At 72.8% G+C, this 113,343-nt stretch carries 102 protein-coding genes, 3 tRNA genes and 1 riboswitch; of the genes, 68 read left to right on the top strand and 37 right to left on the bottom strand.

Annotated features, from left to right (window positions below; all coding sequences use genetic code 11):
- The first annotated feature begins 167 nt into the window (after positions 1 to 167).
- The 5 genes from AVP42_RS15320 (at position 168) to smc (ending at position 6,244) form a co-directional block, all read left to right on the top strand.
- Positions 168 to 734: a DUF177 domain-containing protein gene (locus tag AVP42_RS15320; protein ID WP_231878658.1), complete on the top strand. Its 567-nt coding sequence runs from the start codon at positions 168 to 170 to the stop codon at positions 732 to 734.
- 9 nt (positions 735 to 743) lie between these two features.
- The gene (gene rpmF / locus AVP42_RS15315; RefSeq protein WP_067950558.1) at positions 744 to 947 is read left to right on the top strand and encodes a 50S ribosomal protein L32; all 204 of its coding nucleotides are present in this window, start codon (positions 744 to 746) and stop codon (positions 945 to 947) included.
- 85 nt (positions 948 to 1,032) lie between these two features.
- Positions 1,033 to 1,686, top strand: a complete 654-nt coding sequence (rnc, locus tag AVP42_RS15310; RefSeq protein WP_067950590.1) for a ribonuclease III — start codon at positions 1,033 to 1,035, stop codon at positions 1,684 to 1,686.
- 1 nt (position 1,687) lies between these two features.
- Complete coding sequence (gene mutM, locus AVP42_RS15305; RefSeq protein WP_067950556.1) at positions 1,688 to 2,629, top strand: bifunctional DNA-formamidopyrimidine glycosylase/DNA-(apurinic or apyrimidinic site) lyase; 942 nt, start codon at positions 1,688 to 1,690, stop codon at positions 2,627 to 2,629.
- Positions 2,630 to 2,722: 93 nt separating this feature from the next.
- Positions 2,723 to 6,244, top strand: a complete 3,522-nt coding sequence (gene smc, locus AVP42_RS15300; protein WP_067950587.1) for a chromosome segregation protein SMC — start codon at positions 2,723 to 2,725, stop codon at positions 6,242 to 6,244.
- A 21-nt stretch (positions 6,245 to 6,265) separates the two neighbouring features.
- On the opposite strand, the gene AVP42_RS15295 is transcribed toward smc, so the two are convergent.
- Complete coding sequence (locus AVP42_RS15295) at positions 6,266 to 7,930, bottom strand: alpha-amylase family protein (RefSeq protein ID WP_067950554.1); 1,665 nt, start codon at positions 7,928 to 7,930, stop codon at positions 6,266 to 6,268.
- 2 nt (positions 7,931 to 7,932) lie between these two features.
- The gene (locus AVP42_RS15290) at positions 7,933 to 8,919 is read right to left on the bottom strand and encodes a TIGR03885 family FMN-dependent LLM class oxidoreductase (protein ID WP_067950553.1); all 987 of its coding nucleotides are present in this window, start codon (positions 8,917 to 8,919) and stop codon (positions 7,933 to 7,935) included.
- A gap of 167 nt (positions 8,920 to 9,086) precedes the next feature.
- Between AVP42_RS15290 and ftsY the strand changes: the two genes are divergently transcribed.
- The 4 genes from ftsY (at position 9,087) to AVP42_RS15270 (ending at position 13,627) form a co-directional block, all read left to right on the top strand.
- Positions 9,087 to 9,962 (top strand): signal recognition particle-docking protein FtsY, encoded by an 876-nt coding sequence (gene ftsY, locus AVP42_RS15285; RefSeq protein ID WP_067950551.1) that lies wholly within the window; start codon positions 9,087 to 9,089, stop codon positions 9,960 to 9,962.
- Between the two features lie 13 nt (positions 9,963 to 9,975).
- Positions 9,976 to 10,458, top strand: coding sequence for a hypothetical protein (locus AVP42_RS15280; RefSeq protein ID WP_067950549.1), 483 nt, complete (start codon positions 9,976 to 9,978; stop codon positions 10,456 to 10,458).
- Positions 10,459 to 10,514: 56 nt separating this feature from the next.
- On the top strand, positions 10,515 to 12,110 hold the full coding sequence (gene ffh, locus AVP42_RS15275; protein WP_067950547.1) for a signal recognition particle protein: 1,596 nt from the start codon (positions 10,515 to 10,517) through the stop codon (positions 12,108 to 12,110).
- Positions 12,111 to 12,193: 83 nt separating this feature from the next.
- Complete coding sequence (locus AVP42_RS15270; RefSeq protein ID WP_067950585.1) at positions 12,194 to 13,627, top strand: GH1 family beta-glucosidase; 1,434 nt, start codon at positions 12,194 to 12,196, stop codon at positions 13,625 to 13,627.
- Between the two features lie 16 nt (positions 13,628 to 13,643).
- On the opposite strand, the gene AVP42_RS15265 is transcribed toward AVP42_RS15270, so the two are convergent.
- Positions 13,644 to 14,795 (bottom strand): glutamate--cysteine ligase, encoded by a 1,152-nt coding sequence (locus AVP42_RS15265; RefSeq protein WP_067950545.1) that lies wholly within the window; start codon positions 14,793 to 14,795, stop codon positions 13,644 to 13,646.
- 222 nt (positions 14,796 to 15,017) lie between these two features.
- Between AVP42_RS15265 and rpsP the strand changes: the two genes are divergently transcribed.
- The 5 genes from rpsP (at position 15,018) to AVP42_RS15240 (ending at position 17,894) form a co-directional block, all read left to right on the top strand.
- Positions 15,018 to 15,431 carry a 30S ribosomal protein S16 gene (gene rpsP, locus AVP42_RS15260; protein ID WP_067950543.1) on the top strand — a complete coding sequence of 138 codons (414 nt, stop codon included), beginning with the start codon at positions 15,018 to 15,020 and terminating at the stop codon, positions 15,429 to 15,431.
- Positions 15,432 to 15,434: 3 nt separating this feature from the next.
- On the top strand, positions 15,435 to 15,671 hold the full coding sequence (locus AVP42_RS15255) for an RNA-binding protein (protein ID WP_067950541.1): 237 nt from the start codon (positions 15,435 to 15,437) through the stop codon (positions 15,669 to 15,671).
- A gap of 1 nt (position 15,672) precedes the next feature.
- Positions 15,673 to 16,266, top strand: a complete 594-nt coding sequence (gene rimM / locus AVP42_RS15250) for a ribosome maturation factor RimM (protein ID WP_067950539.1) — start codon at positions 15,673 to 15,675, stop codon at positions 16,264 to 16,266.
- Positions 16,267 to 16,275: 9 nt separating this feature from the next.
- Positions 16,276 to 16,992 (top strand): tRNA (guanosine(37)-N1)-methyltransferase TrmD, encoded by a 717-nt coding sequence (gene trmD, locus AVP42_RS15245; protein ID WP_067950537.1) that lies wholly within the window; start codon positions 16,276 to 16,278, stop codon positions 16,990 to 16,992.
- Between the two features lie 134 nt (positions 16,993 to 17,126).
- Positions 17,127 to 17,894 carry a sirohydrochlorin chelatase gene (locus AVP42_RS15240; RefSeq protein ID WP_067950535.1) on the top strand — a complete coding sequence of 256 codons (768 nt, stop codon included), beginning with the start codon at positions 17,127 to 17,129 and terminating at the stop codon, positions 17,892 to 17,894.
- A 3-nt stretch (positions 17,895 to 17,897) separates the two neighbouring features.
- Here AVP42_RS15240 and AVP42_RS15235 read toward each other — a convergent pair whose 3' ends face one another.
- The 6 genes from AVP42_RS15235 to nirB form a co-directional block, all read right to left on the bottom strand.
- Positions 17,898 to 19,523: an NAD(P)/FAD-dependent oxidoreductase gene (locus tag AVP42_RS15235; RefSeq protein ID WP_067950533.1), complete on the bottom strand. Its 1,626-nt coding sequence runs from the start codon at positions 19,521 to 19,523 to the stop codon at positions 17,898 to 17,900.
- Positions 19,520 to 21,646: a molybdopterin oxidoreductase family protein gene (locus AVP42_RS15230; RefSeq protein WP_067950531.1), complete on the bottom strand. Its 2,127-nt coding sequence runs from the start codon at positions 21,644 to 21,646 to the stop codon at positions 19,520 to 19,522. Before AVP42_RS15230 ends, AVP42_RS15235 begins: the two co-directional genes overlap by 4 nt.
- A gap of 11 nt (positions 21,647 to 21,657) precedes the next feature.
- Complete coding sequence (locus AVP42_RS15225) at positions 21,658 to 23,073, bottom strand: MFS transporter (protein ID WP_067950529.1); 1,416 nt, start codon at positions 23,071 to 23,073, stop codon at positions 21,658 to 21,660.
- Positions 23,074 to 23,213: 140 nt separating this feature from the next.
- Complete coding sequence (locus AVP42_RS15220; RefSeq protein WP_067950527.1) at positions 23,214 to 24,344, bottom strand: uroporphyrinogen-III synthase; 1,131 nt, start codon at positions 24,342 to 24,344, stop codon at positions 23,214 to 23,216.
- On the bottom strand, positions 24,341 to 25,117 hold the full coding sequence (gene cobA / locus AVP42_RS15215) for a uroporphyrinogen-III C-methyltransferase (RefSeq protein ID WP_082847332.1): 777 nt from the start codon (positions 25,115 to 25,117) through the stop codon (positions 24,341 to 24,343). The genes AVP42_RS15220 and cobA overlap by 4 nt, the downstream gene beginning before the upstream one ends.
- Positions 25,114 to 27,723 carry a nitrite reductase large subunit NirB gene (gene nirB / locus AVP42_RS15210; RefSeq protein ID WP_067950525.1) on the bottom strand — a complete coding sequence of 870 codons (2,610 nt, stop codon included), beginning with the start codon at positions 27,721 to 27,723 and terminating at the stop codon, positions 25,114 to 25,116. The genes cobA and nirB overlap by 4 nt, the downstream gene beginning before the upstream one ends.
- A 205-nt stretch (positions 27,724 to 27,928) precedes the next feature.
- Between nirB and nirD the strand changes: the two genes are divergently transcribed.
- Positions 27,929 to 28,279 (top strand): nitrite reductase small subunit NirD, encoded by a 351-nt coding sequence (gene nirD / locus AVP42_RS15205; RefSeq protein WP_067950523.1) that lies wholly within the window; start codon positions 27,929 to 27,931, stop codon positions 28,277 to 28,279.
- Between the two features lie 21 nt (positions 28,280 to 28,300).
- Here the strand turns inward: nirD and map are convergent, their stop codons facing one another.
- Positions 28,301 to 29,068, bottom strand: a complete 768-nt coding sequence (gene map, locus AVP42_RS15200) for a type I methionyl aminopeptidase (RefSeq protein ID WP_067950521.1) — start codon at positions 29,066 to 29,068, stop codon at positions 28,301 to 28,303.
- 74 nt (positions 29,069 to 29,142) lie between these two features.
- Here map and AVP42_RS15195 point away from each other — a divergent pair, with 74 nt between their 5' ends.
- The 10 genes from AVP42_RS15195 (at position 29,143) to AVP42_RS15150 (ending at position 37,272) form a co-directional block, all read left to right on the top strand.
- The gene (locus tag AVP42_RS15195; RefSeq protein ID WP_067950519.1) at positions 29,143 to 29,667 is read left to right on the top strand and encodes a hypothetical protein; all 525 of its coding nucleotides are present in this window, start codon (positions 29,143 to 29,145) and stop codon (positions 29,665 to 29,667) included.
- Between the two features lie 209 nt (positions 29,668 to 29,876).
- Positions 29,877 to 30,224 carry a 50S ribosomal protein L19 gene (gene rplS / locus AVP42_RS15190; RefSeq protein ID WP_067950517.1) on the top strand — a complete coding sequence of 116 codons (348 nt, stop codon included), beginning with the start codon at positions 29,877 to 29,879 and terminating at the stop codon, positions 30,222 to 30,224.
- A gap of 77 nt (positions 30,225 to 30,301) precedes the next feature.
- Positions 30,302 to 31,048 carry a signal peptidase I gene (lepB, locus tag AVP42_RS15185; RefSeq protein ID WP_067950515.1) on the top strand — a complete coding sequence of 249 codons (747 nt, stop codon included), beginning with the start codon at positions 30,302 to 30,304 and terminating at the stop codon, positions 31,046 to 31,048.
- 1 nt (position 31,049) lies between these two features.
- Positions 31,050 to 31,736, top strand: a complete 687-nt coding sequence (locus AVP42_RS15180; RefSeq protein ID WP_082847331.1) for a ribonuclease HII — start codon at positions 31,050 to 31,052, stop codon at positions 31,734 to 31,736.
- Between the two features lie 6 nt (positions 31,737 to 31,742).
- Entirely contained in the window at positions 31,743 to 32,066 is a 324-nt protein-coding gene (locus tag AVP42_RS15175) for a DUF2469 family protein (protein ID WP_067950513.1), read from the top strand.
- Positions 32,067 to 32,181: 115 nt separating this feature from the next.
- Complete coding sequence (locus AVP42_RS15170) at positions 32,182 to 32,538, top strand: YraN family protein (RefSeq protein ID WP_067950511.1); 357 nt, start codon at positions 32,182 to 32,184, stop codon at positions 32,536 to 32,538.
- On the top strand, positions 32,538 to 34,109 hold the full coding sequence (locus AVP42_RS15165; RefSeq protein ID WP_067950509.1) for a YifB family Mg chelatase-like AAA ATPase: 1,572 nt from the start codon (positions 32,538 to 32,540) through the stop codon (positions 34,107 to 34,109). The genes AVP42_RS15170 and AVP42_RS15165 overlap by 1 nt, the downstream gene beginning before the upstream one ends.
- Positions 34,106 to 35,344 carry a DNA-processing protein DprA gene (dprA, locus tag AVP42_RS15160; protein ID WP_067950507.1) on the top strand — a complete coding sequence of 413 codons (1,239 nt, stop codon included), beginning with the start codon at positions 34,106 to 34,108 and terminating at the stop codon, positions 35,342 to 35,344. Before AVP42_RS15165 ends, dprA begins: the two co-directional genes overlap by 4 nt.
- A gap of 49 nt (positions 35,345 to 35,393) precedes the next feature.
- The gene (locus AVP42_RS15155; RefSeq protein WP_067950505.1) at positions 35,394 to 36,314 is read left to right on the top strand and encodes a phosphodiesterase; all 921 of its coding nucleotides are present in this window, start codon (positions 35,394 to 35,396) and stop codon (positions 36,312 to 36,314) included.
- Positions 36,307 to 37,272, top strand: a complete 966-nt coding sequence (locus AVP42_RS15150) for a tyrosine recombinase XerC (protein WP_067950503.1) — start codon at positions 36,307 to 36,309, stop codon at positions 37,270 to 37,272. The genes AVP42_RS15155 and AVP42_RS15150 overlap by 8 nt, the downstream gene beginning before the upstream one ends.
- Here AVP42_RS15150 and AVP42_RS16790 read toward each other — a convergent pair whose 3' ends face one another.
- A complete protein-coding gene (locus AVP42_RS16790; RefSeq protein ID WP_067950501.1) occupies positions 37,273 to 37,830 on the bottom strand; it encodes a murein hydrolase activator EnvC in 558 nt (185 codons plus the stop codon). It lies immediately after the preceding gene.
- A 271-nt stretch (positions 37,831 to 38,101) separates the two neighbouring features.
- On the opposite strand from AVP42_RS16790, the gene rpsB reads away from it, so the two are divergent.
- The 9 genes from rpsB to AVP42_RS15100 all read left to right on the top strand — a co-directional run bounded on the left by rpsB (position 38,102) and on the right by AVP42_RS15100 (position 44,813).
- Positions 38,102 to 39,025 (top strand): 30S ribosomal protein S2, encoded by a 924-nt coding sequence (rpsB, locus tag AVP42_RS15140; protein WP_067950499.1) that lies wholly within the window; start codon positions 38,102 to 38,104, stop codon positions 39,023 to 39,025.
- 27 nt (positions 39,026 to 39,052) lie between these two features.
- The gene (tsf, locus tag AVP42_RS15135; RefSeq protein WP_067950497.1) at positions 39,053 to 39,883 is read left to right on the top strand and encodes a translation elongation factor Ts; all 831 of its coding nucleotides are present in this window, start codon (positions 39,053 to 39,055) and stop codon (positions 39,881 to 39,883) included.
- 158 nt (positions 39,884 to 40,041) lie between these two features.
- Positions 40,042 to 40,773, top strand: coding sequence for a UMP kinase (gene pyrH / locus AVP42_RS15130; protein ID WP_067950495.1), 732 nt, complete (start codon positions 40,042 to 40,044; stop codon positions 40,771 to 40,773).
- 30 nt (positions 40,774 to 40,803) lie between these two features.
- Positions 40,804 to 41,358: a ribosome recycling factor gene (gene frr, locus AVP42_RS15125; RefSeq protein ID WP_067950493.1), complete on the top strand. Its 555-nt coding sequence runs from the start codon at positions 40,804 to 40,806 to the stop codon at positions 41,356 to 41,358.
- A gap of 7 nt (positions 41,359 to 41,365) precedes the next feature.
- Complete coding sequence (locus tag AVP42_RS15120) at positions 41,366 to 42,349, top strand: phosphatidate cytidylyltransferase (protein ID WP_231878657.1); 984 nt, start codon at positions 41,366 to 41,368, stop codon at positions 42,347 to 42,349.
- 20 nt (positions 42,350 to 42,369) lie between these two features.
- Positions 42,370 to 42,924, top strand: a complete 555-nt coding sequence (locus AVP42_RS15115; RefSeq protein WP_067950491.1) for a DivIVA domain-containing protein — start codon at positions 42,370 to 42,372, stop codon at positions 42,922 to 42,924.
- Between the two features lie 50 nt (positions 42,925 to 42,974).
- Positions 42,975 to 43,718 (top strand): lytic transglycosylase domain-containing protein, encoded by a 744-nt coding sequence (locus AVP42_RS15110; protein WP_231878656.1) that lies wholly within the window; start codon positions 42,975 to 42,977, stop codon positions 43,716 to 43,718.
- Between the two features lie 37 nt (positions 43,719 to 43,755).
- On the top strand, positions 43,756 to 44,064 hold the full coding sequence (locus AVP42_RS15105) for a hypothetical protein (RefSeq protein WP_067950489.1): 309 nt from the start codon (positions 43,756 to 43,758) through the stop codon (positions 44,062 to 44,064).
- A gap of 11 nt (positions 44,065 to 44,075) precedes the next feature.
- A complete protein-coding gene (locus AVP42_RS15100) occupies positions 44,076 to 44,813 on the top strand; it encodes an alpha/beta hydrolase (RefSeq protein ID WP_067950576.1) in 738 nt (245 codons plus the stop codon).
- Between the two features lie 27 nt (positions 44,814 to 44,840).
- On the opposite strand, the gene AVP42_RS15095 is transcribed toward AVP42_RS15100, so the two are convergent.
- Positions 44,841 to 45,905, bottom strand: a complete 1,065-nt coding sequence (locus tag AVP42_RS15095) for an AI-2E family transporter (RefSeq protein WP_067950487.1) — start codon at positions 45,903 to 45,905, stop codon at positions 44,841 to 44,843.
- Positions 45,906 to 45,930: 25 nt separating this feature from the next.
- Positions 45,931 to 47,541 carry a DivIVA domain-containing protein gene (locus tag AVP42_RS15090; RefSeq protein WP_067950485.1) on the bottom strand — a complete coding sequence of 537 codons (1,611 nt, stop codon included), beginning with the start codon at positions 47,539 to 47,541 and terminating at the stop codon, positions 45,931 to 45,933.
- Between the two features lie 201 nt (positions 47,542 to 47,742).
- Between AVP42_RS15090 and AVP42_RS15085 the strand changes: the two genes are divergently transcribed.
- Together AVP42_RS15085 and AVP42_RS15080 are read left to right on the top strand one after the other, a co-directional pair.
- Positions 47,743 to 49,617 carry a hypothetical protein gene (locus AVP42_RS15085; protein ID WP_067950483.1) on the top strand — a complete coding sequence of 625 codons (1,875 nt, stop codon included), beginning with the start codon at positions 47,743 to 47,745 and terminating at the stop codon, positions 49,615 to 49,617.
- Entirely contained in the window at positions 49,614 to 50,576 is a 963-nt protein-coding gene (locus AVP42_RS15080; RefSeq protein ID WP_067950481.1) for a tetratricopeptide repeat protein, read from the top strand. Before AVP42_RS15085 ends, AVP42_RS15080 begins: the two co-directional genes overlap by 4 nt.
- Before the next feature lie 87 nt (positions 50,577 to 50,663).
- Here AVP42_RS15080 and glgB read toward each other — a convergent pair whose 3' ends face one another.
- Both glgB and AVP42_RS15070 read right to left on the bottom strand, forming a co-directional pair.
- Positions 50,664 to 52,868, bottom strand: coding sequence for a 1,4-alpha-glucan branching protein GlgB (gene glgB, locus AVP42_RS15075; protein WP_067950480.1), 2,205 nt, complete (start codon positions 52,866 to 52,868; stop codon positions 50,664 to 50,666).
- Positions 52,861 to 54,876, bottom strand: coding sequence for a maltotransferase domain-containing protein (locus AVP42_RS15070; protein WP_231878655.1), 2,016 nt, complete (start codon positions 54,874 to 54,876; stop codon positions 52,861 to 52,863). Before AVP42_RS15070 ends, glgB begins: the two co-directional genes overlap by 8 nt.
- Positions 54,877 to 54,988: 112 nt before the next feature.
- On the opposite strand from AVP42_RS15070, the gene glgP reads away from it, so the two are divergent.
- A complete protein-coding gene (gene glgP / locus AVP42_RS15065) occupies positions 54,989 to 57,553 on the top strand; it encodes an alpha-glucan family phosphorylase (protein WP_067950478.1) in 2,565 nt (854 codons plus the stop codon).
- Between the two features lie 20 nt (positions 57,554 to 57,573).
- On the opposite strand, the gene ybaK is transcribed toward glgP, so the two are convergent.
- Both ybaK and glgX read right to left on the bottom strand, forming a co-directional pair.
- Positions 57,574 to 58,071 carry a Cys-tRNA(Pro) deacylase gene (gene ybaK / locus AVP42_RS15060; RefSeq protein WP_067950476.1) on the bottom strand — a complete coding sequence of 166 codons (498 nt, stop codon included), beginning with the start codon at positions 58,069 to 58,071 and terminating at the stop codon, positions 57,574 to 57,576.
- The gene (gene glgX, locus AVP42_RS15055; RefSeq protein WP_082847330.1) at positions 58,071 to 60,233 is read right to left on the bottom strand and encodes a glycogen debranching protein GlgX; all 2,163 of its coding nucleotides are present in this window, start codon (positions 60,231 to 60,233) and stop codon (positions 58,071 to 58,073) included. Before glgX ends, ybaK begins: the two co-directional genes overlap by 1 nt.
- 51 nt (positions 60,234 to 60,284) lie before the next feature.
- On the opposite strand from glgX, the gene AVP42_RS15050 reads away from it, so the two are divergent.
- From AVP42_RS15050 to AVP42_RS14975, 16 genes are all read left to right on the top strand, one after another.
- Complete coding sequence (locus AVP42_RS15050; RefSeq protein WP_067950474.1) at positions 60,285 to 61,520, top strand: cysteine desulfurase family protein; 1,236 nt, start codon at positions 60,285 to 60,287, stop codon at positions 61,518 to 61,520.
- 165 nt (positions 61,521 to 61,685) lie between these two features.
- Entirely contained in the window at positions 61,686 to 62,804 is a 1,119-nt protein-coding gene (gene mnmA, locus AVP42_RS15045; protein WP_082847329.1) for a tRNA 2-thiouridine(34) synthase MnmA, read from the top strand.
- Between the two features lie 160 nt (positions 62,805 to 62,964).
- Positions 62,965 to 63,756: a hypothetical protein gene (locus tag AVP42_RS15040; protein ID WP_067950472.1), complete on the top strand. Its 792-nt coding sequence runs from the start codon at positions 62,965 to 62,967 to the stop codon at positions 63,754 to 63,756.
- A 120-nt stretch (positions 63,757 to 63,876) separates the two neighbouring features.
- Positions 63,877 to 66,120, top strand: coding sequence for an NAD-dependent DNA ligase LigA (ligA, locus tag AVP42_RS15035; protein ID WP_067950470.1), 2,244 nt, complete (start codon positions 63,877 to 63,879; stop codon positions 66,118 to 66,120).
- Between the two features lie 10 nt (positions 66,121 to 66,130).
- Positions 66,131 to 67,897 carry an alkaline phosphatase family protein gene (locus tag AVP42_RS15030; RefSeq protein WP_067950468.1) on the top strand — a complete coding sequence of 589 codons (1,767 nt, stop codon included), beginning with the start codon at positions 66,131 to 66,133 and terminating at the stop codon, positions 67,895 to 67,897.
- Positions 67,898 to 67,933: 36 nt separating this feature from the next.
- On the top strand, positions 67,934 to 68,233 hold the full coding sequence (gene gatC, locus AVP42_RS15025; protein ID WP_067950466.1) for an Asp-tRNA(Asn)/Glu-tRNA(Gln) amidotransferase subunit GatC: 300 nt from the start codon (positions 67,934 to 67,936) through the stop codon (positions 68,231 to 68,233).
- Positions 68,230 to 69,762 carry an Asp-tRNA(Asn)/Glu-tRNA(Gln) amidotransferase subunit GatA gene (gene gatA / locus AVP42_RS15020; RefSeq protein ID WP_067950464.1) on the top strand — a complete coding sequence of 511 codons (1,533 nt, stop codon included), beginning with the start codon at positions 68,230 to 68,232 and terminating at the stop codon, positions 69,760 to 69,762. The genes gatC and gatA overlap by 4 nt, the downstream gene beginning before the upstream one ends.
- Positions 69,762 to 71,285, top strand: a complete 1,524-nt coding sequence (gene gatB, locus AVP42_RS15015; RefSeq protein WP_067950461.1) for an Asp-tRNA(Asn)/Glu-tRNA(Gln) amidotransferase subunit GatB — start codon at positions 69,762 to 69,764, stop codon at positions 71,283 to 71,285. Before gatA ends, gatB begins: the two co-directional genes overlap by 1 nt.
- A 142-nt stretch (positions 71,286 to 71,427) precedes the next feature.
- On the top strand, positions 71,428 to 72,081 hold the full coding sequence (locus tag AVP42_RS15010) for a hypothetical protein (RefSeq protein WP_067950459.1): 654 nt from the start codon (positions 71,428 to 71,430) through the stop codon (positions 72,079 to 72,081).
- Between the two features lie 43 nt (positions 72,082 to 72,124).
- On the top strand, positions 72,125 to 73,432 hold the full coding sequence (locus AVP42_RS15005; protein WP_082847328.1) for a DNA polymerase IV: 1,308 nt from the start codon (positions 72,125 to 72,127) through the stop codon (positions 73,430 to 73,432).
- 65 nt (positions 73,433 to 73,497) lie between these two features.
- Entirely contained in the window at positions 73,498 to 73,830 is a 333-nt protein-coding gene (locus tag AVP42_RS15000) for a hypothetical protein (protein WP_067950457.1), read from the top strand.
- Positions 73,831 to 73,881: 51 nt separating this feature from the next.
- Positions 73,882 to 73,992, top strand: a riboswitch (TPP riboswitch).
- 36 nt (positions 73,993 to 74,028) lie between these two features.
- Positions 74,029 to 74,703, top strand: coding sequence for an ECF transporter S component (locus AVP42_RS14995; RefSeq protein WP_255361501.1), 675 nt, complete (start codon positions 74,029 to 74,031; stop codon positions 74,701 to 74,703).
- Positions 74,704 to 74,706: 3 nt separating this feature from the next.
- On the top strand, positions 74,707 to 76,197 hold the full coding sequence (locus AVP42_RS14990) for an ABC transporter ATP-binding protein (RefSeq protein ID WP_157356865.1): 1,491 nt from the start codon (positions 74,707 to 74,709) through the stop codon (positions 76,195 to 76,197).
- The gene (locus AVP42_RS14985; RefSeq protein WP_067950453.1) at positions 76,194 to 76,991 is read left to right on the top strand and encodes an energy-coupling factor transporter transmembrane protein EcfT; all 798 of its coding nucleotides are present in this window, start codon (positions 76,194 to 76,196) and stop codon (positions 76,989 to 76,991) included. Before AVP42_RS14990 ends, AVP42_RS14985 begins: the two co-directional genes overlap by 4 nt.
- 14 nt (positions 76,992 to 77,005) lie before the next feature.
- The gene (locus tag AVP42_RS14980) at positions 77,006 to 77,557 is read left to right on the top strand and encodes a hypothetical protein (protein ID WP_067950451.1); all 552 of its coding nucleotides are present in this window, start codon (positions 77,006 to 77,008) and stop codon (positions 77,555 to 77,557) included.
- 67 nt (positions 77,558 to 77,624) lie between these two features.
- Positions 77,625 to 77,879 (top strand): hypothetical protein, encoded by a 255-nt coding sequence (locus tag AVP42_RS14975; RefSeq protein ID WP_067950449.1) that lies wholly within the window; start codon positions 77,625 to 77,627, stop codon positions 77,877 to 77,879.
- 12 nt (positions 77,880 to 77,891) lie between these two features.
- Here the strand turns inward: AVP42_RS14975 and AVP42_RS14970 are convergent, their stop codons facing one another.
- From AVP42_RS14970 to orn, 4 genes are all read right to left on the bottom strand, one after another.
- Positions 77,892 to 79,127: a hypothetical protein gene (locus AVP42_RS14970; RefSeq protein WP_067950447.1), complete on the bottom strand. Its 1,236-nt coding sequence runs from the start codon at positions 79,125 to 79,127 to the stop codon at positions 77,892 to 77,894.
- A 25-nt stretch (positions 79,128 to 79,152) separates the two neighbouring features.
- Positions 79,153 to 79,500, bottom strand: coding sequence for a metallopeptidase family protein (locus AVP42_RS14965; RefSeq protein WP_067950446.1), 348 nt, complete (start codon positions 79,498 to 79,500; stop codon positions 79,153 to 79,155).
- Positions 79,501 to 79,523: 23 nt separating this feature from the next.
- A tRNA-His gene (locus AVP42_RS14960) sits at positions 79,524 to 79,599 on the bottom strand.
- A 38-nt stretch (positions 79,600 to 79,637) separates the two neighbouring features.
- A complete protein-coding gene (gene orn, locus AVP42_RS14955) occupies positions 79,638 to 80,312 on the bottom strand; it encodes an oligoribonuclease (RefSeq protein ID WP_067950444.1) in 675 nt (224 codons plus the stop codon).
- Positions 80,313 to 80,422: 110 nt separating this feature from the next.
- Between orn and AVP42_RS14950 the strand changes: the two genes are divergently transcribed.
- A tRNA-Arg gene (locus AVP42_RS14950) sits at positions 80,423 to 80,495 on the top strand.
- Here the strand turns inward: AVP42_RS14950 and AVP42_RS14945 are convergent.
- Positions 80,457 to 81,590, bottom strand: a complete 1,134-nt coding sequence (locus tag AVP42_RS14945; protein ID WP_231878660.1) for a cation:proton antiporter — start codon at positions 81,588 to 81,590, stop codon at positions 80,457 to 80,459. The genes AVP42_RS14950 and AVP42_RS14945 overlap by 39 nt on opposite strands.
- 181 nt (positions 81,591 to 81,771) lie before the next feature.
- On the opposite strand from AVP42_RS14945, the gene nadE reads away from it, so the two are divergent.
- Complete coding sequence (nadE, locus tag AVP42_RS14940; RefSeq protein ID WP_067950442.1) at positions 81,772 to 82,599, top strand: ammonia-dependent NAD(+) synthetase; 828 nt, start codon at positions 81,772 to 81,774, stop codon at positions 82,597 to 82,599.
- Positions 82,600 to 82,611: 12 nt separating this feature from the next.
- Here nadE and AVP42_RS14935 read toward each other — a convergent pair whose 3' ends face one another.
- Genes AVP42_RS14935 through AVP42_RS14925 form a run of 3 tightly spaced genes read right to left on the bottom strand, consistent with a single transcriptional unit; the run spans position 82,612 to position 85,399 of the window.
- Positions 82,612 to 83,313, bottom strand: a complete 702-nt coding sequence (locus AVP42_RS14935; RefSeq protein ID WP_067950440.1) for a hypothetical protein — start codon at positions 83,311 to 83,313, stop codon at positions 82,612 to 82,614.
- A gap of 54 nt (positions 83,314 to 83,367) precedes the next feature.
- A complete protein-coding gene (locus AVP42_RS14930) occupies positions 83,368 to 84,390 on the bottom strand; it encodes a DMT family transporter (protein WP_067950438.1) in 1,023 nt (340 codons plus the stop codon).
- A gap of 1 nt (position 84,391) precedes the next feature.
- A complete protein-coding gene (locus AVP42_RS14925; protein ID WP_067950436.1) occupies positions 84,392 to 85,399 on the bottom strand; it encodes an aldo/keto reductase in 1,008 nt (335 codons plus the stop codon).
- Between the two features lie 17 nt (positions 85,400 to 85,416).
- Here AVP42_RS14925 and msrA point away from each other — a divergent pair, with 17 nt between their 5' ends.
- From msrA to AVP42_RS14900, 5 genes are all read left to right on the top strand, one after another.
- On the top strand, positions 85,417 to 85,941 hold the full coding sequence (gene msrA, locus AVP42_RS14920; protein ID WP_067950434.1) for a peptide-methionine (S)-S-oxide reductase MsrA: 525 nt from the start codon (positions 85,417 to 85,419) through the stop codon (positions 85,939 to 85,941).
- Between the two features lie 178 nt (positions 85,942 to 86,119).
- On the top strand, positions 86,120 to 86,713 hold the full coding sequence (locus AVP42_RS14915; protein WP_067950432.1) for a single-stranded DNA-binding protein: 594 nt from the start codon (positions 86,120 to 86,122) through the stop codon (positions 86,711 to 86,713).
- A gap of 110 nt (positions 86,714 to 86,823) precedes the next feature.
- The gene (locus tag AVP42_RS14910) at positions 86,824 to 87,321 is read left to right on the top strand and encodes a hypothetical protein (RefSeq protein WP_067950430.1); all 498 of its coding nucleotides are present in this window, start codon (positions 86,824 to 86,826) and stop codon (positions 87,319 to 87,321) included.
- 5 nt (positions 87,322 to 87,326) lie between these two features.
- Positions 87,327 to 89,009 carry an energy-dependent translational throttle protein EttA gene (gene ettA / locus AVP42_RS14905; RefSeq protein ID WP_067950429.1) on the top strand — a complete coding sequence of 561 codons (1,683 nt, stop codon included), beginning with the start codon at positions 87,327 to 87,329 and terminating at the stop codon, positions 89,007 to 89,009.
- Position 89,010: 1 nt separating this feature from the next.
- Positions 89,011 to 89,490: a thioesterase family protein gene (locus AVP42_RS14900; protein WP_067950427.1), complete on the top strand. Its 480-nt coding sequence runs from the start codon at positions 89,011 to 89,013 to the stop codon at positions 89,488 to 89,490.
- Here AVP42_RS14900 and AVP42_RS14895 read toward each other — a convergent pair whose 3' ends face one another.
- The 3 genes from AVP42_RS14895 to AVP42_RS14885 all read right to left on the bottom strand — a co-directional run bounded on the left by AVP42_RS14895 (position 89,491) and on the right by AVP42_RS14885 (position 91,513).
- The gene (locus AVP42_RS14895) at positions 89,491 to 90,048 is read right to left on the bottom strand and encodes a hypothetical protein (protein WP_067950425.1); all 558 of its coding nucleotides are present in this window, start codon (positions 90,046 to 90,048) and stop codon (positions 89,491 to 89,493) included.
- 5 nt (positions 90,049 to 90,053) lie between these two features.
- A complete protein-coding gene (locus AVP42_RS14890; RefSeq protein WP_067950423.1) occupies positions 90,054 to 90,515 on the bottom strand; it encodes a ubiquinol-cytochrome c reductase iron-sulfur subunit in 462 nt (153 codons plus the stop codon).
- Between the two features lie 116 nt (positions 90,516 to 90,631).
- On the bottom strand, positions 90,632 to 91,513 hold the full coding sequence (locus AVP42_RS14885) for an acyl-CoA thioesterase II (RefSeq protein ID WP_067950421.1): 882 nt from the start codon (positions 91,511 to 91,513) through the stop codon (positions 90,632 to 90,634).
- Between the two features lie 95 nt (positions 91,514 to 91,608).
- Here AVP42_RS14885 and AVP42_RS14880 point away from each other — a divergent pair, with 95 nt between their 5' ends.
- Positions 91,609 to 92,295 carry a hypothetical protein gene (locus AVP42_RS14880; RefSeq protein WP_067950419.1) on the top strand — a complete coding sequence of 229 codons (687 nt, stop codon included), beginning with the start codon at positions 91,609 to 91,611 and terminating at the stop codon, positions 92,293 to 92,295.
- A gap of 38 nt (positions 92,296 to 92,333) precedes the next feature.
- On the opposite strand, the gene AVP42_RS14875 is transcribed toward AVP42_RS14880, so the two are convergent.
- The 5 genes from AVP42_RS14875 to pepN (AVP42_RS14855) form a co-directional block, all read right to left on the bottom strand.
- Positions 92,334 to 93,983: an FAD-binding dehydrogenase gene (locus tag AVP42_RS14875; RefSeq protein ID WP_067950567.1), complete on the bottom strand. Its 1,650-nt coding sequence runs from the start codon at positions 93,981 to 93,983 to the stop codon at positions 92,334 to 92,336.
- Between the two features lie 110 nt (positions 93,984 to 94,093).
- Positions 94,094 to 94,483, bottom strand: a complete 390-nt coding sequence (locus tag AVP42_RS14870) for a globin (protein ID WP_067950416.1) — start codon at positions 94,481 to 94,483, stop codon at positions 94,094 to 94,096.
- The gene (locus AVP42_RS14865; protein ID WP_067950413.1) at positions 94,480 to 95,619 is read right to left on the bottom strand and encodes a mechanosensitive ion channel family protein; all 1,140 of its coding nucleotides are present in this window, start codon (positions 95,617 to 95,619) and stop codon (positions 94,480 to 94,482) included. Before AVP42_RS14865 ends, AVP42_RS14870 begins: the two co-directional genes overlap by 4 nt.
- A gap of 105 nt (positions 95,620 to 95,724) precedes the next feature.
- Positions 95,725 to 98,286 (bottom strand): aminopeptidase N, encoded by a 2,562-nt coding sequence (gene pepN / locus AVP42_RS14860; RefSeq protein ID WP_067950411.1) that lies wholly within the window; start codon positions 98,284 to 98,286, stop codon positions 95,725 to 95,727.
- 3 nt (positions 98,287 to 98,289) lie between these two features.
- The gene (gene pepN / locus AVP42_RS14855) at positions 98,290 to 100,842 is read right to left on the bottom strand and encodes an aminopeptidase N (protein ID WP_067950565.1); all 2,553 of its coding nucleotides are present in this window, start codon (positions 100,840 to 100,842) and stop codon (positions 98,290 to 98,292) included.
- 123 nt (positions 100,843 to 100,965) lie between these two features.
- Between pepN (AVP42_RS14855) and AVP42_RS14850 the strand changes: the two genes are divergently transcribed.
- From AVP42_RS14850 to AVP42_RS14820, 7 genes are all read left to right on the top strand, one after another.
- On the top strand, positions 100,966 to 101,469 hold the full coding sequence (locus AVP42_RS14850; RefSeq protein ID WP_067950409.1) for a ribose-5-phosphate isomerase: 504 nt from the start codon (positions 100,966 to 100,968) through the stop codon (positions 101,467 to 101,469).
- Positions 101,470 to 101,474: 5 nt separating this feature from the next.
- Positions 101,475 to 102,479, top strand: coding sequence for an Fpg/Nei family DNA glycosylase (locus AVP42_RS14845; protein WP_067950407.1), 1,005 nt, complete (start codon positions 101,475 to 101,477; stop codon positions 102,477 to 102,479).
- A 7-nt stretch (positions 102,480 to 102,486) separates the two neighbouring features.
- Complete coding sequence (locus AVP42_RS14840; protein WP_067950405.1) at positions 102,487 to 103,131, top strand: FMN-binding negative transcriptional regulator; 645 nt, start codon at positions 102,487 to 102,489, stop codon at positions 103,129 to 103,131.
- Positions 103,128 to 104,642, top strand: a complete 1,515-nt coding sequence (locus tag AVP42_RS14835; protein ID WP_369798148.1) for an amidohydrolase family protein — start codon at positions 103,128 to 103,130, stop codon at positions 104,640 to 104,642. Before AVP42_RS14840 ends, AVP42_RS14835 begins: the two co-directional genes overlap by 4 nt.
- 63 nt (positions 104,643 to 104,705) lie before the next feature.
- On the top strand, positions 104,706 to 106,229 hold the full coding sequence (locus AVP42_RS14830) for a multicopper oxidase family protein (RefSeq protein WP_067950403.1): 1,524 nt from the start codon (positions 104,706 to 104,708) through the stop codon (positions 106,227 to 106,229).
- Positions 106,216 to 107,667: a sensor histidine kinase gene (locus AVP42_RS14825; protein ID WP_082847325.1), complete on the top strand. Its 1,452-nt coding sequence runs from the start codon at positions 106,216 to 106,218 to the stop codon at positions 107,665 to 107,667. The genes AVP42_RS14830 and AVP42_RS14825 overlap by 14 nt, the downstream gene beginning before the upstream one ends.
- Positions 107,668 to 107,676: 9 nt before the next feature.
- Positions 107,677 to 108,342 (top strand): response regulator transcription factor, encoded by a 666-nt coding sequence (locus AVP42_RS14820; RefSeq protein ID WP_082847324.1) that lies wholly within the window; start codon positions 107,677 to 107,679, stop codon positions 108,340 to 108,342.
- 4 nt (positions 108,343 to 108,346) lie between these two features.
- Here the strand turns inward: AVP42_RS14820 and AVP42_RS14815 are convergent, their stop codons facing one another.
- The 4 genes from AVP42_RS14815 to AVP42_RS16785 form a co-directional block, all read right to left on the bottom strand.
- Positions 108,347 to 109,057 carry a hypothetical protein gene (locus AVP42_RS14815; protein ID WP_082847323.1) on the bottom strand — a complete coding sequence of 237 codons (711 nt, stop codon included), beginning with the start codon at positions 109,055 to 109,057 and terminating at the stop codon, positions 108,347 to 108,349.
- 57 nt (positions 109,058 to 109,114) lie between these two features.
- Complete coding sequence (locus AVP42_RS14810) at positions 109,115 to 109,621, bottom strand: Dps family protein (RefSeq protein ID WP_067950402.1); 507 nt, start codon at positions 109,619 to 109,621, stop codon at positions 109,115 to 109,117.
- Positions 109,622 to 109,721: 100 nt separating this feature from the next.
- Positions 109,722 to 109,795 (bottom strand) — tRNA-Gly (locus AVP42_RS14805).
- A 70-nt stretch (positions 109,796 to 109,865) separates the two neighbouring features.
- Positions 109,866 to 113,343 (bottom strand): SCO7613 C-terminal domain-containing membrane protein (locus AVP42_RS16785; RefSeq protein ID WP_067950399.1); only part of this gene is annotated, 3,478 nt, incomplete at its 5' end.

Below are 113,343 nucleotides of genomic sequence, written 5' to 3'. Positions count from 1 at the left end.
CGCCGGGACGCGCTCGCCGCGGACCTCGCGACCGCGTCGCGCGCGCTCGCAGTGGACGCGCCGGCCGCGCGCCGCGTCGAGGCGATCCTGCTGCCGCGGTCGCTGCGCGCCGCCGGACGTGCCCTCGTCGGGCGGTCGGTGCCGCGCGGCGCGTAGAATCGTCGATCGTGGCCGTCCAGCATTCACCCTTCAGCGTCAACGTGCGCGACCTCGTCAACCGTCCCGGCGAGATGCGCGAGCAGCGCCTCGACGTCCCCGCGCCCGAGCAGTACGGCGAGGGGCTCGTCGCCGTCCGGCAGGGCTCCGAGGTCGCGGTCGACGTGCGCCTGGAGTCCGTGCACGAGGGCATCCTGGCCTCGGCGGAGGTCGATGCGACGGCCGAGGGCGAGTGCGGACGGTGCCTCACCGACATCGCGCTGCCGGTCGAAGTCGAGTTCCAGGAGCTTTTCGCGTATCATTCCGGAGAAGCTTTCGAGTATGAGGTTCAAGACGACCACGTGGATCTTGAACCGCTCATCCGAGATGCGGTGGTGCTGGCACTGCCGTTCCAGCCGGTATGCCGGCCGGACTGCCCGGGTCTCGACCCCGTGACCGGGTTGCGCCTGGCTGATCATCCGGAACTCGTCACCCCTGAGCAGACCGACCCGCGTTGGGCTGCGCTCGCGGGGTTCACGGCTTCCGAAGACGAGGGCACGGTGCCGTCCGCATCCGATGCCGACCAGAAGAGAGATTGAGAGAGAGTCATGGCTGTTCCCAAGCGGAAGAAGTCACGCGCCAACACCCACGCGCGCCGTTCGCAGTGGAAGGCCGAGGTGCCCACGCTCGTCAAGACGGTCGAGAACGGCAAGGTCACCTACAGCCTCCCGCACCGCGCTCGCGTGGTCGAGGACTCGGCGGGCACCCCGCTGTTCCTCGAGTACAAGGGCCGCAAGGTCGCCGACGTCTAGTCGGCACGAGACTCCTGAACGACCGGTCGTGAGGCGCGTCGAGCAGACGGACACCGGGGCCCCCGAGCTGGCCGAGCTGCAGCGGATGCTGCAGGTCGAGCTCGATCCCGAGCTCCTGCTCCTCGCCCTCACGCACCGGTCGTTCGCGTACGAGAACGGCGGCATCCCGACCAACGAGCGCCTCGAGTTCCTCGGCGACTCGATCCTCGGGCAGGCCGTCACGGTCCGGCTCTTCACCGACCACCCCGAGCTCGACGAGGGCGAGCTGGCCAAGCGCCGGGCGAGCCTCGTCTCGAGTGCGGCGCTGGCCGAGGTCGCGCGCACGATCGGCCTCGGGCGGTTCATCCGCCTGGGTCGCGGCGAGACGATGACGGGCGGTGCCGACAAGCCGTCGATCCTCGCCGACACCGTCGAGGCGATCATCGGCGCGGTCTACCTCGACCGCGGCGGCGACGTCGCCACCGAGTTCGTCCTGCGCCTCATCGGCCCCCTCATGGCCGACACCGAGCGGTTCGGCGCGGCCATGGATCCGAAGACGAGCCTGCAGGAGATCGCGGCCCGTCGCGGTGCGACGGCGCCCGTCTACGCGGTCGCCGAGAGCGGCCCCGACCACAGCAAGCACTTCGTCGCCACGGTCACGGTGGGCGACCTGGTGAGCGCGTCGGGCGAGGGGTCGAGCAAGAAGCAGGCCGAGATGGCGGCCGCCCTCGAGGCGTGGACCGCCCTGAACGACCGCTGACGTGCCCGAGCTGCCCGAGGTCGAGGTCGTCCGGGCCGGGCTCGCGCCCGCGGTCACCGGAGCGCGCATCGCCGGCGTGGAGGTGCTCGACGCCCGTTCGCTGAAGCGCCACGAGGCGGCATCCGGCGACTTCGAAGCGCTGCTGACGGGCGATCGGATCGAGGCGGCCGTGCGCCGGGGCAAGTTCCTGTGGATGCCGCTCGCCTCCGGAGCGGCGCTCGTCGGCCATCTCGGCATGAGCGGCCAGCTCCTGCTGCGTACGCCGGACCACCCGGGCGACGACCGGCACGCCCGCATCCGCCTGCACCTCGAGCATCCCGACCACGGCGAACTGCGGGTCGACTTCGTCGACCAGCGCATCTTCGGCTCCATGGCGGTCGATCGGATGGTGCCGACCGATGACGGCGAGGTCGCCGGCCACTCCGCCGACGTGACGGGCCCGTGGGCGCGCTCGATCCCCACCCAGGTGGCGCACATCGCGCGCGATCCGCTCGATCCCGCGTTCGACGACGGCGCGTTCGCCGCCGCGCTCGCCCGTCGCGGTTCGGGCGTGAAGCGCGTGCTGCTCGACCAGGGGCTCGTGTCGGGCATCGGGAACATCTACGCCGACGAGGCCCTCTGGGCCGTCCGGATGCACGGCGAGCAGCCCGCCTCGAGCCTCAGCCGGCGCCGCGTCCGCGAGCTGCTGCAGGCGGTGCGCGAGGTGCTGCAGAAGGCGCTGGCCGAGGGGGGAACGAGCTTCGACGCGCAGTACGTCAACGTCAACGGGGCGTCCGGCTACTTCGCGCACTCCCTCAACGCGTACGGGCGGACCGGTCGGCCCTGCCCGCGGTGCGGCACGCCGATCGTGCGCGAGGCGTTCATGAACCGGTCGTCGCACCGCTGCCCGCGGTGCCAGCGCCTCCGGATGCCGCGGACCGCCCCGCCGGCGGCATCCGCCTGAGACCCGAACGGCCCGCGCACGGCGAGCGCGACGGGGGCGGCGCCGATCGTCGGTTACCGTAGTCCGCAGCGCTCGGCAGTCGGAAGGGTGGTCGTGTACCTCAAGAGCCTCACCCTCAAGGGCTTCAAGTCCTTCGCGCAGCCGACCACCTTCGCGTTCGAGCCCGGCGTCACCTGCATCGTCGGCCCGAACGGCTCGGGCAAGTCCAACGTCGTCGACGCGCTCGCCTGGGTGATGGGCGAGCAGGGCGCGAAGACGCTCCGCGGCGGCAAGATGGAGGACGTCATCTTCGCCGGCACCTCCACGCGCGGCCCGCTCGGCCGCGCCGAGGTAAGCCTCACGATCGACAACTCGGATGGCGCCCTGCCCATCGAGTACAGCGAGGTCACGATCTCGCGCACGCTGTTCCGCAACGGCGGCAGCGAGTACGCCATCAACGGCGAGCAGTGCCGCCTGCTCGACGTGCAGGAGCTGCTCAGCGACTCCGGCCTCGGCCGCGAGATGCACGTCATCGTCGGGCAGGGCCAGCTCGACCAGGTGCTGCACGCGAGTCCCGAGGACCGCCGCGGGTTCATCGAGGAGGCCGCCGGCATCCTGAAGCACCGGCGCCGCAAGGAGAAGACGCTCCGCAAGCTCGACGCCATGCAGGCGAACCTCACGCGTCTCACCGACCTCGCCGCGGAACTGCGCCGTCAGTTGAAGCCGCTCGGACGCCAGGCCGAGGTCGCGCGCGAGGCAGCGGGGATCGCCGCGGTGGTGCGCGACGCGAAGGCGCGGCTCGTGGCCGACGAGGTGGTCGAGTTGCGTCGCGCGCTCGAGTCCGCCGGCCGGACCGAGCACGAGCGGCACGCGGAGCGCCTGGTGCTCCAGCAGGAGCTCGAGCGCCACCAGGCCCACATCGAGCGGCTCGAGCAGGCGTCGGGCGGCGACGAGGTCGACCGGGCGCGGGCGGTGAGCTTCGCGCTCGAGCAGTCCGAGGCGCGCCTGCGCTCCCTCGACTCGCTCGCGCGGCAGCGCATCGCGCTGCTGTCGGCGGCCGACGAGGGCACGGATGCCGCACCCACCCTCACCCGCGCGGACATCGATGCCGCCCGCGCCGAACTCGAGGGCATCCGCGGCGGCGTCGGCGACGCGGCATCCGCTCTCGAGCAGGCCACGTCGGCGATGCGCGACGCGCGTGCGGCGCTCGACGCCGTCGACGAGGAGATCGCCGCGCAGGCGGCCCGCGTGAGCGAGTACGACCTGCGGGCGTCGCAACTGGCCGGCCGCGCCGACGCGGCGGCGTCGAAGCTCGCCGCCGTGCGGGGCGAGGTGCTCCGGCACCGCAACGCCCTCGACGCCGCACAGGCACGCCGCGAGACGGCCGCGGCCGAGCTCGCGCGCGTCGAGGCCGAGTCCGACGCCGACCCGACCGCGGAGACCGACCTCGACGAGGCGTACGAGCTCGCCCAGGCGGCGGTGTTCGAGGCCGAGGGCGAGATCGAGCGGCTCCGCGAGGCCCTGCACGACCGGGAGCGCAAACGCGACGCCCTCGGCGCCCGCGTGAGCGCGCTGTCGCTCGCCCTCGACCAGAAGGACGGCTCGGCCGCCCTCGCCCGATCGGGCACCGCCGGAGTCCGCGGCCTGCTCGCGGAGCACCTCCGCGTCGAGCCCGGGTACGAGGCGGCGGTCGCCGCGGCGCTCGGGTCGCTCGCCGAGTCGGTCCTCGTCGACGACCGCGCGGCCGCGCTTCGGGCTGTGGCGGTCGCCGCCGACGACGACCTCGGCCGCGTCGCCCTCACGATCGCCGAACCGGGCGCCGCGCCCGCGAGCCCGCACGCCGTGGCCGGGCTCGTGGCCGCCGCCGACGTCGTGAGCGCCCCGCCGGGCGTGCTGGGCCTGCTCGGCGAGGTGCTCATCGCCGACGACCTCGACGCCGTGCGCGCCGCCGAGGCGGCGCTCGCCGCGCTCGAGCGTCCGGCGACGGTCATCACCCGCGACGGTACCGTGGTCGGTCGCTACGTCGTCCGCGGCGGATCCGGCCGCACGCAGAGCCGAATCGAGCTGCTCGCCGAGCGCGATCGGGCCGAGGCCCGGCTCGAGGAGGTGCGCGCCGACATCGAGCGCGCCCGCTTCGACCTCGACGAGCAGCGCGGCATCGCCGAGCACGCGAAGTCGCAGTCCAAGCAGGCGCTCGCCGCCCTCCGCGAGTTCGACGCGAAGCTCGCCCAGCGCACCGAGGCGCTGAATCGCGCTCGCGTGCAGGCCGAGGCGGCGGCGGGGGAGACCGAGCGGCTGGCGGAGGCCCTCCGCACGGCGGAGGAGCGCATCGCCGAGGCCGAGCAGGCCGCCGCCGACGCGAAATCGGAGCTGGAGGCCGCGCGAGCCGAGCCGCGCCCCGTGCTCGAGGCCGATCGCCGCGACGGCGCCCTCGTGGCGCTCGAACGCGCCCGCGAGGGCGAGGTCGAGGCGCGCCTACGCCTGGAGACGGCGCGCGAGCGCGTGCGGGCCGAGGAGGCGCGGATCGCCGCGATGGAGCGCCAGCACGAGGCCGAGCGGCACGCCGCGGATGAAGCCGCCCGCCGCGCGGTGGTCCGCCGGGCCCAGCTCGAGGCCGCGAGCCGCGTCGCCGAGGTGCTGCCGCCCGTGCTCGCTTCCGTCGGCGCGTCCGTGGCCGAGGCGCGGGTCGCGCTCGCCGCCGCGGAAGCCGAGCGAGCCAGCCGCAACGAGGAGGTGCACGCGGCCCGCCGGGCCGAGGCATCCGTTCGCGAGCGCCTGCACGCGGTCACCGAGGACGTGCACGGGCTCGAGCTGCGCATCTACGAGAAGAAGCTGCACGTCGCCTCGCTCGTCGAGCGGGCCGAGAGCGAGCTCGGCCTCGGCGAGGCCGTCTTGGTCGCCGAGTACGGGCCCGAGCAGCCCATCCCCGTCGACGGCGACCCGGACGCCGAGCCGCGCCCGTTCGACCGCGCGGAGCAGCAGAAGCGGCTGCAGGCCGCCGAGCGCAAGCTCGCCCAGCTCGGCCGCGTCAACCCGCTCGCGCTCGAGGAGTTCGCGGCGCTCGAGCAGCGGCACCAGTTCCTCACCGAACAGCTCACCGACCTGGCGAACACGCGCAAGGACCTCCTCACGATCATCGAGGAGATCGACGGCCGCATGGAGTCGATCTTCCGGTCGGCGTTCGACGACACGCGCGAGGCGTTCGCCGAGGTGTTCCCGATCCTCTTCCCCGGCGGCGAGGGGCGCATCGCGCTCACGAACCCCGACGACCTGCTCACGACCGGCATCGAGGTGAGCGTGAAGCCCGCCGGCAAGAAGATCGAGCGCCTCTCGCTGCTCTCGGGCGGTGAGCGCTCGCTCGCGGCGGTCGCCCTGCTGCTCGCGATCTTCAAGGCCAGGCCGAGCCCGTTCTACATCATGGACGAGGTCGAGGCGGCGCTCGACGACGCCAACCTCGGCCGCCTCCTCACCACGTTCGAGGACCTCCGCGAGTCGAGCCAGCTCATCGTCATCACCCACCAGAAGCGCACGATGGAGATCGCCGACGCGCTGTACGGCGTCTCCATGCGCCAGGACGGCGTCTCGGCGGTGGTCGGCCAGCGCGTGCGCGACGAGGTCGAGGCGAAGGCGAGCTGAGCCCGCCCCCGCCCGTCGTCCTCAGGTGAGGCGGCGGTCGCCCGGTGCGAGGATCCGGAACCAGCGGTACCCGTACGCGTCGAGCTGCACCTCGGCACGGCCGCGGTCGTCGAGCTCGTCGACGCCGGTCTCGAACAGGTCGGAGAGCACGGCGCCCTCCGGCACGTCGCCGAACTCGAGCGTCACCGTCACCGGTCGCGGCGCGAAGTTGTGCACGGCCGTGAAGCGCAGGTGGTCGGCGGTGATGCGATGCGCGATGACCGCGGGCTCGCCCGTGTCGAGCAGCTCGAAGCGCCCCCACCCGATCTCGGGCGAGCTGCGGTACCGCGCGACGAACCCCTTGATGGTCGACAGCAGCGAGTCGGGGTCGTGCATCTGCGCCTCGACGTTGACGTGCTCCGGTGCGTACCCGTCCGACGGGGGCGTCGCGACGAGGCTCCGCGGCGCGGCGCGCGAGAACCCGCCGTTCTCGCCCGCCGACCACTGCATGGGCGTGCGGACCGCCTGGCGCTTCTCCTGCTCGCCGTTCTCGCCCATGCCGATCTCCTCGCCGTAGAACAGCACGGGCGTGCCCGGCAGCGAGAACATGAGGCTGTAGACCATGCGGATGCGGCGCGGGTCGCCCTCGAGCATCGGGGGCAGCCGCCGCACGATGCCGCGGCCGTACACGCGCATCCACTCCTCCGGGGCGAAGGCCTCGAAGACCTCCTCGCGCTCCGGATCGCTGAGCTTGTCGAGCGTGAGCTCGTCGTGGTTGCGGACGAAGTTCGCCCACTGCTTCTCGGGGGCCAGCTGCGGCCTGCGGGCGAGCGTCTCGACGAGCGGCGTCGCGTCGTGCCGGGCGAGCGCGAGGTAGAGCCGCTGCATGGCCTCGAAGTCGAACTGCAGCGTCAGCTCCTCGGGGTCGCCGTCGCGGCCGAAGTAGTCGAGCTGCTCCTCGTACGTGAGGTTGACCTCGCCGAGCAGGATCGCCTCGCTCGCACGTCGCTGGAGGTAGCGGCGGAGGTCGCGCATGAGCTCGTGCGGATCGCCGACCTCCTCGCCGTCGGGCGGTTCGATGAGGAACGGCACGGCGTCGACGCGGAACCCGGAGATGCCGAGCTGCAGCCAGAACCCGACGGTCTTCGCGATCTCGTCGCGCACCACCGGGTTCGCGATGTTGAGGTCGGGCTGGTGCTTGTAGAACGAGTGCAGGTAGTACTGGCCGGTCGGCTCGTGCCACTCCCAGACACCCTCCTCCTCGCCGGGGAAGACGCTCTCGGGCGGGTCCGGAGGCACCTCGTCGCGCCAGACGTAGTAGTCGCGGTAGGGCGAGTTCCGGCTGCGCTTGGCCGACGCGAACCACGGATGCCGCTCCGAGGTGTGGTTCATGACGAGGTCCATGATGACCCGCATTCCGCGGTCCCGCGCGGCGCGGATGACTGCGACCACGTCGCCGAGGGAGCCGAACCGGGGGTCGACGTTGTAGAAGTCGGCGATGTCGTAGCCGTCGTCGAGGTCGGGCGACGGCTGGAACGGCATGAGCCAGATGCACGTGACGCCGAGCTCGGCGAGGTGGTCGAGCCGTTGCGCGAGCCCGTCGAAGTCACCGCAGCCGTCGTCGTTCCAGTCCATGAAGGTCTCGATGTCGAGGCAGTAGACGACGGCGGTCTTCCACCAGAGGTCCCCGCGATCGGTGGCGCGCACGATCAGCCCACCGCGCCCGCGCCGACGCCGGCCTTCGACAGCTCCGGCAGCACGTGCTCGCCGAACGCGTCGATGAACCCGCGCTGCTCCTGGCCGACGTGGTGCAGGTAGATGCGGTCGACGCCGAGCTCCGCCAGTTCGAGGAGCGCGTCGAGGTGCCGCGACGTGTCGGACGAGGCGAGGAGGGTCTTCGCGACGTCGTCCACGGTCGCATCGGCGGTGCGCTCGTCGAAGTCCTCGGGCTGCTCGAGCTCCCACGCGAGGTGGGCGGGCACGAGCGACTGCCGCCACTGGTCGTAGGCGATCGAGCGCGCCTCGTCGTCGGTGGGCGCCCAGCTCAGGTGCACCTGCACGCAGACCGGGCCCTTCCCGCCGGCACCGCGGTACGCCTGGATGAAGTCGCGCAGCGCGTCCGCGTCCTGGTCGACGGTGATGACCCCGTCTGCCCACGCGGCGGTCTCCTCGGCGGTCTCGGTGCTGACCGCGGCCGCGAGCAGGGCCGGCCTCGTCTCGGGCAGGCTCCAGAGCCTCGCCCGGTGCACCCGGATCAACCCGTCGTGGTCCACCTCCTCGCCCGCGAGGAGTCGCTGCATCACGTCGATGGTCTCGGCCAGCTTCGCGTCGCGGACCTCCTTGTCGGGCCATCCCTCGCCCGTGACGTGCTCGTTCATCCGCTCGCCGCTGCCGATGGCGGCCCAGAAGCGGCCCGGGAACATCTCGCCGAGCGTCGCGATCTTCTGCGCGGCGATCACGGGGTGGTAGCGCTGCCCCGGTGCGGTGACGACGCCGAGCGAGAACGAGGTGGCCTGCAGTGCGGCGCCGAGCCACGACCAGGCGTAGCCCGAATGGCCCTGCCGCAGGCTCCACGGCGCGAGGTGGTCGCTGCACATGGCGGCGCCGAATCCCGCCCGTTCGGCGTGGACGACGGCGTCGAGCAGGGCACTCGGCGGGAGCTGTTCGTGGGAGGCGTGGAATCCGACGAGGGGCATGGGGGTCTCCTTCCGCGTGGGTCCGATGCTTCCGCACCCGGGCCGAGCCGACAAGGCCTTGCAGGGCCGTCGGCTCGCCGATATGACGGGCGCGCGTCCCTGCCGCACACGGCCGGCGGATGCCGCGACGCGAGCCGCGGCATCCGCTCGCCCCTAGGCTGGTGGTCATGGCAGAACGCGCATCGTGGTCGCTCGGGGCGGCCCTCCGCAACGTGTTCGGCGCGAAGACGATCGACGAGGACACGTGGGACGACCTCGAATCGGCGCTCATCCGCGCCGACTTCGGACCGGCCGTGACCGAGGAGATCGTCGACCGCATCAAGGCGCAGGTCGAGCGGTACCGCACCACCGACCCGAGGGACGTGCAGCGGATGCTGCGCGAGCTCGTCGAGGAGCGGCTGTCGAAGTACGACCCGACGCTGAAGCTCACGGAGCGTCCCGCGGTCGTGCTCGTCGTCGGCGTGAACGGCGTCGGCAAGACCACGACCATCGGCAAGTTCGCGAAGTTCCTCCGCAACTACGGCCGGAGCGTCGTCGTCGGCGCCGCGGACACGTTCCGCGCGGCCGCCGTCGACCAGCTCGCGACGTGGGCCGAGCGCGCCGGCGCCGAGGTGGTGCGCCCCGAGCGCGAGGGCCAGGACCCCGCGTCGGTCGCCTTCCAGACCGTCGAGTACGCCAAGCGGACCGGGACCGAGATGGTCATCATCGACACCGCCGGCCGGTTGCACACCAAGGGCGGGCTCATGGACGAGCTCGGCAAGATCAAGCGCGTCGTCGAGAAGCAGGCGCCCATCAGCGAGGTGCTGCTCGTGCTCGACGCGACCACCGGCCAGAACGGGCTCGCGCAGGCCGAGGCGTTCATCCGCCACGGCGGCGTGACCGGGCTCGTGCTCACCAAGCTCGACGGCTCCGCCAAGGGCGGGTTCGTCATCGCCGTGCAGGAGAAGACGGGCCTGCCGATCAAGCTCATCGGCCAGGGCGAGGGCATCGGCGACCTCACGGGCTTCACTCCGCACGTGTTCGCGCAGCAGCTGGTCGGCTGAGGAAGGGATCTCGATGGAGCACGACTACTTCGGACTGATCGGGGACTACTGGTCGGAGGACGTCGAGTACGGCGACCAGCGCGTCGAGGTCGTGCTCGACGCCGACGCCGACTCGGTCTCGAACGCGGCGCTGGATGCCGCGGCGACCCTCGTCGGCGAGCTCGAGCTCGTCGACGACGAACTCCGCAGCGCCTTCGTCACCCAGCTCGACTCGTCGGCGTCGCCCGTCGTGCGGTTCCTCGCCGCCATGCTCGACCCCGAGCTCGAGCAGGCCGACGAGGTCGAGGCCGCGATCGGCCGCGACTCCGGCGACCGCCAGATCGACGCGCTCCGCTCCATGTCGCTGAGCCGCGTCGACCTGCGACCCGACGCCGACGAGCCCGGCGACACGTTCGCCGAGTTCGAGTACGGCCTGGCGCCGGAGGACACCGACGCCCGCCTCGTGGCGTCCATCGACATCGACCGCGAGATCGTCGACGTCCGATTCGAGGGGTGAGCCCGGGCGGCCGGTGAGCCGGGACCCAGCGGCGCCCATCTAGACTGGGGCGCATCATGGCTACGTTCGGCACCCTCTCCGATCGTCTCACCGAGACGTTCAAGAACCTCCGCACCAAGGGCAAGCTCTCCGCTGCCGACGTCGATGGCACCGTCCGCGAGATCCGGCGCGCGCTGCTCGACGCCGACGTCTCGCTCGACGTCGTGAAGTCGTTCACCGCGACCGTGCGCGAGCGCGCGCTCGGCGACGAGGTGAACCGCGCGCTCAACCCGGCGCAGCAGGTGGTGCAGATCGTCAACGAGGAGCTCGTCGGCATCCTCGGCGGGCAGCAGCGCCGGCTGCAGTTCGCCAAGAACCCGCCGACCGTGATCATGCTCGCGGGCCTCCAGGGCGCCGGCAAGACCACGCTCGCGGGCAAGCTCGCGAAGTGGCTGAAGAAGGACGGGCACACGCCGATGCTCGTCGCCGCCGACCTCCAGCGCCCCAACGCGGTCAACCAGCTCCAGGTCGTCGGCGAGCAGGCCGGCGTGCAGGTCTTCGCGCCCGAGCCCGGCAACGGCGTCGGCGACCCCGTGCGCGTCGCGAAGGATGCCGTGGCCCACGCGCAGCGCGCCCAGCACGACGTCGTCATCATCGACACCGCGGGCCGGCTCGGCGTCGACGCCGAGCTCATGAAGCAGGCCGCGAACATCCGCAAGGCGACGAACCCCGACGAGGTGCTCTTCGTCATCGACGCCATGATCGGCCAGGACGCGGTGTCGACCGCCAAGGCCTTCCAGGAGGGCGTCGACTTCACGGGCGTCGTGCTGTCGAAGCTCGACGGCGACGCGCGCGGCGGCGCCGCCCTGTCCGTGGCATCCGTCACCGGACGCCCCATCATCTTCGCCTCCACGGGCGAGACGCTCGACGACTTCGAGCCGTTCCACCCCGACCGCATGGCGAGCCGCATCCTCGACCTCGGCGACATCCTGACCCTCATCGAGCAGGCCCAGCAGGCCTTCGACGAGGAGGAGGCGCTGAAGGTCGCCGAGAAGCTCGCGACCGAGCAGTTCACGCTCGAGGACTTCCTCAAGCAGATGCAGCAGCTTCGCGGCGCCGGCTCCCTCAAGAAGATGCTCGGCATGCTCCCGGGCGCGGGCGGCATGAAGCAGCAGCTCGAGAACTTCGACGAGCGCGAGATCGTGCGCACCGAGGCGATCATCCAGTCGATGACGCCGGCCGAGCGGCGCAACCCGAAGCTGCTCAACGGCTCCCGACGCCTGCGCATCGCCAAGGGCTCCGGCATGACCGTCACCGACGTGAACCAGCTCGTGCAGCGCTTCGAGCAGGCGGCGAAGATGATGAAGACCGTCGCCCGCGGCGGCGTGCCGCAGGTGCCGGGCATGGGCCCGATCCCGGGCGCGGGCGGCTACGGCGGCGGCAAGCGCCAGGCGGCCAAGGCCAAGAAGAAGTCGTCGGGGTCGCGTTCGGGCAACCCCGCCAAGCGCGCCGCCGAGAACGCCGCGCTCGCCTCGGGCGCCACGCCGGCGGGTCCGGGCGGGGCGTCGGGTTCGGGATTCGGCCTCGGCGGCGGCGCCGCAGCCGGGGCCGGGGCCAAGGGAGCGCCGAGCGAGGAGGAGCTGGCCGCCCTCCAGAAGTTGCTCGGTCGCTGAGCCGTCTCGCGCACGCGCCGCACTAGGGTGAATCCGTGGTGCAGCGGATGCCGCATCCCGACGATCGCTTCAGGGGGACGACCATGACCACGGGCAACGCCGACTACCGCGACTCCGGTCTCGAGTTCCCACCCGAGTTCCTGCTCGGGTCGGCGACGGCGTCGTACCAGATCGAGGGCGCCGTGACCGAGGACGGCCGCGGGCCGTCCATCTGGGACACGTTCAGCCACACGCCCGGCAAGGTCTGGAACGACGACACGGGCGACGTCGCCTGCGACCACTACCACCGGTGGGAGGCCGACCTCGACCTCATGGTCGAACTGGGCCTCGAGGCGTACCGCTTCTCGATCGCGTGGCCGCGCATCCAGGCCACCGGACGCGGACCCGCGAACGAGGCCGGCCTGGCGTTCTACGAGAAGCTCGTCGACGGACTCCTCGCCCGCGGCATCCGACCCATCGCCACGCTCTACCACTGGGACCTGCCCCAGGCGCTGCAGGACGAGGGCGGCTGGACCAATCGGGCCACCGCCGAGGCGTTCGCCGACTACGCGCGCCTCGTGGGGGAGCGGCTCGGCGACCGCGTCGCCGTCTGGACCACGCTCAACGAGCCCTGGTGCTCCGCCTACCTCGGCTACGGCTCGGGCGCGCACGCTCCGGGACACACCGACGGCGCCGAGGCGCTCGCCGCCGTGCACCACCTGAACCTCGCGCACGGGCTCGCGGTCCGCGCGCTCCGCGAGGTCGTCACGAACGACCCGGAGTTCTCGATCACGCTGAACCTGCACGTGATCCGCCCCTCGGGCGAGACGGGGCACGAGGCGGCGCGACGAATCGACGGCCTCGCGAACCGCGTCTTCCTCGGCCCGATCTTCGGCGACGGCTATCCCACCGACGTCATCGAGGACACCGCCGCCGTCACCGACTGGTCGTTCGTGAAGCCGGGCGACACCGAGTTGATCGCCCAGCCCATCGACGTGCTCGGCGTGAACTACTACTCGACGGTCACCGTCCGGCTCTGGGACGGAATCTCGCCGCGCGTGAACGCCGACGGGCACAAGGACATGGGCGGGACCCCCTGGCCGGGCTCCGAGCACGTCGAGTTCCTGCAGCAGCCCGGTCCGTACACCGCGATGGGCTGGAACATCGACCCGTCCGGCCTCGAGGACCTCCTCATCGCCCTGCACGGCGCGTACCCCGAGGTGCCGCTCATGATCACCGAGAACGGCGCGGCGTTCGACGACGTCGTGACGGAGGGCCCCGACGGGCCGATGGTCGACGACCAGGACCGCATCGACTACCTCCGTCGCCACTTCACGGCCGCGCACCGCGCCATGGCGCGCGGCGTCGACCTGCGCGGCTACCAGGTGTGGTCGCTCCTCGACAACTTCGAGTGGGGCTACGGGTACTCCAAGCGGTTCGGCATCGTGCGGGTCGACTATGACACGCTCGAGCGGCTGCCGAAGGCCAGCGCGCGCTGGTTCGCCGAGCTCATCCGCACCCGCCGGATCCCGGCGTAGGGGCCGCGGCCCCGGGCTACCGGCTCGCGCGGGGGACCGTGCCCTCGCGGAGCTCGCGCGCGAGGTGCGCCACGACCGCCGTCAGCTCGCCGCCGTGCTCCTGTGCCACCCGGAGCTGGCGCTGGTAGCTCGCGCCGTCGTCGAGCGTGCGACGGATCCGCTGCAGCTCCTCGGCGCAGCCGAGCCGGTCGGCGTACGGCGCGAGCGTCACGAGCAGGTCGCGGAGGTCGTCGGCGACGTGCCGCTCGGTGCCCGCGACATCCGTGATGACCTCGGCGTCCATGCCGTACCGCGCGGCGCGCCACTTGTTCTCGCGGACGTACCAGGGCTGCAGCACCGTGAGCGTCTCGCCGGCGTCGAGGCGGTCCGACATCCACTCGACGAGGCACTGGATCAGCGCGGCGATCGCCCCGATCTCCTCGGCCGACGAGACGCCGTCGCAGACGCGCACCTCGACCGTGCCCCACCGCGGCGACGGGCGGATGTCCCACCGCACCTCGGTGTGGTCCTCGATGACTCCCGTGCGCACGAGGTCGTCGACGTAGCGCTCGTACGACGCCCAGTCGGGCAGCGGGTAGGGCAGGCCCGCCGTGGGCAGCTGCTGGAACATCAGCGCGCGGTTCGACGCGTACCCGGTCTCGACGCCCGCCCAGAACGGGCTCGACGCCGACAGCGCCTGCAGGTGCGGCACGTACGCGAGCATGCCGTCGAGGATGGGCAGCGCCTTGTCGCGCTCCTCGATGCCGACGTGGACGTGGATGCCCCAGATCATCATGTTGCGGCCCCACCAGCGGGTGCGCTCGATGAGCTTGTGGTAGCGCGGCTTGTCGGTGAGGCGCTGGTCGTACCACTGGCTGAACGGGTGCGAGCCGCTGCAGATGAGCTCGTACTCGCCGATCCGGTCGAGCACCGACCTGACCTCCGCGACCTGCGCGGTGAGGTCGTCGACCGCCCCGGCGACGCGGTCGTGCACGCCGCTGACGAGCTCGACCGTGTTGGTCAGCAGCTCCGAGGTGATGAACGGATGCGGCGAGCCGTCGGATCCGGCGAGGTCGGCCAGCACGCGGTCGCCGACCGAGGCCAGCTCGCCGCTGCCGCGCTCGACGATGGCGAGCTCCCATTCGATGCCCACGGAGGAGCGCTCGGAACGCGCGAACTCGATCCGCATGGGAGCCCCCTGTCGTTCCCGGCCGCGGGTGCGGCGTTGGCTCATCTTGCCACGCACCGCGGCGATTATCGTCGCGGGGCGAAATCTGCAAGAATGGTCAGTCGAGTTCTGTGCCGCCCGACCCTCTATCCGGCGGCGCAGGGCACCTTTGAGCTTCCGCCGGGTGTGCACCCCACGCTCACGGCTGTCAGTTCGCCTACCTCACAACATCTCAGGAGAATCGTGGCTGTCAAGATCCGCCTCAAGCGGCTCGGCAAGATCCGTGCCCCGTACTACCGCATCGTCGTCGCCGACTCGCGCACCAAGCGCGACGGTCGCGTGATCGAGGAGATCGGCAAGTACCACCCCACCGAGGAGCCCTCGTTCATCGAGGTCGACTCCGACCGCGCCCAGTACTGGCTCGGCGTCGGCGCGCAGCCGACCGAGCAGGTCATGGCCATCCTCAAGCTCACCGGCGACTGGGGCAAGTTCAAGGGCGACAAGGACGCCAAGAGCACCGTCCGCACCGCCGAGCCCAAGGCCGAGTACCAGGTCGACGACAGCAAGAAGTCGGTCGTCAAGCCCAAGGCCGAGAAGCCGGCGAAGGCCGAAGAGCCCGCCGAGGCCGCTGACGAGACCGCGTCGGACGAGGCGTAGGCCTTGCTCGCTTCCGCGCTCGAACACCTCGTCAAGGGGATCGTCGATCACCCCGGCGACGTGAAGGTCACCTCCGCGTCGAGCGCACGCGGCGAGGTCCTCGAGGTGCACGTGCACCCCGAGGACCTCGGCCGCGTCATCGGTCGCGCCGGCCGCACCGCCAAGGCGCTGCGCACCGTCGTGACCGCACTCGCCGACGGCCGCCGGGTCCGTGTCGACGTCGTCGACACCGACGACTGACGTGACCGCGGCACCCCGCCCCCAGCAGCTGCGCGTCGGTCGTCTCACCAAGGCGCACGGCCTCAAGGGCGCCATCAAGCTCGAGCTCTACACCGACGACCCCGCGCGTCGGTTCGTCCCCGGCGCCGAGTTCTCCCTCCAGGTCCCCGAGTCGTCGCCCTGGCACGGCCGGCACCTGACGCTCCGGGAGCTCCGCTGGTACAACGGCCACCCCGTCGGCTTCTTCGAGGGCGTCGACGACCGCACCGCCGCCGAGGGGCTCATCAAGGCGATCCTCTGGGTCGACCAGCCCGCCGACGAGGAGTCCGAGCCGGACGCGTGGTACGACCACCAGCTCGTCGGACTCGCCGTCGTGCGCGACGGCGAGCGGATCGGCGAGGTCGCGCACGTCGACCACCTGCCCGCACAGGACCTCCTGGTCGTCAGGTCCGGCGGCCGCGAGGTCATGGTGCCGTTCGTCTCCGCGATCGTGCCCGAGGTCGACCTCGAGGCCGGTACCGTCACCGTCACGCCCCCCGCCGGACTCTTCGAGGAACTGCCGGAGACGCCGGACGCGGCATCCGCTGACGGCGAGCGCGACGCCGACGCCGAGTAGGAGCCGACGGTGCGCATCGACATCGTCACGATCTTCCCGTCGTTCTTCGACGTGCTCGACCTGTCGCTGCTCGGCAAGGCCCGCCAGACGGGACTCATCGACGTGCGCACGCACGACCTGCGCGAGTTCACCCACGACCGTCACCGCACGGTCGACGACACCCCGTACGGCGGGGGAGCGGGCATGGTGATGAAGCCCGAGCCGTGGGGCGAGGCACTCGACTCGATCGTCGGCGACGCGGCATCCGACGCCCTGCTCGTCGTGCCGACGCCCGCGGGCGAGCCGTTCACGCAGCGGGTCGCGCGCGAGCTCGCCGCCGAGGAGCACCTCGTGTTCGCCTGCGGGCGCTACGAGGGGATCGACCAGCGGGTCGTCGACCACTACGCCGGTCGCATGCGCGTGCGGCTCATCAGCCTCGGCGACTACGTGCTGAACGGCGGCGAGGTCGCCGTGATGGCGATGATCGAGGCGGCCGGTCGGCTCGTGCCCGGCGTCGTCGGCAACCCGGAGAGCCTCGTCGAGGAATCGCACGAGGACGGCCTGCTCGAGTACCCGAGCTACACCAAGCCTGCCGTCTGGCGAGGCCTCGAGGTGCCGCCCGTCCTCCTGTCGGGCCACCACGGCCGCGTCGCCGAGTGGCGACGCGAGCAGCAGGTCGAACGCACTCGGCGGGTGCGCCCGGAGCTGCTGCCCGATGCCCCGGAGGGCACCGAGCCGACAGCCTGACCCGCCTTCGCGAAGTCCGCCGTGAGGCACTCTTCACGCGCCGGAAACACGTGGGTCCGTTCCGCGAAACACGCCCTGCATACCGTCGGAACCGGCGGCGACGAGCGGATTCCGCCGGGAAGCGGGGTCGCCTGATGGGTCGAACGGATGGCTCGGTCGCACCGGTCGGGGCCGGCTCCCCGCCGCCGCTGCGGCTCGTCGCGGTGACCCATGGCGCACCGTCCGCGGCCAACCGCCGGGCCGTCATCCGGCTGGTCGACGGCGTCGCGACGACGCGGCCCGACCTCGACGTCGCCATCACGTTCGTCGACGCCCGGAACGCCGACCTCGGCGCCGCGCTCGAAGCGGCCGCCGTGCGGAACGCGGTCATCGTGCCGCTCGTCCTCTCCGCCGGGTTCCACGTGCGCACCGGCCTCTCGCTCGCGCTCGACCGGCTGGGCGGCGACGTGGGCCTCGCCGCGGAACTGGGACCGGACGAGCGGATCGTCGACGTGCTCGCGGAGCGCCTGGACGAGCTGGGCCTGCGCGAAGGCGATGCGGTCCTGCTCGCGGCCGCGGGGTCGAACGATCCGCGCGCCGTGCGCGAGTGCTTCGAGACCTCGCGCCGCCTCGGCCAGCGACTCGGGCGCCCGGTGACGGCGGGCTTCATCGCGGCGGCGATCCCGCGCCTGCCGGACGCGATCGAGATGCTCCGGGAGGTGCACCCCGGGGCGCGCATCGTCGTCTGCCCCTACCTGCTCGCGCCGGGCACGTTCTACGACCAGGCGAAGGTCGCGGGCGCGGACGTCGTGGCCGATCCGCTCCTCCTGCCCGAGCGGCCAGCGCCCGAGGCGCTCGTCGACCTCGTCCTCGACCGGTACGCGCGAGTGGGGATCGGGATCGAGCGCCGCGAGCGCGCCTGACGCTCAGGCGGTGAGGGCGCCGTCGGCCTCGGCCGCCCGCGCGAGGATCTCGGCGATGCGGCCGCGGCATCCGCCGCAGCCCGTGCCGGCGCGCGTGTCACGGCCCACGCACTCGACCGTCGCGTTGCCGCACGCGTGCGACGCCTCGATCGCGGCCACGGTGACCCCGTTGCACCAGCACACGGTGGCGTCGGGCGCGAAGGCGTCGGCGTCGGCGGCAGGGTCGTCGTCGGGACCGTCGAAGCGGAGCAGGAGCGAGCGGTCGGCGGGCAGTTCGCCGCCGCGGTCGTAGAGCAGGGTCAGTTCGGCCGCGGTCCGCGGCATGCCGACGCAGGCGAAGCCCGTGAGCACGCCGCCCTCGGTGACCATCTTCACGTACCGGAGGTGCTCGGGATCGGCCCACTGGGCCACCCGTCGGCGCGGGCTGAGCGCGTCGTCGTCCCACGGGTCCGCGGAGACGTCGCCGACCGCGACGACGTCGACGTGCTCGGCCTTCAGCATGACGATCGCGTCGCGCTCGGCGGGCAGCGCCGGCCGGGAGCCGGGGACCGGGTCGCCGTCGGCCCGCGCCGCGGCCTCGTCGGCCAGGGCGGCGGCGAGCCATGAGGCCTGGCGCCAGCCCGGGGCGACGAGTCCCGACGGCGCCCCGGGCAGGTCGCGCCGCCCCGCGGTCTCGGGGGTGCGCTCGACGACCTGGGCGCAGTCGCCGATGGCGTACACGTCGGGGTCGGTCCAGCTGCGCAGGTCGGGACCCACCACCACGCCCGTGGCGGTGCGCAGTCCCGCCAGGGTCGCGAGCTCGTTGCGCGGGCTGACGCCGCACGAGAGCACGAGGAGGTCGCCGCGGAGCTGCTTGCCGTCGGCGGTGACCAGCAGGTCGAAGCGGCGCGTGCCGTCGGGTTCGGTGCGATAGCCGACCGCCTCCGCGCGACTGTGCGCCACGACGGTGACGCCCGCGCGGCGCAGTGCCGAGCGGAGCACGTGCCCGCCGCCGCGGTCGAGGTTGCGGGCCATCGGGATCGGGCCGTGGTGCACGACGCAGACCTGGGCGCCCGCGTGTGCGGCGGCGAGCGCCAACTCGAGCCCGAGGACGCCGGCGCCGAGCACGACGATGCGGCGGCGTCCGCGGACCGCCGCGAGCACCCGCCGTGCGTCGTCGAGGTCGCGCAGCGCGGTGATGCCCCCCGGCAGCGCGTCGTCGCGCGCGACGAGGGTCGCCGTGTGCTTCCGGAGCGAGTCCGGGTCGCGTCGCGGCCGGTCGAGCGCATCGAGCGTGGGCGTGTTGGCGCGGGCCCCCGTCGCGAGGACGACGCGGTCGTAGGGGAGCTCGTCGCCGTTGGAGCACCGGACGACCTGGGCGTCGCGGTCGATCGCGGTGGCGGCGACGCCGAGGAGCACGCGCGCGCCGGCCGACTCGGCGGCCGACCGGTCCCCGACCAGCATCGCGTCGAGGTCGGTGTTGCCGACGGCGTACTCGGCGACGAGCACCCGGTTGTACGCCTCGACGGGTTCGCCGCCGACGACGGTGAGGGTGATGCGGCCGGCGGCCACGTCGGGCAGCAGCTCCTCGACGAAGCGGGCGCCCACGAGCCCGTAGCCGATGAGGACGATCCTGAGCGGTGCGGTCATGCGAGGGCTCCGGCTTCCACGAGGCGCGTGACGCGCACGAGGTTGGTCTTGAACTCGGGCATGGACGAGACGGGGTCGACGGCGTCGGACGTGAGGAGGTTCGCCGCCTGGTCGTCGCCGTAGTGGAACGGGAGGAACACGGCATCCGGTCGGATGTCGGCGGTGAGGCGCGCCCGTCCGTGCACCGAGCCGAGGTTGTTGGCGATCTCGACGGGATCGCCGTCCGCGATGCCGAGGCGTTCGGCGGTCGCCGGGTGCAGGGACGCCCGGAGCTCGGGCTGCGCGTCGAGCAGTTCGGGGACCCGGCGGGTCTGGGCGCCGCTCTGGTAGTGCTCGAGCAGCCGGCCGGTCACGAGCGTAACCTCGCCGGGCCCCGGCGCCGGGTGCGCCGCCGCCTGGGGGGACACGGCGACGAGGCGCGCCCGGCCGTCGTCGTGCGCGAACCGGTCCGCGAAGAGCCGCGGCGTGCCGGTGCCGCCGCGCGGGTACGGCCAGTACGCCTCGGCGCCGGAGTCGAGGAGCGCGTAGTCGATGCCCGAATAGTCGGCGATGCCGCCCTCCGACGCGAGGCGCAGCTCCTCGAAGACGGCCTCGGGGTCGGTGTCGAACCGGGCCGCGGAGCCGAGCCGGCGGGCGAGCTCGTGCAGGACCCGGAGTTCGTCGCGGGCGCCGGGCGGCGGCTCGAGCGCGCGGCGTCGACGGATGACGCGTCCCTCGAGGTTCGTCATGGTGCCCTCCTCCTCGGCCCACTGCAGCACCGGCAGCACGACGTCGGCGAGCGCCGCCGTCTCCGAGAGGACGAAGTCGCAGACGACCAGCAGGTCGAGCGCGTCCACGGCGCGGCGCACCGCGCCCGCGTTGGGGGAGGACACGACGAGGTTCGACCCGTGGACGAGGAGGGCGCGGACGCCGCCGGGCCGACCGAGCGAGGCGAGGAGTTCGATCGCCGGCACGCCCGGTCCCGGGAGGTCGTCGGCGTCGACGCCCCACACCGCGGCGACGTGGGCACGTGCCGCGGGGTCGGTGATCTTCCGGTATCCGGGGAGCTGGTCGCACTTCTGCCCGTGCTCGCGACCGCCCTGCCCGTTGCCCTGGCCGGTGAGCGTGCCGTAGCCGCTGCCGGGACGCCCGGGCAGCCCGAGCAGGAGCGCGAGGTTGATGGCGGCGGTGGCGGTGTCGGTGCCGTCGACGTGCTGCTCGACGCCGCGACCCGTGAGCACGAAGGTCCTCCCGCCGCTGGCGAGGCGACGTGCGAGGCGCCGCAGCGTCGTCGCGGGCACGCCGGTCACGGACTGCACGCGCTCGGGCCACCACGGGGCGACGCTCCGCCGCACCGCGTCGTAGCCGGTGGTGCGTTCGGCGACGTAGGCCGTGTCGACGAGCCGTTCGGCGATGACGACGTGCGCGAGTCCGAGGAGCAGGGGGAGGTCGGTGCCCGGCGCCGGTTGCACGTGCAGGCCGCGCCCGTCGTCGGTGAGCTTCGCGGTCGCCGTCCGCCGCGGGTCGACGACGATGAGCCCACCCGCGGCCTGCGCGCCCGCGAGGTGCCCGATGAACGGCGGCATGGTCTCGGCGACGTTCGTGCCGAGCAGCAGGATGGTCTCGGCGTCGTCGAGGTCGGCCAACGGGAACGGCAGGCCGCGGTCGACGCCGAAGGCACGGTTGCCGGCCGCGGCCGCCGACGACATGCAGTAGCGGCCGTTGTAGTCGATGCGGCTGGTGCCGAGCGCCAGGCGCGCGAACTTGCCGAGCAGGTACGCCTTCTCGTTGGTGAGTCCGCCGCCGCCGAAGACGCCCACCGCGTCGGCACCGTGGCGTTCACGGATGTCGCGGAGCCGGCCGGCCACCAGGTCGAGCGCCTCGTCCCAGCTCGCCTCGTGCAGGGCGCCGTCGGCGCCCCGCACGAGCGGGGCGCCGAGGCGGGACGGGGCGCGGAGCAGTTCCGCCGAGGTCCAGCCCTTCTTGCACAGCCCGCCGCGATTCGTCGGGAAGTCGCGGCCGGCGACCGTCACGGGCGGAGCGTCGGTCGGCGCGGCGGCGCCGGAGGCATCCGTCGGGGTGAGGGTCATCGCGCACTGCAGCGCGCAGTACGGGCAGTGCGTGGGGGCGGGCCGGTCGGTCATGCGCGCTCGAATCAGATCTTCTGCTCGCGGAGGTGGCGGGGCCGCACGTACACGGCCCACGTGACGGCGAGGAGGACGAGGTACCCGGCGACGAAGCCGGTGAACGCCGCCGCATAGCCGCCGGTCGCCTGGAACGAGAGGTTCAGCGCCTGCGGGATGAGGAATCCGCCGTACGCGCCGATCGCCGAGATGAGCCCGAGTGCCGCGGCCGCCTTGCGTTGGGTCGACACGTCGCCGGCGCCGTGGGCGGACCGCATCGCGAACACGATCGGCACCATGCGGTAGGTCGAGCCGTTGCCCACGCCCGCCGTCGCGAAGAGCAGCAGGAACAGCCCGAGGAACACCCAGAAGCTGCCGAGGGGGAGTGTCGCGAGCACCGCGAGCGTGATGACCGCCATGGCCGCGAACGCGATCATCGTGATGCGAGCGCCGCCGAATCGGTCCGAGAGTCGCCCGCCGTAGGGCCGGGCGAGGGAGCCGACGAGGGCGCCGAGGAACGCGAGGGAGACCGTCGCCCCGAGCACGCCGATGGTGGAGAACTCGGGGAACTGGTCGGCGATGAGCTTCGGGAAGACACTCGCGAAGCCGATGAACGAGCCGAACGTGCCGATGTAGAGCAGGGCCAGCAGCCACAGGTGCGGCTCCTTCAGGGCGGCGGCCGAGCCCGAGAGGTCGGCCTTGGCGTTGGCGAGGTTGTCCATGTACCGCCATGCCCCGAACATCGCCAGGAGGATGAACGGCACCCAGATCCAGCCGGCCACCGGCAGGTTCAGCGTCGCGCCCGCGCCGATCGTGATGACGACCGGAACCGTGAACTGGGCGACGGCCGCGCCGAGGTTGCCGCCGGCCGCGTTCAGGCCGAGCGCCCAGCCCTTCTCGCGCTGGGGGTAGAAGAACGTGATGTTCGACATCGAGCTGGCGAAGTTGCCCCCGCCGAACCCGGCGAGCGCCGCCGCGAGGAGGAGCACCCAGAACGGGGTGTCGGGGTTCGAGACGGTCACCGCGAGCATCACGGCCGGCACGAGGAGCAGCCCGGCCGAGACGATGGTCCAGTTCCGCCCGCCGAAGATCGGGACCAGGAACGAGTACGGGATGCGCAGCGTGGCTCCGACGAGGCTCGGGATCGAGATGAGCCAGAAGATCTCGCTCGTGGTGAGCTGGAAGCCGGCCGCGGGAAGGGCCACCGCGACGATGCTCCAGAGCTGCCAGACGACGAACCCGAGGAACTCGGCGAAGATCGACCAGTTGAGGTTGCGCCGGGCGACGCGACGGCCCTCGCGCTCCCATTGCGCGGTGTCCTCGGGGTCCCACCCGTCGATCCAGCGGCCGGGGCGGCGGGTCAGCGCGCCCGGCGCGGGGGCGGGCGGGGCGGTGGTCGGCGCGGCGGATGCGGCGCTCGGGGGAGCGGTCTGCAGGATCTCGGTCATCGGTGCCTCCGGGGATGTCGGTCACGGGGTCGAGCTGGTGCAGGCGACGCTATCCGCGGCGTGTTTCCCGGGTTCGCGCGGGTCGTGAACAGTGCGTCTCCACCTGCTCACCCGGATCGGATGCCGCTGTGAGGTCGTGGTCACGCATCGATCCGGTATCCCCGCTTGACCACGGTGGCGATCAGTCCGGGGACGCCGAGCGACTGCCGGAGGCGGCTCAGCGCGACCTCGAGCGCGTGCTCGTCGCCCGCGCCCGGCATCCCCGCGGCGAGGCGGTCGCGAGCGACCACCGAGCCGCGCGCCACGACGAGCGGGCGCAGGATCGAGAGCGCGACGGGGGCGAGCGGGATGCGGCGTCCGGCCACCTCGGCGACCGATCCGCGCAACGCGAGCGGCCCGTGCCGCGTCTCGACGCGGATGACGCGCGCCGACTCGAGGTGCTCGCACACCTGCCGGATCATGGCGCCCATCCGGTACCGCTCCGGTTGCAGCGGGACGATGCCGGCCGCGAGCAGCGGCGCCGCGGTGACCGGGCCGACGGCGGCCGCGACGACGGGCCCGCACATCGCATCGACGAGGTCGTCGTACCGGCCGCGCGCCTCGGCCGCCATGAACAGCGCGTGGACGGCGGGCGCGCTCGTGAACGTGATGGCGTCGAGGCCGCCCGTGCAGGCGGCCTCGATGAGCCGGTCGACGCGCTCGTCGGCCACGTCCGGGTCGAGCCAGCGGTACGGCTCGACCGTGAGGACGCGGGCGTGCGCCCGACGGAGCCGGTCGAGCGCCGACGGCGGGAGGTAGCCGTGGAGCTGCACCGCGATCGTGAGCCCGGCCGGGTGCTTGGCGAGCACTTCGTCGATGAGCGACTCGGTGGTCTCCTCGGCGCTCATGCCGACGTCGTCGAGGCCCGCGGCGCGGATGCCGCCGCGCGCCTTCGGGCCGCGCACGAGGATCGCGGTGTCGCGCAACGCGTCGACCAGGTCGTCGCCGAGCCCCGCGGCATCCGCCACCTCGAACCAGCGGCGGACCCCGTAGGCGGTGGTCGCGAGCAGCACGTCGGGCCGGGCGTCGATGATGGCGCGCGTGTCGGCGATGACGGGTTCGTCGGAGCTCGCGTTCGCCATCCGGATCGTGGGGGCATGGACGACCTGGGCGCCGCGGCGTACGAACGCGTCGATGAGGTCGCCCGACCGGCGGTCGCTCGTCACGCCGATGCGGAAGCCCTCGAGCTGGTCGGGCCGGAAGCCGATGGCGCACTCCGCCTGGTCGGTCATGCGGCGGCTCCCGCGAACCCTGCCGCTCGCTCCATGAGCTGGACGGCGTCGGCGTGGCCGTCGTGGGCGAGCCGGACGACCTCGCCGACGACGATGACCGCCGGCGATTCCACCCCGGCGAGGCCGGCCGCCGTGACGATGCCGCCCAGGTCGGCGACCGTCGTGCGCTGGTCGCATCGGAAGCCGCGCTCGACGATCGCGACCGGTGTGGAGGCGCGCATGCCGTGCCGGGCCAGTCCGGCCGCGAGCATGGGGAGGGTGTTCACGCCCATGAGCACGACCACGGTGCCGCCGAGCCCCGCGAGGTGGCGGAGCTCGTCGTCGGTGAGCGGTGCGTGCCCCGAGACGACCGTGAAGAGGCGGCTTACGCCGCGATGCGTCAGGGGGATGCCGGCCGCGCCGGGGACCGCGACCGCGCTCGTGACGCCGGGGACGACCTCGACCGGCACGCCGGCGCGATGGCAGGCGAGCACCTCCTCGCCGCCGCGCCCGAACACGTAGGGGTCGCCGCCCTTGAGTCGCACCACGTGGCGTCCGGCGAGGGCGTGGGCGACGAGCAGCGCCTCGATCTCGCCCTGCGGCATCGCGTGGTGCCCGGGCTGCTTGCCGACGTCGACGAGCTCGGCGTCGGGCGCGAGCTCGGCGAGGCGCCCGTGCGGCGCGAGCCGGTCGTAGAGCACGACGTCCGCCGCCCCGAGGGCGCGGACCGCGGCGACGGTGAGCAGCTCCTCCCGACCGGGGCCGCCCCCGACGAGCGTCACCCGGCCGGTCACGCGCCCGCTCCGCGCGTGGGGATCGTCGGGCCGGAGACGAGGACCGCCTCGCCCCGCGCCAGCTCCTCGGGGGTGGCCGGGCGGTACTGGCCGCGTTCCTCGACGCGTGCGAGGGGTTGCGCGGCCGCCTCGGGCGCGTTCACGAACGAGCGGAAGCGGCGCAGCCGGTCGGGGTCGGCGAGCGTGGCCGCCCACTCGTCCTCGTACGTGTCGACGTGCCGGGCCATCGCGGCCTCGAGGTCGGCCGCGAGGCCGAGCGAGTCGTGCACGACGACGTCGCGCACGTGGTCGAGTCCGCCGTCGAGGTCCTCGATCCAGCGTGCGGTGCGCTGCAGCCGGTCGGCGGTGCGGACGTAGTACATGATGTACCGGTCGAGGTAGCGCAGCAGGGTCTCGTCGTCGAGGTCGCTCGCGAGCAGCTGGGCGTGCGCCGGCTGGAACCCGCCGTTGCCCCCGACGTAGAGGTTCCATCCCTGCTCGGTCGCGATCACGCCGACGTCCTTGCCGCGCGCCTCGGCGCACTCGCGCGCGCAGCCGGAGACGCCGAACTTCAGCTTGTGCGGGGAGCGGAGCCCGCGATAGCGCAGCTCGAGCCGGATCGCCATCGCGACGGAGTCCTGCACGCCGTAGCGGCACCACGTCGAGCCGACGCAGCTCTTCACGTTCCGCAGCGCCTTGCCGTAGGCCTGGCCCGACTCGAAGCCGGCATCGACGAGCCGCTTCCAGATCTCCGGCAACTGGTCGAGCCGCGCGCCGAAGAGGTCGATGCGCTGGCCGCCGGTGATCTTCGTGTAGAGCCCGAAGTCCGTCGCGACCTGCGCGATGACCGCGAGCTTCTGCGGGGTGATCTCGCCGGCCGGGATGCGCGGCACGACCGAGTACGTGCCGTCCTTCTGCATGTTCGCCATGGCGCGGTCGTTGGTGTCCTGCAGTCCGCCGCGGCCGCCGTCGAGGATGTACGAGCCGTGCTGGGCGGCGAGGATCGACGCGACGACGGGCTTGCAGACGTCGCATCCGCGGCCAGTGCCGAGCCGGGCGACGATGTCCTCGAACGAGGCGAGCTCGAGCACGCGGACGGACTCGAAGAGCTCCTGCCGCGAGATCGCGAAGTGCTCGCAGAGGGCCCGCGAGATCGCGCGGCCGGACTTGGCCAGCTCGGCCTCGAGCAGCTTCTTCACGAGGGGCACGCAGGAGCCGCACTGGGTGCCCGCGCGCGAGCACCCCTTCAGCGCCCCGAGTTCGGCGCATCCCTCCGCGTGCGCGCCGTGGGCGCCGTTGACGGCGTCCCGGATGGTGCCGGCGGCGACGTTGTTGCACGCGCACACGAGGGCGGATGCCGGGAGCTCGTCGCCCGCGGGCGCCTCCATGCCCGACGCCGAGAGGTACGCGGCGGGCTCGCCCGACAGCTCCGTGCCGAGCAGCGGTCGCAGCGACGCGTACGGCGACGCGTCACCCACGAACACGCCGCCGAGCAGCGTCCTGGCGTCATCCGTCACGACCAGCTTCTGGTAGAGCCCGCGCGCCGGGTCGGCGTAGACGATCTCGAGCGCGTGCTCGGTGCGCGCGAGGGCGTCGCCGAAGCTCGCGACGTCGACGCCGGCGAGCTTCAGCTTGGTCGCGTCGTCGACGGTCGTGAACTCGGCGGCGCCGCCGAGCAGCCGGTCGGCGACGACCTCGGCCATCGCGTTGGCCGGCGCGACGAGGCCCGTGCAGCGGCCCTCGAAGCTCGCGACCTCGCCGATCGCCCAGACGTCCGGCACGGATGCCGCGCACGCCGTGTCGATCGCGACCCCGCCCCGCGGGCCGAGCTCGAGCCCCATCGCCCGAGCCAGCTCGTCGCGCGGGGCGATCCCGATCGCGAACACGACGAGGTCGGCGTCGACGCGGCGGTCGTCGGTGAGCTCCACCCCCACGACGCCGCCGCTGCTCGTGAGCACCTTCGCGGGGCGGACCCCGAGGTGCAGGTCGATCCCCTGGCCGGCGATGATGCGGCCGAGCGCGCGTCCGGCGCCCTCGTCGAGCTGGGCGGACATGAGCCACCGACCGGAGTGCACGATCGCGGCATCCGCCCCCAGCTTCGCGAGGCCGCCGGCGGCCTCGAGCCCGAGCAGGCCGCCGCCGGCGACGACCACGCGCGGCGCCCGGCCGAGGCGCTCGGCGAGCGAACGGGTCTCGGCGACGAGCGCGTCGACGTCGTCGATCGTGCGGTAGACGCGGGCGTGCTCGCTCCCGGGGAGGTCGGGGACGGGCGCGCTCGACCCGGTCGCGAGCACCAGGTCGTCCCACCGCAGCTCGAGTCCGCTCGAGGTGACGGCCACGCGGTTCGCGCGGCTCACCTCGACGACGCGCTCGCCGGTGATCAGGCGGACGTGCCCGTCGTCCCACGGCGTGTCCGGAAGCGTGAGATCCGTGCTCGCGTCGGCCAGGCGGGTGCTGAGCGCCACGCGGTCGTAGGGCGCCCACGGCTCCTCGCCGACCACCGTGACCCGCAGGCGACGGTCGGTGTCGCGGGCGTGGAGGCTGTCGGCGAGGCGATGCGCGGCCGGGCCGCCGCCGACGATGACGACGTGGCGCGCGCCCGCCGCGGCGTTCGCGGTCTCGTTCATGCTGGCCTCCCGGTCTCAGGTTGTCGGCGAGCGTACGGCCGGGCCGTTTCCGTCCTGTTTCGCGGTCGTAACGCAACCGCTCGGGGACCTCGCACCGCGGATCGGGCGACGTGAGGCCGGTTTCACCCGTCGGAAACACGGCGGGCGCGCCGCGGGAAACACGCCGTGCCTAGCGTGAGGGGCACCGAGACCGAGGGAGCCGGAGATGACGTCGACCATCGAGCTGACGACCGCATGGGTCCGCGCCTGCGCGGTGACCGACCTGGAGCCCGGCTGGGGCGAGGTCGCGCTGATCGGCGCGCGCCAGGTCGCCCTCATCCGGGTCGCCGAGCAGGAGGTGTACGCGGTGGACCACCACGACCCGCACACGAGCGCGCCCGTCATGGCGCGCGGCATCGTCGGATCGCGCGGCGACCGGCCCACCATCGCGTCGCCGCTGCACAAGCAGGTCTACGACCTCGGCACGGGCGAGTGCTTCACCGATCCCGCGCTGTCGCTGCGCACGTACCGCACGCGCGTCGTCGGCGGCATGCTGGAGGTCGAGCTCGACGGATGACGCGGGGAGACGGGCGGGCCGTCAGCCGCGCTGCGTGAGGACGATCGGGTCGCCGTCGGTCACCGCGATGGTGTGCTCGGAGTGCGCGCCGCGCGATCCGTCGGCGCTGCGCAGGGTCCACCCGTCGGGGTCGGTGAAGATGCGATCGGTGGTCTGCAGGAACCACGGCTCGATGGCGACCACGAGGCCCGGCTTCAGCGGGAGGCCTCGACCGGGGCGGCCGTTGTTCGGGATGTGCGGGTCGCCGTGCATGGTGCGCCCCACGCCGTGGCCGCCGAAGTCGGTGTTGATCGAGTAGCCCTCGGCCTTCGCGACGTCGGCGATCGCCCGCGAGATGTCGCCGATGCGGTTGCCCGGTCGCGCGGCGGCGATGCCGGCGTCGAGGGCTCGACGCGTGGTGTCGATGAGCCGCAGGTCCTCCTCCCGCGGCGTGCCGACGACGAACGAGATCGCCGAGTCGGCCACCCAGCCGTCGACGGATGCCGCGAAGTCGAGGGTCAGCAGGTCGCCGTCCTGCAGCGCGTAGTCGTGGGGGAGGCCGTGCAGGACGGCGTCGTTCACGGACGTGCAGATCACCTTGCCGAACGGGCTCGCGCCGAACGAGGGGTGGTAGTCGATGTAGCAGCTCGTCGCGCCCGCCGCGCGGATCATCTCGTGTGCGAGCGCGTCGAGCTCGAGCAGGTTCACGCCGGGCGCCGCGGCCTTCGACGTCGCCTCCAGCACGCTCGCGACGAATCGGCCGGCCGGCCGCATCTGCTCGATCTCCGCAGGGGTCCTCAGTTCGATCACGTCACCCATTCTGTCGGGTCCGCCCTGAGTGAACACCCGGCGACCGGTCGGGCGGGCGCGGGTACGCTGGCGGCATGCTGATCCGTCGCGCCTTCTACCGGTGGCAGTTCATCGCTGCGATCGTGCTCCCGGTCTGGCTGCTGATCGGCTACGCGATCTTCGGCTCGAGCGGTTGGGGCGTCATCGGCCTGATGTTCGCCGCACCGATCGCGTTCGTGTCGCTCGGGGTCGTCGCCCTCGTCATCGCCGCGCGGCCCGACGTGCGCCGGGCCAAGGCGGTCGACTGGGCGGATGTCGCGGTCCTCGGCGTCTGGCACCTGCTCATCATCGCCGCGGGCGTCTACGGACCGACGGGCATCACGTTCGCGATCCTCGCCATGGTCGGCGCCATCGCGGCCTTCTGGTACGCCGTCTGGCGGCTGCTCAGCGACGGGGCACGACGCGTGCGCGCCACGATGGAGGAGTACGAGCGCCTCGCGTCCTCGGGCCGCGCGCCCGGCGCGGGCATCCCCGGACAGGCCCGGACGCCGCGTGCCGAGGACGGCGGCGAGGTCATCGTGGTCCGCGAGGAGCGCTCGTGGGAGGAACGCCGCGACTGAGCGGTCGTCCGCCGACGCGCTCGCGCGCGGCATCCGTCGCCGGATTTTGGCCGTGGGCCCGCTGATCTGGCAGAATGGACGATTGTGCCGCCGCAGGACTCTGCCTCCGGGGAGCACGCACGGCGCGACCACGTTCGCGCGAGGCGGCACCAGACACTTCCATCCATGATCCGCGTTCGACCGGTGGCGGGCGCAGAGAGCGAACCATCATGCACATCCTCGACCACGTCGACGCCGCGAGCCTCCGCTCGGACATCCCCGACTTCCGCCCCGGCGACACCGTCAAGGTCCACGTCAACATCGTCGAAGGCAACCGCTCGCGCATCCAGGTCTTCCAGGGCGTCGTCATCGGCCGCCAGGGCGAGGGCGTCCGCGAGACCTTCACCGTCCGCAAGATCAGCTTCCAGGTCGGCGTCGAGCGCAAGTTCCCGGTCCACTCGCCGGTGATCGACCGCATCGAGGTCGTCACCCGCGGTGACGTCCGTCGCGCGAAGCTGTACTACCTGCGCGAGCTGCGCGGCAAGAAGGCCAAGATCAAGGAGAAGCGCGACAACTGATCGGCGTTCCGCCGGCGCACGCGTCATCCGCTCGAGCTCCCCGCCCCTAGACTGGGTCGGGGAGCTCGAGCCATTTCATGACTGAAGACACACGCACCACGCGCGACGAACGCGCCACCTCCGAGACGCCGTCGCGCCGTCGGAGCGTCCTGCTGTTCCTGCGCGACCTGCTCGTGATCTTCGTGGTCGCGGTCCTGGTCTCGTTCCTCATCAAGACGTTCCTCATCCGGTCCTTCTTCATCCCGTCGCAGTCGATGGAGCAGACCCTCGTGCAGGACGACCGGATCATCGTCAACCAGCTCGTGCCCGAGCTCGCGGCGATCGAACGCGGCGACGTCGTCGTGTTCAAGGACCCGGGCGGATGGCTGCCCGCCCGCGTCGAGGAGGAGCAGCCCCCGGTGGTCGCGGCCGTCGACTGGTTCCTCGCGTTCGTGGGGCTGTCGGCCCCCGACTCGAACGACCACCTCGTCAAGCGCGTCATCGGCCTGCCCGGCGACACCGTGGTGTGCTGCAACGCGCTCGGCCAGATGACCGTCAACGGCGTCCCGCTCGACGAGCCGTACGTCGCGCTGCCCCCCGGCGAGACGAAGGTCTCCCGCGACGACTTCGAGGTCGTCGTGCCCGAGGACTCCCTGTGGGTCATGGGCGACAACCGCTACAACTCCAAGGACTCCCGCTACAACACCGATACCCCGCTGAAGGGCTTCGTGCCGACCGACAACGTCGTCGGCCGGGCCGTGGTCGTCAGCTGGCCGATCTCGCACTGGACCTTCCTCGACAACTACCCCGAAGTGTTCGCCGGCGTCGACGAGGGAGCCGAGTGAGGTGAGCCCCGCGGGCGTGCCGTCGTTGCGGATCGAGCGCGAGCTGCTGGCCGGGGGAGCCCCCGTCGTCCTCGCGTGCGATGAGGTGGGGCGGGGCGCCCTGGCCGGGCCCGTCGCGGTCGGCATGGTCGTCATCGACGCCTCGGTGAAGCGGATGCCGGCGGGCCTGCGCGACTCGAAGCTCCTGCCCGAGCCGAAGCGGCAGCTGCTCGCACCCCGGGCCGCCTCGTGGGTGCTCGCCTCGGCGGTCGGCGAGGCCAGCGCCGAGGAGATCGACCGGCTCGGCATCATGGCGTGCCTCGGCCTCGCCGGAGCGCGGGCGTTCGCCGCGCTGGGCCTCGACCGCGGCCTCGTGGCGGGTGCGCCGCTGCTGCTCGACGGCAACTACGACTGGCTCAGCCAGTCCATCGAGCACCGCGCCCAGGTCATCACGCGGATCAAGGCCGACCGCGACTGCGCGTCGGTGTCGGCGGCATCCGTCATCGCCAAGGTGCACCGCGACACGGGGATGCGCCGCGCCCACGACGACACCCCGCTCTACCACTGGCACGAGAACAAGGGCTATTCGAGCCCGGCGCACTTCGCCGCGATCGCCGAGCACGGGCCCAGCGGCCTGCACCGGCGCACCTGGCTGCACGAGCGGCCGGCAGAAGCGGCGCCGTCGCTGTTCGACCTCGAAGTAGGATGATCAGCGATGGATGAGGACGAGTTCGAAGACTACGACCGTGAAGTGGAGCTCGCGCTCTACCGCGAATACCGCGACATCGTCTCGCAGTTCAAGTACGTGGTCGAGACCGAGCGTCGCTTCTACCTCGCGAACGAGGTCGAGCTGGTGCGCCGAGACACCGAGCACGACTTCTACTTCGAGCTGTCGATGAAGGACGTCTGGGTGTGGGACGTCTACCGGGCCGACCGGTTCGTGAAGTCGGTGCGCGTGCTGACCTTCAAGGACGTGAACGTCGAGGAACTGGCCACGCGCGAGTTCGAGCTGCCGAAGGACCTCGCGCTCGAGGAGTAGCCCGGAGCCGGTCCCTCGCCGCGAGCGGTCCTCCACAGGGCCCTGATCCGGCGGATCCTCCGCGCCGGGCGGCGATCGGCGCTCGGGGGTCCTCGCGGACCGCGACGCTGGGCGCATGGCCCACAACACGGAACTCGGTCGGCACGGCGAGCAGGTCGCCGCCGACCATCTCGAGGCGCGCGGCATGCGCGTCATCGACCGCAACTGGCGGTGCAGCCACGGCGAGCTCGACCTGGTGCTGCGCGACGGCGACGAGACGGTGTTCGTCGAGGTGAAGACCCGAGCCGGTGCCGGCTACGGTCACCCCTTCGAGGCGATCACCGCGCGCAAGCTCGCGCGACTCCGACGCCTCGCGCTCGCGTGGTGCGAGGCGAGTTCGACGCCCACCGGGCGGATCCGGATCGATGCCGTCGCGGTGTTCGCCCCGGCCGCCGCGCCCGCCGTCGTCGAGCACCTCGAGCGGATCGCCTGATGCCCGTCGCACGCACGCACGCCATCGCGCTCGTCGGACTCACCGGCTCGGTCGTCGAGGTCGAGGCCGACCTGTCCAGCCACCTGCCCGCGCTCGTCATCATCGGGCTGCCGGATGCCGCGCTCGGAGAGGCGCGCGAACGCGTCCGCTCGGCCGCGAGCAATGCCGGCTGCCAGCTGCCGCCGCGTCGCCTCACGGTGAACCTCTCGCCGGCGTCGCTGCCGAAGCACGGGTCGGGCTTCGACCTGGCCATCGCCCTCGCGTGCCTCGCCGCCGCCGGGACCATCTCGCGCGAATCGGTCGAGCGGTTCGTGCACCTCGGCGAGCTCGGCCTCGACGGTCGCCTGCGGCCGACGCACGGTATCCTCCCGGCGGTCCTCGCCGCGGCCCGCGCCGGGCACGACCGGGTCATGGTGCCGCTGGCGAACGCCGACGAGGCGCGACTCGTGCCCGGCGTCGAGATCGTGGCGGTCTCGTCCCTGCTCGAAGCCGCGGTGCGCCACGGCGGGGAGTTCGACCTGTCGGCCTGCGACGCCGACGAACCCGTGCGGCACGGTGGCGACACCGCCGACGTGTCCGCGCCGGGTCCCGCCGGCGGCGACCTCGCCGACGTCGTCGGCAATCCGGAGGCGGTCGAGGCGCTGCTCATCGCCGCGGCGGGCGGCCACCACCTGCTGATGGCCGGACCGCCGGGCGCCGGCAAGACGATGCTCGCCTCCCGGCTGCCGGGCATCCTGCCGGACCTGACGCCGGATGCCGCCCTCGAGGTGGCGTCGCTGCGCTCGCTCGCCGGCGAGCGCATCGGCGGCACGCTGTCCGTGCGGCCGCCGTTCGAGGCGCCGCACCACACCGCGAGCGCCGCGGCGATGGTCGGTGGCGGCAGCCGCGGCATCCGACCCGGCGCTGCCGCACGCGCGTCCCACGGGGTGCTCTTCCTCGACGAGGCGCCGGAGTTCCCCTCGTCCGTGCTCGATGCCCTGCGGCAACCGCTCGAGTCCGGCGAGATCACGATCCACCGGGCGAACGCCGTCGCGACGTTCCCCGCTCGGTTCCAGCTCGTGCTGGCCGCCAACCCCTGCCCGTGCGGCGGCGGTGAGCGCGTCGCCGACGCCTGCGCGTGTCCGCCGGCCACCAAGCGCCGGTACTTCGCGCGCATCTCGGGTCCGCTGCTCGATCGGGTCGACCTGCGGCTGGTGGTCAACCGGCTGACGCCCGCGATGCTCCGGATGGGTCCGGGCGACGACCTGGGCAGGTCGGTGACGACCACGGCGCAGGCGCGGGAACGGGTGCTGCGCGCGCAGGAGGCCGCCGCGCGTCGCTACGCCGGGACGCCGTGGCGCACCAACGCCCAGGTGCCCGGGCCGTGGCTGCGCGGCGAGGGCCGGATGCATCCCGGTGGCGTCGCCACCCGGGCACTCGACTTCGCGCTCGAACGCGGCGGGGTGACGATGCGCGGGTACGACCGGGTGCTCAAGGTCGCGTGGACCGTCGCGGACCTCGAGGGCGCAGCTCGTCCCGACGCGCAGCACGTCGGCCGGGCCCTCGGCCTCCGATCGGGGCTCGCCGCATGAGCGCGCTCGAGCGGACGGTGGACGCCTCGGCGGCCGAGCTCGCCGCCGTGCGGCCGGCCGGGTCCGACGTCGATCCCCGTGCGTGCGCCGCCGCCGCCACGCTGGGCTTCGTGTCCGAGCCGGGCGACGGCGTGCTCGGGCGCCTGGTCGCCGCGCTCGGAGCGATCCGGACGGCCGAGCTCCTGCTCGACGACCGGCCCGCGGCCGAGGTGACGGGTGAGGCGGGGGAGCACGGCGCCGCGGTGTCCGTCCACGAGGTCACGGCGGGCCTCCAGCGCTGGCGGCCGCGACGCGACCACGCCGCGTTCGCACGCGGGCTCGCGCAGGCCGCACGCGTCGGCGCGCGCCTCGTGCTGCCCGCCGATCCGGAGTGGCCGGACGGCGTGGACGACCTCGGCGTGCACGCCCCCCTGACGCTGTGGCTGCGCGGAGACGTGGCATCGCTCACCCGGCGGCCGTCCATCGCGCTCGTGGGGGCCCGCGCGGCGACGGGGTACGGCGAGCACGTCGCCGTCGAGGCGGCCGCGGGGCTCGTGGACCGCGGGTTCTGCATCGTCTCCGGAGGCGCGTACGGGATCGACGGCACCGCGCACCGCTCGGCGCTCGCGAGCGGCGGCACCACGGTCGCGTTCCTCGCCGGCGGCGTCGACCGCTTCTATCCCGTCGGTCACGAGGCGCTCCTGGCTCGCATCGCCGAGACCGGCGCCGTCGTGTCCGAGATGCCGTGCGGCGCGGCTCCCACGCGCTGGCGGTTCCTCCAGCGCAATCGGCTCATCGCCGCGGCGGCGCAGGCCACGGTCGTGCTCGAGGCGGGCATGCGCTCGGGATCGCTGAACACGGCGGGCCACGCCGCCGCGCTCGGGCGTCCCCTCGGAGCCATGCCGGGACCGGTGACCAGCCCGGCGTCCGCCGGGTGCCACCGGCTGCTGCGCGAGTTCGACGCGGTGTGCGTGACGGATGCCGCGCAGATGGCCGAACTCGTGGGCGCGGTCGGCTCGCCCGACGCCGCGGGACCTGAGGCGGGTTCCACCGCGCCGCGCGCGATCGAGCTGCTCACCTCCGACGAGCGGCGCGTGCTGGACGCCCTCGGCGTGCGTCGGGCGCGCACCGTCACCGAGCTCGCCACGCGCAGCGGCCTCGGCACGGGGGCGGTGCTCGGGGCGCTGGGGGCGCTCGACGCGACCGGGCTGGCCCGACGCGTCGACGACGGCTGGGTTCGCCTCCGCTCGGCGTGACGCGGTGCCGACCGCCGGGGGTGGTCCTAGGCTGGCGTCGGAGGCAGCGATGGACCATCCCCGATTCGGCAGGTACCCGGCGGCGCGACACGTGATCGCCCACCTGAGCGACACGCATTTCCTCGCCGGCGGCGCTCCGCTCGGCGGTCGGGCCGACACCGTGGCGCACCTCGATCGGGCGGCACGGCAGCTCGGTCGGCTCGCCGGCGAGCTCGACGCGATCCTCGTCACGGGCGACGTCACCGACCTCGGCGAGCCCGACGCCTACCACCGGATCCGGGACGTCCTCGAACCGCTCGCCGAGGCCACGGGCGCCCGGCTCGTCTGGGTCATGGGCAACCACGACGAACGCGCGCCGTTCTCCGAGATCCTCCTCCGCGAGCCGCATACCGGCGACGTGCCGGTGAATCGGGTGGTCGACCTCGACGGACTCCGGATCATCGCCCTCGACACGAGCGTGCCGGGCTATCACCACGGCGTACTCGAATCCGAGACGCTCGACTGGCTCGCCGATCGACTCCGCGAGCCCGCACCGTTCGGCACCGTGCTCGCGATGCACCACGCCCCGATCGCCACGCCGCTGGCCCTGATGGACGTGCTCGAGCTCCGCGGCCAGGACGCCCTCGCCGACGTGGTGCGGGGCACCGACGTCCGGCTGATCCTCGGCGGTCACCTGCACTATCCGACGCAGGGCACCTTCGCCGGGATCCCGGTCTCCGTGGCCGGGGCGCTCGCCTACACCATGGACCTCTCGGCCCCGCCGCTCGAACTCGTCGGCATCGACGGCGGGCACTCGTTCTCGCTCGTGCACCTCTTCGACGACGGAGCGGTGACCTCCGTCGTGCCGGTGGGCTCGTACGCGGAGATCACGAGCTTCGGCGAGCAGTTCGTCCGCGAACTCGAGGCGCTCGACGACGAGGGCCGGCTCGAGCGCTTCTCGCGGAAGCGCGGAAGCGCATCCAATGGCTGAACTCCGGTTCGACGCGGCCGTGGACGACTACCTCGCCCACGTCCGGCACGAGCGGGGCTACTCCGACCACACCATCGACGCCTACGCCTCCGACCTCGCCGACCTCGGCCGGTTCGCCGGCGAGCGCGGCATCGACGACGTGGACCGCGTCGACCTCGACCTGCTGCGGGACTGGCTGTGGGCCGCCACCGAGCGCGGTCTGGCTCGATCGACGATCGCCCGGCGGGCGGCATCCGCTCGTGGGCTCGGCGCCTGGCTCGAACGCACGGGCGCCGTGGCGGCCGACCCTGCGGCGAGGCTCCGCGCACCGCGCGCCAAGCGCACCCTCCCGCGGGTGGTCGCCGCGCCCGCGGTCACGACGCTCATCGAGGGACTGCAGTCGGCCGCCGTCGACGGCGACCCGGTGGCGGTGCGCGACCTCGCGATCGTCGAGCTGCTCTACGCCTGCGGGCTCCGAGTCTCGGAACTGGTCGGGCTGGACCTCGACGACGTCGACCGGGGCAACCGCACCGTGCGCGTCGTCGGAAAGGGCTCGAAGGAGCGCGTGGTGCCGTACGGAGCGCCGGCCGCCGCCGCGCTCGACCGGTACCTGGACCGCGCCCGCCCGGCGCTGCTCGTCTCCTTGGAAAATCGCGGCGGCACCGGCTCGACCGGCGGCCGGGCCGGCACCCGGCCGATGGGGCACCCCGTGTTCCTCGGGGTGCGCGGCGGGCGGCTGGGCGTTCGGGCCGTGCACCGACTGGTCGCGGGGCTCCTCGCCGACCTTCCCGGCTCCGGGCCCGCGGGACCCCACGCGTTCCGCCACAGCGCCGCGACGCACCTGCTCGACGGCGGCGCCGACCTCCGTGCGGTGCAGGAGTACCTCGGCCACGCGAGCCTGGGCACCACGCAGATCTACACGCACGTGTCGGCCGAGCGGCTCAAGCAGACCTACGCCACGGCCCACCCGCGGGCCTGATCACCCCGACAGCGGGAGGAGCACCGCGCGGGGGAGCCCGCCGAGGAACCACAGCGGGGACACGTACTCGCCGTGCACGCGGACGCCGAAGTGCACGCAGACCGCGTCGCAGTGCCCGCCCGTCGTCGTGACGCCGACGGCCTGGCCGGCGGCGACCCGATCGCCGACCGTGACCGACGCCTCGACCGGCTCGATCGCACTCACCACGCCGCCGCCGTGGTCGATCGAGAGCACGCCGCGCCCGGCGACGGGACCGGCGAACGCCACGACGCCGTCGGCTGCGGCGCGCACCCCCGTGCCGGGAACGGCGGCCAGGTCGATGCCGCGATGACCGGCCGCGTACGGGGTCGGCGGCGCGAGGAACGGGGCGATCATGCGGACCGGAGGTTCGAGCGGCCATTCCCAGCGCGCCGCTCCGGGGCCGGGCGACGATGACGGGGACGAGGGCGGGTCGCCCGCAGGCGGCCGCGCCGCGGCCGACCCGGTCGCCGCACCGGTCGCGACGACGAGGAGCGACGACACAAGGAAGAGTGCGAGCGCGCGGGGGAGCGGGGGCATGACGACGAGCGTCTCGCACGCGGCATCCGTTCGCCTCGACGACGTCGCGAGGCCCGTCGATCGGGCACCCGCAGGCGCCTGTGGAGGACCGGTCGGATCCCGCCCGCGTGATAGCATGTCCGGAGCGTCCCGCGCGTCGGGGCGACTACGCGTGCCCATTCGGCCACCGACTCCATTCAGTCCCGCTCGCAAGAGCCGGCGGAGCCGTGCCGGGCACCAGGGCTTCCGGCCGCCGGCCGGGGCGACAACTGAGAACAGAAGGAGTACGGCCATGGCCGTCGTCACCATTCGCCAGCTGCTCGACAGCGGCGTGCACTTCGGGCACCAGACCCGCCGTTGGAACCCCAAGATGAAGCGCTTCATCTTCACCGAGCGTTCCGGCATCTACATCATCGACCTGCAGCAGTCGCTCGCCTACATCGACAAGGCGTACGACTTCGTCAAGGAGACGGTCGCGCACGGCGGCACCATCCTCTTCGTCGGCACCAAGAAGCAGGCGCAGGAGTCCATCGCCGAGCAGGCCACCCGTGTCGGCCAGCCCTACGTGAACCAGCGCTGGCTCGGCGGCCTCCTCACGAACTTCACCACGGTCTCCAAGCGCCTCGCGCGCATGAAGGAGCTCGAGGAGCTCGACTTCGAGGGCACCACCTCGGGCTTCACCAAGAAGGAGCTGCTGCTCAAGAAGCGCGAGCTCGACAAGCTCCACAAGTCGCTCGGCGGCATCCGCAACCTCTCGAAGACGCCCTCGGCGCTCTGGGTCGTGGACACCAAGAAGGAGCACCTCGCGATCGACGAGGCCAAGAAGCTCGGCATCCCCGTCATCGGCATCCTCGACACCAACTGCGACCCCGACGAGGTCCAGTACCCGATCCCGGGCAACGACGACGCGATCCGCTCGGTGAGCCTGCTCACGCGCATCATCGCCGACGCCGCCGCCGAGGGCCTGATCCAGCGCCACCAGAAGCCCGAGGAGGGCCAGGAGGCCGAGCCGCTCGCCGAGTGGGAGCAGGAGCTCCTCCAGGCCGGCGCCGCCGAGACCCCCGCGCAGTCGTCGGCCGAGACCGAGCAGGTCGCCGGCACCGAGGCGGCCGCCGAGGCGGAGGCCGCCGAGGTCGTCGCCGAGGCGACCGAGGGCGAGTCGGCCGAGGCCGCGCCCGAGGCCGAGGCCGCACCGGCCGACGCCGAGTCCAAGTAAGACCACGAGTCCAGGAGACTGCCTGATATGGCCAACTTCACCCTCGAAGACGTCAAGAACCTGCGCGAGCGCCTCGGCACCGGCATGGTCGACACGAAGAACGCGCTCGTGGAGGCCGACGGTGACATCGAGAAGGCCGTCGAGATCCTCCGCCTGAAGGGCGCGAAGGGCAACGCGAAGCGTGCCGACCGCTCGACCGCCGAGGGCCTCGTCGCCGCCGTCGACAACGGCGACGGCACCGCCACCCTCATCGAGCTCGCCTGCGAGACCGACTTCGTCGCCAAGGGCGACAAGTTCGTCGCGCTCGCCGACCGCGTCCTCGCGGCCGTCGCCGCGGCACGCGCCGAGACCGTCGAGGCCGCCCTCGCCGCGCCGGCCGACGGCAAGACCGTCGCCGACGTGATCAGCGAGGAGGCCGCGATCCTCGGCGAGAAGGTCGAGCTGCGTCGTCTCCGCCTCGTCAAGGGCGAGAACTTCTCGATCTACCTGCACAAGACGTCGAAGGACCTGCCGCCGCAGGTCGGCGTGGTGCTCGGCTACGCCGGCTCCGACGCCGAGACCGCCCGCTCGGTCGCCCAGCACATCTCGTTCGCCGCTCCCGAGTACCTCACCCGTGAGGACGTCCCGGCCGAGGCCGTCGACAAGGAGCGCACGATCGTCGAGCAGATCACCCGCGAGGAGGGCAAGCCCGAGGCCGCCCTGCCGAAGATCGTCGAGGGTCGCCTCGGCGCCTACTTCAAGCAGGTCGCCCTGCTCGAGCAGGACTACGCCAAGGACAACAAGCTGTCCGTGGGCAAGGTCCTCTCGGACGCCGGCATCACCGTCTCCGACTTCGCCCGCTTCAAGGTCGGCGCGTAGGTCGTGACCTGGGAGCCCGGATCGCCTCGGCGATCCGGGCTCCTTTCCTGTGTCCGGCGTCGCCGCGCGGCGGCATCCGGGACACGGCTCGGACCGGCACTGCGCCGGGACCGGGCGAACCACTAGTTTTGACTCCCAAGGGGAAGGATCGGTCGCGGATGACGCAACGCAAGCGCAGGGTCATGCTCAAGCTGTCGGGTGAGGCGTTCGGCGCCGGCTCGCTCGGGGTGAACCCCGACGTGGTGAGCGCGATGGCACGCGAGATCGCGGATGCCGCACGCACGGTCGAGGTCGCGATCGTCGTCGGCGGCGGCAACTTCTTCCGGGGCGCCGAGCTCTCCGAGCGCGGCATGGACCGGGGCCGGGCCGACTACATGGGCATGCTCGGCACGGTCATGAACTCGCTCGCCCTCCAGGACTTCCTCGAGCAGGCCGGGGCGGAGACGCGCGTGCAGTCCGCGATCTCCATGACCCAGGTCGCCGAGCCGTACATCCCCCGGCGCGCCGAGCGCCACATGGAGAAGGGGCGCGTGGTCATCTTCGGCGCCGGCGCCGGCCTGCCCTACTTCTCGACCGACACCGTCGCCGCCCAGCGTGCGCTCGAGATCGATGCCGACGTGGTGCTCGTCGCGAAGAACGGCGTCGACGGCGTCTACTCCGACGACCCGCGCACGAACCCCGACGCGCACAAGATCGACCGGATCAGCTACCAGGAGGCGCTGCAGCGCGGGCTGAAGGTGGTCGACTCGACGGCGTTCAGCCTCTGCATGGACAACGGCATGCCGATGGTGGTCTTCGGGATGCAGCCCGCCGGCAACGTCACCAAGGCCATCCTCGGCGAGGAGATCGGCACCGTCGTGAGCAACGGCGAGCCGTCCGTCGCTCGATAGACTGACCCGAGCCCGAGAGAAGGAGTTCCCGTGATCGCGGATGTTCTGTCCGAAGCAAGTGCACGCATGCAGAAGGCCGTCGAGGTCGCGAAGGACGATTTCGCGTCCGTCCGGACCGGGCGCGCCAACCCGCAGCTCTTCCAGAAGATCATGGTGAGCTACTACGGCACGCCGACCCCGCTGTCGCAGCTGGCGTCGCTCAACAACCCCGAGGCGCGCACGCTCGTCGTGACGCCCTACGACAAGAGCGCGCTGAAGGACATCGAGCAGGCGATCCGCGACACGCCGAACCTCGGAGCGAATCCGAGCAACGACGGCAACATCATCCGGGTCACGCTGCCCGAGCTCACCGAGGAGCGTCGCAAGGAGTTCGTCAAGATCGTCCGGTCGAAGGCGGAGGATGCGCGCGTGTCGGTTCGCAACATCCGTCGCAAGACCAAGGACGACCTCGACTCGCTCAAGGGCGAGGTCGGCGACGACGAGGTGAACCGCGCCGAGAAGGAACTCGAGCACATCACCAAGTCGCACGTCGACCAGATCGACGAGGCGCTGAAGCGCAAGGAAGCCGAGCTTCTCGAGGTCTGAGGTCACCATGACAGGCGTCCCCGAGGGGGAGCGTTCGGACGCCGGCGACCACGAGCACTCGTCGCGGGCGGAGTTCCGCGCGCAGATGCACCAGCGGCGCGTCGAGCTCGAGCGGCAGCTCGAGGCGTCGCGTGCCCAGTTCGACCAGGCGCAGGAGCGCATCAACGCGCGTACCGGACGCAACCTGTTCCTCGCGGTCGGCATCGGCGTGGTGTTCGGCGGCACGCTGCTGCTCAGCCTGCTGGTGATCAAGGAGCTCTTCATGGTCTTCGCGGTCGTCGTGGCCGCGTTCTCCAGTTCCGAGCTCGCCTCCGCCCTGCGCAACGGCGGCTACCGGGTGCCGCGCGTGCCGACCGTCGCGGTCGCGATCGTCGCCGTCCCGGTGGCCTACTACGGCGGAGGTGCGGGCCAGCTCGCCGCCGTGCTCGGCGGCATGCTGCTCGTCGTCCTCTGGCGCATCGCCGAGCAGGCCTCGCCCGCCGTGCGCACCGCCTCGAACGGCCTCGTCCGCGATCTCGGGGCCGTGCTCCTCGTCCAGGCGTACGTGGTGTTCCTCGCGACGTTCACGGTCGTGCTGACGGCCGCCGAGGGCGGCCAGTGGTGGACCCTGGCGTTCATCATCATCGCCGTGGCGGCCGACACGGGGGCGTACGCGTCCGGGCTCATGTTCGGCCGGCACCCGATGGCGCCCGTGATCAGCCCGAAGAAGACCTGGGAGGGATTCGCCGGCGGCGCCCTCGCGAGCGTCGTGGCCGGCGTCATCCTCTCGATCTTCATGCTCGGGAACACCTGGTGGTTCGGGCTGATCTTCGGCGCGGCGATCTTCCTCACCGCGACCCTCGGCGACCTGGCCGAGTCCCTCATCAAGCGCGACCTCGGCATCAAGGACATGAGCTCGTGGCTGCCCGGGCACGGCGGCTTCCTCGACCGGCTCGACTCGATCCTCCCGTCGGCCGCCGTGGCCTTCGTGGCGTTCCGGGTGTTCGGTTGAGCGTGCGCGATACTGGTGCGGTGGATGCCACGTTCCCGCGCGCACGCAAGAACCAGCTCGGCTACAAGACGTCCGAGGTCGAGGAGTTCCTGCAGCGAGCCCGACGCGCCTACGACGGACGGCCGCTGCCCGACGACGCCCCGCTCGACTCCGAGCGGATCCGGCTCACCGCGTTCGGGATGCAGAAGGGCGGGTACTCGACCGCCCACGTCGACGCCGCCATGGAGCGCCTCGAGGACGCCTTCGCGTTCCAGGAGCGGCAGATCGCCTCGCGCCTGCACGGCGACGAGGCATGGCTCAGTGAAGCGCGCACGACCGCCCAGGTCGTCGCGAACCGCCTCGCCCGCCCCGAGGGGCAGCGATTCGACCGCGTCAGCCGTCTCGCGCTCGGGTACAACGTCCGCGAGGTCGACCGGTTCGCCGACCGCCTCACGCGCTACTTCCGGGACGGCTGGCCCATCGCGATCGACGACGTCCGCGGAGTCGTCTTCAGCGCGCAGCGCGGCGGATATCGGGAGTCGCAGGTCGACCTCGTGCTCGACGCGGTGGTCGACGTGATGCTCGCCGTCCGGTGACGCGCGATCGTTTCGCCGAGCGGCCCCGGCTCCGTTACACTCATCGAATCGTGGGCAGGCATTCGGGTGAGCACGGCGGGACGCCGATCGAAGTCGACGTCGAGCATCGATCCACCAGCACCGCCCCGAGCGTTCCGCGCCGGTCCGTCACGGCGGATGCCGCACCCTCCCGCATCGCGACCCACGGGGCGCGATCACGCGTGACGAGCCCGGCCAAGCAGGCCGCGACGGTGGTGTTCGCGTTCCTCGCCTCGGTCGGGTTCCTCATGGTCAACGTCGTCGACCCGTACTCGGGCGCCACCGCCTCGGCGTCCTACGAGCCCGTCGACCGGTTCGGCGGCCAGCAGGCGCAGGAGATCGACGTCGACGGCGACTACGCGGTCGCCGTCGCCTCGGAGGGCTACCTCGTCGAGAAGTACGTCGAACCGGAGCCCGAGCCGGAACCCGACCCCTCCTCAGCGGGCTGGGCGCCGCCGGCCGTCGTGCCCGATCCCGGATCGGCCCAGGCGTACGCGGCGGGCGCCGTCGCCGCTCGCGGCTGGGGCGGCGGCGAGTTCGACTGCCTCGTCGCGCTCTGGAACAAGGAGTCCGGCTGGCGCGTGAACGCCATGAACCCGTCGAGCGGCGCATACGGCATCCCGCAGGCGTTGCCGGGTTCGAAGATGGCCACCGCCGGTGCCGACTGGGCGACCAACGCCGCGACGCAGATCGAGTGGGGCCTCGGCTACATCAGCGGCCGGTACGGCACGCCCTGCGGCGCATGGGCCCACTCGCAGAGCGTCGGCTGGTACTGACCCGGGCGCACCGCCGGGGCGACCATAGACTTGGACGATGGCCCGATCGAACCGTTCCCGCGGCCGTGCCGCGCGAGCGCGCGAGCCGCACCCGGAACTCGACGTCGAGCGGCTCACGGCCGGCTGGCGGCGCACGGAGGTGCGTTCGGGCCGGGAATGGAACGTGCAGCCCGTGACGGAGGCGCAGGCCGTCAAGGCGTACGTCTGCCCCGGCTGCGGCCTCGACGTCGAACCGGGCACCGCCCACCTGGTCGCCTGGCGCGCCGACGGCGTCCTCGGCGACGCCGCCGACCTCGCCTCGAGGCGGCACTGGCACACCCACTGCTGGAGGATCGGACCGAAGTGAACGACCAGTCCATGACCGAGATCCGCGCCGGAGTCGAACTTCCGGCGCGCCGCGAGGAGATCGAGCTGCGCACGCCCGACGGGCTCCGGCTGGTGGGGGAGCTGGCCACGCCGCTCGACCGGCAGCCGGTCGCGACGCTCGTCACCCTCCACCCGCTCCCGACCGCCGGCGGCTTCATGGACTCGCACGTGCTGCGCAAGGCGGCAGCTCGGCTGCCCGCCCTCGCGGACCTGGCGGTGCTGCGGTTCAACACCCGCGGAACCTCGTCGCCGCGAGGGACGAGCGAGGGCGAGTTCGGCGAAGGCGTCACCGAACGCGACGACGTCGCTGCGGCGATGCGGTTCGTCCAAGAGCGTGGACTGCCCCGACCGTGGCTCGTTGGGTGGTCGTTCGGCACCGAGCTCGCGCTGAAGTACGGCCTCGAGCACGGCATCGCCGGCGCCATCCTGCTGTCGCCGCCGCTGCACCGCACGAGCGACGCCGAGCTCGGGCGATGGAAGGACTCGGGGGTGCCGCTGGTGGCGTTGATCCCGGAGCACGACGACTACCTGAAGCCCGCCGAGGCCGCCGAGCGATTCGCCGAGCTCCCGCACCTCACGCGCATCGACGTCGCCGGCGGCAAGCACCTGTGGGTGGGGGAGTCGCAGACGCGTCGCGTCCTCGAGGAGATCGTCCGCGCGGTGAACCCCGCAGCGCTGCCGTTGCCCACCGAGTGGCCCGCGGCATCCGTCACCGACGCGCGGAGCTGACCGGCGCGCCGTGCCGCGCCCTCGCGGTCAGCGCTCGTTCTGGCGGGGGATCACCACCTGCTTGATGATGAGCAGGATGGCCGCCGCGGTCGGGATCGCGACGAGGGCGCCGAGGATGCCGAGCAGCGCCCCGCCCGCCAGAGCGGCGACCACCACAAGGGCGCCCGGCACGCGGACCGCACGGCTCATGATGCGCGGCGCGAGCACGTACGCCTCGATCTGCATGTAGACGAGGTAGTAGATCGCCGCGACGAGCGCCGTGAGCGGCGATCCGACGCCCGGGATCAGGCAGGCCAGCACGATGATGATCGAGCCCGTGAGCGTGCCGACGAGCGGCACCAGCGAGAACAGGAAGGCGACGAAGGCGAGGACCGCCGGGAAGGGCGCCTGGATGATGGAGAGGAAGGCGAAGCTCAGCACGCCGTTGACCGCGGCGAGCGAGACCTGTCCGATGACGTAGCGGCCGACCGACTGGGTGATCTGCTCGGTGAGGTCGGCGAAGCGCGCGCGTCGGCTGGCCGGGACCAACTGGTAGGTGGCGCGCTTCATCGCATCGAGCGACGCGGTGAAGTACACCGTGAGCACGGCGACGACGATCACCGCGAACACGCCGCTGCCGATCGCGAGCGCCACCTGCCATACGCCACCCAGCAGTTCGCTGAGCTTGTCGGGGTTGGTGAAGAAGTCGGTGAGCGCGGCGGCGGCCTGCTCGCTGATCTCGTCGATCTTGAGGAGCGGGAACTGCTCCTGCAGCCACTCGATCCAGTCGACGCGGTTCAGTTGCGCGATGATCACGGGGATCAGCGCGATGAGCTCGCCGACCTGCTCGACGATGATCGGGATCACCGTCAGCAGCAGCGCCGCCACGAGCGCGGCCACGCCGAGGACCACCAGCAGGATCGCGGCCCAACGGGGAAGCCCTCGGCGCTCGAGCCCGCTGATCGCGGGCTCGAGGCCGAGGGCGAGGAAGAGGGCGACGCCCACGTACGTGAGGATCGTCGACAGGCTCGCGACCGCCGACAGGATCAGCAGGCCCGCGCCGACACCCAGGGTGCCGACGAGGGCCAGCCTGAACGCGTTCTGGATCCTCACCGACGCGCCCCGTCCGTCGTCCGCGCTACTTCTTGTTCGCGACCTGCTCGGCCTGCGTCAGCACGCCGCGGAGGCTCTCGAAGTAGCCGGCGACGGCGTCGCGCTCGATCTTGATCTGGGCCAGTCGGTCCTCCGCGTCGGAGACGAGGGCGCGCGTCCGCTCCTCGGCGTCGGAGATGAGCTTGCGGGCCTGGGCGTGCGCGGCGGCCACGCGCTCGCGCGCCTCCTCGTCGGCCTTCTCGCGGGCTGCGGCGATCTCGGCACGCACCTCGGTCTCGAGCCGGTCGGCCTCCGCCCGGGCCTCGTTCGTCCGGGCGACCGCCTCGGCGAGCTCGGTGTTCGCGTCGTCGAGGAACTTCTTGGTCTGCTCCGACGCCTCCTGCTGCGCGGTGAGCAGCTCCTGCTCGGCCTCGTCGCGCTTGGTCGCGAGCTCCGAGTCGAGGTCCATGCGCGCGCGCTCGATCTCGCGTCGCATCCGGTTGACCTCGTGCGTGGTCTTCTTGCGCAGGGAGGTGAGCTGGTTGTCGAGGTCGATGCGCGCCTGCTCGGCCTCCGCCTCGAAGTCGGCGCGGGCCTGCTCCTGCTCGAGGGCGAGGTCGGCGCGCATCTGCTCGAGCTCGGCGGCGTGCTTGGCGCGGATGCGGTCGAGTTCGTGCTGCAGCTTGAGCTGCGCCGTCTCGGACTCGCGCTCGAGGTCGACCTTGGTCTGCTCGCGCTCCTGCGCGAGCTTGGCGCGCTCCGCCTCGAGCTCGCGCGCCAGGTCGGTGCGGGCCTGCTCGAGCTCGTGCTCGAGCGTCGCGCGGCGCTCCTCGACCTCGGCCTCGACGGCGGCGCGCGCCTCGGCGGACTCCCGCTCGAGGTCGATCCGCGCCTGCTCGGTCTCGCGGGCGAGGTCGATGCGCGCCTGCTCGGTCTCCTTGGCGAGCTCGGCCCGCTTCTGGTCGAGCTCGACGGCGACCTCGGCGCGGGTCTGCTCGGTCTCCTCCTGGAGGCCGGCGGCCGCGGCGCGCGCCTCGTTCGCCTCGGTGTTGGCGGCGACGAGCATCTCGGCGGCCTTGCGCTCCGCCTCGGCGACGAGCGCTGCGGCCTCGCGCTTGGCGATCGCGCGCGCCTCGGCGGCCTCGGTGCTCGCAGCGCCGCGGATCGCGGCCGCGTCGCGGTTGGCGTCGTCGCGGAACTGCTCGCTCGCCTCCTGCGCGCGGGCGACCATGTCGTCGGCCTCGGCGCGGGCGTTCTCGAGCAGGCGGTTGGCCTGGGCGCGCGCCTCCGAGAGGGTGCGCTCGGCGAGTTCGTGCGCGTCGGAGCGCATGAGGTGCGCCTCGTCCTCCGCGGCGCGGCGGAGCTTCTCGGCGTCGATGTCGGCCTGCGCGATGAGGCGCGTCGACTGCTCCTCAGCGACCCGGAGGGTGTTCTCGAGCTTGGTTCCGAGCCCGGAGAAGGTGGGGCTGCCGACCTCCTCGAGCTCGGCGGTCAGCTCCTCGATCCGCGCGTTGAGGCGCTTGTTCTCCTTCTGGACGTCGGCCGACGCGTTGTTCGCCGCGATGATCTCGCGCCGGAGCGCGTTGATGCTGCGGTCGACCTCATCCTTGTCGTATCCGCGGAATACCTGCGTGAACTCGGTCTCTTCGACGGCCAATTCTTCCTCCGGGGTCCGTGTCCCGCGTAGTGGGGGATTGTGGGGGCGCGGGTCGCCTCCGATCATACGGCGCGCGGGTGCGCCGTGGCGCGGGGTTTCGCCTCGCGACGTCCAGACTCCCGTTAGGAGACTCCCAGACTGCGCCGCTAGGCTTGGGTGTCTTTGTCGGATGCCGCTTCAGTGCGGCCTGGAGGTAACTGCGTGCGATTCGTTCTCGCGATCCTGGCGTTCGCCGCCGCCGCCGTCATGGTCGGTTTCGGCATCGCCCAACGGACCGTCTTCCTCGATCCGGACAAGGTGACCCTCGGGACCGTCGTCGACAACCAGGCGGAGTACATCGTGCTGCAGCCCGAGGCGCTCGCCGCCCACGAGGGCAAGCAGACGATCACGGTCTCGGGCGGCGACACCGTCTTCCTCTCGTACGGCCGCACGGCCGACGTCGTCTCCTGGATCGGCGAGGAGCCCTACGTCAGCGTCGGGTACGACGCCGAGGCGGGCGACTTCACCAGCGAGGTCGTCGTCGCCGAGCCCGTCGACGACACGAACGCGACGCCGCCCGCCGAGGAGCCCGTGGAGCCGACGGCCGAGGCCGAGGCTGAGGACGCCGAGCCGGTGATCGTTCCTGCGGGCAGCGACCTCTGGCTGGACGAGTTCACCGGCGACCGCACCGTCACGACGACGGTCGACGTGCCCGAGGGCATCGCCGTGCTGCTCGCCTCGAGCGAGGGCGAGCCGGCACCCGGGCGCATCTCGGTCACCTGGCCGCTCGACAACGCCACGCCGTGGGCCGGTCCGCTCATCGCCGGTGGCGCGTTCCTGTTCCTCGTGGGGGCCGGACTCGTCATCTGGGGCGTCGTCGGCCACCGCCGGTCGCGCGGGCCGCGCCGCAACCTGCCGAAGGGGCCGAAGGGCAAGCTGATGCGGGCGCCGCGTCCCTCTCGCGCGTCCCGGGGCCTGCCGTCCGGTTCGAGCGGCCACCGTTCGCTCGGACAGGCCCGCCGCATCGCGCTGCTGCCCGTACTGCTCGTGCCGGCACTGGCCCTCTCCGCGTGCTCGGCCGACTACTGGCCCGACCTCTCGGCCGCACCCGAGACGACCGCGGCGACGACCCCGCCGGCGACCCCGGGCGAGGGCGACGGCGGCGAGGCGTCGGACGACCGGCCCGCGGTGACGCCCGCCGTGACCGTGCCCCAGATGGAGCGCATCATGCGCCGGGTGGCGGTCTTCACGACGGAGGTCGATGAGTCGCGCGACGCCGAGCGCCTCACCGAGCGGTTCACGGGCCCGGCCCTCGAGGCCCGGCAGGCGAACTACAAGATCCGCGGCGTGAACGCCGACCACCCGAAGCTCCCCGCGATCCCGGCCGCGCCCCTCACGCTGACGCTGCCCCAGCAGGCCTCGGGATGGCCGCGCACGGTCCTCACGATCGCGCAGAACAGCGACGATGAGACGGTCGCGCCCACGGCGCTCGTGCTCCAGCAGGAGACGCCCCGCGACAACTACAAGATCCTCTACGCGACGGCGCTCGTCCCCGACGCCGACGTGCCCGAGGTCGCGCCGGCCTCGATCGGCGCCCCGCCGATCAACCCCGAGTTCAAGGGCCTGGTGATGCCCACGGGCCAGGTCGCGACGGCCTACGCCGACGTGCTGCTGAAGGGCTCGGAGTCCGAGTTCGCCGAGTTCTTCGACACGGCGAACGATCCGATCCTGGCCCAGCTCGGCCCGGAGGGGCAGCAGGCGATCGCCGCGGACCTCCCCGAGACCGCGGACATCGCGTTCAGCAATGCGGTCGGCGACAGCCCGACGGTCGCGCTCGCGACGAACGACTCGGGCGCCCTCGTGACCGTCTCGCTCACGCAGACCGAGAAGGTCACGCCGAACGACGGCGGAACGATCGGCTTCGAGGCCGGTGCGCCGGGAGCGGCGCTCTCCGGCTTCGACGAGAAGAGCGCCAAGGGCGTGCAGCGCGAGATCGGCATCCAGTTGATGTTCTACGTCCCCGCGATCGGATCGGATGAGCAGATCCGCCTGCTCGGCTGGTCCGAGAGCCTGATCGGAGCCTCGGAGGTCCCGTGACGAACGCCGTCCCCCCGCAGCTGCCCGCGAACCTGCGTGGTGCGGTCGACCTGTCGTCGCTCGTGCACCGCGACGAGCGACGGGCGACGGATGCCGCGCGCGGAGCCTCCGCGCCGGCCCCGTCCGGCGATCGCGTGGTCGTCGCGACCGACGACCAGTCGTTCGGCCAGGTGCTCGAGCTCTCCCGCAGCGTGCCGGTCGTCGTCGTGCTGTGGGCGTCGTGGAGCGAGCAGTCGACGCAGCTCGTGCCGTCGCTCGAGCGGCTCGTGACGGCCCGTGGCGGTCGCCTCGTCCTCGCGGCGGCCGACGCCGATCGCAGCCCCCAGCTCGTTCAGGCCCTGCAGGCCCAGGCCGTCCCGACGGTCGTCGCGCTCGTGGGCGGCCAGCCCGTGCCGCTCTTCCAGGGGGTCCAGCCCGACGAGGTCATCGACGACGTGTTCGACCAGCTCCTGGAGCTCGGCGCGCAGCACGGCGTGACCGGGCGGGTGCCGATGGGCGACGGTGAAGACGAGGAGGCCACGAGCGAGGAGCCCGTCGAGCCGCCGCTGCCGCCGCTGCACCAGGAGGCCTTCGAGGCGATCTCGCGCGGCGATTACGACGCCGCGGTCGCCGCCTACACGACCGCCATCGCCCAGGACCCGCGCGACGAGCTCGCGGTCGCGGGACTCGCGCAGGCCAAGCTCCTCCGCCGTCTTCAGGGCAAGACGCTCGACGAGATCCGCAACCGTGCGGCCGCCACCCCCGGCGACCTCGAGGCCCAGCTCGACGTGGCCGACCTCGACCTGTCCGGCGGACACGTCGACGATGCGTTCGCGCGACTGCTGGACCTGTTCCCGACGCTCGACGCGGCGGGCAAGGACGCGGTGCGCGAGCGGCTGCTCGAGCTGTTCCAGGTGGTCGGCGTCGAGGACCCGCGCGTGGGCGCGGCCCGTCGCCGCCTGGCGATGCTGCTGTACTAGCGGTCCCGGTACGCCGCTACCGGTACGCGGCCGGCTCCGCCGGGCGACGCGACCGCCGGCGCCACGCGGCCACCGGCGGTCCCGACGTCACTCCGGCTGGAACCACACCGCCGCGAGCGGCGGCAGCGTGAACGTCGCCGACGCGGGCCGGCCGGCCCACGGGTCGTCGGTCGCATCGACCCCGCCGAGGTTGCCGACGCCCGAGCCGCCGTACTCCGCGGCATCCGTGTTGAGCACCTCGCGCCAGCGACCGGAGGACGGCAGCCCGAGGCGCACGCCCTCGTGGGGGCGTCCGGCGAAGTTCACCACGCAGAGCAGCGGCCGGCGGTCCCGGTCGTACCGCAGGAACGCGATGACGTTGAGCTCGGCCGCGCCGCCCTCGACCCACTCGAACCCGGCCGAGTCGTCGTCGAGCTGCCAGAGCGCCGGCGTCTCGCGATAGCGCCGGTTCAGCTGCCCGACGAGCTCGGCGAGCTGGCGGTGGCTCGGCTGGTCGAGGATCCACCAGTCGAGGCCCCGCTCCTCGCTCCACTCCGAGAGCTGCCCGAACTCCTGGCCCATGAACAGCAGCTGCTTGCCGGGATGCGCCCACATGTAGGCGAGGTAGGCGCGCGTGTTCGCGAGCTGCTGCCAGTGGTCGCCGGGCATCTTCCGCACGAGCGACCCCTTGCCGTGCACGACCTCGTCGTGACTGATCGGCAGGATGAAGTGCTCGCTGAACGCGTACAGGAACGAGAACGTGAGCTCGCCGTGGTGGTGCGCGCGGTACATCGGATCGCGCTGGATGTACTGCAGGGTGTCGTGCATCCACCCCATGTTCCACTTGTAGCCGAAACCGAGGCCGCCCGACGACGTGGTCGCCGTGACGCCCGGCCAGGAGGTCGACTCCTCGGCGATCATGACGATGCCGGGGTTGCGCTTGTACGCCGTCGCCGTGGCCTCCTGCAGGAAGCCGATCGCCTCGAGGTGCTCGCGCCCGCCGTACCAGTTCGGCAGCCACTCGCCCTCCTCGCGCGAGTAGTCGAGGTAGAGCATCGAGGCGACCGCGTCGACGCGCAGGCCGTCGACGTGCATCTCCTCGAGCCAGAACAGCGCGTTCGCGACGAGGAAGTTCCGCACGCGCGGATTGCCGTAGTCGAAGACGAGCGTGCCCCAGTCCTTCTGCTCGCCGCGGCGCGGGTCGGGGTGCTCGTAAAGCGGCTCGCCGTCGAACCGGGCGAGCGCCCACTCGTCCTTCGGGAAGTGCCCGGGAACCCAGTCCATGATGACGCCGATGCCGGCCTGGTGCAGGCGGTCGATCAGGTACTTCAGGTCGTCGGTGCTGCCGAAGCGCGACGTGATCGCGAAGTAGCCCGTGACCTGGTAGCCCCACGAGCCGCCGAACGGATGCTCGGCGAGGGGCATGAACTCGACGTGCGTGTAGCCGAGCCACTGCAGGTACTCGATGAGCTCGTCGGCCACGTCGCGGTAGCCCCTGCCCGGCCGCCAGGAGCCGAGGTGGAGCTCGTAGATGCTCATCGGCAGCTCGTGCGGGTTCGAGTGCGCACGCCGCGACATCCACTCGCCGTCGGCCCACTCGTGGGTCGTCGTCGCGACCACTGACGCCGTTGCGGGCGCGATCTCGGCACGGCGGGCCATCGGGTCGGCCTTCATGATCCAGTGTCCGGCCGGGGTGAGGATCTCGAACTTGTAGGTCGCCCCCGGTTCGACGTCGGGCACGAAGAGCTCCCAGACGCCCGAGGCGCCCATGTTGCGCATCGCGTGGCCGGTGCCGTCCCAGTCGTTGAAGTCGCCGACCACCCGGACCGCCGAGGCGCGCGGCGCCCAGACCGTGAACGACACGCCCCGGAGCGCGCCGACGGGGGACTCGTAGACGCGGTGGTGGGCGCCGAGCACCTTCCACAGCTCCTCGTGGCGCCCCTCGGCGATGAGGTGCAGGTCGAGCTCGCCGATCGTGGGCGCGTAGCGGTACGGGTCGTCGGCGATCCACTCGCCGCCGCCGTCGTATCTGGCGCGCACGCGGTAGCCCATGGCGCCGAACGCCCCTGCGCCGGCCCAGATGCCATGGGCGACGTGCGCGAGCGGCACCACGGCGCCGTCGTCGAGCAGGGCGTCGACGGATGCCGCGAGCGGCCGCCGCACGCGGATGACGGTGTGGGATCCGCCCTCCCCGGCGACGTCGAAGCCGTGTGCGCCGAGGACCGAGTGCGGGTCGTGGTGGCGGCCCTCCGCGACGGCGAGCAGCAGCCCGTCGTCGACGGGCGGGGGTGCGACGCTGGCGGTCTCAGGCATCCGTGCCTCGAATCACTCGGAGGATGTGGGCGGGTTGGGTGAACGCGTCGAGGCGCACGTAGTTGTGCGCGCCCCAGGTCCAGCGGTCGCCGGTGACGAGGTCCTCGACCTCGAAGGACGCGCCCGGCGCGAGGTCGATCGCCTCGAGGTCGAGGTGCACGGTCGTCTCGCGGACCGAGTGCGGGTCGACGTTGGCCACGACGATGATCGTGTCGTGGTCGGCGTCGCCTCGGCCGTCGATGAACCGCCCCTCGAGGTGCTTCGAGTACACCAGCACCGCGTCGTCGTCGCTGGCGTGGAAGCGGATGTTGCGGAGCTGGCCGAGCGCGGGATGCTCGGCCCTGATGCGGTTCAGGATGCCGAGGTAGAGCGCGAGCGACCGGCCCTCGGCCTCCGCCTTGGCGAAGTCGCGCGGCTTGTACTCGTACTTCTCGTTGTCGATGGCCTCCTCGGCGCCCGGCCGCGCGACGGACTCGAACAGCTCGAAGCCCGAGTACACCCCCCAGGTCGGCGCGGCGGTGGCCGCGATCGTCGCCCGCACCGTGAAGGCCGCGGGCCCGCCGAACTGCAGGTACTCGGTGAGGATGTCGGGGGTGTTCACGAACAGGTTCGGCCGCATGAAGTCGGCGGTCTCCTGGGAGACGCTCGTCAGGAACTCCTCGAGCTCCTGCTTGGTGTTCCGCCAGGTGAAGTACGAGTACGACTGCTGGAAGCCCACCATCGCGAGGGCCTGCATCATGGCCGGGCGCGTGAACGCCTCGGCGAGGAAGATCACGTCGGGGTCGGTCGCGTTGATGTCGCCGATGAGTCGCTCCCAGAACGCCAGCGGCTTGGTGTGCGGGTTGTCGACGCGGAAGATGCGCACGCCCTGCTTCATCCAGTGCCGCACGATGCGGGTCACCTCGACGACGAGGCCCTCGAAGTCGTCGTCGAAGTTGATGGGGTAGATGTCCTGGTACTTCTTCGGCGGGTTCTCGGCGTACGCGATCGTGCCGTCCGGCAGCGTCGTGAACCACTCCGGGTGCTCGGTGACCCACGGGTGGTCGGGGGAGGCCTGCAGCGCGAGGTCCAGCGCGATCTCGATGCCGAGCGCCGCGGCACGCCGCACGAACGCCCGGAAGTCGGCGAGGTTGCCGAGGTCGGGGTGCACGGTGTCGTGCCCGCCGGCGGCCCCGCCGATCGCCCACGGCGAGCCGGGGTCGTGCGGCCCGGGGTTCAGCGTGTTGTTCGGGCCCTTGCGGAAGGCCACGCCGATCGGGTGGATCGGCGGCAGGTAGACCACGTCGAAGCCCATCGCGGCGACGCCGTCGAGCCGCTTCTGCGCGGTGCGGAACGTGCCGGACTTCCAGGAGCCGTTCTTGAACTGCCGGGCGCCCTCGGAGCGCGGGAAGAACTCGTACCACGAGCCCACGCCCGCGCGGCGGCGCTCGACGGAGATGCGGTGCTCCTCGGAGTCGGTCGCGAGCCGGGCGAGCGGGCGCTGGTCGAACTCGGCGAGCAGCGGGCTCTCGAGCAGGGCACGGCGATCGGATGCCGCGGCATCCGTGTCACGCAACGCCGCCGCGTACGCCTTCAGGAGCTTGCGCACCGGGGCGGGTCGGTCGGCCTCTGCGGCGGCGCGGTCGATGAGGCGCGCGCCGATCTCGTACATCAGCTCGACGTCGACGCCCGCGTCGATCTTCAGCTCGGCGTCGTGCACCCAGGTGCCGATCTCGTCGCCGAAGCCGGTGACGTGCCACCTCCAGGTGCCGAGGTCGTCGAGGCGGACCTTCGCCTCCCACCGGTCGGTGCCCGGGGCGCCGGCGCGCATCCGATGCCGCTGCTCGACCCCGGACGGGCTGGTCAGCACGAGCATCGCGCCCACCAGGTCGTGCCCCTCGCGGAACACCGTGGCGCCGAACGGGACCACCTCCCCGGCGAACGCCTTCGGGTTCCAACGCGGATCGGGCAGAGCGGGCGTGAGCCGGGTCACGGGGATCCGGCCGGCGAGCACGGTTCGGCTGGTCACGTGTCGACCGTAGCGCGGATGGGCGGGGAACGGCACCGCGGGTTGCGGGGGGTTGCGGCTGCCGCGACATCCGTTCACCTCGCCGACACACGCGCCCGCTTAGGGTGGTCCCGTGAAGCCGATCCGCAAGTTCACCGTCCGGGCCGTGGTGCCGCCGCAGCTGGGCGCGCTCGAGGAGCTCGCCGCCAACCTCCGGTGGTCCTGGCACGAACCCACGAAGCGCCTCTTCGAGCACATCGACCCCGCCGGGTGGCAGCGCGCGGGACGCGACCCCATCGCGTTCCTCGGCGACGTCGACCCGCGCCGCCTCGACGAGCTCGCGAACGACGAGGGCTACGTCGGCTGGGCCGAGCGCGAGCGGACGGCCCTGCGCGAGTACCTCGGCGAACCGCGCTGGTTCCAGTCGCTCGGCGCCGAGACGCCGAGGACCATCGCCTACTTCTCGCCCGAGTTCGGCATCACCGCGGCGCTGCCCCAGTACTCGGGCGGGCTCGGGATCCTCGCCGGCGACCACCTCAAGGCGGCCTCCGACCTGGGCGTCCCGCTCGTGGCGGTCGGCCTGTTCTACAAGGCCGGCTACTTCTCGCAGGCCATCGCCCCGGACGGGTGGCAGCAGGAGCGCTACCCGGCGCTCGACCCCGACGGCCTGCCGCTCGCGGTGCTCCGCCGCGCCGACGGCGCGCCCGTGCAGGTCACGCTCGCGGTGCCCGGCGGACGGAGCCTCCACGCGCGCGTCTGGCAGGCCTCGATCGGCCGGGTGCCGCTGCTCCTGCTCGACACGGACATCCCCGCCAACGACGACGACCTGCGGCTCGTCACCGACCGGCTCTACGGCGGGGGCGGCGAGCACCGCCTCCAGCAGGAGCTGCTGCTCGGCGTCGGCGGCGTCCGGGCGCTGCGCGCCTGGAGCGGGGTGACGGGGCGGCACTTCCCCGACGTGTTCCACATGAACGAGGGCCACGCCGGCTTCCTCGGCCTGGAGCGCATCTCCGCGTGCATCCGCGACGGACTCAGCTTCGGCGAGGCGCTGCAGCTCGTGCGCGCCGGCACCGTGTTCACCACGCACACGCCCGTACCCGCCGGCATCGACCGGTTCGACCGGGCGCTCGTCGCGCGTTACCTCGAGTCCGGCCTGCTGCCCGGCGTCGACCCCGCCGACGCACTGCCGCTCGGTCTCGAGCCGGGCGCCCACCCCGACGAGTCGGCGTTCAACATGGCCTTCATGGGCCTCCGGCTCGCCCAGCACGCCAACGGCGTCTCGAAGCTGCACGGCGAGGTCAGCCGGTCGATGTTCGCCGACCTCTGGCCGGGCTTCGACGCCGACGAGGTGCCGATCACGTCGGTCACCAACGGCGTGCACGCCCCGACCTGGACCGACCCGGCGCTCATCGCGCTCGCCGAGGCGAACCTCGGCACCGACGACACCGAGCACGCCGACTGGCTCAGCCCGGCCGTGAGCGACGGCGAACTCTGGAGCGTCAAGCGCGGCATGCGCCTGCAGCTCGTGGAGGACGCCCGGCGCCGGCTCGCCGCTGCGTGGGCCGACCAGCACGCGGGCGCCGTGGCACCCGACTGGGTGCGGCGCGTCCTCGACCCCGACGTGCTCACGATCGGCTTCGCCCGGCGCGTGCCGACGTACAAGCGGCTGACGCTCATGCTGCAGGACCCCGAGCGGCTCGCGGCGATCCTCACCGACCCCGACCGCCCCGTGCAGTTCGTGATCGCCGGCAAGGCGCACCCCGCCGACGAGGAGGGCAAGCGGCTCATCCAGCGCCTCGTGCAGTTCGCCCAGCGGCCCGAGCTGCGCGAGCGCATCGTGTTCCTGCCGGACTACGACATGGGCATGGCCGAGAAGCTGTACCCGGGCTGCGACGTGTGGATGAACAACCCGCTGCGACCCCTCGAGGCGTGCGGCACCTCCGGCATGAAGGCGGCCATGAACGGTGCGCTCAACCTGTCGATCCTCGACGGCTGGTGGGCCGAGTACGCCGCCGACGACCACGGCTGGGTCATCCCGACCGCGGACGCGGCGCCCGACCCCGCCGAACGGGATCGACTCGAGGCATCCGCCCTCTACGACCTGCTCGAGCACCGCATCACGCGCCTGTTCTACGACCGCGACCACGACGGCGTGCCGACCGAGTGGATGTCGCGCGTGCGCCGCACGCTCGCGAACCTGTCGCCCGAGCTCGGAGCCGACCGGATGGTGCGCGAGTACGTCGAGCGCCTGTACCGTCCGGCCGCCGAGCACGCCGCCGTCGTCGCGGCGAACGGCGCGAAGCCCGCTCGCGAGCTCGCCGAGTGGGTCGCGGGCGTCCGCGCCGCGTGGGAGGGGGTGCAGGTGACGCACGTCGAGTCGGGCGGGCTGGACTCCACGCCGCACGTCGGCGACGAGCTGCACCTGCGCGCGCACGTCGCCCTCGGCTGGCTGAGTCCCGACGACGTCGCCGTCGAGGTGGTCTACGGTCGCTCGGTGGGCGACGACCGGATCCAGGACGCCCGCACCGCCGCGCTCGAACCCGACGGCACGTCGACGACGGATGCCGCGACCCGCGTCTACGTGGGCACCGTCACGCTCGACCGCGCCGGCGCCTTCGGCTACACGGTGCGGGTCGTGCCGCGGCATCCGCTGCTGCTGTCGTCGGCCGAGCTCGGCCTCGTCGCCGCCGCGGGCTGACCACCGCCGGCGCCCGGCGCTCAGCGGGCGCGGGCGATCGGCGCGTACCGGCCGTTCGTGACGGCGAGCAGGTCGTCGGGCGCGAGCTCGAGGTCGAGCCCGCGGCGTCCGCCCGAGACGAGGATCGTCTCGTGCAGGATGGCGGACTCGTCGAGCACGGTCGGCAGTGCGACCTTCTGCCCGATCGGGCTGATGCCGCCGACGACGTACCCCGTCTTGCGCTCGGCCAGCGCGGGAGCGGCCATCTCGGCGCGCTTCCCGCCGACCGCGGCGGCGAGCGCCTTGAGGTCGAGCTGCTCGGCGACCGGCACGATGCCGACGACGAGCGACCCGTCGACGCTCACGAGCAGGGTCTTGAACACCCGCTCCGGTGGGATGCCGAGCTTCTCGGCCGCTTCGAGGCCGTAGGCGGCGGCGCGCGGGTCGTGTTCGTAGGCGAGGGCGGTGAAGCGGATGCCGGCGCGCGCGAGCGCGACCGTCGCCGGCGTCCCGGCGGTGGCATCCGGCTTCTTCGCCATCAGCCCTCCCGATCCCCGTCGTGCGGATCGCCGGGCGGCGCGTCGCCCGGCCCGTCGCCGGCCGCATCGTCGGCGGCCGCGTCGACGAGCACCGGCGCGGGCTCCCCGTGCGCGCGGAACAGCTGCATCGTCTGCGGCGCCATCGTGAGCCGGTCGCCGGGGGCGTACCGCCGGCCCTGGTCGCCGTCGGGCGCGTCGCGGCCCGAGTCCCACAGCAGCTCGTACTCGTCGACGCCGGGATGCACGGGCAGCAGCGCCTCGGCGATCGTCTCCGAGGCGTGCACGACGAGCAGGATGCGGTTGAAGTCCTCGAACTCCGGCGTCGACGCCGCGAGGAACTGCAGGGTGCGCTGGGACGGGTCGTTCCACTCGTCGATCGTCATGGTGTCGCCGAGCGCGTTGTACCAGTCGAGCTGCGAGGCGCTCGGCACGCGCTCGCCGAATCGGCCGTACCGAACGGGCCGGAGCGCGGGGTTCTCGCGCCGAACGCGCAGCAGGTGCCGCACGGTCGCCTCGATCGCGCCGTCGCGACCTGCCGGGTCCCACGCGAGCCACGTGAGCTTGGAGTCGTGGCAGTAGGCGTTGTTGTTGCCGCGCTGGCTGCGCCCGTACTCGTCGCCCGCGGTGAGCATCGGCACGCCCGCCGACAGCAGCAGGGTGCCGAGCAGGTTCCGGATGCTGCGGCGGCGCGCCGCCGCCACGTCCGCGTCATCCGTCGGCCCCTCGACCCCGTGGTTGTACGAGTTGTTGTGGTCGGCGCCGTCGCGGTTGTGCTCGCCGTTGCCGAGGTTGTGCTTGACGTCGTAGGCGGTGAGGTCGGCGAGCGTGAAGCCGTCGTGCGCGGTGATGAAGTTGAGGCTCGCGAGCGGGCCGCGCTCGTGCGCGAACGTGTTCGCCGACCCCGCGAGGCGGGTCGCGAAGCGTCCGATGCCGCTGCCGGGTTCGCCGTGCCGCTCGCGGCGCAGGTCGCCGAGCCAGAAGTCGCGCATGCGGTCGCGGTAGCGGTCGTTCCACTCGCTGAAGCCGGGCGCGAAGTTGCCCGTCTGCCAGCCGAACGGGCCGACGTCCCACGGCTCCGCGATGAGCTTGCCCGCGCCGATCACGGGATCGTCGAGCATCGCGCGGAGCAGCGGGTGGTCGGGGGAGTAGGCGCCGAGCGCGTCGCGACCGAGCGTCGCGGCGAGGTCGAGCCGGAACCCGTCGACCTGCAGCTCGTCGGCCCAGTACCGCATCGAGTCGAGCACGAGGCGCATCGCGGCATCCGTGCCGAAGTCGAGCGTGTTGCCGCACCCGGTCGTGTCGACGTACCGGCCGTGCACGTCGTGGCGGTAGTACGAGGCGTTGTCGATGCCGCGGAAGCTGTAGGTCGGACCCTGCCGGCCCTCCTCCGCCGTGTGGTTGTACACCACGTCGAGCACCACCTCGAGGCCCGCCTCGTGCAGCCGCTTCACCATGCCCGCGAACTCGCGCCGCACCGCCGCCGGCCCGCCCGCCTGCGCGTCGGGGCTGGCGTACGGTGCGTGCGGGGCGAAGAAGCCGAGCGTGTTGTAGCCCCAGTAGTTGACCTGCCCCTGGCGGACGAGGCGTTCCTCGGGCACGAACGCGTGCACCGGCAGCAGCTCGACCGTGGTCACCCCGAGCCCGGACAGGTACTCGAGCGACGCGTCGTGGGCGAGCCCGGCGTACGTGCCGCGCAGCCGGTCGGGGATGCGTGCATTCAGCCGGCTGAACCCCTTCAGGTGGGCCTCGTAGACCACCGTGTGGTCGAGCGGCACGCGCGGCTTGCCGACACCGCCCCAGTCGAAGCCCTCGGCGGCGAGCGAGTCGAGGACCACGCCGCGCCACGAGCCGTCCGCGGCCGGCTGCAGCCCCCGCGCCCACGGGTCGAGCAGCGTGTGCACCGGGTTGAACGCGTGCTCGATGCCGGCCGGACCGTCGACCCGCAGGCCGTATCTCGCGCCCGGCACGAGGGCCGCGGACGACGCCTCCCACACGCCCTGCGCATCCCGCTCGAGCGGCACCCGGACGCTCGCCCAGTCGAGGTCCTCCCGGTCGAACACGACGAGGTCGATCGACGTGGCGTGCGCGGACCAGACGCGGATCACCCCGCCGTCCGGGCCGGTCCGCACGCCCAGGTCGCGCAGCGGATCGGCGGGGGACATGCGATCTAGAGTAGTTCGTAGGGAACCGGTTCCCGTCCCAGGAGGTGACCCATGCTCCGCCGCGAGCCCGTCTACCTCGACCACGCCGCCACGACGCCGTTGCGGCCCGAGGCGATCGAGGCGGTCACGCGCACGCTGCGCGTCGTCGGCAACCCCTCCTCCATCCACTCCGCCGGCCAGGAGGCCAAGCGCCTCCTCGAGGAGTCGCGAGAGCAGGTCGCCGCCACCGTCGGCGCCGACCCCATCGAGGTCGTCCTCACGGGCGGCGGCACCGAAGCCGTGAACCTCGCCGTGAAGGGCCTGTTCTGGCGGCGCCGCGCCGAGGCCGGCGCACGGCGCATCCTCGTCCCGGGCGGCGAGCACCACGCCACCATCGACGCGCTCGACTGGCTCGCCGGCGTCGACGGCGCCGAACCGGTCGAGGTGCCGCTCGACGAGCTCGGCCGCGTGCGGGTCGACGCGCTCGCCGCGGAACTCGAGCGGGACGCGGCATCCGTCGCCCTCGTCACCATGCTCTGGGCCAACAACGAGGTCGGCACGATCGAGCCGGTCGCCGAGGTCGCCGAGCTCTGCGCGCGCGCGGGCGTGCCGCTGCACGTCGACGCCATCGCCGCCTACGGGCACGTGCCGATCGACCTGCACGGCCTCCGGCGCGAGACGCGCGCGCCGGCCGGAGCTGGCCTCGTGGCGATCAGCCTCTCGGCGCACAAGGTCGGCGGGCCGGTGGGCATCGGCGCGCTCGTGCTCGACCGTTCGACGCGCATCGAGCCGCTGCTGCACGGCGGCGGCCAGCAGCGTCGCATCCGCTCGGGCACGCAGGACGTCGCGGCCGCCGCCGGCTTCGCGGCAGCGGCCCGCGCGACGTTCGAGCACGCACCGGTCGAGAACGAGCGGATGGCGCGCCTGCGCGATCGGCTCGTCGAGGGGGTCGCGACGGCCGTGCCGCTCGCGCGGCTCTCGGGCGACCCCGACCCGGCCGGACGCCTGCCGGGCAACGCGCACTTCTCGTTCGCGGGCTGCGAGGGCGACTCGCTGCTGTTCCTCCTGGATGCCGCGGGCGTGGCGGTGTCGACGGGCTCCGCCTGCCAGGCGGGCGTGCCCGAGCCGTCGCACGTGCTGCTCGCGATGGGCCGCTCCGAGGAGGAGGCGCGCGGGGCGCTGCGCATCACGCTCGGCTGGTCCACGACCGATGCCGACGTCGAGGCGTTCCTCGGCGCCCTGCCCGCCGCCGTCGAGCGCGCGTCGCGGGCCGGCATGGCCGCGCGCGCCACGAGCTTCGACCGCTGACCGCCGGCCCCGCCATCCGCTCGCGTTCGTGCGCTCTTCTCAGGAGTTCTTCGGCGGGTCGCGTCCGGGAACGGCGTGTCGTCCTGAGCAACCACGCGATCCGCGCGGACGGTCCTGAGAACGGGATCCAGCGGAGGCGCAGGCAGCGTTCGTAGACTGGAGCGCATGCGAGTCCTGGCAGCGATGAGCGGCGGCGTCGACAGCGCCGTCGCGGCCGCGCGCGCCGTCGACGCCGGACACGACGTCGTGGGCGTGCACCTGGCCCTGAGCCGCATGCCCGGCACGCTGCGGACCGGCAGCCGCGGATGCTGCACCATCGAGGACTCGATGGATGCCCAGCGCGCCGCGAACGTGCTCGGCATCCCGTACTACGTGTGGGACTTCTCGGAGCGCTTCAAGGCCGACGTGGTCGACGACTTCATCGCCGAGTACTCCGCGGGCCGCACGCCGAACCCCTGCATGCGCTGCAACGAGCGCATCAAGTTCGCCGCGCTCCTCGAGAAGGCCCTCGCGCTCGGCTTCGACGCGGTGTGCACCGGCCACTACGCGTCGATCGTGACGGATGCCGCGGGCCACCGCGAGCTCCACCGCGCGAGCGCGTGGGCGAAGGACCAGTCGTACGTGCTCGGCGTGCTGACCGCCGAGCAGCTCGCGCACGCCTACTTCCCGCTCGGCGACACGCCGTCGAAGCAGCTGGTGCGCGAGGAGGCCGCGCGTCGCGGGCTGAGCGTCGCACAGAAGCCCGACTCGCACGACATCTGCTTCATCCCCGACGGCGACACCCGCGGCTGGCTCGGCGACAAGGTGGGCATCGCGCCGGGCGACATCGTCGACCGCTCCGGCGAGGTCGTGGGCACGCACGACGGCGCGCACGCGTACACCGTCGGACAGCGGCGCGGCCTGCGGCTCGGGACGCCGGCGCCCGACGGGCGGCCCCGGTTCGTGCTCGAGGTGCGACCGAAGGAGAACACGGTGGTGGTCGGGCCCAAGGAGGCCCTCGCGGTCGCCGAGATCGCCGGAGCGCGCTTCACCTGGGCCGGACGCCCGCCCGCCGAGCCGGCCGAGTCCTTCGCGTGCGAGGTGCAGATCCGCGCGCATGCCGATCCCGTCCCCGCGGTCGCGAGGGTGACGACGGATGCCGCCGGCACGACCGAGCTCGTCGTGACTCCCGACGAGCCGCTCGGCGGCGTGGCACCCGGGCAGACGGCGGTCGTGTACGTCGGCACGCGCGTGCTCGGCCAGTGCACGATCGATCGGACGGTGAGCGCGGTCCCCGCCGCCTGAACCCGGCGTACCTGTGTGCGCCCCGAACGTTCCCTGCGACCGTCGGGGGCACGGAAGCGGCACCTGTCAAGGCCCCTGCGGCCGGGCGGAGTTCGCCGTACGCTCGGGACGGCGCCGCAGGCACCACCCGTGTGCGGCGCACAACGAGAGGGGACCTGTCATGAGCACCTCATCCGATCGACCCGGGCGCGACCCGTACGCGGCCACCCCGGCCGACCGCGACGGGGACGGGATTCGCGACGATCGCGAGTACCGCGACCGCGACGCGAACGGCATCCGAGACGACCGCGAGCACGGCGCGCACGCCGTGCGGCGCGACCGCGACGGCGACGGCATCGCCGACGACCGCGAACGCCGTGTCGTCCACGACGACCGGCCCGTCGCCGATCCCGCGGTCCGTGCCGCCGTCGTGGACCGGGAACGCGAGCGCTTCGGCGGCATCAAGTTCGGGTCGGCGTTCTTCGGCTGGCTGACCGCCGTCGGCGTGGGCGTGCTGCTCACCGCGCTGCTGACCGCGGCCGGCGCCGCGCTCGGCCTCGGCACCCTCGGTGCCGCCGCGGACGAGGCCGCGCAGGAGAACGTGGAGACGATCGGGATTGTCGGGCTCATCGCCCTGGCGATCATCCTGTTCGTCGCGTACTTCGCCGGCGGCTACGTCGCCGGGCGCATGGCTCGCTTCAACGGGATGAAGCAGGGCATCGCGGTCTGGCTCTGGGCGATCATCATCGCCGTCATCGCCGCCGTGATCGCGGCGATCGCCGGAAGCCAGTTCGACATCTTCGCGAACCTCAACACGTTCCCGAGGATCCCGGTGACCGAGGGTCAGCTGACCGTGACCGGGATCATCGCGCTGGTGATCGTGATCCTCGCCAGCCTCGGCGGGGCGATCCTCGGCGGCAAGACCGGCACGCGGTACCACCGGAAGGTGGACGCCGCCGGCTTCGGCGCCTAGCGCTGGGGGGCGCGGCGCCGGAGAGGGGTGCGCGGTGGGGGCCGCGCACCCCGTCTTCGTGCCCCGGCGGACGCGGCCGGGCGGCGTCCCGGCGTCGGTGGCCGTCGATAGGCTGACGACGTGGCATCCGTCGACGAGACCGCACCCGCGGCCCCCTCCCGAGAGGAGGCGGCCGACGAGGTCGCCGCCCTCACCATCCGCATCAACGAGGCACGCGACGCGTACTACGAGCGCGACACGGTGATCATCAGCGACGCCGAGTACGACGAGCTGATGCGCCGCCTCGAGGCACTCGAGCGCCTGTACCCCGAGCTGCAGAGCCAGGACAGCCCGACGCTCACCGTGGGCGGCCGGGGCGAGACCACCCTCTTCGCGCCGGTCGAGCACGCCGAGCGCATGCTCAGCCTCGACAACGTCTTCTCCGCCGACGAGCTCGCCGAGTGGGCGACGCGCGCGCGGGCCGCGGCCGGTCGCGACGTGCACTGGCTCTGCGAGCTGAAGATCGACGGACTCGCCCTCAACCTCCGCTACCGGCGGGGCCGCCTCGTCTCGGCGGCCACGCGCGGCGACGGGCGCGTCGGCGAAGACGTGACCGAGAACGTGCGGTTCGTCCCCGGCATCCCGATGCAGCTCGAGGGCACGGGGCACCCTGAGCTGGTCGAGGTCCGCGGTGAGGTCTTCTTCCCGACCGCGGCGTTCGATGCGCTGAACGCCCGGCAGGCCGAGACGGGCGAACGCGAATTCGCCAACCCGCGCAACGCGGCCAGCGGATCCCTGCGGCAGAAGGCCGAGGGCAAGAACGCGGCGCAGATCGAACTGATGCGGGCCCGCCTCGGCGGGCTGCAGATGCTCGTGCACGGCATCGGCGCGTGGCCCGACCCCCCGGTGGCCGCGCAGTCCGAGGTGTACGGGCTGCTGGCCGAGTGGGGCCTGCCGACCTCCACGCGCTTCCGCGTCGTCGACTCGATCGAGGGCGTGCAGGAGTTCGTGGCGTACTACGGCGAGCATCGGCACTCCGTCGAGCACGAGATCGACGGCGTCGTGGTCAAGGTCGACGAGCTGGCGCTGCACGCCGAACTCGGGGCGACGAGCCGCGCGCCACGATGGGCGATCGCCTACAAGTACCCGCCCGAGCAGGTGAACACCACGCTCGTCGACATCGTCGTCAGCGTCGGCCGCACGGGCCGGGCCACCCCGTACGCCGTCATGGAGCCGGTGCGCGTCGCCGGGTCGGTCGTGCGGCAGGCCACCCTCCACAACCAGGAGGTCGTGAAGGCCAAGGGCGTGCTGATCGGCGACACGGTCGTGCTGCGCAAGGCCGGCGACGTGATCCCCGAGGTGCTGGGCCCGGTCGTCGAGCTGCGCGACGGCACCGAGCGCGAGTTCGTGATGCCCGCGGAATGCCCGGAGTGCGGCACGCCGCTCCGCCCCATGAAGGAGGGGGACATCGACCTGCGCTGCCCGAATGCACGCACGTGTCCCGCGCAGGTCCGCGGACGCGTCGAGCACATCGGGTCCCGCGGCGCGCTCGACATCGAGGCGCTCGGCGAGGTCTCCGCTGCGGCGCTCACCCAGCCGCGCGTTCCCGCCGAACCGCCCCTGCCCACCGAGGCCGGGCTGTTCGACCTGACCGTCGACGACCTGACGCCCATCGAGGTCGTCGTGCGCGACGCCGAGACCGGACTCGAGAAGCTCGACGCCGACGGTTCCGCGCGCGTCCGCGCCCCCTTCCGACGCAACCCCACGAGCGCCGAGCGCAAGGCGGGCCTCGAGGGGCCCCAGCCGTCGGCATCCGCGATCAAGCTCATCGACGAGATCGCCAAGGCGAAGACCAAGCCGCTGTGGCGCATCCTCGTCTCGCTGAACATCCGTCACGTCGGCCCGGTGGCAGCCCGCGCGCTCGCCGACCACTTCGGCTCGCTCGAGGCGATCCGCGCGGCGAGCCGAGACGAGCTCGCCGAGGTCGAGGGAGTCGGGTCGATCATCGCCGACTCGCTCATCGACTGGTTCGAGGTCGACTGGCACCGCGAGATCGTCGACCGGTGGGCTGCCGCCGGAGTGCAGTTCGCCACGCCCGGCCACCCCGGGCCGGGCCGTGCCACGGACGGCGGCGGCGTGCTCGCGGGGCTCACCGTGGTCGCGACCGGGTCGCTCGAGGGATTCACCCGCGAAGGAGCACAGGAGGCTATCATCGCGGCAGGGGGCAAGGCGGCGTCCAGCGTCTCGAAGAAGACCGATTTCGTCGCGGCTGGCCCGGGAGCCGGGTCGAAGCTCGCCAAGGCGGAGGAGCTCGGCATCCGGATCCTCGACGCCGCGCAGTTCGCGATCCTCGTGACGAAGGGGCCCGACGCGCTGGAGCAGTAGGGGAGCGGCAATGGCCGGCGGCGAGCGTGACATCCGGGACGACGAGTCGAAGGGTGCCACGCGCCGCGACTTCCTCCGCATCGGCGGCGTGGCCGGCGCCGCGGCCGTCGTGGCCGGCGGTGCGGCCGGCGCCGTGGGGGCGACCGCGGGACACTCCGCGGGTGTCGCCGAGGGCGCCGCCGGCGTGGCCGCCCTGCCCGCCCCGCCCGCCTCGCGGGCCCGACCCGGCTTCGACCACCTCGTGGTGGTCATGGGCGAGAACCGGTCGTTCGACAACCTGCTGGGCTGGCTGTACGACGACGACACGCTTCCCGACGGCGCGAGCTTCGACGGGCTCGCCTTCGGCGACCACGCGAACACCGCCCCCGACGGCGAGGTGGTCCGCGCCCACGTGTACTCGGGCGCGACCGACGCCGTCATGAGCCGCCCGCACCCCGACCCGGGCGAGGAGTTCCCGCACGTCAACACCCAGCTGTTCGGCACCGTCCGCCCGGAGTCGAACGCGACCGCGGCGCTCGACGACATGCAGGCGCCGTACAACGCGCCGGATCCGGGCACCACGCCCACGATGAGCGGATTCATCGCCGACTACGCCCACCACGTCGAACACGACGTGCACGCGGCGGGCCATCGCGACCTCCACCAGATCATGGGGTCGTTCTCGCCCGAGATGCTGCCGGTGCTCTCGACCCTCGCGAAGGGGTTCGCGGTCTACGACGCGTGGCACTGCGCCGTGCCCAGCCAGACGTTCTGCAACCGGTCGTTCTTCCACGCGTCGACCTCCCACGGGTTCGTCACCAACCACGGCGGGAAGAAGGGCTACCGCAAGTGGCTCGAGGCCAAGGCCGCCCCGACGATCTTCAACCGCCTCGAGGAGGCCGGGCTCGACTGGCGCATCTACTTCGACGACCTCCAGCTCATCTCGATGACCGGGTTCATCCACGCGCCCGCGCTCGAGCAGTTCTGGCGCACCGACCACTTCGCGCCGATGTCCCAGTTCTGGACCGATGTCGAGCAGGGGAAGCTGCCGCCGTACGCGTTCGTCGAACCGCGCATGATCTACGACCACAACGACTTCCACCCGCCCGTGGGTCCGCTCCGCGAATCCGAGGTCGACGGCCGGGAGGTCACCGACAGCGCCGTCTCCGACGTCCGGGCGGGCGAGCTGCTGATCCACCGGATCTACACCGCCATCCGGGCCAGCGCGACCGAGGGCGGATCGAACGCGATGAACACCATGCTGCTCATCACCTTCGACGAGCACGGCGGCACCTACGACCACGTGCCGCCGCCGACGGCGACGCCGCCGCACGCCGACGCGAAGCCGGGCGAGATGGGGTTCGCCTTCGACCGGCTCGGATGCCGCGTCCCGACGATCGCGATCTCGGCGTACACCGCGGCCGGCGGGGTCATCCACGACCCCATGCACCACGGTTCGGTGATCGCCACCCTCTGCGCCGCGCACGGCCTCGATCCGCTCACCGACCGCGACGACGGCGCCCCGACGATCACCAACGCGATCACCCTCGACGAGCCGCGGCATCCGCTCACCTGGCCCGAGACGACCCCGCAGTACCTGCCGCCCAACCCCGAGGCGGCGAGGCCGCACCCGGGGTCCGAGCACCGGACCGCGCCGCTCAGCCCGCCGGCGCGGGGCCTGCTCGGGATGCTCGTCGCGAAGTACGGCGACGGGAGCGAACCCGAGCCCCAGACCTACGGGGAGGCGTACGACCTGCTGCAGAAGCACGGCACGGGGCTGTTCGGCGCTCCTCGATAGAATCGCGGGGACCCCTTCCCCACACGACGGAGCAGCATGTCTGAAATCAGCGCCGAGCAGGTCGCGCACCTCGCGAACCTCGCACGCATCGCGCTCACCGACGAAGAGATCGACCACCTCACCGCCGAGCTCGGCCAGATCATGCAGGCGGTCGAGAAGGTGAGCGAGGTCGCCACGCCCGACGTGCCGCCGACCAGCCACCCGATCCCGCTGCACACGCCGCTCCGGGTCGACGAGGTGGGCGACGTGCTCACCGTCGACGAGGCCCTCGAGGGTGCTCCCGAGCACGACGGCTCGCGCTTCGTGGTCTCGGCGATCCTGGGGGAGGAGCAGTGAGCGACCTGATCCGCCTGAGCGCGGCCGAGCTCGGCGAGCGCCTCGCGGCCCGCGAGGTCACCTCCGTCGAGGCGACCCGGGCCCACCTCGACCGCATCGCCGCCGTCGACGGCGCCGTCCACGCGTTCCTCCACGTCGACGCCGAGCGCGCGCTCGACACGGCCGCCGAGATCGACCGGCGCCGGCACATCGGCGAGGAGCTCGGCCCGCTCGCGGGCGTGCCGATCGCGATCAAGGACGTGCTCGTGACCAAGGGCATGCCGACCACTTCGGGGTCGCGCATCCTCGAGGGCTGGGTGCCGCCCTACGACGCCACCCCGGTCCGCAAGGTCCGCGACGCGGGCATGGTGCCGCTCGGCAAGACCAACATGGACGAGTTCGCGATGGGCTCGTCGACCGAGCACTCGGCGTACGGCGCGACGCACAACCCGTGGGACCTCGACCGCATCCCCGGCGGATCGGGCGGCGGGTCCGCGGCATCCGTCGCCGCGTTCGAGGCACCGCTCGCACTCGGCAGCGACACGGGCGGTTCGATCCGCCAGCCCGCGCACGTCACCGGCACCGTCGGGGTCAAGCCGACGTACGGCGGCGTCAGCCGCTACGGTTCGATCGCCCTCGCGTCGTCGCTCGACCAGATCGGGCCCGTCAGCCGCACCGTGCTCGACTCGGCGCTGCTGCACGACGTGATCGCCGGCTTCGACCCGCACGACGCCACGTCGATCCCCGACCCGTGGCCGTCGATGGCCGAGGCGGTCAGGCGAGCGGATGTCTCGGGCCTGCGCATCGGCGTGGTGAAGGAACTCGACTCCGACGGGTTCCAGGCGGGCGTCCGCCAGCGCTTCCACGAGGCGCTCGAGCTCCTCGAGCAGCACGGCGCCGAGATCGTCGAGGTCAGCGCGCCGAACTTCGAGTACTCGATCGCCGCGTACTACCTGATCCTCCCGGCGGAGGCCTCGTCGAACCTCGCCAAGTTCGACTCGGTGCGCTTCGGCCTGCGGGTCACGCCCGAGGGCGGCGGCACGGTCGAGCAGGTCATGTCCGCGACGCGCGAGGCCGGGTTCGGCCCCGAGGTGAAGCGCCGCATCATCCTCGGCACCTACGCCCTGTCGGCCGGGTACTACGACGCGTACTATGGCAGCGCCCAGAAGGTGCGCACCCTGGTGCAGCGCGACTTCGACGCCGCGTTCGCGAAGGTCGACGTGCTCGCCACGCCGACCGCGCCGACCACCGCGTTCAAGCTCGGGGAGAAGCTCGACGACCCGCTGGCCATGTACCTGAACGACGTGGCGACGATCCCCGCGAACCTCGCGGGCGTGCCCGGCATCTCCGTGCCCGCGGGCCTCGCCCCGGAGGACGGGCTCCCGGTCGGCATCCAGTTCCTCGCGCCCGCGCGCGAGGACGCCCGCCTCTACAACGTCGGCGGCGCGCTCGAGGCGCTCCTGCTCGATCGCTGGGGCGGCCCGATCCTGGCACAGGCACCCGACCTGTCCACCCACGAACTCATGGCGACCGAGGAGGGCGTGGTCTGATGGCGCGCGCAGCACTGATGGACTTCGACGAGGCCCTCGAGCGCTTCGAGCCGGTCATCGGGCTCGAGGTGCACGTCGAGCTCAACACGAAGACGAAGATGTTCTCCTCCGCGCCGAACCCGGCGCACGCCGAGTTCCACGGCGCCGAGCCGAACACGCTCGTCGCGCCGGTCGACCTGGGCCTGCCCGGCTCCCTCCCGGTCGTGAACGGCACGGCCGTGCGGTACTCGATCTCGCTGGGCCTCGCGCTCGGCTGCTCGATCGCCGAGTCGAGCCGGTTCGCCCGGAAGAACTACTTCTACCCCGACCTCGCGAAGAACTACCAGATCTCCCAGTACGACGAGCCGATCGCCTACGAGGGGTCCGTCGAGGTCGAGCTCGAGAACGGCCGGGTCTTCCAGGTCGCCATCGAGCGCGCCCACATGGAGGAGGACGCCGGCAAGCTCACGCACGTCGGCGGCGCCACCGGCCGCATCCAGGGCGCCGAGTACTCCCTCGTCGACTACAACCGCGCGGGCGTGCCGCTCGTCGAGATCGTCACCAAGCCGATCGTGGGGGCGGGGGCGGATGCTCCCGCGCTGGCGCGCGCGTACGTCGCCACGATCCGCGACATCGTGCTGGCGCTCGGCGTCTCCGAGGCCCGGATGGAGCGCGGTAACCTGCGCTGCGACGCGAACGTGTCGCTGCGCCCCCGCGGCCAGGAGCAGTTCGGCACGCGCACCGAGACGAAGAACGTGAACTCGATGCGCTCGATCGAGCGCGCGGTCCGCTACGAGATCCAGCGGCAGGCGGCGATCCTCGCCGACGGCGGCACGATCACGCAGGAGACCCGCCACTGGCACGAGGACACGGGCACGACGAGCCCCGGCCGTCCGAAGTCCGACGCCGACGACTACCGCTACTTCCCCGAGCCCGACCTGCTCCCGGTGGTGCCCGACCCCGCCCTGATCGAGGAGCTGCGCGCCGCGCTGCCGGAGCCGCCCGCCGCGCGTCGTCGTCGCCTCAAGGGCGAGTGGGGCTTCACCGACCTCGACTTCCAGGGCGTCGTGAACGCGGGGCTCCTCGCCGAGGTCGCCGCGACCGTGGCGGCGGGCGCCACGCCGGCAGCGGCCCGCAAGTGGTGGACCGGCGAGCTCACGCGCATCGCGAACGCCCGCGGCGAGGACCCGGCCGCGCTCGCCGAGCCGGCCCAGGTCGCCGAACTCGCGGCCCTCGTCGACGAGGGTGTCCTGACCGACCGCCTCGCCCGCCAGGTCCTCGAGGGCGTCATCGCGGGCGAGGGGTCGCCGCGCGAGATCGTCGACGCGCGGGGCCTCGCGGTGGTCTCCGACGACGGGGCGCTCGTCGCCGCGATCGACCAGGCGCTCGCGGCGCAGCCGGACGTGCTCGCGAAGATCCGCGACGGCAAGGTGCAGGCCGCGGGCGCGGTGATCGGCGCGGTCATGAAGGCGATGCAGGGCAAGGCGGATGCCGCGCGCGTCCGCGAGCTCGTGCTCGAGCGCGCGAGCGGCGGCGAGGGCTAGGGCCTTCCGGTCGACGACGGATGCCGCGGCGCGGACGCGTCCCGCCGCGGCATCCGTCGTCTCACGGGGCGGGCGCGACCGCCTCACAGCAGGATCATGGGCTCCCGGCCTATCGTCGGGGGACGACGAGAGTGAGGACACGATGGGCTTCCTGGACCGGCTCTTCGGCGGCGGCGACGACCGCGCCGCCCGACCCGCCCCCGCGGTGCCGCAGGCGCCGTACGGGCATGCCGCCTCAGCCCCGCAGCGGCCTCGGCCGAGCGAGGACGAGCTGGCGATCGAGCGCTACCGGTACCTGCTGCGGACCGCCCCGCCCGAGTCGATCGAGGCCGTGCACGCCGAGGCGTTCGCGAAGCTGACCCCGGAGCAGCGGCAGGAGGTCTACCGGGCGCTCGCCGACAGCGCGCCGCCCGGTGAGCGCGTGGTCTCCGACGAGCCGTCGGCGCTCGCACGGGCGGCGACCCGGGCGGAGCTCCGATCGCCGGGCACCGTGGAGCGGGCCTTCGCGGGCTCCTCGCCCGGCGGACAGGGCGCTCGCGGTCCGTCCTTCGGCTCGATGCTCGGCGCGTCGATGCTCGGCACCATCGCGGGCTTCGTCGTCGGGTCGGCGATCGCCCAGGCGTTCCTGCCCGACCCGTCGTTCGATCAGGCGGGCGCCGAGGGGGACCCCGGTGCCGGTGACGCCGGAGCGGGCGACGGTGGCGACGTCGGCTCGGCCGACGCGGGCGGCGACTGGGGCGGGTTCGGCGGTGGCGACTTCGGCGGCGGCGACTTCGGCGGGGACTTCGGCTTCTGATCACCGTCGCGGGCGCGTCGGCGGCGGGCGCTAGGGTCGCAGCATGAGCAAGCAGGACGGCTCGTCGCGGCAGGTCACCACCGGGCCCGTCGACGACTCGGCGACGCCGATCCTGCACGTCGACATGGATGCGTTCTTCGTGTCCGTCGAACTGCTCCGCCGACCGGAGCTGCGCGGCCGACCGGTGCTCGTCGGCGGCACGGCGGGCCGCGGGGTGGTCGCGGCCGCGAGCTACGAGGCGCGGCGGTACGGCGTGAACTCGGCGATGCCGATGTCGGTGGCCCTGCAGCGCTGCCCGAACGCGGTCGTGCTGCGCGGCGACTACGCCCGGTACGCCGAGTACTCCGAGCGGGTCATGACGATCTTCCGCGAGCTCACGCCGCTCGTCGAGCCGCTGTCGATCGACGAGGCGTTCCTCGACGTGTCGGGCGCGCGGCGTCTCCACGGCACGCCGGCCGAGATCGCCTGGACCATCCGCCGGCGCGTGCGCGACGAGACGGGCCTCACCTGCTCGGTGGGCGTCGCCGCGAGCAAGTACGTCGCGAAGGTCGCGTCGAGTCGCGCCAAGCCCGACGGGATGCTCGTCGTGCCCGCCGCCGAGACGACCGCGTTCCTGCACCCCCTTCCCGTCTCCGCGCTGTGGGGCGTGGGTCGCGTGACCGAGCAGTCCCTCCTCAAGCTCGGCCTGCGCACGGTGGGCGACGTGGCCGAGATGCCCGTCGACGCCCTCGAGCGCGCCGTGGGTCCGGCGCTCGCCGCCCGCCTCACCCGGCTGGCGAACGGGGTCGACCCGCGCGACGTCGAGACCCGGCGCGTCGAGAAGAGCATCGGGCACGAGACGACCTTCCACCACGACCTGGTCGACCGCGACGAGATTGCCCGCGAGCTGCTGCGCCTCGCGACCGACGTCGGCGTGCGCCTCCGACGCGCCGAGATGGTCGCCCGCACGGTGACCCTCAAGTTGCGCTACGGCGACTTCACGACCGTCACCCGGTCGCGCACCCTCGCCGAGCCGACGGATGTCGCGCGGCGCATCTACGAGGAGGCGCTCGTGCCGCTCGCCGACCTGGTGGGCGACGGGCGCCGCGTGCGCCTCATCGGCGTCCGGGCCGAGCACCTGCGCCCGGCGGGCGGCGGAGCGCCGCTGTGGGATCCCGACGAGGAGTGGCGCGACGCGGAGCGCACCATCGACGAGGTCACGCGGAGGTTCGGTCGCGGTGCGGTGCGGCCCGCCGCCCTCGTGCGACGCGATGCGCCCGGGCCGCTCCCCACGGCCGGAGCCGGATGGGAGCGGGAGGAGACGGATCGCCCCGACGAACCGCTGCCGCCCGGAGCGCGCACGTTCTCGTGACGCCCCCGCCGCGCGGCATCCGTCAAGGCCTTTCGACGCCGACCGGGCCCGGGTAGCGTGACCGCATGGCTGATTTCGTGCTGGAACTCGCAGACAAGGTCGCCGGCGTCGGCGTCCGCACCTCGTACGCCGACAAGGTCCAGGTGGGCGGCACCGAGATCGTGCCCGTCGCGCTGGGCGCGTACGGCTTCGGCGGCGGTGCCGGGAAGGACGACGAGCAGGGCGAGGGCTCGGGCGGCGGTGGCGGCGGCTGGTCCGTGCCGCTCGGCGCCTACATCAGTCGCGGCGGCGACGTCCGGTTCGAGCCGAACGTGCTCGGGCTGCTCATCGTCGCCATCCCGCTCGTCGCGGCGACGGGCAAGGCGCTGAAGATCGTCATCCGCGCACTGAAGCGGTAGGCGCCGTCGCCGCCCGCGCCGCGCTCGCCTCGGGCGGCGCGGCGTATACTCGTGGTCGAACACGGGAGTCCGGTGAGCCGGGCTGAGAGGAAGGTTCTCAACCTTCGACCGTCGAACCTGATCTGGGTCATGCCAGCGCAGGGAGGGCAGAGATTCTCATCTCCCGTGCCGCTTTCCACGAGACGAAAGGGCACGACAGTGCACGAGACATCCATCGGAACCGAGGCCGACGACCGCGCGAACGCCGCAGCGGACGGCCGGGCGAACGGCATCACGGGCGGCAACGGCCGCCGGACCCGCTGGCGGGTGGTCGACATCGTCGTCGCGAGCGTCATCGGCGTCGCGACCGGCCTGGTCTTCCTCATCTGGAACAACGTCGGGTATGCGTGGTTCAGCGCCGCCGACGCGCTCACGCCGGGGCTCGGCGGCATCGCCGTCGGCATCTGGCTCATCGGCGGCGTGCTCGGCGGGCTCATCATCCGCAAGCCCGGCGCGGCGCTCTACGTCGAACTGCTCGCGGCCATGGTCTCGGCGCTCATCGGCAACCAGTGGGGCATCGAGACGCTCTACTCCGGTCTCGCGCAGGGACTCGGCGCCGAGCTCGTCTTCCTCGCCGTCGGGTACCGCCGGTTCGGCGTGGTCACCGCGATGCTCGCCGGCGCCGCAGCGGGCGTCGGAGCCTGGGTGCTCGAGCTGTTCACCTCCGGCAACCTCCAGAAGTCCGCGGAGTTCCTGGCCCTGTACCTCGGCACGCTCGTCGTCTCCGGCGCGCTCCTCGCCGGCCTCCTCGGCTGGCTCGTCGTCCGCGCGCTCGCCGCAACCGGGGCACTCAACCGGTTCGGCGCCGGACGGGACGTCACGGGACGGGTCTGACGCGTGCACCACGCTGATGCCGTCGGTCCTGCCCGGGTGGATGCCGCCGGGTGGGGCTGGCGCCACGCGGGCCGCCGTCGACCGGCGCTCGACGGACTCGACCTCCGGATCCATCCGGGCGAGCGCGTGCTGCTCCTGGGACCGTCCGGCTCGGGCAAGTCGACCCTGCTGCACGCGCTCGCGGGCGTCCTCGGCGGCGACGACGAGGGCGAGCAGTGGGGCGAGCTGCGCGTCGACGGGCGTCCGGCACCCGACGCACGCGGCCGGGCGGGGCTCGTGCTGCAGGATCCCGATTCCCAGGTGATCCTCGCCCGCGTCGGCGACGACGTCGCGTTCGGGTGCGAGAACCTCGGCGTTCCGCGCGACGAGATCTGGCGGCGCGTGGCGGAGGCGCTCGAGGCGGTCGGGCTCGAGCTCCCGCTCGACCACCCGACGTCGCGGCTGTCCGGCGGGCAGAAGCAGCGGCTGGCGCTGGCCGGCGCCCTCGCGATGCGCCCGGGCCTGCTGCTGCTCGACGAGCCCACCGCGAACCTCGACCCGCAGGGCGTCGCGGAGGTGCGCGAGGCGGTCGGCCGCGTCCTCGACCGCACGGGAGCCACGCTCGTCGTCGTGGAGCACCGCGTCGAGGTCTGGCTCGGCCTGATCGATCGCGTGGTCGTGCTCGACCGCGAGGGGCGGATGATCGCGGACGGCGACCCCGGTGAGGTCCTCGAGGCGCGGGGGGCCGAGCTCGCGGCGGCGGGCGTGTGGGTCCCCGGCATCCCCCTCGAGGTACCCGAGGTGACGGATGCCGCGGCCGGTGCCACGGCCCCGATCCTCTCCGCGGGCGAGCTGGCCGTCGGCCGCCCGCGCACGCCGGTGCTCCACACCGGACTCCGGTTCGGCCTGCCCGCGGGCTCCTCGACGGTCCTCACCGGACCGAACGGGGTCGGCAAGTCGACGCTCGCGCTGACGATGGGCGGCCTCCTGCGGCCGCGCGGGGGAACCGTCACCGCCGCGCCCCGGCTCGCACGCGGCCTGGGCGAGGCGCCGGTGCGCTGGCGCTCACGCGACCTCCTGACCCGCATCGGCACGGTCTTCCAGGAGCCCGAGCACCAGTTCGTCGCGGCGACCGTGCGCGACGAACTCGCCGTGGGGCTCCGCGCGCTGGGGCTGCCGGACGCGGAGGCCCGGGTGCGCGTCGACGAGGTCATGCAGCGGCTCCGCCTCGACCATCTCGCGGCGGCCAATCCGTTCACGCTCTCCGGCGGCGAGGCACGCCGGCTCTCGGTGGGCGCGGTGCTCGCCACGCGGCCGGACGTCATCATCCTCGACGAGCCCACCTTCGGGCAGGACCGGTTGGGTTGGGTCGAACTGGTCCGGCTGCTGCACGAGCTGGTCGAGGGCGGCACCACGCTCCTGTCGGTCACCCACGACGCCGCGTTCCGGGCCGCGCTCGGCACGCACCGCGTCGACCTCCTGCCGGCGCGGCAGCCCGTCGGGAGCCGGCGATGAGCGCGCTCGAGGCGGCACCCGCCCGGCCCGTGCCCAGGCTGCGGTTCATCGACCGGACCAACCCGGCGACGCGCCTCGCCGCGGCGATGGTGCTCACCACGCCGCTGCTCGTGACGGTGGACTGGGTGAGTGCGGCGATCGCGCTCCTCATCGAGATCGTGCTCTTCGCGGCGGCCGGCGTCACGCCGGCCGTGCTCCTGCGGCGCACGTGGCCGATCCTGCTCGCGGCGCCCGTTGCGGGAGTCAGCATGCTGCTGTACGGACGACCCACGGGAACGGTCTACTGGGAGTTCTGGCTCGCCCGCATCTCCGACGGATCCATCGAGCTGGCGATCGCCGTGTCGGTCCGCGTCCTGGCGATCGGCCTGCCCGCCGCGCTCCTGTTCCTCCGCGTCGACCCGACCGACCTCGCCGACGGGCTCGCGCAGGTCTGGCGGCTGCCGGCGCGGTTCGTGCTCGGTGCGCTCGCCGCGACCCGGCTGGTCGGCCTGTTCATCGACGACTGGCGGGCGATGGCGCTCTCGCGGCGCGCCCGCGGCATCGGCGACCACGGAGCCGTCCGCCGCGCGGCCACCATGGCGTTCGCCCTGCTCGTCCTCGCCATCCGTCGGGGGTCCAAGCTCGCCACGGCCATGGAGGCGCGGGGCTTCGGCGCCGACCGTCCCCGCACGTGGGCGCGCCCGTCGCGCGTCGGCGCGCGTGACGTCCTGCTCGTCGGCATCGCCGCGACCATCGCGGCCACCGCGATCGCCGGCTCGATCTGGGCGGGTGCCTTCCACCCGGTATGGACGTGAGGGTCGCGGGGCCGATGTCGCTCCGCCCGGGCGTCGAGGCGGTGCGGCGCGCCACGGCCGGGACGCGGCATCCGCTCGTGCTCGTCGACGGCCCGAGCGGCGCCGGCAAGACGACGTTCGCGGCCGCGCTCGCGCGAGCCTGGCCCGGCCGCCCGCCGCGCGTGGTGCGGGTCGACGAGGCGATCCCCGGATGGCGCGGGCTCCATCGAGGCGCCCTCGAGCTCGGCCGTTCCCTCCTGGCCCCGCACGCGCGGGGAGCCGCCGGCGTGGTGCACCGCTGGGACTGGCTCGAGGACCGGCCCGGCGTCGACCTGCGGATCCGGCCGGACGCCCCACTCATCATCGAGGGGTGCGGGGCGTTCGCGGCCGGCGGTGACCGCAGCGGCGCCGTCCGGGTCTGGCTCGCCGCGCCGTACCCGACGCGGCGGCGCCGAGCGCTCGACCGCGACCTCGGCGCATTCGACGCCCACTGGGACGCCTGGGAGGCGGACTGGCGCCGCCACCTGGGCCGGACGGGGCATCGCGCTGCGCAGCGCGCCCACGTGACCGTGCGCCTGGCCCCCTGAGCGCCGAGGCACCCGTCCACGCGCGCGCCGGGATGACCGGACGCTCCTCGGCGACTACGGTGGGGGCATGGCAGACGCAGCGGCCGCGACCTACGTGGCGGAGTTCATCGACGGGCCCCTCGAGGGCGACTTCGAGCAGCGATCGCTCGTGCACGGCGAGCCGGAGCGGCGCGTCGGCATGGTCGCCGCGGTCGACGGCCTGGAGTCGCTGTTCTGGTACGACGCCGTCGACCAGCGCGAGGTGAACGGGCAGATCCGCGTTCGCTTCCGCTTCGACGCCGACGACTCGGACCCGGTCGAGCACGACGACGAGAACGACTGACGCCGAACCCGATCAGTCGGCGAGGAACGCCCCGACGATCACGCCGGGGTTGAGCAGCCGCCAGAGCGGGCCCGGGTCGGAGATGGGCTCGTCCAGCTCGAGCACCGAGCTCAGGTCGCGGTCGCCGATCCGGACGGTCACCGAGCCGACCTCGCGCCCGGCCGGCGCGGTCGCGAACGGCGTCACCTCGACCGACGCCGACTCAGGCACGGCACCCCACGCGGCGTCGGTCCGGCCGGCCACGGCCACGAGGTCGGCCCGATCACCCCACGCCGCCACCGCCTCGCCGTACGATGCGCCCTGCGCGATGACCTCGATCGGCGTGGACGCGGCCCGCATCCCCTCCACGGCCGCGAGCACGGCCGGATCGAGGGTCTCATAGGAGTCGACCCCCGTCATCGCGCCGACCATCCGCCGCGACGTCTCGCCGTCGAGCTCGCTCGTGAACACGAACGACAACAGCGCCTGGTCGGTGTAGCTGCGGCTGATCGATCGGATGCCCTCGCCGCCCAGGTGCGCCACCACGTCGGGAACGCGCCGATCCGTCGTGGTCGACGCGCCGTCGCCGCTCAGGAGCGGGCCGAGCGTGGGCTGTGCGAGGGTCAGGGCGGCCAGCCGCGTGAGTTCCGCAGCGGAACCCACGTTGTCGCCGGAGAGGCCGGTCGCATCGGCGACGCGGAGCGTCTCGAACCCCTGCTCCTCGAGCCATCCGTTCGCCTCGGTCACGTAGTTGTCGAGGTTGCCGAACGCCCAACGCGCGAGCGTGTCGGCGTGGTTGTTGCTCGAAGCGAGCAGGACGGCCCGGACCACGTCCCGCTGGCTCCACGTCTCGCCCGGCGACACGGCGAGCGCGCGGGAGCCCTCGGCCGAGTACCGCAGGTAGTCGGTGTAGTCCTCGGGACCGATCCGGATGGCGGGCCCGCGCTCGCCCTCCTCGATCGGCAGTGCATCGAGCGTCGCCAGCACGGTCACGAGCTTCGCCGCGCCGCCGATCGGCGCCGCCCCCTCATCGCCCGAGGTCGCGACGAGTTCCGCCTGACCGTCGTCGGCGACGAGCGCGACGGCCGACGCGCCGGCGTCGAGCAGCGCCACGGGAGTCGTCTCGGGCAGGGCCGGCTGGGACGGCGCGGTGCGGATCTCGACGTCGGGGAGCGGGCCGAGGAGCATGGCGGGCGCGTAGACGCCGACTGCCAGGATCGCGAGCGTGCCGAGGGCGATGCCGACGCCGCGAGCGGGGGAGAGGCTCATGCGATTCAGGCTAACGCGGGCCCGCTCAGGCCCAGCCCAGCTCGTGCAGCCGGTCGTCGTCGATGCCGTAGAAATGGGCGATCTCGTGCACGAGGGTGACGTGGATCTCGTCGCGGAGCTGCTCCTCGTCATCGGCGACCGCGAGGAGCGCTTCGCGGTACAGCACGATGCGGTCGGGCATCTCGCCGAAGCCGTAGCGGTCGCGCTCGGTCAGTGCCGTGCCCTCGTACAGGCCAAGCAGGTCGAGGGAGCCGTCCTCTGGCCGGTCCTCGACCACGAACACGACGTTGTCGAGTCCGTCGACCATGTCGTCGGGCAGGCGGTCGAGCTCGTCGACGACGAGCCGCTCGAAGGCCTCGGCGTCGAGGTGCACGGCGACTCCGTTCGGGAGGTACTTGGGGTGAGTAACGGGGCTTGAACCCGCGACCTCCTGGACCACAACCAGGCGCTCTACCGACTGAGCTATACCCACCATGTGCGACCGCGTGCCGCGGTTGCAACCATACGAGATTACACCACGTCGGGCGTGCTCGATGACACGTCGGCCGCCGACGGGGCGCCGACCGGGGTCGGCGACGTCGACTCGGCGACGACGTCGGCCGCGATGACCTGCAGCTCCTGGCTGGACGGTCCGGGGTCGGCGACGAAGACGGCCCGACGGTAGTACTGCAGCTCGCGGATGGACTCGAGGATGTCGGCCAGGGCGCGGTGTCCGCCGTCCTTGGCCGGGGCGTTGAAGTACGCCCGCGGGTACCAGCGCTTGGCGAGCTCCTTGATCGAGGAGACATCGACGTTGCGGTAGTGCAGGTGCGCGTCGAGGCGCGGCATGAACTTGGCGATGAACGCCCGGTCGGTGCCGATCGAGTTGCCCGCCAGCGGGGCCTTCTGCTCATCGGGGATGTGCTTCAGGACGTACTCGAGGACCTCGTACTCCGCCTCGGCCACCGACACCCCGTTGGGGATCTCCTCGATCAGCCCCGAGTCGGTGTGCATGGCGCGGACGAAGTCGCCCATGCCCTCGAGCGCACTCGCATCGGGCCTGATCACGATGTCGAGTCCTGCGTCGACGGGGTTCAGGTCGTAGTCGGTGATGACCACCGCGATCTCGACGAGCTCGTCGACCTCGAGGTCGAGCCCGGTCATCTCGCAGTCGATCCAGACCAGTCGGTCGCTCGAGGATGCCATGCGGCGAGTCTACTGGCGCGCCCCGACAGGGCCCGCCCGGCCCGCGGACCGGTCGCGCGGCCGGGACCCCCGGGTCGCGGCGGCGGCCTGCGGTATCGTGGTGGCGATCGGCCCTCGTAGCTCAGCGGATAGAGCAGGAGCCTTCTAATCTCTTGGTCGCAGGTTCGATTCCTGCCGAGGGCGCCGAGGATTCCCCGTCCGCACCGTCAGTGCGATCAGCGGGTAGAGCAGCACCGACAGGAGTCCCGCGCCGACGAGCGCCGCGGCCATGCCGGAGTCGAGATCGCCGGCATCCACCCCCAACGCGGTCACGGCGACGATGATCGGCAGGCCCGTGGCGGCGAAGAAGCCCGTCGACACCCGCTCCCGGACCGTCGACCCCGGCGGCGCCAGCATGGCGGCCGGCAGCCCGCGGGTCACGAGCAGCAGGACCGTGAAGAGGGGGAGCAGCAGCAGCGTCCTGAGATCGGAGACGAGCGCCGCGAGGTCGAAGGTGATGCCGGTGTTGATGAAGAACACCGGGACCAGGAGACCGAACCCGACCGCCTCGATCTTCGCCTCGGTGACCTCGGCCTCGCGGGCCGGCGCGCCCTGGAGCAGCAGCTTGCCGAGCACGCCGGCGGCGAACGCGCCGAGCAGCATGTCGATCCCGAGGAAGATCGAGAGGGCGACCAGCGCGAGGAGGACGAACATCACGAGGCGCACGACGAACTGGCCGCTCGTGTGGAGGCTCGCCTCGATCGCCCGGTGCAGCCGGGCGCCGTCCCCGCGGGCCGCGAAGAACATGAGCACGCCCGCGATCACCGCGAAGGCGAGGAGCACGAGCGCCGAGTGCAGCGGCGAGCGGCCGCTGAGGAACAACGAGATGGCCAGGAGCGGGCCGAACTCGCCGACGGCGCCGATCGCGAGGATCGACACGCCGAAGGGCGTCCGGAGTACGCCGGAGTCGCGCAGGATCGGCAGGAGCGCCCCGAGCGCGGTCGACGCGAGCGCCACGCCGACGAAGACGGCGCCCGCGCCCGGGTCCACCAGGAAGCCCAGCGCGATGCCCAACGCGATCGACACCAGCCAGCCGATGCCCGCCCGCACGATCGGCGTGCCGCGGATGGCGCGGAAGTCGATCTCGCGGCCGGCGAGGTAGAACAGCATCGCGAGGCCGAAGTCCGCGAAGAGCGCGATGAAGTCGTCCTCCTGCACCCACCCGAGGACGGACGGTCCGAGGACCAGCCCGAGGAGGATCTCGAAGACGACGAGCGGGACCGCGATCCACCGCCCCACCGCGCGCGTGGCGAGCGGTGCCACGGCGGCGATGGCCGGAACCAGCACGAGGGTGGACAGGTCGACCTCCACGCGGAGCCCCCTTCGTCGCGTGCACGAATGCTATCGGGAACCGGACGCTCGCGGCCGGTTCCCAGCGCCGCGTCATCCGTTCGTCGCACGCGTGTCGTAGGGTCGTGGCATGCGCGACCTCCAGGCCCGGATCATCGAAGAACTGCATGTCGAGCCCGTGATCGACCCGGCCGACCAGGTGCGTCGGCGGGTCGAGTTCCTCAAGCGGTACCTCACCGCATCCCGAGCGAAGGGCCTCGTCCTCGGCATCAGCGGCGGCCAGGACTCGAGCCTCGCCGGTCGCCTGTGCCAGATCGCCGTCGACGAGCTCGCCGCCGAGGGGCGTCCCGCCCGGTTCGTGGCGGTGCGCCTGCCCTACGGCGTACAGCACGATGAGGATGACGCGCGGCTGGCGCTCGAGTTCATCCGGCCCGCCGAGGTCGTCGACTTCAACATCCGGGGCGGCGTCGACGGACTCGCCGCCGACTACGCCGACGCACTCGGCGTGCCCATCAGCGACTTCGGCAAGGGCAATGTGAAGGCGCGCATGCGCATGATCGCGCAGTACGCGGTGGCGGGGGAGGGCGGCCTGCTCGTGGTCGGCACCGATCACGCCGCCGAGGCCGTGACCGGGTTCTTCACGAAGTTCGGCGACGGCGGAGCCGACCTGCTCCCGCTGTCGGGTCTCACCAAGCGACAGGGCCGGGCACTCATGCAGGAACTCGGCGCTCCCGAGCGCCTGTACACGAAGGTGCCCACGGCCGACCTGCTCGACCACGACCCGGGCCAGTCCGACGAGGCGAACCTCGGTCTCCGCTACGCCGACATCGACGAGTTCCTCGAGGGCGGCGAGGTCGACGCTGCGGTCGCCGAGCTCATCGAGGCGCGGTTCCTCCAGACGCGGCACAAGCGCACCGAGCCGGTCACGCCGTTCGACGCGTGGTGGCAGGAGGCCTGACGAGCCGGTCCGTCAGCGGCGGGCGTCCGACTCCTCGACGCTCGACTCGCTCGCGGTCGACGAGGTGAGCGGCGCGGGGCCGGTGTCGGCATCCGCGGCGTCGTCGTAGGCCGCGGGTGCGATCGGCTGGTCGATGAGGGGCGACGGCACGTAGCGCTCGTGGTGCTGCTCGGCGACCCAGGAGTCCTGCTCGGCGATGACCGCCTGGGCGGGGTCGCTCCGCTGGGCTCGCCAGCGCTCCAGGTCGTTCCGGAAGTCTCGGCGGGTGCGCGAGGGGTGCCGCTGCCATTCGAGGAGGCGTTCCCGGAACTCGACCACGGCCGGGTCGAGCTGGTATCCGAACGTCGCCGAGGCGCGCTTGAGTTCGTGCAGCTGGTGGGAGGCCCAGTCGGCGGCCACGTCGGCGCCGCGGATGGGCAGCAGGCGCACCTGGATGTCGGCCTGCCCGACTGCCCGGTCCGAGAGCACCTGCTCCTGCGGCGTCAGCGAGTTCCAGACCGAGGCCTCGGTGGCGGCGTCGATGAGGGCGGCGACCGCGGCGTTGCGCAGTTCCCGGTCGCGCTGGCGCACGAGTCCGCGAACGGCGCGCCGGGCGATCCAGGCCGACAGGAGACCGGCCGCGACGACCGAGGCGAAGAGCACCGCGGCCGTGAACAGCCACGGACGGGCGGCGTCCGAGAGGAGCCAGGCGACGAAGTCATTCCACCACTGCATGAGCGCAGGCTAGCCCCGGCGGTGCTCGACGGGCGGCAGGCTGGGCGGCGTGCCTCAGCGTGCGTCGGAGGGGGAGCCGGCACCTCGTGCGCCGGCTGCGTGCGCCGCTGCGCCGGTTTCCGGCTCGTCGTCCGGCATCGACGCCGCGAGGCGCTGGCTCGCGAGGTCGGCGTCCATCGCGGCATCCGGTCGCGCCGTCTGCGCGAGGATGATGGCGACCAGGACCACGCTCGCACCGGCGAGCTGGAACGGGTCGAGCGCCTGCCCGAGCCACACCCAGGCGAATGCGAAGGCGAACACCACCTCGGATGACGCGACGATGCCCACCGCGGTCGCGCTGAGCCGCCGCAGGGCGAGGAACGACAGCAGGAACGGGGCGAACGAGCCGAGGACCGCGTTCCACGCGACCACGAGCCACAACGGCACCGACACCGCCTCGAGCGCGCCGTCGAGCGAGGTCGTCGCGGCGAGGAGCGCCGGATCGAGCCGCCACCATCCGCTGAACATCGCCCAGAACAGGGTCGCGAAGCCCATCGACCAGAAGGCGACCGCCATCGGCGAGGTCGCGGCCACCTGCCGCTCGCCGACGAGGAAGTACACGGTGAGCGTCGCGGCCGCGGCGAGGCCGAACAGCACGCCGACCGGGTCGAGGTCCGCGCCGCCGGGCCGCGCGACGAGCGCGAGGCCCGCGAGGACGAGCGCGATCGCCACCCAGAGCCGACCCTTCACGCGTTCGCCGAAGAAGACGCGGGCGATGACCGCGACCGCGAGCACCGCGAGGTACTCGAGGAGCAGCGCGATGCCCACCGGGAGCAGCTTGATCGCCATCGCGTACGTCCACTGCAGGAGCGCGACGCCGGCCACGCCCAGTACGGCCATGACCGCGACCTGCCGGCGCGTGATCCGGAACGCGCCGCGATCGGTGAGCGCGAGCCACGCGCCGGCGATGAGGCAGACCGACAGCACGCGGATGAACGTGAGCTGCGCCGGGTCGATCCCCGCGTCGACGATCACGCGGGTGACGCTGCCGTTCAGGCCGAACAGCAGTGCCGCCGACAGCGCGTAGACGTAGCCCATCTCAGCCGAGCACGGTGCCGTGCGCGGCGTGCGGCTCGATCGCCGCGATCTCCTCGTCGGTGAGCGGCGCGGCGTCGAGCGCCGCCACGTTCTGCTCGAGCTGGGCGACGCTCGAGGCGCCGATGAGCGCGCTGGCCACCTGCGGCACGCGCAGCACCCACGAGAGCGCCAGTTGCGCGAGCGACTGGCCCCGTGCGGCGGCGACCTCGTTCAGGGCCCTCGCCCGTGCGAGGTAGTCCTCGCTGATGCGCTCGGCCGGCAGGAAGTGGCTCGTGGCCGCCCGAGAACCCGCGGGGACGTCGCCGCCGAGGTAGCGGTCGGTGAGCAGGCCCTGCGCGAGCGGCGAGAAGACGATCGCCGAGGCGCCGACCTCGTCGAGCGCGGGGAACAGCCCGTCCTCGATGGTGCGGTCGAACATCGAGTAGCGGGGCTGGTGGATCGTGAGCGGCACGCCCTCGGCGGCGAGCGCCGCGGCCGCGGCGCGGGTCTGCTCGGGGGAGTAGTTCGAGATGCCGGCGTAGAGGGCCTTGCCCTGTCGTACCGCGTGCGCGAGGGCGCCCATGGTCTCCTCGATCGGCGTGTCGGGGTCGGGCCGGTGCGAGTAGAAGACGTCGACGTAGTCGAGGCCGAGCCGGTCGAGGCTCTGGTCGAGCGAGGCCAGCAGGTACTTGCGGGACCCCCACTCGCCGTAGGGGCCGTCCCACATGAGGTAGCCGGCCTTCGACGAGACGATGAGCTCATCGCGGTAGGGCTTGAGGTCGGTGGCGAGCAGTCGGCCGAAGTTCTCCTCGGCGCTGCCGGCGGGCGGCCCGTAGTTGTTCGCCAGGTCGAAGTGGGTGATGCCGAGGTCGAACGCCCGCCGCACGATGGCCCGCTGGGTGTCGAGCGGACGGTCGTGGCCGAAGTTGTGCCAGAGGCCGAGCGACAGGGCGGGGAGCTTCAGCCCACTGCGGCCGATCCGGTTGTAGGTCATGCGGTCGTAGCGGTCCGCGGCGGCGACGAAGGTCATGCGGTTAGCCTATGGCGATGGAAAGCTTCGTTCTGGCCGGCGGCTGCTTCTGGTGCCTCGATGCCGTGTACCGCACGCTTCGCGGCGTGGACGACGTCGTCTCCGGGTACACCGGCGGTTCCCTGCCCAACCCCTCGTACGAACTGGTCTGCACGGGCGCCACGGGACACGCCGAGGCGGTGCGCGTCGAGTTCGACCGCGACGTCATCCCGCGCGAGGTGATCCTCGACGTGTTCTTCACCCTGCACGACCCCACGCAGCTGAACCGGCAGGGGGCCGATGTCGGCACGCAGTACCGCTCCGCGATGTTCTTCCAGGACGACGAGCAGCGCGCGCTGTTCGAGCAGGCGCGCGACCGCGCCGCCGACTGGTGGCCCGGTGACGTCGTGACCACGATCGAACCGCTCGGGGAGTTCTTCCGTGCGGAGGAGTATCACCAGGACTTCTTCGCCAAGAACCCCGGGCAGGGCTACTGCCTGGCTGTTGCGCTGCCGAAGGTGAACAAGATCCGGCGCTCGTACGCCGACTACATCGTCGCCTGACCGCTCCTCCCCAGCCCGGTACTCGCGCCGCGTCTGCACCCTTCGCGACGACGGCCGACGGATGGCGCGCCGCGCGCGGCACGCTGTCGTCAGCGGCATCCGGGGTCGTTCCGGCACGAGGGCCCCGGATGCCGCGAGCCGCCGATCCGCGGCGGCGTCGACCGCAAGGAGCACCGACATGACCGACCTCGTCACCGTGACCGGGTTCGTGGGCAACGATCCGCGACACAACGTCACCGACGCCGGACTGGCGATCACCAACTTCCGGTTGGCCTCCACCCGCCGGTACTTCGACCGGGCCAAGGGCGAATGGGCGGACGGCGAGACCAACTGGTACTCGGTGGGCGCGTTCCGCCAGCTCGCCGTCAACGCCGCCGCCTCGGTCTCGAAGGGCGACCGCGTGATCGTCCATGGCCGGCTGCGGGTGCGGCCGTGGGAGACGGGCGAGAAGACCGGCACCGCGGTCGAGATCGATGCGGAATCCATCGGGCACGACCTGTCGTGGGGTCGCACGACGGTGACTCGGACGGCGGCCGGACGGTCCGCGGAGGCCGCATCGCCGGCGGTCCACGAGACGTCGCCGTCGACGCCCGCCGATGCGTGGGCCCGTCCGGGGGCGACTCCGGGCTGGCCCGACAGCACGGGAGACCGGGTCGTCCCTCGGTCCGAACCGGACGTCGAGGGTCGGCCGACGGCGTCCGTCGCTGACGACGCCGCGGAGGACGGCGCCCTCGAGGAGCCGGAGTCCGCGGCGGTGGGCGCGGCCGGCTGATCCGGCCGGCCCAGCCGCTCGGCCGCGCCGACGTGCGACCCCTTCAGCCGATCTCCGAACCACCGACATAGACTCGGCTCTGCGATCGAGGCGGGCGGACGAGGGGTGCGATGGGTCGGCGGAAGACGGGTGCGGTCATCGTCGGACTCGTCTGCGCGGCGGCGCTCGGCCTGACCGGGTGCACGGCATCCGAACCGGCCGCGGTCGCCACCGCCGAGCCGACCCGGACGCCGCGCCCGGTGCCGAGCACCATCGCGCCGCCCGAGAACGTCGACCTCGTGCTCCGGCCGGAGTTGTCGGCGGCGGAGAACCTCACGTTCTTCGACACCGTGAACCGGGCGGTGATCTCGGCCGACCCCGGCGCCGGCGGTCGCGCCTTCATCGACGCGCTCGTGGCGGCCGGGTTCGACCGCGCCGCGATGCAGGTCACCGACGACACCACCACGCTCGGCGAACCGGCCGACTCGATCCAGTTCGCCGTCGGCTTCGGTCCCGACTGCCTGATCGGGCAGTACGGTCCGAAGTCGGGCGGCTACCAGAGCGCCGTCCGGCCGGCGCTCGGCACCGGCGGCTGCCTGATCGGCGACACACGCCCCATAGACTGGTAGGCGACATGGCGGATTACATTTACTCGATGGTGCGCGCCCGCAAGGCGGTCGGCGACAAGCTCATTCTCGACGACGTCACGATGGCGTTCCTCCCCGGCGCGAAGATCGGCGTCGTCGGTCCGAACGGCGCGGGCAAGTCCACGATCCTCAAGATCATGGCGGGCATCGACCAGCCCTCGAACGGCGAGGCGCGGCTCACGCCCGGCTACTCGGTCGGCATCCTCATGCAGGAGCCGGAGCTCGACGAGTCGAAGACCGTGCTCGAGAACGTGCAGGAGGGCGTCGGGCCGATCAAGGCGAAGCTCGACCGCTTCAACGAGATCTCGGCCGAGATGGCCAACCCGGACGCCGACTTCGACACGCTGCTCGCCGAGATGGGCACCCTGCAGGAGCAGATCGACGCGGCCGACGCCTGGGACCTCGACTCCCAGCTCGAGCAGGCGATGGACGCACTCCGATGCCCGCCGAGCGACACCCCCGTCTCGGTGCTCTCGGGCGGCGAGAAGCGCCGCGTGGCGCTGTGCAAGCTGCTGCTGCAGAAGCCCGACCTGCTGCTGCTCGACGAGCCCACCAACCACCTCGACGCCGAGAGCGTGCTCTGGCTCGAGCAGCACCTCGCCAAGTACCCCGGCGCCGTGCTCGCCGTGACCCACGACCGGTACTTCCTCGACCACGTCGCGGAGTGGATCTGCGAGGTCGACCGCGGTCGCCTGTACCCGTACGAGGGCAACTACTCGACCTACCTCGAGAAGAAGGCCGAGCGCCTGCAGGTGCAGGGCAAGAAGGACCAGAAGCTGCAGAAGCGCCTCAAGGAGGAGCTCGAGTGGGTCCGCTCGAACGCGAAGGGCCGCCAGGCCAAGTCGAAGGCCCGTCTCGCACGATACGAGGAGATGGCGGCCGAGGCCGAGCGCACGCGCAAGCTCGACTTCGAGGAGATCCAGATCCCGCCGGGCCCGCGCCTCGGCGACGTGGTCCTCGAGGCCAAGAAGCTCCAGAAGGGCTTCGGCGACCGCATGCTCATCGACGGGCTCAGCTTCTCCCTTCCGCGCAACGGCATCGTCGGCATCATCGGCCCGAACGGCGTCGGCAAGACCACGCTCTTCAAGACGATCGTGGGTCTCGAGCCGCTCGACGGCGGCGACCTGAAGATCGGCGAGACCGTGCAGATCTCCTACGTCGACCAGTCGCGTGGCGGGATCGACCCGAACAAGACCCTGTGGGAGGTCGTCTCCGACGGGCTCGACTACATCCAGGTCGGCAAGACGGAGGTCCCGAGCCGCGCGTACGTGTCGACGTTCGGGTTCAAGGGACCCGACCAGCAGAAGCGCGCGGGCGTCCTCTCGGGCGGTGAGCGCAACCGGCTGAACCTCGCGCTGACGCTGAAGCAGGGCGGCAACCTGCTGCTGCTCGACGAGCCCACGAACGACCTCGACGTCGAGACGCTCTCGAGCCTCGAGAACGCGCTCCTCGAGTTCCCGGGCTGCGCCGTGGTCATCACGCACGACCGGTGGTTCCTCGACCGCATCGCGACGCACATCCTCGCCTACGAGGGCACCGACGAGGACCCGGCGAACTGGTACTGGTTCGAGGGCAACTTCGAGGCGTACGAGGCGAACAAGGTCGAGCGCCTCGGGCCCGAGGCCGCGAAGCCCCACCGCTCCACGTACCGCAAGCTCACGAGGGACTGACGTGCGCCTGCACGTGCCGACTCCGCTGCGGTGGAGCGACCTCGACGCGTACGGGCACGTCAACAACGCCAGGATGCTGAGCCTCCTCGAGGAGGCTCGCATCCAGGCGTTCTGGGTGAACGAGGACGGGACGGCGGAGCATGCCGTGGGCGCCTCCACCGCCGTGCTCGACGCGACCCCGGGGTCGGCGACGATCACGCTCATCGCGCGGCAGGAGGTCGAGTACCTCGCGCCGATCCCGTACCAGCGGCTGCCGCTCGACATCGAGCTGTGGATCGGCCACATGGGCGGCGCGAGCCTCGACGTCTGCTACGAGGTGCACTCGCCGGCCGGCGTCGAGCCGCGCACGCTGTACACGCGCGCGGTCACGACCATCGTCCTCGTCGACGCGTCCACCGAGCGTCCGCGCCGGATGACGGACGCCGAGCGCGAGGCGTGGGAACCGTACCTCGGCGAGCCGATCGAGTTCCGCCGACGCTGATCAGCGCCCGAGCGGCTCCTCGCTGAACGAACCCTCCCAGACCGCGCGGCTGCCGGACTCGCCGATGCGGATGACGGTCCACGTCGCCCCGGCCCCGACGCCCACCGCGGCGACCACGAGGAGCACCGCGATCGCCACGCGCGCGGGAGAGCGACGCCGCTCCGCCGTGGCCGGGCTCCGCGTCGCCGCGACATCCGGGCCGGGGTCGGTCCCGGCGCGGCGCTGCCGGCGCTCCACGATCGCGAGCGCGGCGATGAGCGCGGCGACCACGACGAGCGCGATCGTCCACGGGATCATGTCCTCACCCTGCGCCGTGTGCGCCTCGATCAGCGGCGCGGGCGGCACGCGCTCCTCGAGCCACTTCCCCGCCTCGACCGCGAGGAACGTGACGCCCAGGAGGACCAGCCCGCCGATCAGCGTCGGCAGCCACAGCACGCGCCGGCCGGCCGGCCAGGCGGCGAGCACCACGAGCGTCGCCGCGAGCAGCGGCACGCCCACCACGACCGCATGCACCACGAGCACGTGCAGCGGCAGGCCGGCGACCTGGTAGTCGATCATGGCGCTCAGCCTGCGATGACGCGATCGCCCTCGACCGTCACGGCGACGGATTCGAGGGGCTGGAGCGCCGGGCCGACCTCCACGTCGCCCGTCGCCGCGTCGAAGATGGACCCGTGGCACGGGCATTCGAACTTCGAGCCCGCCGCAGCGACCACGCAGCCCTGGTGGGTGCAGATCGCGCTGTAGGCCACGACCTCGCCGGCGGTCGGTTGGGCGAGCAGGACCGGCTCGCCGCCGATCGTCGCATCGATGCTGCCGCCGACCGGGATGTCGGCGAGGGCGGCGACCTCCTCGCCCGCGGCATCCGCTGCCCCGGTCGAGGGCGCGGTCGTCGCACCGCCGCCGGAGCCGCCGCTCGCCCCGTCGTCGGCGGCCGCGCACCCGGCGAGGATCAACGCCCCGCCGATGGCGCCGGTGCCGCCGAGCGCGATGGCGGTGCGGCGGGAGAGTTCACGAGCGTCGTCCATTCCGGTGCCTCCCTCGGTCGGCCGCGATCGCGGCGGTGGTGCCATTCTGCGACACCCGGCCGCCGCGTGGCCGGATCACCCGGCGTTCGCCCAGCAAACCGGCTTGGGGTCGGGGGTCAGTCGAACGCGGCGGGGTCCGGGACGCGGACCATGCCCTCCTGGGCGACGCTCGCGACCAGCACGCCGTCGCGCGTGTAGATCCGGCCCAGGGAGAGCCCCCGCCCGCCGCTCGCGGACGGCGACTCCATCGTGTACAGCAGCCAGTCGTCGACCCGCGCGTCGCGATGCCACCACATCGCGTGGTCGAGGCTTGCCACCTTGAGTCCGGGCGTCGCCCAGGCGATGCCGTGGGCGCGCAGCACGGGCTCGAGGATCGAGTAGTCGCTCGCGTAGGCGAGAGCCGCGCGATGCTGGCGGGGATCGTCGGGCAGCCGGCCGAAGGCCTTCATCCAGACGGCCTGCCGCGGCATCCGCTCGCCGTCGACCTTCAGGTACACGGGCGAGGGGATGTGCCGGACGTCGAAGGCGCGCTCGCTCGACCAGTAGCGCGCCACGTCGTGCTCGAGGTGGCCGAGCACGTCGGCCGTCGAGGGGAGCCCGTCGGGGTCGGGGAGGTCGTCGGGCATCTCCATCTGGTGCTCGAGGCCGTCGTCGTGCGTCTGGAAGGAGGCGATGAGGGAGAGGATCGGCTCGCCGTGCTGGAAGGCCTGCGTGCGGCGCGTCGAGAACGAGCGGCCGTCGTGGATGCGATCGACCGCGAACGTGATCGGGTGCTGCACGTCGCCCGGGCGCAGGAAGTACCCGTGCATGGAGTGGATCGACCGGTCGTCGGGCACGGTGTGGGTCGCCGCCGTGATCGACTGCGCGAGCACCTGGCCGCCGAAGACCCGGCCGAGCGGCATCCACTGCGAGGGGCCCGTGAAGATGTCCTCGTGGGTGCGCGCGCCCGTGTCGGTGAGGCGCAGGGTGCTCAGCAGGCCGTCGATGGGACCGTTCATCGTTCCTCCGTGTGGGTCGGTCGGCCGCCGAACCGCCCGCCGGCGGGCGCCCGGCGGCGGGGGCCGCGGCGCTCTCTCGGTAGTCTAGACAGGCCATGGTCCAGCAACTCACGCTCGCCGACAGCCTGTCGCTCGGCGACCTCCACACCTACCTGCAGCGAGCGTCGCGGGTCGAGGACGGTGCGGTGCGCCTGGTCGCGGGGAACGACATCCTCGCCGTCTACACGGCGATCCTCTATCCGCGCGGCATCCTCGACGAGAGCCCGACGGTCCTGGGCCTGCGCACCTTCCAGCTCTTCGAGACCGACGACTTCGACATCGTGGTGCCGATGCGGTCGGTCGTCGACCGCATCGTGCGCGCGCGCGGCGAGCTCGGCGACGACGACGGCGGCGATCCGCGACCGGTGACCATGACGCGGCCGCCCGAGGTGAACACGGTCACGTGGGCGGGCATCTCGCCGCCGCGGGGCGGCTGGCGTCCCCTGGGCGAGACGGATGCCGCGACGCTCGAGCGCGCCGCCCGTGCGGGCATCGACGAGATCGCCAAGGCGATCCCCGAGGGCACCGGCGAGCAGCTCGTGCAGCGTGTCCGCTCCGAGGTGTGGGGTCGCGGCATCGACGGGCTCGAGTACGTGCCGGCCGGCGCGGCGTTCGCGGCGTTCAGCCTCGGGTTCCTGGGCGACGACCCGATCTCGGTGTTCGAGACCGGACCCTGGACCCGGCTCAGCTCGCGACGCGGTCACGTCCTCGTCCGGCGGAAGGCCTGGACGCTCAAGGCCTAGTCCGGGTGCCCGCGCTCGTGGCCGGGTGGCCGTGACGGTCAGCCCGCGGCGATCGCACGTCCAGCGGCGCGTCCGGTGAACAGGCAGCCGCCGAGGAACGTGCCCTCGAGCGCCCGGTAGCCGTGCATGCCGCCCCCGCCGAAGCCGGCGGCCTCGCCTGCGGCGTAGAGGCCGGGCACGGGGACGCCGTCGGCGTCGAGCGCACGCGAGGACAGGTCCGTCTGGATGCCGCCGAGGCTCTTGCGGGTGAGGATGTGCAGCTTCACGGCGATGAGCGGTCCCGCGGCCGGGTCGAGGATCCGGTGCGGCGCGGCCACGCGGACCAGCCGGTCGCCCCGGTACCGGCGCGCACCGCGCACGGCGGTGAGCTGGAGGTCCTTCGAGAACTCGTGATCGACCTCGCGGTCGCGCGCGACGACCTCCTGCTCGACGCGGGCGGGGTCGAGCAGCCCGTCCGGGTCGAGTCGGCGCATGCCGTCGAGCAGTTCGGCGAGCGAGTCGGCCACGACGAAGTCGGCGCCGCGCTCCTTGAACCGCTCGACCGGGCCGGGAGCGCCGGGCCCGAGCCGCTCGGCGAGGAGGCGCAGGTCCTTGCCGGTGAGGTCGGGGTTCTGCTCGCTGCCGGACAGTGCGAACTCCTTCTCGATGATCCGCTGCGTGAGGACGAACCACGAGTGGCCGTGGCCCTCGCGCGCGAGGTGGCCGAGCGTCCCGAGCGTGTCGAATCCGGGGAACAACGGCGGGGGCAGCCGGCGCCCGGTGGCGTCGAGCCAGAGCGACGAGGGGCCGGGGAGGATCCGGATGCCGTGGCGTGGCCAGACGGGATCGTGGTTCTCGATGCCCTCGGTGTAGTGCCACATCCGATCCCCGTTGACGAGCCGAGCGCCGGATGCCGCGGTGATCGCGAGCATGCGTCCGTCCACGTGCGCCGGCACGCCCGACAGCAGGTTCGAGGGCGGGCGACCGAGCCGCTCCGGCCAGGCGGCGCGCACCAGGTCGTGGTTCCCGCCGATTCCGCCGGAGGCGACCACGACGGCGGGCGCCCGGAACTCGAAGTCGCCCACGACGTCGCGGTTGGTGGAGGTGCCGCGCGGGCCGTCGTCCGGCGCGAGTGTCGCGCCGCGCACGCCGACCACCGCGCCGCCGTCGACGAGGAGCTCGTCGACCCGATGGCGGAAGCGGAAGGTCACGAGACCGGCGGCCTCACCGGCCCGCACCTTCGCCGCGAACGGCGCGACGACCCCGGGTCCCGTGCCCCAGGTGATGTGGAAGCGCGGCACGGAGTTGCCGTGCCCGACCGCGACGCCCGCGCCGCGCTCGGCCCACCCCACCACGGGGAAGAACCGGAGCCCGCGCTCGCGCAGCCACGCGCGCTTCTCGCCCGCGGCGAAGTCGAGGTACGCCTCGGCCCACCGCCGCCCCCATTCGTCCTCGGGGCGATCGAACGCGGCGGATCCGAGCCAGTCCTCGCGGGCGAGCTCGAGCGAGTCGCGCACGCCGAGCCGTCGCTGCTCGGGGGAGTCGATGAGGAACAGCCCGCCGAACGACCACCAGGCCTGCGCGCCGAGGTTCGACTCCGGTTCCTGGTCGATGATGACGACGTGCCGGCCGGCGTCGACGAGCTCGGCGGCGGCGACCAGGCCGGCGAGGCCCGCTCCCACGATGACGGCGTCGTACTCGGTGCGAATGCGGTGCTGCTCGGCCACGCGGACTCCTTCGTCTCGGCTGGCGGATCGGGTGCGGCGGGTGGGGCGGACGGGGCGGACGGGGTCGCGGAGCGCCGACGGGCGCGCCGGCGTCACTCCTCGAAGGTGTTCACCATCGCGAACGCCGCCCGCTGCAGATAGTCCCACAGGGTCGCCTCGGCGACCGGCGGCAGGTCGAGCGTGTCGACCGCGGCGCGCATGTGCGCGAGCCAGCGGTCGCGGGCGTCGGGGTTGACCTTGAACGGCAGGTGGCGCATGCGCAGCCGCGGGTGGCCGCGCTGCTCGCTGTACGTCGTCGGACCGCCCCAGTACTGCTCCAGGAACATCAGGAGCCGCTCCTCGGCGGGACCGAGGTCCTCCTCGGGGTACATCGGCTTCAGCACGGGATCGTCCGCGACGCCCCGGTAGAACTCGTGCACGAGCCGCTCGAAGGTCGGGCGTCCGCCGACCTGCTCGTAGAAGCTGGGGGAGGGCAGGGTCATGGGGCGTCCTTCGGAGGGGTCTGCGGGCCGGCGGGCGGTTCGGGGCTCGCCCCGGGGGCGGCATCCGTCGGCGGCACGCTGCCCGCGCCGGTGATCGAGTCGACGGCGCGCTTGGTGCGCAGGCCGCGCCGGTCTGTGGCCGGCACCACCGGGCTCGGTGCGGTCTTCGGCGGCTTCGCGCCCTTGACGCGGGTGACGCCGTCGAAGCCCGTGAGGATCACGCTCGACAGGCTCGGTAGCTTGAGGCCGAGGTCGTCGAGCGCGCGCTTCAGCCGCATGCGCAGTTCGCGGGCGACGTCGTCCTTCGACGAGGTCCGCGCCTTCATGACGACGCGGATGACCATGGCGTCGGCCGAGATCGACTCCAGACCCCACACCTCCGGCTTCTCGAGGATGCGCGAGCGCCACTTGCCCGACTGCGCCATGCCCGTGGCGGCCTTCAGCAGGGCCGCCTCCACCTCCTCGACGTCGGCCTCGTACGGCACCGCGAGGTCGACGATGACGCGGGCCCAGCCCTGCGACATGTTGCCCACGCGGTTGATCTCGCCGTTGCGCACGAACCAGAGCGTGCCGTTGACGTCGCGCACGGAGGTGACCCGGATCCGGACGTCCTCGACGATGCCGGTCGCGTGCCCGAGGTCGACGATGTCGCCGACGCCCAGCTGATCCTCGATCACCATGAAGAAGCCGTTGAGCGCGTCCTTGACGATGTTCTGCGCGCCGAAGCCGAGGCCGGCGCCGATCGCCGCGGACAGGAGCGTGAACGAGCCGAGGATGTCGGGCACGAGCACCTGCACGACGGCGAGCACCACGACGATGAACAGCGTGATGTTGACGAAGTTGGTGAGGACCGACCCGAGCGTCCGCGTGCGCTGCACGAGCCGCACGGCGGCCAGCGGCGACGCGTTGAGCGCCTGCGTGTCCTCGACGTCCTGCTTGCGCTTCACGCCCGAGACGATCCGGTTGACCGTGCGGCGGATCGCGAAGTGCAGGAGCCAGCGGATCACGAGCGCGATGACGACGATCGCCACGACCGTGATGACGTTGGTGAGGATGACCCCCCACCCGCTGGCCCAGAACGCGTCGATCTGGGCCGGCATGTCGACCTCGGGTGCGGGCTCTTCGAAGCGGAGCATGGTCCGGAAGTCTATTGGACGCCGGGTCGGCGGAAGCTGCACGTCGGTCGGGTGCGCGGTGGGCGGCGTCGTCCGATCGCGCCCACCGCGCCCTGCCGGCCCGGTTCAGTCCCGGGTGACGGATGCCGCGTCGCGCTCCCGCGCGGCGAGCGCCCGCTCGAGTTCCGACAGCTGCTCGGCGACGAGCCGGTGCAGCGGCGCCGGCTCCGGGTGCGCGTCGAGCCACGCGCGCGTGCGGCGCGCGAGCTCGGCGTCGACGACCGGGGCGGGGAAGAGCCGGCGGACGATGAGCGAGGCCATGGTGAAGCTGCGCTCGGCCCAGACGCCCTCGAGCATCCCCAGGTAGTCGTCGACCGTGCCGGCGAGCAGCGCCGGGTCGATGGTGCGCTGCCAGCCGTCGGCGATGGCGCGGGCCACGTCGTTCGAGAGCGACGCGTCGGTCGCGACCCGGCGCCACGCGGCATCCTTCGCGGCCTGGTCGGGTCGTGCGGCGCGCGCGGTCTCGGCGAGCTGGCGGCCCTTCGCCGTGTCGTCGGCGGCGAGCGCCTCGTCGATCTCGTCGTCGGATGCCGCACCGAGCGCGGCGCGGGCGATGGTGATCTCCCAGCGCAGGTCGAGGTCGATGTCGAGCCCCTCGAGTCGGGTGCGTCCGCTCGCGAGCTCGCCGAGCACGTCGGCGTGGGCCGGCACGCACGCGAGGCGCGTGAACGCCTTGGCGAACTGCAGCTGCGCGTCCGAGCCGGCGGGTGCGAGTTCGGCGAGCGCCCAGATCGCGTCGGCGGCCTCCTCGGCGAGGGCGTCGCGGTGCTCGTCCGCGAGGTAGCGCGACACGGCGAACTCGAGCCGGGCGAGCGCGAGCCCGCGCGCGGCGGACTGCGTCTCGTGGCCCGCGTTCGCGACGACCAGGCGCACGAAGTCGGACGCGGGCTGCTCGGCGTCGCGCACGGCGTCCCACGCCGACCCGAGGATCACGGCCCGCGCGACCGGGTCGTCGAGCTCGGCGAGGCGGTCGCGGGCGGTGGCGAACGACGGGGCGTCGAGCCGGACCTTCGCATAGGTGAGGTCGTCGTCGTTCACGAGCAGGAGGGCGGGCCGGGCGAGCCCGACGAGCTCGCTCACCTCGGTGGCGGCGCCGTCGATGTCGAGCTCGACGCGGTGCACCCGAGCGAGGCGGTCGCCGACGCGGTCATAGGCGCCGATCGCGATGCGGTGCGGCCGAAGCGTCGGGTGGGATGCGGCCGCCGTCTGCAGCACGCGCGCGGCGGTGATCGTGCCCGCGGCATCCGTCTCGACCTCGAGGCGCAGCGTGTTCACGCCGGCGGTCTCGAGCCACCGCGACGACCAGTCGGCGAGGTCGCGGCCGCTGGCCGCCTCGAGCTCGGCGAGCAGGTCGGCGAGGGTCGCGTTGCCGCCGGCGTGCTTCGCGAGGTAGGCGCCGACGCCGCGCTGGAACGCGTCGAGCCCCACCCAGGCGACGAGCTGCTTCAGCACCGACGCGCCCTTGTCATAAGTGATCGCGTCGAAGTTCACCTCGACGTCGCCGATGTCGTCGATGACAGCGACGATCGGGTGCGTCGACGGCAGCTGGTCCTGCTCGGCGGCGTGCGTCTTCTCGTCGGTCGCGAACGTCGCCCACACGTCGGCGAACTCGGTGATGCGGGACGTCGCGAGCGTGGACGCCCAGGTCGCGAACGACTCGTTCAGCCACAGGTCGTTCCACCACCGCATGGTCACCGAGTTGCCGAACCACATGTGGCTGAGCTCGTGGAGCACGACGATGGCGCGCTGCTCCCGTCGGGCGTCGGAGACGCGCGAGCGGAAGAGGTAGCCCTCGTTGAAGGTCACCGCCCCGACGTTCTCCATCGCGCCCCAGTTGTACTCGGGCACGAAGATCTGGTCGTACTTGCCGTACGGGTACGGCACGCCGAATGCGGTCTCGTAGAACGCGAGACCGTCGCGCACGAGCTCGAACATGACCTCGGGCTCGGCGTACTGCGCGAGCGACCGGCGCGTGAACAGCCCGAGCGGCACCTCGCGGCCGTCGGTGCTCGTCGCCGACGCCCGCCACGACGCGTACGGTCCGGCGATGATCGCGACGATGTAGCTCGAGATGACCGGTCCGGTCTCGAACGACCACGTGGCGGTGCCGGATGCCGCGCCGGGGGCGGGTTCGGGCGAGGGCGCGTTGCTCAGCACCGTCCAGTGCGCGGGCGCGGTGATGGTGAAGCGGACCGCGGCCTTCAGGTCGGGCTGGTCGAACACCGCGTACACCCGGTTCGCCTCGGCGACCGCGAACTCCGTGTAGAGGTACGCCTCGCCGTCGACGGGGTCGACGAACCGGTGCAGCCCCTCGCCCGTGTTCGTGTAGTCGCGCGTCGACACGACGCGGAGCTCGTTCTCGGCGGCGAGCCCCTCGAGACGGATGCGATACCCGTCGGAGACGGTCGCCGGGTCGAGGGCCACCCCGTTCAGGACCACCTCGTGCAGCTCGGCCGTGGTCGACTCGATGAACGTCGACGCGCCGGGCGTCGCAGCGAACCGCGCGATCGTCTCGGAGCGGAAGCGGCCGTCGTCGCCGGTGAGGTCGAGCGTCACGTCGTAGGCGGGGGAGCCGAGGAGCGCCGCGCGCTCCTCGGCCTCCGCCCGGGTCAGGTCGGGGCGGCCCATCGACTACGCATCCTGCGCGTCGCGCGCCTGCGCGGCGATCGCGCGCTCGACGCCGGCGAGGCTCTCGACGACCAGGCGGCGCAGCGCGGGCGGCGCGTCCGGGTTGGCGTCGAGCCATCCGCGGCTCGCGTCGACCAGCGCGGCGTTCGCGAGCGGCGACGGGTAGAGCCCGTCGACGAGCTTCTCGGCGATCGCGTAGCTGCGCTCCTCCCAGATGCGCCCGATCATGCCGAAGTACCGCTCCACGAACGCCTCGAGCAGCGCCGGGTCGACCGCGCGGAGGAACCCGGCGGCGGTGTCGCGGACGACCGAGTTCGACGCGGTGTCCACGTCGACGAGCGACGACCAGGCGCGCTCCTTCGCCTCGGGCGTGGGCATCGCGGCGCGGGCCTTCGCGGCCGCCTCGCGGCCGGTCGCCGTGTCGTCGGTCGCGAGGCGCGCGTCGATGTCGCCGTCGTCGGCGCGACCGGCCGCGGCGAGCGCGACGAGCAGCTCCCAGCCGAGGTCGGTGTCGACCGCGAGGCCGTCGAGCGAGAGCACGCCGTTGTAGAGCGCGAGGAGGTCCTCCTGATGCGTGCCGTGCTCGGCGATCGACGCGAACGCCTTCACGAACTGGAACTGGGCGTCGCTCCCGGGCTCGGCCTGGCTCGCGAGCTCCCAGAACCCGTCGGCGAGCTGGCGGAGCGCGTCGGCCCGGCGGGCGGGCTCGATGTAGGCGCTCGCGGCGAGGATCGAGTTGGCGAGCACGATGCGCAGGGTCGTCGACTCGGTCTCGCTCGCGATGTTGCCGAGCACCAGGGCGAGGTAGTCGCTCGCGCGGGTCTCGCCGTCGCGCGTGGCGTCCCACACCGAGCCCCACACGAGCGCGCGCGCCAGCGGGTCGTCGATCTCGGAGAGGTTGCCGAGCGCCACGCCGTGCGACGCCTGGTCGAGGCGGATCTTCGCGTACGCGAGGTCGTCGTCGTTCAGCAGCACGAGGTGCGGGCGCGGGAGACCCACGAGCTCGCCGACCTCGGTGCGCTCCCCGTCGACGTCGAGCTCGACGCGGTGGTCGCGCACCAGCTTGCCCTCGGACAGGTTGTAGAAGCCGATGGCGAGGCGGTGCGGGCGGATCGTCGGGTACTCGGCGACGGCCGACTGGAGCACCGCGAAGGAGGTGATGCGGCCCTCGTCGTCGACCTCGATCTCGGGGCGGAGCGTGTTGACGCCGGCCGTCTCGAGCCAGAGCTTCGACCAGCCCGACAGGTCGCGGCCGCTCGAGACCTCGAGCTCGGCGAGCAGGTCGGCGAGGGTCGTGTTGCCCCACGCGTGCTTGCGGAAGTACGCCGAGACGCCCGCGAAGAACTCGTCGACGCCGACCCACGCGACGAGCTGCTTCAGCACCGAGCCGCCCTTGGCGTAGGTGATGCCGTCGAAGTTCACCAGCACGTCCTCGAGGTCGCGGATCTCCGCGACGATCGGGTGGGTCGAGGGCAGCTGGTCCTGGCGGTAGGCCCAGCTCTTCTCCATGGCGTTGAACGTGGTCCACGCGCCGTGCCACTCGGTGGCCTCCGCGGTCGCGATCGTCGAAGCCCATTCGGCGAACGACTCGTTCAGCCAGAGGTCGTTCCACCACTTCATGGTCACGAGGTCGCCGAACCACATGTGGGCGAGCTCGTGCAGGATCGTCACGACGCGCCGCTCCTTGACGGCGTCGGTCACCTTCGAGCGGAACACGTACACCTCGGTGAACGTCACCGCCCCCGCGTTCTCCATCGCGCCCGCGTTGTACTCGGGGACGAACAGCTGGTCGTACTTCGCGAACGGGTAGGGAACGCCGAACTTGCGCTCGAAGTACTCGAAGCCCTGCTTGGTCTTCTCGAAGATGTAGTCCGCGTCGAGGTACTCCGACAGGCTCTTGCGGGCGAACACGCCGAGCGGGATCACCCGGCCGTCGGCGCTCGTGAGCTCGTCGCGCACGACGTCGTACGGCCCGGCGATGAGTGCCGTGATGTAGCTCGAGATCCGCGGGGTGGGTTCGAACGCCCACGTCGTCGCGCCCTCGTGGGCGACCACCGGCTCGGGCGTCGGGGAGTTCGACACGACCTGCCAGTGCGCGGGAGCCGTCACCGTGAACCGGAACGCCGCCTTCAGGTCGGGCTGCTCGAACACCGCGAACATGCGGCGCGAGTCCGGCACCTCGAACTGGGTGTAGAGGTACACCTCGTCGTCGACCGGGTCGACGAAGCGGTGCAGGCCCTCGCCCGTGTGCATGTACCGGCCGTCGGCGACGACGGTGAGCGAGTTCTCGTCCTTCAGGTTCGGCAGCTGGATCCGCACGCCGTCGCTCACCTCGGCGGGGTCGAGCGACTCCCCGTTCAGCGTCACCGAGTGCACGGCGGCCGTGATGGCGTCGATGAACGTCGACGCGCCCTCGCGCGCGCTGAAGCGCACCGTCGTCTCGGTCCGGAACACCTCCGGGCCCGTCGTGACGTCCAGCCGGACGTCGTAGTCGTGCACCGTGACGAGCGCGGCGCGCTCCTCGGCTTCGATGCGGGTGAGGTTCTCTCCAGGCACTCGGCTCTCCATCTGCGTCGAACGGATGCGTCGCCGCGGGCGTTCGTGGGCCCGGGCAACCCGAACAGCCTAGCCCCGCCTCACCTCGCCCGGGAGGGGTGCGCCGCTCCCTAGACTTGCCCCATGCGCATCCACATCGCGACCGACCACGCCGGCCTCGAGTTCAGCCGGACGCTGCAGGCGCACCTCACCAACGGCGGCCACGAGGTCGTCGACCACGGCCCCGCCGACTACGACCCGCTCGACGACTACCCGGCCTTCTGCATCAACGCCGCGCTCGCCGTGGCGCACGACCAGGCGGCCGGCGTGAAGACGCTCGGCATCGTGTTCGGCGGCTCGGGCAACGGCGAGCAGATCGCCGCGAACAAGGTGCGCGGCATCCGTGCAGCGCTCGTGTGGAGCATGGACACGGCGATCCTCGCGCGGCAGCACAACGACGCCAACGTCATCTCGATCGGCGCCCGGCAGCACACGGTGGAGGAGGCGATCCGCTACATCGACGCGTTCATCGCCGAGCCGTTCTCGGGCGATGAGCGCCACGTGCGCCGCATCGCGCAGCTGGCCGAGTACGAGACCACGGGCGACATCGCCGGCAAGGGCGTGGCCGCGCCCGTCGCGGGGGAGTAGCGCGCGTGCCCGAGGGCCATTCCGTCCACCGCATCACGCGCCAGTTCGAGCGGAACTTCGTCGGGCACGTCGTGCGCGCGTCGAGTCCGCAGGGGCGCTTCGCGGAGGGCGCAGCCGACCTCGATGGCCGGCGGATGACGGATGCCCGCGCCGTGGGCAAGCAGATGTTCCTCGGCTTCGAGGGCGACCGCTGGCTGCGGGTGCACCTCGGCATGTACGGGGCGTGGGACTTCGCGGGCGACATCCTGATGGATGCGACCATCGCGTCGTCGAACGGGCGGATGGGTCAGACGAACCAGAAGGGCACGTTCCTCGACTCGCCGAACCCCGACGCGGTGGTCCTCGACTCGGCCGGCGAGAACTCGCTGACCTCGATCGGCGCGCCGAGGCGCACGCGACTGCGCATGTCGGAGTCCGAGCAGGAGCAGAACGGGTTCGAGACCTTCCCGCCCGAGCCCGTCGGCCAGGTGCGCGTGCGCCTGCTGACCGAGACCGTCGTCGCCGACCTCCGCGGCCCGACCGCGTGCGAGGTGCTCGATCCGGCGCAGGTCGAGCAGGTCGTCGCACGGCTCGGCCCCGACCCGCTGCTCGACGACGGCCCCGACGCCGAGGAACGGTTCACGAGCGTCGTCCGCCGCAAGCCCACCCCGATCGGGCTGCTCCTCATGGACCAGAACGCGGTCTCGGGCATCGGGAACGTCTACCGCGCCGAACTGCTCTTCCGCGCCCGGCTGAACCCGCACACCCCGGGCCGCCTCGTCCCCGACGAGACCGTGCGCGAACTCTGGCGCGACTGGTCGCGGCTGCTCCGCATCGGCGTCGAGACCGGGCAGATGATGACGATGGACGGCCTCGAGGGCGAGGCGTGGCGCGCCGCCATGGCCAACCGCGACGACCGCCACTGGGTCTACAAGCGCGAAGGGCTCCCGTGCCGGGTGTGCGGCACGAACATCGCCCTCGAGGAGATGGGCGCCCGCAAGCTCTACTGGTGCCCGAACTGCCAGGCATAGGAGCCGCATGAGACAGAACCCGAGCTTCACCCTCGCGAGCGAGGAGGGCGTGAAGCGCCTCATCCGTGAGCACCCGTGGGCGACGATCGTGTCGATGACGGATGCCGCGGGCCTCGTCGCCTCGCACTACCCCGTCCTCCTCGACGAACGCGCCGATGGCATCGCGCTCCTCACCCACGTCGGACGCCCCGACGAGCAGGTGCACGAGCTCGGCCGCCACGAGGTGCTCGTCATCGTGCAGGGACCCCACGGGTACATCTCGCCCGGCTGGTACGACGCGAACCCGGCCGTGCCGACGTGGAACTTCATCACCGCGCACCTGCACGGGACCCCCGAGCTGCTCGAACCCGACGAGAACCTCCGCGTGCTCGACGCGCTCGTCGACCACTTCGAGCAGCGGATGCCCGAGCCGCGCGGCATGCGCTCCACGCCCGAGAACGCCGCCTACGCCGAACGGATCGCCGCGGGCACCGTCGGCCTCCGGATTCCGATCACCCGCTTCGTCGCGAAGAACAAGATGAGCCAGAACCGACCCGCCGAGACCGTCGACCGCATCATCGCCGAACTCGAGGGCGACGGGCCGTACGCGAGCCCCGCGCTCGCCGCCGAGATGCGGCGCACCCACGAGGCGCTCCGGGCGGCTCGCGCGTGAGCGCGGCGGATGCGGCCGCGCCGGCCGCCCTCGTCCTCGCCGGCGTCCGCATGCCGGGATCGGACGCGGTGCTCGACGTGCACGTCGCCGACGGCCTCGTGCAGACCATCGCGCCGGCGGGCGGACTGCCCGACGTCGCCGGCGTCGAGCGCCGGGACCTCGACGGCCGCGTGCTCGTCCCCGGACTGTGGGACCGCCACGTCCACATGGCGCAGTGGGCCATGGCCGCCCGGCGCATCGACCTCGGCGCCGTCGGGTCCGCTGCCGAGGCGGCCGAGCTCGTCGCGGCATCCGTCGCCCGAGGCGCCGCCGAGGTCGTCGGCATGGGCTACCGCGACGGGCTCTGGCCCGACCGGCAGTCGGTCGGACTGCTCGACCTCGTCGCCGGCGACGTGCCCGTCGTGCTCGTCTCGGGCGATCTGCACTCGTGCTGGGTCAACACCGCCGCGGCCCGCCGGCACGGCCTCCTCGACCGCGCCGGCGACAGCGGAGTGCTCCGCGAGGACGATTGCTTCCGCCTCGTCCGCGAGCTCGACGACGTCGCCGACCAGGTGCTCGACGACTGGGTCGCTGACGCCGCCCGCGCCGCCGCCGCCCGCGGTGTCGTCGGCATCGTCGACTACGAGATGCGCTGGAACCGCGACGACTGGGCCCGACGCGCCGGCAACGGGTTCGACGCGCTCCGCGTCCGCTTCGGCGTCTACACGCAGCACCTCGAGCGGGCTGCGGAAGCCGGCCTGCGCACCGGCGACGTCGTCGACGGCACCGGAGGGCTCGTCCGCGTCGGCGGCTACAAGGTCATCACCGACGGCTCGCTGAACACCCGCACCGCGTGGTGCCTCGACCCGTACCCGGGACTCGGCCCCGACGAGCATCCCTACGGCGTCGCCAACGTGCCCTACGACGAACTCGTCCCGCACCTCCACCGCGCCCGCGAGATCGGCCTCGACCCGGCCGTCCACGCCATCGGCGACCGAGCCAACGAACGCGCCCTCGACGCGCTCGAGGCCGTCCAGCCGAACGGATGGCGCGGCCGCGCCGCCATCGAGCACGCCCAGCTGCTGCGCCGCGACGACCTCGCCCGGTTCGCCGGGCTCGGCATCGTCGCGAGCGTGCAGCCCGAGCACGCCATGGACGACCGCGACATCGCCGACCGCTACTGGGCCGGACGCACCGACCGGGCGTTCATGCTCCGCGACCTCGCCGCCGCCGGCGTCGAACTCGCGCTCGGGTCCGACGCGCCCGTGGCGCCCCTCGACCCGTGGGTCGCGATCGCGGCCGCCGTCGGCCGCACCCGCGACGGGCGCGCCCCGTGGCATCCGGAACAGGCCGTCGAGGCGTTCGTGGCGCTCGCCGCATCGACGGACGGCGCCGGCACCGTCGTGCGCGAGGGCATGACCGCCGACCTCGCCGTCGTGGAACTCGACCCGGTCGCGGCATCCGTCGACGACCTGCGCCGCATGCCCGTCGCACTCACGATGCTCGGCGGGCGGATCACCCACGGGGGGTAGCCCCCGATCGGTTCGGGTGCCCGCCGGCTGGGGCCCCCGAGGCGCCGGCGCTTGGCTTGGGGTATGCCAGGACTCCGCCGCCCCCGCGCCGTGCTCGTCTCCACCGGGCTCGGCCTGATCGCCGCGACGACCGCCGTGGCGCTCGCCGCCTGCTCGATGGGCGGACCCGGTCGGGTCGCCACCATCGGCGAGGTCGACCTCGACACGCCGCTGCCCGTCCCGCCCCTCGCCGAGTCGACCGTGGAGCCCGACGGCACGCGCGTGTTCTCGCTCGAACCGCAGGCCGGCACGACCGAGTTCGCGCCCGGCGTCGCGAGCGAGACCTGGGGATTCGACGGGTCGTACCTCGGGCCGACCCTGGTCGCCGGGCGGGGCGAGCGGGTGCGCGTCGACGTCGGGAACCGGCTCGAGGTGCCGACCACCGTGCACTGGCACGGCATGCACCTGCCCGCCGAGATGGACGGCGGGCCGCACCAGATGATCGCGCCCGGCGACACGTGGTCGCCCGAGTGGACCGTCGACCAGCGGGCCGCGACGCTCTGGTATCACCCGCACCCCCACGGCGAGACGGAGGAGCACGTCGCACGTGGGCTCGCGGGCCTCTTCCTCGTGCGCGACGACGCCGAGGGCGCGCTCCCGCTCCCGCGCGAGTACGGCGTCGACGACCTGCCCGTGATCGTCCAGGACGCCGCCTTCACCGACGAGGGCCGGCTCGAGACGCCGCCGCAGGGCTTCGCGGGCCGGCTCGGCGACGAACTGCTCGTGAACGGGGTGCGCGGCGCCTACGCCGAGGTCGCGGACGAGCTCGTCCGCCTGCGGCTGCTCAACGCCTCGACCGCGCGCAGCTACGCGTTCGGATGGGACGACGGCAGCCCGATCGACGTGATCGCGACCGATGGCGGGCTGCTCCCGGCATCCGTCGCGCTCGAGCGCGTGATGCTGTCGCCCGGCGAACGCGCCGAGGTGGTGGTGCGGATGGCGCCCGGCGAACGACGCACGCTGCAGTCCGTGATGACCCCGGCCGCGGCGGGGCTGCAGCCCGTCGTCGCCGGGATGAACGGCGCGACCGATGAGTTCGACGTCCTCGAGCTGCGGGCGGCCGACGTGCTCGACCCCTCCCCGGAGCTCCCGGAGCGGCTCGTCGAGCTCCCCCCGATCGACACCGACATCGCCGTGACGCGCACGTTCGACCTGAACGGCTTCCAGATCAACGGCGAGCAGATGCGCTCGGACCGCATCGACGAGACCGTCACCGTCGGCACCGCCGAGCGCTGGATCGTCTCGAACCCGAGCGGCGTGCCGCACAGCTTCCACGTCCACGACGTGCAGTTCCGCGTGGCATCCGTCGACGGCGCCCCACCACCGCCCGAGCTCGCCGGATGGAAGGACACCGTGTACGTGAGGCCGGAGACCGAGTACGAGCTGATCCTCCGCTTCGGCGACTTCGCCGACCCGGACACGCCGTACATGTACCACTGCCACCTGCTCTGGCACGAGGACCAGGGGATGATGGGCCAGTTCGCCGTCGTCGAACCCGGCCAGCGTGCGACGATGACCGAGGAGACGAACGACCATGACCACCACTGAGCCCACCGCCGCGGCGCCGACCGCCGAGACGGCCGCCGAGGTGCCGGCGGCGAGCCGGTCGACGGATGCCGCGCCGCGCCGCCGCGGCTACGGCGCACGCTGGGCGGCACTGCCACGCGAGCTCGGCTACCTGCTGCTCGGCTTCCCGATCGCGGTCGTCGCGTTCACCGTGCTCGTCACGCTGTTCTCGACCGGCGTGAGCCTCATCGTCATCGCGGTGGGCGTCGTCGTCGTGCTCGCGGCGCTCTACACCGCGCGCGGACTCGGTGCGTTCGAGCTCATGCGACTGCGCTGGGCGGGGCGACCCCCGGTGCGCGAACCGCGCTGGCAGCGCGGACCGGAGGGCGAGGGGGCGTGGGCGTCGTTCCTGCGACCGCTCATCGACGGCCACTACTGGTTGTACCTCCTGCACGGCATGGTGGTGTTCCCGATCGTGTCGCTGTTCAGCTGGATCGTCACCGTCGTGTGGGTCTCGGTCGCGCTCGGCGGGCTCACCGCGTGGATCTGGGATCGCCTGCTCGTCCAGACGACGTCCGGTTCCGTCCTGCAGGACTCCCTGCTTTTCCGCGCGTTCGCGCGCCTGGCCGAGGCGCTCGGCGTCGAGCCCATCGTGCTCGCCGGAGTGGGGCAGTTCGTGCTCGGCGCGGTGCTCCTGCTCACCCTGCCGTTCATCACCGGCGGGCTCACGCGCCTGCACGAGGCCGTCGACCGGGGCATGCTCGGCGGCTGGCGTTCCGAGGCCCTCGAGCGCCAGGTCGCGCAGCTGTCGGCGTCGCGCGGGGCCGCGGTGCAGGCTGAGGACGCCGCTCTCCGCCGGCTCGAGCGCGACATCCACGACGGCCCGCAGCAGCGGCTCGTGCGCCTGCAGATGGACCTCGCGGCGATCGAACGCAAGCTCGACGTCGACCCCGAGGCCGCCCGTGCCCTCCTCGGCGAGGCGCGGGAGCAGGCCCGCGACACCCTCGACGAGCTGCGGGCGCTCTCCCGCGGCTTCGCCCCGCCGCTGCTGCAGGACCGCGGCCTGGCGAGTGCGCTCGAGTCGCTCGCGGCGCGCAGCCCCGTGCCGGTGACGCTCGAGGTGCAGGCGACGGATGCCGCGCTGCCCGCGGCGATCGAACGCAACGCGTACTTCATCGCCGCCGAACTGCTCACGAACGCCGTCAAGCACGCGTCGGCCAGCGCCGTCCGCCTGCGCCTCTCGACGAGGGACACCGGGCCGAGCGGACTCTGGCTCGACCTGTGGGTCACCGACAACGGCCACGGCGGCGCGGCGGCCGTCCCGGGCCACGGACTCGCCGGCCTCGACGAGCGCGTGCGCGGACTCGGCGGGCTGCTCGTCATCGACAGTCCCGCGGGCGGACCCACCGTGATCGGCGCCCACTTCCCGTACGTTCCGGAGCCGGCCGCGACCGAGCCGGTCCCGCCGACCGCTCGCTAGGGTGGGACGGTGACCGACCAGGCTGCCGGCGCACCCGTGCGCATCGTCCTCGCGGAGGACTCGATGCTGCTCCGCGAGGGCCTCGTGCGCCTGTTCGACGAGGCCGGGTTCGAGACGGTCGGCGCCTACGGCGACGCCCAGTCGCTGCTCGCCGACCTCGACCGGGCGGCACCGGAGGTCGCAGTGCTGGACGTGCGGATGCCGCCGACCTTCCGCGACGAGGGCGTCCGCGCGGCGATCGAGTTGCGGCGACGGGCGCCGCGACTCGGGGTGCTGCTGCTCAGCCAGTACGTCGAGAGCACGTACGCGCACGAGCTGCTCGCCTCCGCCGACGGCGGCATGGGGTACCTGCTGAAGGATCGCGTCGCCTCCCTCGAGGACCTGCAGGACGCGGTGCTGCGGATCCGGGACGGCGGTACGGTGCTCGATCCGCAGGTCGTCCGCGAACTGCTCGCCCGCCGCGGCGACCCGCTCGCCTCGCTCACCCCGCGCGAGCGCGAGGTCCTCGAGCTCATGGCCGAGGGTCGGACGAACGCGGGCATCGCGTCGCAGCTGTTCATCGGCGTCGGGGCGGTCGAGAAGAACGTGACGTCGATCTTCCAGAAGCTCGGCCTCGAGGACTCGGGCACCGACCACCGTCGCGTGCTCGCGGTGCTCGCCTGGCTGCGGCGCTGAGGCCTCACGCCGGGGGCGTCCTCCGCAGCGGCCGGTGCGTGTCGATGGCGTGACGATAGGTGCGGTACCCCCACACGAGCCAACCGAGGACGGCGAACAGCGCGACGGCACCGCCGGCGACGACGGCGACGACGATGTCCGCGCCGAGCGCCACGACGATGCCGCCGGCGAGCAGGCCGAGCACCGACGCCTCGACGACGGTGATGATCATCATCGAGCTCGCGAACACCTGGCTGCGTCGCGGTCCGTACGCGTAGTACGTGCGTGCGACACCCGGCTCGTCGTCGTTCGCCGAGGAGACGAGGTACCGCTCGAGTCCGGGGTCGAGATCGAGGTAGGCGCCGCGGAGGCGGTTCATCGCGATGACGTACATCAGGTCGTCCGTCCCGCTGTTGTACACGCGCATCGCCGTGATGAGCCCGAGCAGCGCCAGGAGCAGCAGGATGCCGAGGGCGGCGACGCCGAACCATCCGCGGAACTGCGTCGCGTTCCCGAGGAGGCCGAGTGCGAGCAGGCCGGCGGACACGAGCGTGAGGAAGATCGCGATGCGCGTGAGCACCTCGCTCTGCGTCGTGGAGCGCGAGGCGAGGAGGCTCCAGTGCTCCGTGGCGAGCATCTGGGCTCGGAGCGACTTCTGCGCATCGGTGAGGCCGCCGCCGTCCGGTCCGGCGCCAGATGCCGGCGGAGACGGGTCGGGCCCGGGCGCATCCGCCATACCGGCATTCTGCACCCGGGCCCGGTTCCGCGCACCTGTCGGCGCGGGGCCTGGTCGTTACTCGACGCTGGTGTGCGCGGCGAGGAACCAGCGGTCCTTGTCGAGGCCCTGCCGGATCTCGATCGCGACGTCCTGGCTCGCCGGGTCGAGATCCTCGAGTCCCTCGATGGCGGCGTTGACCTTCTGCGTCGCGACGTCGATCTGCGCGACGACGTCGGCGATCGTCTCGTCGGACTGCTTGAAGCCCGCCTTCGGATCCACGGCCTCGGTCTGCTTGGCGATGGTGGACAGCCGCGCGTCGATCGGCAGTCCGAGCGCGACGACCCGCTCGGCGGCGAGGTCGGCCCACTCCTGCGCGTGGTCGACGACCGTGTCGAGGAACTCGTGCACCTCGAGGAAGTCGCGGCCGCGGACGTTCCAGTGCGCCTGCTTGCCGTTCACGGCGAGCACGGTGAGTTCGTGCACGACCGGGGTGAGGAACTGCGAGACGCCCGAGGCCACCTCGGGATCGGCGCCGCCCTTGGGCGGGGCGGACTTCTTGGGCGCCGTCTTGGAGTCGGTCATGTGGTCCCCTTCCACTCGATGACGTTCGCGGTCCACGCTACGCCGACGGGCGACGGATGGCACAGCGGACGGCGCCGATTCGCAGGGGGTTGACGGACTGTGGAGGGGATGACGGGAATCGAACCCGCACCATCAGTTTGGAAGACTGAGGCTCTACCATTGAGCTACATCCCCGGGCGCCCGCTCGCGGGCACCCGATCATCGTAGTACACGATGACCGTCGTTCCGCGCCGGGCGCTCCGCGCTAGCGGAGTGCGGCGATCGTCCGCGCGGCGCCGCGAGCGAGGCGCACCTGCCGTTCGTAGGTCGCGGCGATCACGACGAGCAGGGCGCCCGCGAGCCCGAGCCACAGCCACCACCAGACCGCTTCGTACAGCGCGCTGATCCACGGCCAGAGCTGCGTGAGGGCGTGCACGAGGAGCACCGCACCGCCCAGGAGGACGGGGGCCTGCAACCGGAGCACGGCGCCGACGACCACGGCGGCGACCGCCGCGACGCCGAGTCCGACCACCCGCCAGAGCTGCGGATCGGTCCAGTCGGCGAGCAGGGCCGGGAGGAGCACCACGGCGAGACCGGGTCCGAGCGCGGGCCAGCTGCCGAGTCCGGGTCGGCGCGTCAGGTCGATCGCACCGGCGGCGATGAGCCCGAGTCCGACCGGGACCGTCACGAGGTCGAACGGGTCCACCGTGCTCGCGGCGATGACGAGCAGCGCGCCCAGCACGAGGACGCCGAGCGTGGTCCACCGGAGGATGGGTCCGGACAGGGGTTTCGTGCGCACGGCGACGGACGCCAGGTGCACCGCCGCGAGCGACGCGAGGAGCAGGCCGGCTCGCAGGTCGGGCAGGTCGTCGTCGAGGATGGCGGCGAACGTCGGCACGGAGGCGAGGGTCACGGATGCGGCGAGACCCCACTCCGCGAGCGTGGTGGGTCGCGGCTCGGTCCGCGACCACGCGAACGCGGCGACCGCGCCGACGGCGAGCGCCGCCGCAGACCAGACCTCGGGGACGAGGGCCCCGGACGCACCGGTCGCGACGGCGGTCCCGCGGACGACCGCACCGCCGGTCACGGCGGCCCATCCGGCAGTCACGACGAGCAGCCGCAGGGGAACGCCTCGCACGGCGTCCGGCAGCGCGAGTCCCGCCAAGAGCACCACGGTGCCGATCGAGACGAGGAGCAGCGCGCGCAGCTCCGACCCGCTCGCGGCCGAGACGCTCGGGAGCACGGCGATCACGGCGGCGGCGCCGAGCACCACGGTGCGTCCGACCGCGGTGCTCGCGCCGGCGGGCCGGCGCCACATGAGCAGCGCGCCGGCCGCGCCGAGCGCCACGGCCAACGGCAGGGTGTACGCCTCGACGTCCCGGACGCCGTCGGCGGCGAACCGCGCCCAGACCGCACCCACGGCCAACGGCAGGCTCAGCCATGACAGGTGGCGCGCCGGCGAGTCGCCCCCGACGGGATCGCCCCAGAGCGCGGCGATCAGCATCGGAAGCGGGGTGAGGATGAGCAGCGCGAGCCAGGTCTGCTCCGGTGCGGACGGGGGGAGGAAGGCCGCGGTGAACGCGACGATCGCGACCGGTCCGATCGCCGATGCCCACGCGTCGCGCACGCCGGAGGCGATCGGACGGAGGACGTGCGCGAGGCCCGCCGCGAGCAGGGCCGCGCCGGCGACGCCGTGGATCACCGACGCCGCGGAGCCGTAGGCGGCGACGACCGATGCGCCCGCGAGGCCGAGCGCGATCGGCGTGGCTGCCGCGAAGGCCATGCGGAGGCCCGGTACGGGCGATCGCAGCCAGAGCAGGCCGACGAGCACGATTGCGGTCGCGGGAACCCAGCCGACCGCCTCGCCGAGCGGGAGCGCATCGAGGTCGGGTACGGCGAACCGGGCTGCGATCGTCGGTATGGCGGCCGCCAGGGAACCGACGAGTGCGGCCGCGAGCAGCGGGATGGCGATCGCCGAACGATCGCCGCGCCCGAGTGACCGCACCGCAGCCACCCCCGCGAGGGCCAGCGCTGCGACGAGCCCGCCGACGAACGCACCGCGGTCCCAGGGCGACGTGAACGCGGACCCGGCCGCGTCGCTCCACGCGGGGAGACTGAAGGCCGCGAGCGCGACGATCGCCGCACCCGCGGCGGCGTGCCCGACGGCGAGCGGCCGCGCCGCCGACGACCAGATCCGCCGCGCGAGCACCCGGCCGGCGATCGCGAGTCCGAGGACCACCGGCACGACCCACCACCACAGTCCGGCGCTCCCGTGCGACAGCGCCCATGCTGCGGCCGCAGACCCCATGCCGAACACCGCGAGCACCGACACCGCGCCGGGAACGCGGCGGAGGAGTCCGATCGCTGCCAGCACGAGCGCCACGACGCCGACGCCGACGAGCAGCGCCGTGATGGCGAGCGGCGTCGGGGCCGTCAGGGCGGCGGCCACCGCAGCGGTGCCGAGGAGCGCCGCCGGGACGGATCCGAGCCGACGGAGGCGACCGAGCAGCAGGAAGGCGATCGCCGCGGCGACGCCGAGCGCCGCGGGCGCCAGCGCGGCACCCGTCGCCACGCGGTCGAGTTCGCCGATCAGTCCGTCGTCGCCGGGGCGCGGGGCGGTGGCGTCGAGCGTCCACGCCCGGAACGGCACGGTCGCGAGCGATGCCCCCGCGAGCGCCGTGACGAGCAGCGCCGGCACCGCCGCGACGATCGCGGTCGTCCCGCTCGCCACGAACGCGGTGAACCCGTCGCGGAACCAGGAGGCCCGGAGCCGCGCTGCGGCCGCGGCGAGGCACGCGATCACCGCAGCGGAGGTCGGCGCCGCCCACAGGGCGTCGCGCTGGTCGAGCTCGATGGCGGCACCCAGGGCCGGGGCGGCCGCCGCCGCGACCCCCGCGAGGGCAGCCGCGAGCGGTGCCAGTCGGGGCCAGGCATCCGTCGAGCGGGCCCGGAGCGCCACCAGCATGACGAGCCAGCCGCCGGCGACGCCGGCAAGCGCCCACGTCGCCCCCCATTCCGTGCCGCCGAGGGCCCATGGGGCGGCGACGAGCGCGGTGACACCGCCGACGAGCCCCGCGGAGACGAGGAGCGTGCGCTCGATCGCGGCGCGGCCGAAGCGTGCGGCCGCTCCCGCGAGGAGCACCGCCAGCCCGCCGAGCCACACGCCCGTGGCGGACTCGCCACGCGGCGCGATGCCGTACATGAAGATGCCGAGGCCGGTCGGCGCGAGGACCGCTGCCGCGATCCCGGTCACGCGGACGGCCGTGACGAGCCGCGCCGCGGCGAGCAGCGCCGCGAGGACGAGCAGAGCGGTGCCCCAGTATCCGGGCGCGTCGACGCGGTCGCTCAGGAACAGGTCGTTCGCCCGCACGATCCAGACATCCAGCACGAGCAGCACGACGGCCAGCGCCGCCACGCCCTCGGCCGTGCCGGGCAGGCCGCGTGCGCGGAGCAGCCAGGCGACGCCGAGGACGAGCACGCTCGCGACCGCGATCACGACCGACCGGACCTCGAGCGTGGCGATGAGGTAGGCGACCAGCAGGAACACGACGGCCGCAATGGACAGGAGCACCACGCCGAGCGTGAGCAGGAGGACCTGCACCCCGGAGCGCCGGGCACGCAGCGGAGTCCCGCCCTGCGGCTGCGCGACCTGCGGCGCCGTGGCCGGGGGCTGCGCCACCGGCTGGAGCGGCGGCGCGGTCGGCGGCAGCGGGGGAGCGAGCGGCGCCGGGACGGCGTCGGCG

Source organism: Agromyces sp. NDB4Y10 (assembly GCF_001620055.1).
GTDB lineage: Bacteria > Actinomycetota > Actinomycetes > Actinomycetales > Microbacteriaceae > Agromyces > Agromyces indicus.
The sequence above is the reverse complement of the archived record's forward strand: the minus strand, read 5'-3'. Positions and strand labels throughout refer to the sequence as shown.

What these genes read in the sequence shown, in the direction of transcription:
- glgB (WP_067950480.1), bottom strand. Translation starts at nt 52,868, where the DNA reads ATGCCTGAGACCGCCAGCGTCGCACCCCCGCCCGTCGACGACGGGCTG.
- dprA (WP_067950507.1), top strand. Translation starts at nt 34,106, where the DNA reads ATGAGCGCGCTCGAGCGGACGGTGGACGCCTCGGCGGCCGAGCTCGCC.
- AVP42_RS14930 (WP_067950438.1), bottom strand. Translation starts at nt 84,390, where the DNA reads ATGGGCTACGTCTACGCGCTGTCGGCGGCACTGCTGTTCGGCCTGAAC.
- nadE (WP_067950442.1), top strand. Translation starts at nt 81,772, where the DNA reads ATGCGCGACCTCCAGGCCCGGATCATCGAAGAACTGCATGTCGAGCCC.
- AVP42_RS14925 (WP_067950436.1), bottom strand. Translation starts at nt 85,399, where the DNA reads ATGACCTTCGTCGCCGCCGCGGACCGCTACGACCGCATGACCTACAAC.
- rnc (WP_067950590.1), top strand. Translation starts at nt 1,033, where the DNA reads ATGCTGCAGGTCGAGCTCGATCCCGAGCTCCTGCTCCTCGCCCTCACG.
- AVP42_RS15220 (WP_067950527.1), bottom strand. Translation starts at nt 24,344, where the DNA reads ATGACCGACCAGGCGGAGTGCGCCATCGGCTTCCGGCCCGACCAGCTC.
- AVP42_RS14910 (WP_067950430.1), top strand. Translation starts at nt 86,824, where the DNA reads ATGGGTCGGCGGAAGACGGGTGCGGTCATCGTCGGACTCGTCTGCGCG.
- pepN (WP_067950411.1), bottom strand. Translation starts at nt 98,286, where the DNA reads ATGGGCCGCCCCGACCTGACCCGGGCGGAGGCCGAGGAGCGCGCGGCG.
- ybaK (WP_067950476.1), bottom strand. Translation starts at nt 58,071, where the DNA reads ATGGCGAAGAAGCCGGATGCCACCGCCGGGACGCCGGCGACGGTCGCG.
- AVP42_RS15030 (WP_067950468.1), top strand. Translation starts at nt 66,131, where the DNA reads ATGGCCGGCGGCGAGCGTGACATCCGGGACGACGAGTCGAAGGGTGCC.
- AVP42_RS15170 (WP_067950511.1), top strand. Translation starts at nt 32,182, where the DNA reads ATGGCCCACAACACGGAACTCGGTCGGCACGGCGAGCAGGTCGCCGCC.
- AVP42_RS15000 (WP_067950457.1), top strand. Translation starts at nt 73,498, where the DNA reads ATGGCTGATTTCGTGCTGGAACTCGCAGACAAGGTCGCCGGCGTCGGC.
- AVP42_RS15040 (WP_067950472.1), top strand. Translation starts at nt 62,965, where the DNA reads ATGAGCACCTCATCCGATCGACCCGGGCGCGACCCGTACGCGGCCACC.
- glgX (WP_082847330.1), bottom strand. Translation starts at nt 60,233, where the DNA reads ATGTCCCCCGCCGATCCGCTGCGCGACCTGGGCGTGCGGACCGGCCCG.
- AVP42_RS14850 (WP_067950409.1), top strand. Translation starts at nt 100,966, where the DNA reads ATGCGCATCCACATCGCGACCGACCACGCCGGCCTCGAGTTCAGCCGG.
- AVP42_RS15265 (WP_067950545.1), bottom strand. Translation starts at nt 14,795, where the DNA reads ATGCGGATCGAGTTCGCGCGTTCCGAGCGCTCCTCCGTGGGCATCGAA.
- AVP42_RS15225 (WP_067950529.1), bottom strand. Translation starts at nt 23,073, where the DNA reads ATGACCGAGATCCTGCAGACCGCTCCCCCGAGCGCCGCATCCGCCGCG.
- rplS (WP_067950517.1), top strand. Translation starts at nt 29,877, where the DNA reads ATGCACATCCTCGACCACGTCGACGCCGCGAGCCTCCGCTCGGACATC.
- AVP42_RS14870 (WP_067950416.1), bottom strand. Translation starts at nt 94,483, where the DNA reads ATGACCCTGCCCTCCCCCAGCTTCTACGAGCAGGTCGGCGGACGCCCG.
- AVP42_RS14915 (WP_067950432.1), top strand. Translation starts at nt 86,120, where the DNA reads ATGACCGACCTCGTCACCGTGACCGGGTTCGTGGGCAACGATCCGCGA.
- AVP42_RS14815 (WP_082847323.1), bottom strand. Translation starts at nt 109,057, where the DNA reads ATGGCGGATGCGCCCGGGCCCGACCCGTCTCCGCCGGCATCTGGCGCC.
- AVP42_RS14970 (WP_067950447.1), bottom strand. Translation starts at nt 79,127, where the DNA reads ATGAGCCTCTCCCCCGCTCGCGGCGTCGGCATCGCCCTCGGCACGCTC.
- AVP42_RS14980 (WP_067950451.1), top strand. Translation starts at nt 77,006, where the DNA reads ATGTCGCTCCGCCCGGGCGTCGAGGCGGTGCGGCGCGCCACGGCCGGG.
- pyrH (WP_067950495.1), top strand. Translation starts at nt 40,042, where the DNA reads ATGACGCAACGCAAGCGCAGGGTCATGCTCAAGCTGTCGGGTGAGGCG.
- AVP42_RS15150 (WP_067950503.1), top strand. Translation starts at nt 36,307, where the DNA reads ATGGCTGAACTCCGGTTCGACGCGGCCGTGGACGACTACCTCGCCCAC.
- AVP42_RS14985 (WP_067950453.1), top strand. Translation starts at nt 76,194, where the DNA reads ATGAGCGCGCTCGAGGCGGCACCCGCCCGGCCCGTGCCCAGGCTGCGG.
- gatC (WP_067950466.1), top strand. Translation starts at nt 67,934, where the DNA reads ATGTCTGAAATCAGCGCCGAGCAGGTCGCGCACCTCGCGAACCTCGCA.
- AVP42_RS16790 (WP_067950501.1), bottom strand. Translation starts at nt 37,830, where the DNA reads ATGCCCCCGCTCCCCCGCGCGCTCGCACTCTTCCTTGTGTCGTCGCTC.
- lepB (WP_067950515.1), top strand. Translation starts at nt 30,302, where the DNA reads ATGACTGAAGACACACGCACCACGCGCGACGAACGCGCCACCTCCGAG.
- AVP42_RS14865 (WP_067950413.1), bottom strand. Translation starts at nt 95,619, where the DNA reads ATGCTCCGCTTCGAAGAGCCCGCACCCGAGGTCGACATGCCGGCCCAG.
- AVP42_RS15235 (WP_067950533.1), bottom strand. Translation starts at nt 19,523, where the DNA reads ATGACCGCACCGCTCAGGATCGTCCTCATCGGCTACGGGCTCGTGGGC.
- AVP42_RS15280 (WP_067950549.1), top strand. Translation starts at nt 9,976, where the DNA reads ATGGAGCACGACTACTTCGGACTGATCGGGGACTACTGGTCGGAGGAC.
- AVP42_RS15240 (WP_067950535.1), top strand. Translation starts at nt 17,127, where the DNA reads ATGGGTCGAACGGATGGCTCGGTCGCACCGGTCGGGGCCGGCTCCCCG.
- AVP42_RS15165 (WP_067950509.1), top strand. Translation starts at nt 32,538, where the DNA reads ATGCCCGTCGCACGCACGCACGCCATCGCGCTCGTCGGACTCACCGGC.
- AVP42_RS15175 (WP_067950513.1), top strand. Translation starts at nt 31,743, where the DNA reads ATGGATGAGGACGAGTTCGAAGACTACGACCGTGAAGTGGAGCTCGCG.
- rpmF (WP_067950558.1), top strand. Translation starts at nt 744, where the DNA reads ATGGCTGTTCCCAAGCGGAAGAAGTCACGCGCCAACACCCACGCGCGC.
- tsf (WP_067950497.1), top strand. Translation starts at nt 39,053, where the DNA reads ATGGCCAACTTCACCCTCGAAGACGTCAAGAACCTGCGCGAGCGCCTC.
- AVP42_RS14810 (WP_067950402.1), bottom strand. Translation starts at nt 109,621, where the DNA reads ATGACCGACTCCAAGACGGCGCCCAAGAAGTCCGCCCCGCCCAAGGGC.
- AVP42_RS15050 (WP_067950474.1), top strand. Translation starts at nt 60,285, where the DNA reads ATGCTCCGCCGCGAGCCCGTCTACCTCGACCACGCCGCCACGACGCCG.
- AVP42_RS15195 (WP_067950519.1), top strand. Translation starts at nt 29,143, where the DNA reads ATGCTGATCCGTCGCGCCTTCTACCGGTGGCAGTTCATCGCTGCGATC.
- AVP42_RS15010 (WP_067950459.1), top strand. Translation starts at nt 71,428, where the DNA reads ATGGGCTTCCTGGACCGGCTCTTCGGCGGCGGCGACGACCGCGCCGCC.
- ettA (WP_067950429.1), top strand. Translation starts at nt 87,327, where the DNA reads ATGGCGGATTACATTTACTCGATGGTGCGCGCCCGCAAGGCGGTCGGC.
- AVP42_RS15105 (WP_067950489.1), top strand. Translation starts at nt 43,756, where the DNA reads ATGGCCCGATCGAACCGTTCCCGCGGCCGTGCCGCGCGAGCGCGCGAG.
- AVP42_RS14935 (WP_067950440.1), bottom strand. Translation starts at nt 83,313, where the DNA reads ATGCAGTGGTGGAATGACTTCGTCGCCTGGCTCCTCTCGGACGCCGCC.
- rpsB (WP_067950499.1), top strand. Translation starts at nt 38,102, where the DNA reads ATGGCCGTCGTCACCATTCGCCAGCTGCTCGACAGCGGCGTGCACTTC.
- ffh (WP_067950547.1), top strand. Translation starts at nt 10,515, where the DNA reads ATGGCTACGTTCGGCACCCTCTCCGATCGTCTCACCGAGACGTTCAAG.
- AVP42_RS14895 (WP_067950425.1), bottom strand. Translation starts at nt 90,048, where the DNA reads ATGATCGACTACCAGGTCGCCGGCCTGCCGCTGCACGTGCTCGTGGTG.
- AVP42_RS15290 (WP_067950553.1), bottom strand. Translation starts at nt 8,919, where the DNA reads ATGCCCCTCGTCGGATTCCACGCCTCCCACGAACAGCTCCCGCCGAGT.
- AVP42_RS15120 (WP_231878657.1), top strand. Translation starts at nt 41,366, where the DNA reads ATGACAGGCGTCCCCGAGGGGGAGCGTTCGGACGCCGGCGACCACGAG.
- AVP42_RS15005 (WP_082847328.1), top strand. Translation starts at nt 72,125, where the DNA reads ATGAGCAAGCAGGACGGCTCGTCGCGGCAGGTCACCACCGGGCCCGTC.
- AVP42_RS15230 (WP_067950531.1), bottom strand. Translation starts at nt 21,646, where the DNA reads ATGACCGACCGGCCCGCCCCCACGCACTGCCCGTACTGCGCGCTGCAG.
- AVP42_RS14840 (WP_067950405.1), top strand. Translation starts at nt 102,487, where the DNA reads ATGAGACAGAACCCGAGCTTCACCCTCGCGAGCGAGGAGGGCGTGAAG.
- gatB (WP_067950461.1), top strand. Translation starts at nt 69,762, where the DNA reads ATGGCGCGCGCAGCACTGATGGACTTCGACGAGGCCCTCGAGCGCTTC.
- AVP42_RS15155 (WP_067950505.1), top strand. Translation starts at nt 35,394, where the DNA reads ATGGACCATCCCCGATTCGGCAGGTACCCGGCGGCGCGACACGTGATC.
- AVP42_RS14890 (WP_067950423.1), bottom strand. Translation starts at nt 90,515, where the DNA reads ATGGACGACGCTCGTGAACTCTCCCGCCGCACCGCCATCGCGCTCGGC.
- AVP42_RS15100 (WP_067950576.1), top strand. Translation starts at nt 44,076, where the DNA reads ATGACCGAGATCCGCGCCGGAGTCGAACTTCCGGCGCGCCGCGAGGAG.
- nirD (WP_067950523.1), top strand. Translation starts at nt 27,929, where the DNA reads ATGACGTCGACCATCGAGCTGACGACCGCATGGGTCCGCGCCTGCGCG.
- AVP42_RS14975 (WP_067950449.1), top strand. Translation starts at nt 77,625, where the DNA reads ATGGCAGACGCAGCGGCCGCGACCTACGTGGCGGAGTTCATCGACGGG.
- mnmA (WP_082847329.1), top strand. Translation starts at nt 61,686, where the DNA reads ATGCGAGTCCTGGCAGCGATGAGCGGCGGCGTCGACAGCGCCGTCGCG.
- orn (WP_067950444.1), bottom strand. Translation starts at nt 80,312, where the DNA reads ATGGCATCCTCGAGCGACCGACTGGTCTGGATCGACTGCGAGATGACC.
- AVP42_RS15270 (WP_067950585.1), top strand. Translation starts at nt 12,194, where the DNA reads ATGACCACGGGCAACGCCGACTACCGCGACTCCGGTCTCGAGTTCCCA.
- AVP42_RS14880 (WP_067950419.1), top strand. Translation starts at nt 91,609, where the DNA reads ATGGTCCAGCAACTCACGCTCGCCGACAGCCTGTCGCTCGGCGACCTC.
- msrA (WP_067950434.1), top strand. Translation starts at nt 85,417, where the DNA reads ATGGAAAGCTTCGTTCTGGCCGGCGGCTGCTTCTGGTGCCTCGATGCC.
- AVP42_RS14825 (WP_082847325.1), top strand. Translation starts at nt 106,216, where the DNA reads ATGACCACCACTGAGCCCACCGCCGCGGCGCCGACCGCCGAGACGGCC.
- ftsY (WP_067950551.1), top strand. Translation starts at nt 9,087, where the DNA reads ATGGCAGAACGCGCATCGTGGTCGCTCGGGGCGGCCCTCCGCAACGTG.
- nirB (WP_067950525.1), bottom strand. Translation starts at nt 27,723, where the DNA reads ATGAACGAGACCGCGAACGCCGCGGCGGGCGCGCGCCACGTCGTCATC.
- AVP42_RS14885 (WP_067950421.1), bottom strand. Translation starts at nt 91,513, where the DNA reads ATGAACGGTCCCATCGACGGCCTGCTGAGCACCCTGCGCCTCACCGAC.
- AVP42_RS14830 (WP_067950403.1), top strand. Translation starts at nt 104,706, where the DNA reads ATGCCAGGACTCCGCCGCCCCCGCGCCGTGCTCGTCTCCACCGGGCTC.